Below are 114168 nucleotides of genomic sequence, written 5' to 3'. Positions count from 1 at the left end.
CTTGAGCATGTACGAGTCGTCGCCGGCGATGAACCAGCAGTCCTCGATCTCGGCGAGGTCGCGCAGCCGCTGCGCGACGTCCTCGTGGTCGGTCGCGTCCGACAGCGAGATGCCCACCAGCGCGGTGACGCCGAGGCCGAGCGAGGCGGCGTCGACCGTCGCACGGTAGCCGGTGATCACACCGGCCGCTTCGAGCCGGTTGATCCGGTCCGTGACGCTGGGCCCGGAGAGGCCGACGAGCCGGCCGAGCTCCGCATACGAGGCCCGGCCGTTCTCACGAAGTGCCTGGATGAGCTGCCTATCCACCGCGTCCATGCCCTCAAGCCTTCCAATCTTTACGCATTTTCGTGTTCTGCATGTAGAATCTAAGGCATACAGGGCCTAGACCCTGCGAATCTTTCAGACGATCAAAGACGATCTCAGGAGTTGTCACCGTGTACTCGATCGAGATGGCCTACGCCCGCATGCGTGAGCTGCAGGACCAGGCCAATCGTTCACGTGCCCACCGCGCCGCGGCACCGCGGTCCCGGCGCCGCTTCGGGCGCGCCGCCGCAGCCAAGCAGCGCTAGGGAGCGTCCGGGGCCTCCTCTTCCTTGGAGCCACCCCGCAGCTCCCCCTCCCAACGCCGGTACAGCCCGTGCGGCACCTCGGCCGCATCGAGCACCCGGCCCGCGACGAAGTCCACCAGATCCTGGATGTGCGTCGCTCCCGCATAGAACGCCGGTGAGGCGGGCAGCACCACGGCGCCCGCCTCGTCCAGCGTCACCAGATGCTTCAGCGTCGGTCCGTTCAACGGGGTCTCGCGCACCGTGACCACCAGCCGTCGCCGCTCCTTGAGCGTCACGCTCGCCACCCGCTGCAGCAGGTCCTTCGACAGCCCGAGCGCCACCCCGGCCACGCATGCGGTGCTCGCCGGGACGATCAGCATCCCCTTCACCGGATACGAACCCGACGAGGGCCCGGCGGCCAGATCCCCGGCCGGCCAGTACCGCACATCCGCCAGGTCCGCCTCCGTCACCGGGAACGCCGACGGCTTGCCGTCGGCCCCCCGCGCCAGCCATTCCCGCAGGCCGGCGCGCCAGTGGGCATCCCGGAAGGCGATGCCTGTCTCGTCCAGCAGGGTCAGCCGCGACGCCCGGCTGACGATCAGGTCCACCGCCTCCCCGGCGGCGAGCAGCCCGCGCAAGACGGACGCGGCATACGGTGTCCCGGACGCACCGGAGATCCCCACGACCCACGGACGGCGTCGGCCGGGGTCCTTGCTGGTGTTGTTGTGCGGCGACTCCACGGCATCGAGCCTATCCGGCGGAACCGTGGACCCCCTCACGGCCGTTCTTACCTGTGCGCCCCTCGCGGAGCCCCGCCGAGGGCCGCCCCACCGGGGACGAGAAGGGACGGCCGGAGATGAGAGCACGCGCGAAGCCCGCGATCTGCCTGATGCTGGGCTGGGTCGCCCTGCTGTGGGTGCTGGAGGGTGTCGACACCGCCAGCGGGGGCGCCCTGGACTCCTTCGGGATCCAGCCGCGCGAGCCCGCCGAGCTGGTCGATGTGGTGCCCGCCGCCTTTCTGCACTTCGGCTTCGCCCATCTCATGGCGAACACCCTGCCGTTGCTGCTGCTCGGCTTCGTCGCCGCGCTGCGCAGCGGGGTGCGGCGCTTTCTCGCCGTCGTCCTGCTGATCATCCTCACCAGCGGGCTGGGCGTCTGGTTCACGGCCGCGCCGGACAGCAACACCGCGGGCGCCTCCGGCGTCATCTTCGGCCTCTTCGGCTATCTCCTGGTGCGCGGCTTCATCGAGCGCTCCCTCCTGGACATCGGCATCGGCCTGGTCATCGGCGTGCTGTACGGCTCGATCCTGTGGGGCGCGCTGCCGACGGACAGCCAGATCAGCTGGCAGGGGCATCTGTTCGGGCTGATCGGCGGAGTGCTGGCGGCCTTCGTCTTCCGCGAGCGCGCCCGCGCCGGTGCGGCGGGAGCCACTGTCGGACCCGTCACGTAACCTCGGAATCGAACGGGAGCCGCGCGGGCGGGCACGATGCCCCGCACACGCGGCCTCCACACGCAGCAAGCACTGCATACGGGGTGAGCAGACCATGTCCGACTACCAGCAGCCCGGGTACGGACCGTACGGCGGCGGACCGCAGCAGCCGTACGGAGCCCCGCAGCAGGGCTGGCCCGGCGGCGCGCCCGGCGCCTACGGCTACCCCGGCCCGCAGCAGCCCGGCTACGGCACCCAGCCGCCGCCGACCTCGACGAGCCCCGCGATGTGGGCCCATCTCGGCACGCTGCTGGTCGTCACCGCCGGCTCGGTGATGTGCTGCGGTCTGGGCGCGCTCCTCGGGTGGATCTTCCCGTTGTCCGTCCGCAACAACGAACGCCACAAGCACGATCCGTACGTCCGCCACCACGCCACCCAGGCGCTGAACTTCGGCATCACCCAGGCCATCATGGCGGCCCTCGGCGCGGTGCTGTACTTCGGCAGCGCGTTCGTCTTCGCCGCGGTCGCCACGGAAGCCCAGCGCCAGAGTTCCGGTCTGGCCGTCCCGCTGCTGACCGTGGCCGCCCTCATGGGCGCGTACGCAATATCCGGGCTGGTCTGCGCGATCATGGCCACGGTGAAGGCGACCCGCGGCGAACTGTGGACCTATCCGCGGCTGATCGCCTGGCCGCTCAGCAAGGGCTGAGGGGCAGGGGCGGGCCGGCCGGAGGACGCACGGCGCCGTATCGGCCGAGCGAAGCGCCGGCCGGAGCAGGGCCTCGGCGCCCGGCCGCCGGCGGGCTCGGCTCCGAACCGCCGTGTGCCGCGCTCAGACCGTCAGCCCGCGCACCAGCAGATCCAGCAGCGCACAGACGAACAGCGCAATCCCGATGAACCCGTTGACCTGGAAGAACGCCCGGTTCAGCCGGGTGAGGTCGTGCGGCTTCACGATCGTGTGCTCGTAGAGGAAGGCCGCCGCCACGATCACCAGCCCCAGCCAGAAGAACACGCCGGCGCCGGTCGCCAGCGCGTACCAGACGAAGAGCCCCGTCGTGACGAGGTGACAGCCGCGGGCCCCCCAGATCGCCGCCGGGATGCCGAAGCGGGCCGGGACCGACCGCACCCCGACCTCACGGTCCGTCTCCACGTCCTGGCAGGCGTAGATCAGGTCGAAGCCACCGATCCAGATGCCGACCGCGACGCCGAGGATCACCGCCTCCCAGGACCAGGTCCCGGTGATCGCGATCCAGGCGCCGATCGGCCCCATCGCCTGGGCGAGGCCGAGGATGGCCTGCGGGAAGTTCGTGAACCGCTTGCCGTACGGATACACCACCATCGGCACCACCGCGACGGGCGCGAGCGCCAGGCACAGCGGGTTGAGCAGTGCCGCCGCGCCCAGGAAGACGACGAGCGCGATCAGCGCGCCCGTCCATGCCGACGTCACCGACACCGCGCCGGTGACCAGTTCCCGGTGCGCGGTGCGCGGATTGCGGGCATCGATCTCGCGGTCGATGATCCGGTTCGCGGCCATCGCGAACGTCCGCAGGCCGACCATGGCGACGGTGACGAGCAGCAGCCGGCCCCAGTGGATCTGCCGGTCCGCCTCGTACATCGCGGTCAGCGCGGCGATATAGGCGAAGGGCAGCGCGAAGACCGAGTGCTCGATCATCACCAGGCGCAGGAACGCCTTGGTCCGGCCCGGCTGCGGGACCGCCGCGGATGCGCTGCTCACGAGAGTCCGTACTCCTTCCAGCGGCGGTCGACCAGCGCCGCCGTCCGCGGGTCGGACTCGACCATCGCCGGCCAGCCCCCGTCGCGCGTATAGCCCTCCTCGGGCCACTTCTTCGTCGCGTCGATACCCGCCTTGCCGCCCCAGAACTGCTGGTAGGAGGCGTGGTCGAGATGGTCGACGGGACCTTCGACGACGGTCAGGTCCCGGGCGTAGTCGGTGTTGCCGAGCGCCCGCCAGGACACCTCGTGGAGGTTGTGGACATCGCAGTCCGCGTCCACGACCACGATCAACTTGGTCAGCGACATCATGTGCGCGCCCCAGATGGCATGCATCACCTTCTGGGCGTGTTTGGGGTACTTCTTGTCGATCGAGACGATCGCGCAGTTGTGGAAGCCGCCGGACTCCGGCAGGTGGTAGTCCACGATGTCCGGGACGATGATCTTGAGCAGCGGCAGGAAGAACCGCTCCGTCGCCCGCCCCAGCGGCCCGTCCTCCGTCGGCGGCCGCCCCACCACGATCGACTGGAGCAGCGGCCGCTTACGCATCGTCACACAGTCGATGGTCAGCGCCGGGAACGGCTCCTGCGGCGTGTAGAAGCCGGTGTGGTCGCCGAACGGACCCTCGGGCAGCATCCCGCCGGGCTCCAGCCAGCCCTCGATGACGACCTCGGCATTCGCCGGGACCTGCAGCGGCACGGTCTTGCAGTCGACCATCTCGATCCGCTTGCCCTGGAGGAAGCCCGCGAAGAGGTACTCGTCGATGTCCCCGGGCAGCGGCGCGGTCGAGGCGTATGTCACCGCCGGCGGGCAGCCGAAGGCGATCGCGACCGGCAGCTTCTCCCCGCGCTTGGCGGCGACCTGGTAGTGGTTGCGGCTGTCCTTGTGGATCTGCCAGTGCATCCCGATGGTGCGCTTGTCGTGGCGCTGAAGGCGGTACAGACCGAGGTTGCGCACCCCGCTCTCCGGGTCCTTGGTGTGCGTCAGCCCCAGGTTGAAGAAGGAGCCGCCGTCCTCCGGCCAGGTGAACAGCGCCGGGAGCCGGTCCAGATCGACCTCGTCGCCCTGGAGCACGACCTCCTGGACGGGCGCGTCCTTGACCTTCTTCGGCGGGACGTGCGTCATGCCGGCGAGCTTCCCGAACGCCTCGCGCACACCGACGAACCCGTGCGGCAGCTCCGGCTTCAGCAGCCCGCCGATCTTGCCGCTGATCTCGTCGTACGACGTGAGGCCCAGCGCCTTGAGCAGCCGGCGGTCGGTGCCGTAGACATTCATGGCGAGCGGCATCGCCGAGCCCTTGACGTTCTCGAAGAGCAGCGCCGGGCCGCCGGACTTCTGCACCCGGTCCACGATCTCGCCGATTTCCAGATACGGATCGACCTCGGCCTTGATGCGCTTGAGGTCGCCATCCCGCTCCAGTGCGCGCAGGAACGAGCGAAGATCGTCGTAAGCCATGCCGTCCAGTATCGGGTACGCACTACCCTGGACGGGTCACCGGGCCCCGCCACGGGCCCGCCGTCGCACGCAGGGGGATCCGTCCGCAATGCTCAGGTATCTGCCGTTCCTCCTGGTGCTGGCACTGTGGATCTACGCGTTCATCGACTGCCTGAACACCCCCGAATCCCAGGTGCGCGGCCTGCCCAAGGTCATCTGGGTGCTCATCATCCTGCTCTTCGGCGAGGTGCTGGTCGGCCCGGTCGCCTGGCTGGTGGCCGGGAAGACCCGGCGACCGGTCACGGGCAACGGCTCCACGCCCTCGGAGTGGCACCGCAACCACCGCTGGGTGGCCCCGGACGACAACCCCGAATTCCTCCGCTCCCTCAAGGACGAGAACAAGCAGGGCGAGTCCCGGCTCAAGGACTGGGAGGCCGACCTGCGCCGCCGCGAGGAGGAACTCCGCCGCAAGAACCGCGAGGCGGCGGACGGCCCCGAAGAGACCCCCTGACCGTGCCGCCCCGGCGTACGGTGACGCCATGGACCGTACGCAGGACGGGGATCACGGCCGCGACGAACTCCGGCCGCACGCCCGCACCGACGGCCCCTTCGGCCCTCCCCCGGAGCAGGCCCGCGCCATGCTGGCAACGGCGCTCGCCGAGGCCCGCGCCGGACTCGCCGAGGGCGGCATCCCGATCGGCGCGGCGCTCTACGGCCCGGACGGCACCCTCCTCGGCCGCGGCCACAACCGCCGCGTCCAGGACGACGACCCGACCCTGCACGCCGAAACCGCCGCCTTCCGCGCCGCCGGCCGCCGCCGCAGCTACCGCGGCACGACGATGGTCACCACCCTCTCCCCCTGCTGGTACTGCAGCGGCCTGATCCGCCAGTTCGGCATCTCCCGCGTCCTCATCGGCGAGACCCACACCTTCCACGGCGGCCACGACTGGCTGGCCCGGCACGGCGTCCGGATCATGCTGTTGGACGACCCGGAATGCACGGAGATGATGCGGGACTTCATCGCGGAGCGGCCGGAGTTGTGGCGGGAGGATATTGGGGGCGGGTGACGGGACCGGGCAGGTCGCCGTCGGCATTCCGCATCTGAGGATGCGGGAATGACCGCCCGAGCGCACCTCCGTCACTTCGTTCAAGCCGACGCTACTGGCGGCGTTTCCGGCGCGTCTGGCGCTGCCCTCCCTTTTGACGTGAGACCAACAGCTTCTGGGCTTCGTGCGGCTTTCCTGCGGCAGTCAATGCTCGTACGAGGGTCTGGGTAACTGCGTCGGTGAAGGGGTGATCGTCGCCGAGAATGCGGCGGCTTCGGGCGCGCGTCTCTTTGAGCAGCCCTAGTGCCCTTGCGAGCTCTCGGAGGGCGCACAAGGTGATGGCGAGGCTGTGGGCGGAGTTGAGGGTGTCGGGGTGGTCCTCGCCGAGGACGCGGCGGCGCCGTTCAAGAACGTCCTCGTCCAAGCGGCGGGCCTCCGCGTACTCACCGAGAAAGTGCAAGGTGATGGAGAGGCTGTGAACGGAGTCAAGGGTGTCGGGGTGATCATCACCGAAGACACGGCGGCGCCGTTCCAGAGTGTCCTCCTTCATTCGCCGGGCCTCCGCGCACTCACCGAGAGCATGCAAGACGACGGCGAGGCCATGAACGGAGCGAAGAGTATCGGGGTGATCATCACCGAAGACACGGCGGCGCCGTTCCAGAGTGTCCTCGTTCAAGCGCCGGGCCTCCGCGCACTCACCGAGAGCATGCAAGACGACGGCGAGGCCATGAACGGAGCGAAGAGTATCGGGGTGATCATCACTGAGGACACGGCGGCGCCGTTCCAGAGTGTCCTCGTTCAAGCGCCGGGCCTCCGCGTACTCACCGAGAGAGTGCAAAGTGGCGGCGAGGCTGTGAACGGAGCGAAGGGTGTCGGGGTGATCGTCACCGAGGACGCGACGTTGGCGTTCGAGGGTGGCCTCGCGCATACGGCGTGCCGCCACGTACTCCCCGAGAGCTTGCAAGCTGGCGCCAAGGCTGTGGGCGGAGTTCAGGGATTCGGGGTGATCCTCGCCAAGGACGCGACGGCGCCGTGCAAGAGTGTCCTCGCCCATACGCCGCGCCTCCGCGAACTCCCCAAGAGCGTGCAAGACGGCGGCGAGGTTTTGTGCAGAGCGAAGGGATTCGGGGTGGTCCTCGCCGAGGACGCGGCGGCGCCGTTCCAGAGTGTCCTCGTTCATGCGCCGGGCCTCCGCGAGCTCCCCGAGAGCGTGCACGGTGATGGCGAGGTCGTTGGCGGAGTTCAGAGTTTCGGGGTGGTCGTCGCCAAGGACGCGGCGGCGCCGTTCGAGAGTGTCCTCCTCGATGCGGCGTGCCGTCTCATATTGGCCGAGCTCACTCATGGCATGGCCGCGGAGATGGGCGCTGGTGAGGGTGTCGGGGTGATCGCAGCCGAGAGCGGTGGTCCAGGCGGAGTGGAGGGTGGTGGTGAGCTCATGAGCTGCGCGTGATTGGCCGCTCCTGATGAGGTAACGGGCGGCTTTGAGCAGCGCCTGGCGCAGCTGAGGGCTGCTGGTGGCGGTGCGTGTGGCGAGGTGGGAGGTAACGGCGGCCCATTGTGGCCAGGCGGCCGGGGTGTCGGGGTCGCCGGGGGTGGCGGTTGTCAGGATCGTCGTGACATCGTCCTCCGCCGCGGCGGCGTCGGCCGTGCTGGTCCGGGCGCGGAGGATGGCTTGGGTGAGCCGATGGATCTGGAACGTTTCGTGGTCAACGCGGGCGAGACCGTAACGGGCCAATGGCTGGAGGGCGGCCTGCGGCCACATGATGTCGTCCGGGTCGACTGCAATGGTGGCCAGCTGATCGCTGACAGCTTCCAGCCAACCGATGGGGATGGGGTCGGGGCCAAGGAAGGCTCCGAGGCGGAGCAGCTCCGCGGCGCCCGAGTGCTCGGCGGCCAGGCGGTTGGTGGCGATGTCCACTGCGGCAGCAAGGGCGCAGGGTAGCCAGGTGGACTGCCGTTGGCCATGAGTTTGGCGGTCTTGTCGGTGAGCAAGAGGCGATAACGGCCCACGGTCATGCCGCCGGTGACGACTCCGGCTGCTTGGGCCAGGGCGAGCGGAAGGTCGCCGAGGTCGTCCGCGAGACTGCCGGCCTGCTGCGGGGTGATGCCGGGGATGCGGGCGGTGAGGTACGCAACGGAGTCGCTGCGGGTAAAGACGCCCAGGTTGAGGCTGTGGACTCGATCCTTCCAGCCGGGGTCGCGGGACGTGATCAGGACGTGACCCGGGCCGGTGGGGATCAGACTGACGAAGTCCTGGGGGTCGCTGGCGTTGTCCAGAATGATCAGCCAGCGCTCCTGGGCGCGCAGGTGTTCCAGCAGCGAGCGGGCATTGTGCTCGGCGCCGGCGTCAGGCTTGGCGATACCCAGCCGGGCGGCCAACTCGGTGTACCGAACGAGAATCTGGTCGGCTTGTTCGGCGTCGATCCACCAGACGGCGTCGTATTGGCTGGCGAAGCGGTGGGCGTACTCCAAGGCGATCTGCGTCTTCCCTATGCCACCGAGGCCGTGCAGGGCCACCGCCCGCCGGCCACCCAGCAGATCCTCACGGATCTGGGCGAGCAGAGATTCGCGACCGGTGAAGTGGGGGTTGCGGGGCCCCACACGCCACACCTGCGGCACACTCGCCCCACTGGGTAGCCGGGGGCGCTGACTGTTGGAGTCCGTGGAGGTGGCAGGCGCCGGTGCAAGTGCCCCAGGGAAGGTAGGCGCTGTGCGCGGGCTGGTGGGCCCGTTCACGGCGTTCAGGAGCGCGGCGATGGCGGACGGCTCATCCAGGCCGTGAAGGTCTTTTCGGATGACAGCGGTCAGGACGTCGGGGACGTCGGCGGCCGTGAGAGGTTCGACCGCCACAGGGACGAGACGCTCTCGGCGTCCGACGATGGAGGTCCACTCCTCTCGGGTCCACCGAGTGGGATCGAAGTAATTGTTGGAGAACAGCGCCACCACCGTGGTGGCGCGCCGCATGGCATCGGCCATCCGTTCAACGAAGTTGTCGCCGGTTCGCCAGTCCCATACGTCCAGCTCCACGCTGTGGCCGGCCTCCCGCAGGTGCCAAGCCGCCCACTCCGCCCAAGTCCGGTCCGGGCCGGCGTAACTGACGAAGACTGATTCTGCTGCTGCGGCCATCGCTGCCCCCATTCCCCTGGGCGTCGTCCCGACACGACGCCGCACTCATGGTCCCCCGTATACGGGAGCCGACGGGCACGAATCGTCGAGATGGCAGCGGTCCCGACCAGGGGGCAAGGTTGTTCCCTCTCCTCGACCACTCCAGCCCGCCCCCGGCGCAATTTCGGTGGCCCCCCTCCCCCGCCCTCCGCCAGGATGCCCCCATGAGCACCACCCCCGACGCCGTCGACGCGCTCGACGCCGCCGCTCCCCCGGCCCCTGCGCAGCTCACCGAGCCCCTCCGCCGTATCCGCGCCCTGTACACCGAAAAGACAGTGACGGTGTATCAGGCGTACGCGCCCGCGCTGGGGCTGCCGGCCGCGCGGGACGGGCGGTTTCCGGCTGTGTGGAAGCGGGAGCGGATGACGTGGATCAAGCCGTCGTTCCTGTGGATGATGTACCGCTGCGGGTGGGGCGAGAAGGTCGATCAGGAGACCGTGCTGGCCGTGGAGATCGACCGGGCCGGGTTCGACTGGGCGTTGCGGCAGGCCTGTCTGTCGCATTTCGACCCGGACGAGCATCCCGACCGCGGGGCCTGGCAGCGGGAGTTGAAGGGGTCGCCGGCGCGGGTGCAGTGGGATCCGGAGCGGGATCTTCGGCTTCGGCCGCTGTCTTACCGTTCGCTGCAACTGGGGCTGTCGGGGGAGGCGTCGCGGCGGTACGCGGACGAGTGGACGGTGGCGATCAGGGACGTCACGCCGCTGGCCCGGGAGATCCGGGCGCGGGTGCGGTCCGGGGAGACCGCGGCGGCCGCCGCGCTGCTGCCCGAGGAGCGCCCCTACCCGGCACCCGAGGGAACTCCGGGCCTTGGCCGCGTGTCCTGACGCGGCTTTTCAAACACGTAGAGCGGGGCACGGAAGGTCCGTTGTGCGCTGCTTCGTGTGACGTACGGGACGTAGCGGCGTCCGGCCAACTCACAGCCGTTCACGGCCAATTGCGGCATCGTTAAGCAACCTCCCCCTGCCCGGGAAACTCAGCCACCGCCACAGTCAAGTCGGCCCACTGAGGGCTCACGCGACTCAGGGAGAGTGGCACATATGCCCGACATGACCCGACGCAGACTCCTCGGCTCGGCGGCCGGCGCGGTCGGCGGCGCCGCCGCGCTGTCGCTGCTTCCGCCCAGTGTCCAGAAGGCCGTCGCCGCCGGACCCGCACGTCACGGCTCACTGCACGACGTCGAGCACGTCGTCATGCTCATGCAGGAGAACCGTTCGTTCGACCACTACTTCGGCACCCTGCGCGGGGTGCGCGGCTTCGCCGACCCGAAGGCGCTGACGCTTCCGGACGGCCGGTCCGTCTTCCACCAGCCGGACGCGCAGAACCCGGACGGCTACCTGCTGCCGTTCCGCCTCAACACGCACACGTCCAGCGCGCAAGCCATCCCCTCCACCAGCCACGCCTGGTCCGTGCAGCACGAGGCGTGGAACGGCGGCAAGATGGACCGCTGGCTTCCCGCGCACCGCAAGGCCGACGGGGTCAACGGTCCGTATGTGATGGGCTATCACACCCGCGAGGACATCCCCTTCCAGTTCGCCCTCGCCGAATCGTTCACCCTCTGCGACAACTACTTCTGCTCGGTCTTCGGCCCGACCTGGCCCAACCGGCTGTACTGGATGACCGGCACCCTCGACCCGGGCGGCACCCGGGGCGGCCCGGTGCTCAACAACACCGCGCCCAAGCCGTACCGCTGGACGACCTACGCCGAGCGGCTGGAGGCGGCCGGCATCAGCTGGAAGGTCTACCAGGAGGAGGACGACTACGGCTGCAACCTCCTGGAGCAGTTCCAGACCTTCCGGGACTCCCAGCCCGGCCAGCCGCTCTACGAGCGCGGGATGCGGCCGCATCCCGCCGGCACCTTCGAGGACGACGCCCGGGCCGACCGGCTCCCGGCCGTCTCCTGGCTGATCCCCACCAGCTACCAGTCCGAGCACCCGGACTATCTGCCGGCCGCCGGCGCCGATTACGTCGCCCAGAAGATCGAGGCGATCGCATCCAACCCGAAGGTGTGGGCCAAGACCGTCTTCATCCTCAACTACGACGAGAACGACGGGCTCTTCGACCATGTGCCGCCGCCGGTGCCGCCCCCGGGGACGAAGGACGAGTTCGTCAAGGGCCTGCCGATCGGCGGTGGCTTCCGGGTGCCGTGTCTGATCATCTCGCCGTGGACGGTCGGCGGCTGGGCGGCCGGCGAGGCCTTCGACCACACCTCGGTGCTGCAGTTCCTGGAGCGCTGGACGGGGGTGGCCGAGCCCAACATCAGCGACTGGCGGCGGTCCGCATTCGGCGATCTGACCTCGGCGTTCGGCTTCCGGCATGCGGCCCGGCGGCCGCCGCGACTGCCGGACGACACCGCCGAGCAGCTGGCCGAGGCGCAGTGGGAGGTGGCGCACCTGCCGAAGCCGACGCTGCCGGGAGCCGACCAGCACCCGCCGCGCCAGGAACGGGGCCGGCGCAGGCGCCGCTAGGAGGCGGGCCGGGCGCCCCTCCTCGTAAACCGGGCGCCGCTCCCCGTAAAACGACGATGCCGTACGGAGCCGGGGCTCGTCATGAGCCCCGGGTCCCCGTACGGCACAGGTGCGGGTGAGCCGGAATCGGGCGGGCCCGGAGCCCGGCGGACGCGGAGACGGGCTCCGGCCCGGAGTCGGCCGCGAGCGGCCTCCGGCCGATCAGACCCCGGCGTAAGAGTGCAGCCCCGTCACGAAGATGTTCACGCCGTAGTAGTTGAACAGGTAGCAGGCGAACGCGATCAGGCCCAGCCAGGCGGCCTTGCGGCCCTTCCAGCCGGCCGTGGAGCGGGCGTGCAGGTAGCAGGCGTAGCCGACCCAGGTGATGAAGGCCCAGACCTCCTTGGGGTCCCAGCCCCAGTAGCGGCCCCAGGCGGCCTCGGCCCAGATGGCGCCCGCGATGATGGTGAACGTCCACAGCGGGAAGACGGTGGCGTTGACGCGGTAGGCGAACTTGTCGAGCGAGGCGGCCGAGGGCAGCCGCTCCAGCACCGAGGTGGCGAAGGCGCCGGGCTGCTTGCCCGCCGGGTCGGCGAGCTTGGCCTCGTAGCGGTCGCGGAAGAGGAACAGCAGCGTGGCGACGGCGCCGAGGTAGAGCACCGCACCGGAGAGGATCGCGCAGCTGACGTGGATCCACAGCCAGTACGAGTGCAGCGCGGGCACCAGCTGGTCGCTGGCGGTGTAGAGCACCGAGACGGCCAGCCCGAGGTCGAGCAGGACGGTGGTGACCAGCGGCAGCCCGATCCAGCGGACGTTCTTCCGGAGGGTGAGCAGCAGCAGGTAGATGCCCACCGCGACCGCGGCGAAGGTGGTGGAGAACTCGTACATGTTGCCCCAGGGGGCACGCTGTACGGACAGGGCGCGGGTGATGACGCCGCCCACGTGCAGGCCCCAGGCCAGGACGGTCAGCGAGACGGCGATCCGCCCGTAGAGGTCGCCCTTCTCCGTGCCGCCCGCGGCGCCCGGGCCGTCGGGGACGTCGCGGCTGCCGGCGGCGGACTTGGTGATGACCTTGGGGCGCTCCAGTACGGCGGTGCCGCCGCCCTGCTGTGCCACCTTGGCGGAGACCGTCGCGGGCGCCTTGGCCTGGGAGGTCAGCGCGGCGGCGGTGCGGGCGACCTTGCTGCGGCTGCCGAACACCCACTCGCTCATGTGGGCGACGAAGGCGAGCGTATAGACCGCCATTGCCGAATAGACCAGCAGATTGCTGTTGTGCGCCAGCGTCTCGTTGGCGGCGGCAGCGATGTTCACGCGCGCGCTCCTTCGGAGGGTTCAGCAGGACCGTCAGAGTCAGTGGGCTCCGCGGGGTCTTCGGAGCCGGAGTCGGCAGCGGGGGCCGCCGGATCGGGCTGCGGATCGGGTTCCGGGCCGGTCGCGGCGTCCGGGACGAGCGGGGCGTCGGGCTCCAGCGCCGCCGCGAGATCGCCGAGTTCCTCCGGCAGCCGCGGCGACTCGCTGCGGCCGAGGCCGGCCATCTCGACGACGGTCACCCCGTCCGCACCCTGTTCGGCCCGGACCCAGACCCGGCGCCGCTGGATGAACAGCGAGCCGGCCAGGCCCAGCAGCGCGGCGACCGCGCCGGTCAGCGCGAGGCCGTTGCCCGGCTGGTGGGTGATCTTGAAGCTGGCCCAGTTCTTGATGCCGGTGAACTGGATGCTGCCGTCGCCGTTCGGCAGCTTCATCGTCTCGCCGGGCAGCATCATCTTGGCGAGCGGGGCGCCCTTGACCTTGTACTGCTTCAGATACTTCTTCTGCAGCTGGTAGACGTTCTGCGGCAGCCCCGAGTCGACGCCCAGATCACCGTGGTAGGCGGTCAGCGTCAGCACCGGGTAATCCAGCGCGGGGAACTGGGAGAACATCGACCCGGACCCCTTGCCGCCGAACGTCGGCACGAAGAAGCCCTGGAAGCCCAGCTGATTGCGCTTGCCGTCCTTGGTCTGCGCGCCCGGCACCTTCACCACACCGGTGGAGGTGAGGTTCTTGGGGTCCTGCGGGAGGAAGGGGACCGCGCCCTTGTAGACGACCTTGCCGCGGCCGTCCTTGACGGTCACCTCCGGCGCATAGCCGTGCGAGAGCAGGAAGACCTTCGAACCCGCGATGTCGAGCGGGGTGTTCACCTCGACCGCCCGCCGGTGCTCCTTGCCGTCCGCACCGGTGTAGTACGTCAGATGGGCACGGAAGGTGCGCGGGGTGCCCTTCTGGGGGCCGCTGCGCTCGTAGGTCGCCTCGAACTTGTTCAGCGTGAAGCCGAAGGGCTCCATGGTGTCGGTGTCGAAGAAGGCACCTGACTTGAAATCGTCGAACTGGGTGAGGCTGTTGGCGAAGCCGTCGCCCTCGGTGACCAGCTTGCCGCCCTCGGACTTCCACAGGCTGCCGACGGCGAACGCCACCAGCATCACGATCAGCGCGACATGGAAGACGAGGTTGCCGGCCTCGCGCAGATAGCCCTTCTCGGCGGCGACGGCGGTGCCGGCCCGGTGGGCGCGGAACCGCCGCTTCTTCAGCAGCCGCTGGGCCGCGCCGAGGACCTCCTCGGGCGCCGCGTCGGTGCGCCAGGTGGTGTACGCGGGCAGCCGGGTCAGCCGGCGCGGGGCGCCCGGCGGGCGGCCGCGGAGCTGCCCGACGAACTGCCAGCTGCGCGGCACGATGCAGCCGATCAGCGAGATGAACAGCAGCAGATAGATCGCCGAGAACCACACCGAGCTGTAGACGTGGAACATCCCGAGCTTGTCGTAGATGTCGCCGAGGGTGGCGTGGTCGGCCTTGAACTGGTCGACCTTGACCGGGTCGATGCTGGTCTGCGGGATCAGCGAGCCGGGGATCGCCCCGATCGACAGCAGGAAGAGCAGCAGCAGCGCCACCCGCATCGAGGTCAGCTGCCGCCAGAACCAGCGCGCCCAGCCGATCGGGCCGAGCGAGGGGAAGGTGACCTCCTCCTGCGGCGCGGTCGAGAGCTGGGATCCGGCGGCGCCGAGATCGCTGCCCGGATCGGCCGCGGAGCCCGGCTCGTGGGGGGTGTCGGTCTTGGTGGACATCAATCAGATCCCAACGGTGGAGCTTTGTGCCCAGCTCTGCAGGTCGGACATCAGGCTGTCCCAGATGCCGGTGACGAGGAGGATGCCGAGCGCGACCATCATGCCGCCGCCGAGCCGCATCACCCACTGATAGTGCCGCTTGACCCAGCCGAAGGCCCCGAGCACCCGGCGGAAGGCCAGCGCGACGGCGATGAACGGCAGGCCCAGGCCCAGGCAGTACGCCACCGTGAGCAGGGCCCCGCGCGCGGCGCTGGCATCGTAGAACGTCAGGGTGCTGACGGCGGCGAAGGTCGGTCCCAGGCAGGGCGTCCAGCCGACGCCGAAGAGCACCCCGAGCACGGGCGCGCCGGCCAGCCCCATGGCGGGCTTCATGTGGAAGCGCAGCTCGCGCTGTCCGAAGCGCTGCAGCACGCCGGCGAACGCCAGCCCGAGCAGGATCATCAGCACGCCGAGGACGCGCGAGATGACGTCCCGGTACTCCAGCAGGCTCCGGCCGGCGAAGCCGAAGAGCGCGCCGCCGGAGACGAAGACGGCGGTGAAGCCGAGCACGAAGAGCGCGGCACCGGCCAGCATCCGCCCGCGCCGGGCCTCACCGAGGTCGGTGCCGGTGACGCCGGTCACATACGACATGTAGCCCGGCACCAGCGGCAGGACGCAGGGCGAGAAGAACGAGACGAGCCCGGCGAGGAGCGCGATGGGGACGGCGGCGAGGAGCGTGCCGTTGAGGACGGTCTGGTTTTCCGCGGCGGCGGCGAGCAGCGTCACGTGATCACTTCTCGGCGAGCAGCGGGGCGATCATCTTGCGCAGCTCGTTCTCGGCGAGCGGGCCGATCGACCGGGCGGCGATCTTGCCCTGCCGGTCGATGGCGATCGTGGACGGGATCGACTGCGGGTTGAGGCTGCCCTTGGGGAAGCGCAGCATCAGCCGGCCGGTCGGGTCGAACAGGCTCGGGTAGGGCACCTTGTGCTCTTCCTCGAAGCTGGTGGCCTGCGACTTCTGGGAGTCGCGGGTGTTGATCCCGATGAACTGGACGCCCTTGCTCTTGGTCTCGTTCGCGACCTTGGCGAAGTTCGGCGCCTCGGCGATACAGGGGCCGCACCACGATCCCCAGACGTTGAGGATGACGACCTTGCCCTTGTAGGCGGCGACGTCCAGCTTCTTGCCGGTGGTGGTCTCACCGGAGAGGTCGGGCGCCGGCTGCCGCTCGTCCTTCTTGACGGTGTCGATGCCGTTCTTGCCCTGGACGAAGCGGGTCTGCGCCGAGCCGCCGGAGGCGCCGTCGCCGCAGGCGCTCAGCGTCAGCGATGCGGCCGCGGCCCCTGCGGCGAGCAGGGCGAGACGGCGTCGGCTCGTGAGGCGGCGTGGGACGCGGCAGGCACTCATGTGAAAAGTTTCGCATGGGCCATTTCCGGATCTTCCGCGCCCCCCTCCGACGGCCCGTCGCGGCCCGGCAGTGCATGTCAAGCAGCCGACAAAAACGACTTCCAGCCGCCGTTCGGACGCTGACCGACGGGGAGCTGCTGGAGCTTGCTCAGCACCTGCGGGTCCTGTGCGTCGAGCCAATCGGTGAACTGCCGGAACGACACCAGACGGACATCTTTGTTCTGCTCATTGGCAATGTGCTTGAGCGCTTCCTCGACGGCGTCCATGTAGATGCCGCCATTCCACTGCTCGAAGTGGTTGCCGATGAAGAACGGCGCGCGATTGGTCTCGTAGGCCCGGCGGAAACCGGAAATGTATGCGTCGGTGGCCTGCTGCCGCCAGCCCGGGTAGTTGGCCGGCGGGCCCTTCGTGGAGTTCCCCGACTGATTGAACATGATGTTGTAGTCCATCGAGAGCACCTGGAAACGGTGCCCCGGGAACGGAATCAGCTGGAGCGGGAAGTCCCAGATGCCCATCTTCTTCTTCGGCCACATCTGGAGACCGCCGCTCGAACTGGCGTCATAACGCCAGCCGAGTTCCTTGGCAGTGGGCAGCAGGTTGTCCTGGCCCAGCAGACAGGGGGTGCGGCTGCCGACCAATTCCTTGCGGTAGTCGAACGGCAACGCTTCGACATCGGTGAACCCGGTGTTCGTGCGCCACTTCGTGACGAAGTCCATCGCCTGGTCGATCTCGGACTGCCACTGCCGGGGCGTCCAGTGCTTGACCGAGGTCGGGGCGTCGCCGCAGAAGTGCCCGTTGAAGTGGGTGCCGACCTCGTGGCCGTCCAGCCAGGCCTCCCGCACGTACTTCAGCGTCTCCTTGATGTGGTCGTCGCTGAGGTAGCCGATGGCGGAGGCGCCCCGCTTGTTGTTCGGCGGGTTGTAGAGGTGCTTCTTGGATTCCGGCAGGAGATAGAGCCCGGAGAGGAAGAAGGTCATCGCCGCGCCGTGGTCCTTGGCGAGCTTGAGGAAACGGGGGAAGAGGCCGTTGCCGACCTCTCCGGCCCCGTCCCAGGAAAAGACCACGAACTGTGGAGGGGTCTGACCGGGCGCCAGCCGTTCGGGGGCCTTGGGCTGATGGGGCTGCGCGCCGGAATTCGCTGTCGAACCGTCACCGATGGGCTTCGACCGCGCCTGGACCGAGTTCTTGACCCGCTGCTTGTCACCCGCGTTATCCGAGTCCGACGACGAGCAGCCGGCGACGCCCAGCGCCGCGGCTGCTCCCACTCCCATCCCCAACAGGTTTCGCCGACTGATCGCGCGCATACCCTCGACCCCATCCGTGCTCGCCGAACTCGATATCCATATAAACGGACAACCGAGAAGAGGGCATGTTGAGCGTTGGGGTTCCGGCTAATCGATCAGATTTTCATTTTTCCTGGCTTTGACGCTCCGCCAGGTGATGCAGCGTCAGGCCCCGAAAGCCTTGGCCTTTCCCTTGACGGGTTTGGCGCCCGCCAGAAGATGGGAGGGAACCAGGTCGCGCGCCGGCTCGCTGTACCCCACCGAAATGATCTTGTCGCCGTGGAAGGTGAACGACGTCAGCGAGGCCAGCGTGCACTGCCGCTTCCGCGGGTCGTGCCACAGCCGGCGCCGCTCGGCGAAGCTGCGCACGATCCAGATCGGCAGCTGATGGCTGACCGCCACCGCCTCGTGCCCGCGCGCCGCGTCCCTGGCCGCACCCAGCGCCGCCATCATCCGTACGACCTGCTCGATGTACGGCTCGCCCCACGACGGGCGGAACGGATTCGTCAGGTACTTCCAGTTCCCCGGCTTCTTCAGCGCGCCGTCACCGACCCCGAAGGTCTTCCCCTCGAAGACGTTGCCCGCCTCGATCAGCCGCTCATCGGTGGCCAGCTCCAGGCCGTGCGCACCGGCGATCGGCTCCGCGGTCTCCTGCGCACGCTCCAGCGGCGAGGCGACGACATGCGTGATGTCGCGCCCCGCGAGGTGCTCCGCCACCCGGTCGGCCATCTTCCGCCCCAGGTCGGAGAGGTGGTAGCCGGGCCGGCGCCCGTAGAGGACGCCGTCGGGGTTGTGCACCTCGCCGTGCCGCATCAGATGCACGACGGTGATGTCTTCGCTGCTCATGTCACCCATTCATTCAGTCGTCGGCCGGCGGCGCCGGGGCCTTGCTTCAGGCGGTCGCTTCGGCCGCGGCCCGCGCGGCGGCCGGGAGGGCGGCGGCGATCCGCTCGACGGCCGCCGTGTCGTGCGCGGTCGAGACGAACCACGACTCGAAGGCGGACGGCGGGAGGTAGACGCCCTGCGACAGCATCGAGTGGAAGAAGGCAGTGAAGCGGAACGAGTCCTGTGCCTTGGCGGCGTCGTAGTCGGTCACCTCGGCATCCGTGAAGAAGACCGTGAACATGTTCCCCGCGGCCTGGACCCGGTGCGCCACGCCCTCCTTCGCCAGCGCGGCGGTGACCAGGCCCCGCACCTCCGCCGAGACCGCGTCGACCTTCTCGTACGCGGCGTCGTCCAGCAGCCGCAGCTGCGCGACACCGGCGGCGGTGGCGATCGGGTTCCCGGACAGGGTGCCCGCCTGGTAGACGGGGCCGGCCGGGGCGAGATGCGCCATGACGTCGGCGCGGCCGCCGAAGGCCGCGGCCGGGAAGCCGCCGCCCATGACCTTGCCGAACGTCATGAGATCCGGACGCACCCCGTCAATTCCGTACCAACCGGCCTTGCTGACGCGGAAGCCCGTCATCACCTCGTCGGAGATGTAGAGCGCGCCGTTGGAGGCGCAGAGGTCCTTCAGGCCCTGGTTGAAGCCGGGCAGCGGCGGCACCACACCCATGTTGCCCGGCGCCGCCTCCGTGATCACACAGGCGACCTCGCCCGGGTGCGCGGCGAACGCGGCCCGCACCGCGTCCAGATCGTTGTACGGCAGCACGATCGTGTCGCCCGCCTGGGCACCCGTCACGCCCGGCGTGTCGGGCAGACCGAAGGTCGCCACGCCCGAACCCGCGGCGGCCAGCAGCGCGTCCACGTGCCCGTGGTAGCAGCCCGCGAACTTGATCACCTTCGGCCGGCCGGTGAAGCCGCGCGCCAGCCGGATCGCCGACATCGTCGCCTCGGTCCCGCTGGAGACCAGCCGCACCTGCTCGACCGGCTCGATCCGGGCCACGATCTCCTCGGCCAGCTCGACCTCGCCGGCACCGGGCGTACCGAAGGACGTCCCGCGGGCGACCGCATCCTGGACCGCGGCGATCACCTCGGGGTGCGAGTGGCCGAGGATCATCGGCCCCCACGAGCACACGAGGTCCACATATTCACGGCCATCGGCATCGGTGAGGTACGGACCGGCGCCGGACACCATGAACCGGGGCGTACCCCCCACAGCGCGGAACGCGCGGACCGGAGAATTGACGCCGCCCGGCGTCACGGCGGACGCGCGGTCGAACAGCGACTGCGAAACAGGGGCTTCATACGGAAAAGACACGGTGATCCTGACCTGCATAAACGGCGGGAGGGCGGCGCGCGGACGCGGCCCGGATGGCATCGGTACGAGAATCCCCTCGCGGTACGTGTGGACGGGCCGCTCGGTTCAGTCTCGATCCTTTTTTGATTCCTCTCGCTTTCGACCGGGCGTCAGCCCCCACTCGTCTGCGAAACTGGGGCCGACGTACGAGTAAGTCACGCAAGCAATGGTCTCAGAGGCGCACGGGGGCGTGCGGCCGGGCGTTTCGCGCGCCGGTGACGGGGGAGGTCTCTGAGACGATGATCGGGTTGCGCGGCTGGGGCTGCGAGTGGTCGGGTGGAGATATGCATCGCGGTGGCGAACTGGGCGAGGGAACCAATGACCGGGGTCCCGAGCGCGCCCAGCGCGGCCGTCACCGGCGCGAGGAAACCACGGGCGGGGACATCAGGGGCGGCCGCATGGGGGTGACGTACAAGTACTTCGGCGCGCCCAACGGCGCGACCGCCGCCCGCGTCCCGATCTCCATGCGCCCCGAAGAGCTCGGCGGTGACGAACTCGGCATGGGCGGCATGTTCTCCAAGATCAAGCCGGAGACGATGGCCGCCATGGTCCTCACAGGTATAGAGGGCATACCGCTCCATAAGGTTCCGCCGCTGGAGCTTGTCGTCCTCCACCCCGACTACGCCGTCGTGAAGCTCCCCATGACCGTGGTCGACCCGCTGCGCGGGGTCGGCGAGGAGTCGGTCGGCGCGGCCGCCTTCATCTGGTCCACGGTCCCCGACCGCGGGGGCCCGCGCGACGCGTTCTCCGTCTACCAGTTGCTGCACGAGTGGCAGGACTTCAGCCACCGGCTGCACGAGGCGGGGCACCAGGCGTACTGCCTGGTCTGGCCGTAACGGTTCAGCGCGGACGCGGCGGCCCGCGGCGCGGGAGGTGCCGGGCCGGTCCACCACCGGGCGGGGCGGGGCTCGCCGGTCACCCGGTGCGGCCCGGCCCGCCGGTCACCATGTGGGCTCGCCGGCACCTCGGTGAGTTCCGATCCGGTCACCATGTGGGGCGCGCCGAGACACCGCCGTCGACGACCAGATCGTGTCCGGTGATCCAGGACGCCATCGGTGAGGCCAGGAAGACGCAGGCATCGCCCACGTCCTGCGGGCGCCCCAACCGCCCGGCGGGCGCCGCCTCTTGCCAGCGGCGCACCCCCTCCGGCCAGTCCTCCGCCAGGCCGGGACGGGCGATCAGACCGGGCGAGACGCTGTTGACGCGGATCCCGTAGGGCCCGTACTCCAGCGCCGCCGACCGCGCGTGCATCACCACCGCCGCCTTGGACGCGCAGTAGTGGGCGTGTCGCGGCGCCGGACGGTCCGCCTCGATCGAGGCGATATGGGTGACCGAGCCCCCCGTCGGCCCGGAGGCTCCCCGGTCCGCCCGCATCACGGCCACCGCGGCCTGGGTACAGGCGAAGACGCTGTGCACCGTGGGATCCGCCACCGCCCGCCAGTCGGCGAGCGACATCGCCGCCAGCTCCTGCGTCGGCTGCACCCCCGCGTTGTTCACCAGCGCGGTGAGCCGCCCGCGCCAGCCGGCCGCCTCGGTCACCAGACGGTGGCACTCCTCCTCGACGGACAGATCGGCGCGCAGCGCCAGCGCGCTCCCGCCGTCCGCCTCGATCCGCTCGACCAGCGCCCGCGCCGCCCGGGCGCCCGTGCGGTAATGCACCACGACGGCGGCGCCCGCGGCGGCGAACCGCAGCGCGATCCCGCCGCCGAGGCCTCCGGACGCGCCGGTGACGAGGGCGACCTGGCCGCGCAGATCGGGCAGCCCGGGGTCACGGGGGCCGGGGGCGGCCTCGGAGGAGGGCTCGGTCATGGCCGGCTCAGCGCGGTGATCCGCGCCGCCTCCCGGGGAAAGCGCGCGGCCAATTCGGCGGCGTCCCCGTGCTCGTAGTCCTCGAAGGTGAATCCGGGCGCCATCGTGCAGCCGAAGAGCGTCCAGGCACCGCCGTCGGCGACCTCGGCGGCCATCCACGTCCCGGCCGGCACCGTGAACTGGACGTGCTGCCCGCCCAGGACGTCCGGCCCGAGCACGACCGTACGGGCGGCACCGCCTTCCGGGAGGAGGAACAGGGTGAGCGGATCGCCCCGGTAGAAGTGCCAGATCTCGTCGGTGGGGAGTCGGTGCAGGGCGGAGAAGTCGCCCGGCTCGGCGGTCAGCAGCATCACGATCGCCGAGCCCTCGGGCCGTCCGTCGGGGCGCTCGGGGCCCGCCCAGGTACGCCGGAAGCGCCCGCCCTCGCGGGGCAGCGGCGCCAGCCCGTAGAACTCGATCAGCGCCTCGGGGAGCGGGTCGCGGGACGTCTGCCGGTCGTCCATCTGCGGGCTGCCTCCCACTCGTCGCCGACTGCGGGTGATGTTCCACCCTAGGCACGAAGACGGCGCGGCGCGGGCACAATCGGGCCATGTCCGATACCGCGTCCGACGCCCCGTCAACCGCCGCCCCCGTTACGCCGTCCAGCAGGGCCGCGCCCCTGGACCAGACCGCCGTCTGGGAGGCGGTCGACGGGATCGTGCACTGGCTGGACCGGGAGAGCACCCTGCCGCCCGAACAGGAGCGGCTGCTGCGGCTGCTGAAGCTCTCGGAGGAGGCCGGCGAGGTCGCGCAGGCCGTCATCGGGGCCACCGGCCAGAACCCGCGCAAGGGACACAGCCACACCTGGGACGACGTGCACGGCGAGCTGTGCGATGTGATCCTCACGGCGATGGTGGCCCTGCGGACCCTGACGCCCGAGGCCCGCGGGGTGTTCGACGGGCATCTACGGCGGGTCGAGGCGCGGCTTCCGTTGCAGCCGGCCGGGGAACGGGTCGGTCCCGGCGCGCCGGCCTCCTGAGGCCCGTCAGCCGGCCGTCCACTGCGGGTCGCGGCCCGTCTCGGCCAGCAGTACGTCAAGGTCGCCGGCCCCGGGCGGAACGGGGAGCGGCTCGGCGAAGACGTTCATCGTCCGGGCCGTCGGTCCCATCTGCGCGACCAGCGCCCGCAGCTCGGCCACACAGCCGTCGGCCGGCACATACGGCTGCCCGGTCGCCCGCGCCACGTCCCAGGCGTGCACCGTCAGATCCAGCAGCACCATCGCGCCGACGGTCCGCGCCGGCAGATTCATCCCGCCGGTCAGCCCGTCCTCGGCGCCCGGCGCCGCCCATGCCTCGACCAGCCGCGCCGTTTCTGCCGCGAACCGGTCGGGCCACTGCGTCCCGTACTCGCCGAGACGGTCGGGGGTACGGCTGAAGTCCGCGTCCTTCTTGGCGGCCAGCGTCTGGAAGGCGACGACCACGTGGAAGAGATGGTTGAGCAGGGCCCGTATGTCGTACTCGGCGCAGGGCGTCGGCCGCGCCAGCTGGTCCTCGCGCACCGCGCGCAGGACGGGGAGCGCCGCCTCGGCCGCCGCGGCGAGCAGCGCGCTGATCGGCGGGGACGGGTGGGCGGAGGGGGTCGTGCGGGGCGGTTCGGCGCCGGCCCGCGGGGCCGGGTGGGCGGATGCGCCGCTGTATGTGTCGTGCGGGATGTCCTGCATGCCGTTCGTGCCGTTCATGACGAGGACGCTACGGACGGCTGCCAGCGGTGGCTTGAAAAAACGCGACAGCTCCTTGGGAGCCCGGGCGATCCGAAATGCACGGCCTAGGATCCAGGACATGGCCGCTCCACGGCGCGACACCCGGGGCATCGTCGACGCCCCCGGGCTCTTCACGCGGGTGCAGTTCCGCCGCCGCACCCCCGCCGCACCGCTGCGCCCGTACGTCGAGCACTACTGGCTGATCGACTGGGACCTGTCCGAGCCGTACGCCACCCATGTCGTCCCACATCCATGCGTGAACATCGTCTTCCAGCGGTACGCCGACCGCCCCGGATTCGGGGAGGTCGCGGGCGCCGGGCGGGAGGTGTTCGCCCAGCAGCTGGCGGGGCGCGGGCGGGTGTGCGGGGTGCAGTTCCGGCCCGGCGGGTTCCGCCCGTTCACCCCGGAGCGGCCGGCCACCGACTGGACGGACCGCCGGCTGCCGCTGGCGACGGCCTTCGGGCACATCGACGCCGGCGCCACCGCGGCCGCCGTACTGGAGCCGGACGACGAGGACGCCCGGGTCGCCGCGCTCGACGCCGTACTGACCCCGCTCCTGCGGGCCGAGCCGCGGATCCTCGACCAGGCCCGGCTCGCCATGCGGCTGGCCGACCGGATCCGTACCGACCGGACGATCCGCCGGGTCGCGGACTTCGCACGGTCCGAGGGCCTGTCCCTGCGGGCCCTGCAGCGGCTGTTCGCCGGATACGTCGGGGTCAGCCCCAAGTGGGTGGTGCTGCGCTACCGGGTGCACGAGGCGCTGGAGCGCGCCGCGTCCGACGCGGAGGTCGACTGGGCCGCGCTCGCCGCCGAGCTCGGCTACAGCGATCAGGCGCATCTGATCCGCGATGTCACCGCCACCGTCGGAGTCCCGCCGACGGCCTACGCGCGCTGAGCCCGCCGGGCCCTCAGGGGCGTTCGGCCGTCAGATAGCGCTGGATGGTGGGCGCCAGCCAGGCGACGACCTCGTCGTGGCTGAGGCCGACGGCCGGCGGGACGTGCAGGACGTAGCGGCACAGCGCCATGCCGAGGATCTGCGAGGCGACCAGCGCGGCGCGGGTCGGCGCCTCCTCGGGGACCGGGCAGACCGCGGCGAGGACCGGCTCGATCTGCTCGGCGAACACGCCGCGCATCCGCTCCGCGCCGGCTTCGTTGGTGACGCCGACGCGCATCATCGCCGTGAACGTCTCGTCGCACTCCCAGCGCTCCAGGAAGTGGCGTACGAGCCGTGCCGCGGCCTCCTCGCGCGGGTGATGGGTGAGGTCCGGTGCGTGCACCTCGATCTCGGAGGCGGCCGCGAAGAGGCCCGCCTTGTTGCCGTAGTAGCGCATCACCATCGACGGGTCGATGCCCGCGTCCCTGGCGATGGCGCGGATGGTGGCGCGCTCGTATCCGTCCGCCGCGAAGCGGTCCCGGGCGGCGGTCAGGATCGCGGCCCGGGTGGCGGCGGAGCGGCGGGGGCGGGCGGCCGCCGCGGCGTCGCCGGGCGCCGGGCCCGCGGGGTCGCCGGGGTCGCCGGACAGTGCGGCTGCCAGCGCGTCTTCGGGCGCGGTACCGGCGGCGGAGGGAGCGTGATCGGACATGCCCACAACTGTAGGCCAACGGCTGTTGACATGCCAGGCCGGACCGACTTACGCTTGCCAACAAGCGTTGACCAACATGCGTTGGCACAGCTGGTCACAGTCGCCACAGGGCACAGGAGGCGGAAGCCATGGATGCCAGCAACCCCAAGACCAGGGACAACGGCGCCCGGAACGACCCGGCGGGGGCGGCCCGCGACACGGACGTCCTCGTGGTGGGCGCCGGCCCGACCGGCCTGCTGCTCGCCGGAGACCTCGCCGAGGCAGGGCTGGGGGTCACCCTTCTGGAGCGCCGGCCCGGCAAGATCAGCAACCTCACCCGTGCCCTGGCGGTCCATGCCCGCACCCTGGAGCAGCTGGACGCCCGCGGCCTCGCCGATGAGCTGGTCGCCGGCGGCCATCCGCTCGGCTCCCTCCGCCTCTTCGGTGACGCATATCTGGACGCGAGCCGGCTCCGCTCCCGCTTCCCCTTCGTGCTGATCACCCCGCAGTTCGAGGTCGAGCGGCTGCTGGAGCGGCGGGCCCGCCGGGCCGGTGTGACCTTCCGCTACGAATCCGAGGTGCTCGGCCTCGACCAGGACGCCGAGGGCGTGACGGTCCGCTTCCGCACCCCCGAGGGCCTCGGCAGCCTCCGCGCCGCCTATGCCGTCGGTACCGACGGCGTCCGCAGCGCCGTCCGCGAGGCCATCGGCCTGCCCTTCCCCGGCAAGTCCGTGATCCGCTCCCTGGTGCTCGCCGATGTCCGGCTGGCCCAGGAGCCCGACTCCCCCTTCACCGTCAATGCCACCGGGGAGGCTTTCGCGCTGATCGGCTCGTTCGGCGACGGCTGGTATCGCGTCATCGGCTGGAACCGCCGCCATCAGGCCGGCGACGACGCACCCGTCGACCTCGACGAGGTCCGCGAGATCACCCGGCTCGCCCTAGGCAGCGACTACGGCATGCACGACGCCCGCTGGATCTCCCGCTTCCACAGCGACGAGCGCCAGGTACCCGAGTACCGCGTCGGCCGGGTCTTCCTCGCCGGCGACGCCGCCCATGTGCACTCCCCCGCCGGCGGCCAGGGCATGAACACCGGTCTCCAGGACGCCGCCAACCTCAGTTGGAAGCTGGCCGCGGTGCTCCGGGGCCACGCCCCCGACAGCCTGCTCGACAGCTATCAGACCGAGCGCCATCCGGTGGGCAGGGCAGTGCTGCGCAGCAGCGGCGCCCTGGTCCGGATCGCCCTGCTGCACTCCGCTCCCGGCCGCCTCGCCCGCACCCTCGCCGCCCGGCTCCTCGAACGTCTGCGGCCGCTGTCCGGCCGCGCCATCCGCACCGTCTCCGGCATCGGCATCGCCTACCCCGCCGGGCCCGGCGCCCACCGGCTCGCCGGCCACCGTGCCCCCGATGTCCGGCTGGCCGACGGCAGCCGCCTCTACGAGGTGCTCCGCCAGGGCAGGTTCGTCCTGATCACCCCGTCCGTCGAGCCCGGCGGCATGCGCCCCTCCGACGAGCCCGGCGACATCCACCCCGTCGACGAGCCCGGCGGCATCCGCCCCGCCGAGGACCGCACCGTGACCGTCCACTGGCACAGTGCCCGCCGCACGGTCGTCCTGGTGCGCCCCGACGGCTATGTCGCCTGGGCCACCGACGCCACCGCCCCCGCCGAGCGCGCCCGCGCGCTACGCACCGCCCTCGTGCAGTGGACCGGTACCGAGCCCGGGGACGGCGGCCCCATATCCGCCGCCCTCACCCCGCAAGGACATGCCGCAGATAGGCCCGCGGGTCGCTGAGATAGCGCCGCCAGTGGTCGACCAGCCCCAGCTCCGCCCACTGCACGCGCCGCATCCCGTGCTCGCCGACCTCCACGATCTCGGCACCGGGCAGCGCGGTCAGCAGCGGGGAGTGGGTGGCGCAGATGATCTGCGCGCCACCGCTCCCCAACTCGCCCATCAGCCCTACCAGTTCCAGACAGGAGGAGAAGGACAGTGCCGCCTCCGGCTCATCCATCACATACAGGCCGCGCTGCGCAAAGCGCTCGCGGAAGGCCAGCAGAAAGCCCTCCCCGTGGCTCATCTCCTCGGGCGACCGTGACAGCCGCTGCGCCCTCCGCTCGCCGTTCAGCGCTTCCAGCGCCGTCTCGGCCCGCAGAAAGAACCCCCGCCGACGGGTCCGCGGCCCGCGGATCATCCCGCGCCCCTCCCGCGTCGGGTCGAACCGCATCAGCCCGCCGAGCCGCGACGCCTCCCGGGAGCTGGCGTATTTGTAGCCGGCCGAGCCGCCGTAGGAATCCAGCCCGAACCCCTCCGCCAGCGCCTCGGCCAGCGTCGACTTCCCCGAACCGTTCTCCCCGACCAGAAAGGTGACCGGAGCCCGGAAACTCAGCCCCTCCTCGGCCAGCTGGCGCACACATGGCACCGTCCAGGGCCAGCCGTCCTCGGCCGTCCCCTCTCCCTCCGGAAGGTTCACGTAAGCCCGTTCGATCAGCATGCTCTCGAAGCTCTCACACCGCACCGACACCGATCCGCGGCTGAGCACGTGCTTTTTCCGTACGCTTTCAGCCATGGTGATCGCACGTTCGGCCATGCTCTTCGTCGTCGCCGCCTTCTTCGAGATCGGCGGCGCCTGGCTGGTCTGGCAAGGAGTCCGCGAACACAAGGGCTGGGTCTGGATCGGCGCCGGAGTGATCGCGCTGGGGCTCTACGGCTTTGTCGCCACCCTCCAGACGGACGCCGACTTCGGGCGCATCCTCGCCGCGTACGGCGGGATCTTCGTCGCGGGCTCGCTGGCGTGGGGCATGGTCGCCGACGGCTACCGCCCCGACCGCTGGGATGTCCTGGGAGCGCTGATCTGTCTGGCCGGAATGGCCGTGCTCATGTACGCCCCCAGGGGCCGCTGACCACCCCCCGCATATTCTGGCCGGGCACCCCCGAGCTCATGAGGAGCAGGGGATCCCACCGCCCCGAGGAGAGTGCCATGACCGCCGAGGCCCGTACCGCCGTCGTCACCGGAGCGAGCAGCGGCATCGGCGCGGCCACCGCCCGAGCGCTGGCCGCGGCCGGCTATCACGTGGTGCTCACCGCCCGCCGCAAGGACCGCATCGAGGCGCTCGCCGCCGAGCTGCCGCACGCGGAGGCCTACGCGCTCGACGTCACCGACCGCGCCGCCGTCGACGCCTTCGCGGCCGCTCTCGACCGCTACCCCTCCATCGACGTCCTGGTCAACAACGCCGGCGGGGCGCTGGGCGCGGAGCCGGTCGCCACCGGTGACCCCGCCGACTGGCGCGCCATGTACGAGGTCAATGTGCTGGGCGTGCTCCATATGACTCAGGCGCTGCTGCCCTCGCTCACCGCCTCCGGCGACGGCACCGTCGTCGTGCTGTCCTCCACCGCGGGCCACGGCACCTACGAGGGCGGCGGCGGTTATGTCGCGGCCAAGCACGGCGCGCACGTCATCGCCGAGACCCTCCGTCTGGAGCTGTGCGGCGAGCCGGTGCGCGTCATCGAGGTCGCCCCGGGCATGGTCCGGACCGACGAGTTCGCCACCACCCGCTTCCGCGGCGACACCGCCAAGGCCGCCAAGGTCTACGAGGGCGTCGACCAGCCGCTCACCGCGGAGGACGTCGCCGACACCGTCGCCTGGGCCATCACCCGCCCCGCCCACGTCAACATCGACCTCCTGGTGGTCCGCCCCCGCGCCCAGGCCTCCAACTCCAAGGTCCACCGCACGAGCTGAGCCCGGGGCGGCGGCCCGGCGCAGCAAGCCCGGGGCGCGACCCGACGGCCCAGCGGCCGGGCGGCCCGACCACCCAGCGGCCCGGCCCCAGCCACCCGACGGCCAGCGGCCCGACAAGCCCCGCGACCCCACAGCCATGCGACCCAGCAGCACATAGACAACGGCGCGGCGCACCCACGCGCCGCGCCGCACTGTCCGTCCCTCCCGCACTCAGCCCCTCTCGGCGTCACACCGGAGAGGGGCGGCAAAAAGCCCCGGACCGCAAACCGGTCCGGGGCCGATCGATCACGTGAAGGGCCGACCTCACCCCTTCACACAAACCACCTGCTTGAGATGAGCAACCACCTCGACCAGGTCCCGCTGCTGCTCCATGACCTTCTCGATCGGCTTGTAGGCGCCCGGGATCTCATCGATCACCCCGGAGTCCTTACGGCACTCCACACCCCGCGTCTGCTCCAGCAGATCCCGCGTGGAGAACCGCTTCTTCGCGGCGTTCCGGCTCATCTTGCGGCCGGCGCCGTGGGAGGCGGACTGGAAGCTCGCGGCGTTCCCCAGGCCCTTGACGATGTACGAGCCGGTGCCCATCGAGCCCGGGATGATGCCGAACTCGCCGCTGCCCGCCCGGATCGCGCCCTTACGGGTCACCAGCAGGTCCATGCCGTCGTAGCGCTCCTCCGCCACATAGTTGTGGTGGCAGGAGATCACCGGCTCGAACACCGGCCTGGCCTTCTTGAACTCCTTGCGGACCACGTCCTGGAACAGCGCCATCATCACGGCCCGGTTGTACTTGGCGTACTCCTGCGCCCAGAACAGGTCGTTGCGGTACGCCGCCATCTGCGGGGTGTCCGCGATGAAGACGGCGAGATCGCGGTCGATCAGGCCCTGGTTGTGCGGCAGCTTCTGCGCCTGTCCCATGTGGAACTCGGCGAGCTCCTTGCCGATGTTCCGGGAGCCGGAGTGCAGCATCAGCCACACCGCACCGTCGTCATCGAGGCAGAACTCGATGAAGTGGTTGCCGCTCCCGAGCGACCCCATCTGCTTGGTCGCCCGCTCCTGCCGGAACCTGACCGCCTCGGCCACGCCACCGAACCGCGCCCAGAAGTCCTCCCACCCCGACGTCGGGAAGCCGTGCAGCCGCCCGAGGTCGACCGGGTCGTCATGCATCCCGCGGCCCACCGGAATGGCCTGCTCGATCTTCGCGCGGAACCGGGACAGATCGCCGGGCAGGTCATTGGCGGTGAGCGAGGTCTTCACCGCGCTCATCCCGCAGCCGATGTCTACACCGACCGCCGCCGGGCAGACCGCGCCGCGCATGGCGATCACCGAACCGACCGTGGCGCCCTTGCCGTAGTGGACATCCGGCATCACGGCCAGGCCCTTGATCCACGGCAGGGTGGCGACATTGCGCAGCTGCTGCATGGCTACGTCCTCGACCCCGGCCGGGTCCGTCCACATCCGGATCGGAACCTGGGCACCAGGCACCTCGACGTAGGACATAACTTCCTCATTCCCCCGAATTTATGAAAAACGCAAAAGCCGGACAAGTTATCCGATCTTGGACGCCGAACCGGCGTGGGCGGCAAGACGTGCGATAGACATTGTGTCCATCGGCCGCCGACCGGCGGCAACCAGATTTCCCAGGGGAAGGAGCCGCGAGCGATGCCACGCAAATCGTTCGTACCCGGTGCCGCACTGGTCGCGGCCGCGGCACTGGCCGTCGGCCTCACCGGCTGCACCGGCGGCTCCGGCCCGGACGGCAGCGACGCCGACGCCAAGGACGGCGGCGCCGCCAGCTCGAACCCCGCCGCCGAACCGGGCCGCTACCAGACCCTCCCCGAGGCCTGCGGTCTGCCCTCGCGCAGCGCCATCCGCGGCATGCTGCCCGGCGACGGCCAGCCGCTGTCGAGCGCCGAGGCCGACAAGGTCTACGGCGGCACGGCCGACATCACCTATGACACCGACCGCCGCGTCGGCTGCCGCTGGACCCGCGAGACCACCGCCGGCACCCGCCACATCGGCCTCGACATCCAGCGCGTGGTGTCGTACGACGGCGCCGTCAGCGATGACGACAAGGCGCAGGGGATCTACGACAAGAAGGAGCTGGCCGCGCAGATACCGTCCGGCGCCGGCTCCCCGTCGCCCGCCGCGTCGTCCCCGTCCACCTCGAAGGACAAGGAGAAGGGCCAGGACAACGGCAAGGACAAGGGCACCGGAGCCGTCCCGAACGGCGCCTCGAGTCCGAAGGGGAAGGCGCCGTCCGGCAGCCCCTCGCCGAGCTCCGACCCGAGTTCTGACCCGAGCGCGGAGCCGAGCGGCTCGACCGCCCCCCGCGTCCTGGACGGCCTCGCGGACGCGGCCTTCCTCAATGACAAATTGGTCACAGCGGACTCCGGAGTACACCGGGACGTCACTGTGGTCTTTCGCACGTCGAATGTCATCGTGACACTCACGTACGACCAGTGGTCCACGGACAAGACGATGTTGCCCGACAGCCAGGAACTGCAGGACAAGGCCCGTTCGCTGGCCGGTGACCTCGCCGACAACCTCAGCGAATAGTCCGGATCGCACGCCTTGACCGACTCGCCACACAAGGCGAAGAAGCGCCCGTTTTGAGCTGCGCTCTCATCGACAGGAATCGGTCACCCACCCCGCCGCGCCGCGTACCGTGCCGTCTAGCCCTGCCCACAGAAGGGACGGGCAGCCCTACGGCCGGCCACGCCGACCCGAGGACGACCAGCGGCCGACCCGACGACGAACAGCGAAGGAACCATGCACCGTTCAGCCAAGCGACTCGCCAGCCTTCTCACCTGCGCAGCAGTTCCGGTGCTGCTCGTCGCCGGCTGCTCCGGCTCGGACAGCGCCGGCTCCGGTGACGCCTCCGCCTCCGCCCCCTCCAGCAGCTCCGGCAATTCCTCCGCGCCCTCCGTCGCGCCCGCGAAGTACAAGAGCCTGCCGAACCCGTGCCAGGCGTTCTCCAAGGGCACCATCAAGAAGATGCTGCCCAAGGTGAAGGACGCCTCCGGGGACCGGGGCACCTCCTCGGACAACGCCGCCCACGGCACCTGCTCGTGGACCAGCTCCGACGAGAACGGTGTCGACGGCACCCAGTTCCGCTGGCTGGACATCGGCTACCAGCGCTACGACTCCGACCCCGGCGTCGGCTCCGGCGAGCAGCGCGCCACGGACTTCTACGCCAAGCAGGTCAGCGAGGCGAAGGACACCAAGGGCGCCAAGAAGCTGTCGGCCGTCAAGACCTCCGGCACCGGCGACGAGGCGACCGCGATCAGCTACGACGTGAAGAAGGAGGGCAACGACTTCAAGAACACCACGGTCGTCGCCCGCGACTCCAACATCGTCGTCACGATCAACTACAACGGTGCCGGTCTGGCCGGCGCGGACGCCCCCAAGGGCGCCGATCTGCTCAAGCAGGTCCAGGCCGCCGCCAAGGAAGCCGTCGCCTCCGCCACCAAGCCCAAGGGCTGACCGCACCGGGGCCGCCCTAGACCCTGGCGACAGGGCCTAACCCTCCACCGGCCCGGAATCGAGGGTGTGCCACGCTAGGCGCGCCATTTCGCCGAGCCGGGGAGGGACCGCGGGTGTCCGCGACGCAGACGGCGCAGTTGACTCGTACCCACCGCATCCTGATCGGTGTGGTCATCGCCGGGGCTGCCCTGATCGCGGCCATCGGGTTCACCGGCTCGTACGCGGCGGTGCGCGCACTGGCCGAGAAGAAAGGATTCGGCGGCTTCTCGGTCGTCTTCCCGATCGGGATCGACGCCGGGATCGTGGTGCTGCTGGCACTGGACCTGCTGCTCACCTGGATCCGGATCCCGTTCCCGCTGCTGCGCCAGACGGCCTGGCTGCTGACCGCGGCCACCATCGCCTTCAACGGGGCGGCGGCCTGGCCGGACGCGCTGGGCGTCGGGATGCACGCGGTGATCCCGCTGCTGTTCGTGGTGGCCGTGGAGGCCGCCCGGCATGCGATCGGCCGGATCGCCGACATCACGGCCGACAAGCACATGGAGGGCGTCCGGCTCACCCGCTGGCTGCTCGCCTTCCCCTCCACCTTCCGGCTGTGGCGCCGGATGAAGCTGTGGGAACTGCGCTCCTACGACGAGGTCATCCAGCTGGAACAGGACCGCCTCGTCTACCAGGCCCGGCTGCGCGCCCGCTACGGACGCGCCTGGCGCCGCCGCGCCCCCGTCGATGCGCTGATGCCACTGCGGCTGGCCCGGTACGGCGTACCCCTGGCGAAGACCGCACCGGCCGGGCTCTCCGCGGCGGGCATCGAGCTGCCGGCCGCCGCGTCACCGCTGCCATCCGGCGCGCCGTACGCGACCGGCGCCCCACAACCCGCCCTCGACCAGCGGACGGCCACGATGTCGGCGGGCACCTCGGCACAACTAGGGGACGCAGCACCCGTAGGGGACGCAACACCCGTACGGGACACGGCACCCGGACGGGAGAGCTCCCCCTACCCCGTAGGTGACACCCCCGCCACAACCACAGACGGCCTCCCGCCCCAGCACCCGGAACACGAGCCCGCACACGCGGCCGCAGCCCCCGAACCGCTCCCGGCGACCCAAGCCGCACCCGCCTACGACACAGCCCCCAACCCCGAACACCCCCCGGCCACCCCCCAGTTGACCGTCCCGGTAGGCCCCGGCCGAAGCCGCCCCCTGGGCAGCGCAGGCAGCCCCCCGCCGTTCCCCGAGCAACGCGGCCACGCCCCCGAACCGGCTCCCGGACCAACCCCAGAACCCCAACTCCCCCCAGACCCCGACGAGTTGCCCGTCCTCTCGGCACTCCCCGACGACGTCCCCCGCGAGGAGGCGTACTACTCCGCCTACCGGACGTACGTAGCGGAGAAGAACGCCTTCCCCGACACCCGGCAGTTCGGCCGCTTCCTGCTGAACTCCTACGGAGCCACCGGCCGGGACGGCGGGCCGCTGAGCGAGGGCTACCTCCGCGGGTTCATCCGCGACTTCCAGCTGCGGCTCCGCACGGAGATGGAGACCGAACACATTCCGTAGGGCCTGCCCCCCGGCAGGCCCTACGAAGCCCTCAGCCTCTACGGAGCCCCCGGCCCCGCCTACCCCTGCTGCTCTTGCTTCCGCTTCCTGTCCACTTCGCCCCAGGCGATCAGCGCCACACCGGCCGCGAACAGCAGCAGGTAGCAGACCGTCGGCAGATCGAAGAAGTGCGGCAGCAGCCCCCAGGCGCGGTCGAAGAACGTCTGCCCGATGAAGTCCATCGCGCCCTGAATCATGATGATGAAGCCTAAGAATCCCCTCATGGCTTCAGCGTGCAGGAGCCGGCCCCGGGAGTCCTCGTCCCCGGGGCCAATCCCTTCTCATCCCTCGGTCGGAGACCGTGCCGGGATGTCTACGACTCCCCGGCAATGGCGCTCCGACGGCCCGTCATCCGCCGAGCAGCTTGCGCACCCGGTCGGCGCCGACGGCCAGCAGCAGGGTGGGCAGCCGCGGCCCGGTGTCCCGCCCGACGAGCAGGTGGTAGAGCAGGGCGAAGAAGGCGCGCTGGGCGACCTTCAGCTCCGGCGTCGGCTTGGCGTCCGGCTCCAGGCCCGCCTGGACCTTCGGCACGCCGTAGACCAGCGTGGTCAGCCCGTCCAGCGACCAGTGCGTGTCGAGACCGTCGAGCAGCAGCCGCAGCGAGCCGCGGGCCTGCTCGTCGAGGGTGGCGAGCTGCTCCTCGTCCGGCTCGTCGCGGACGATGGTGCGCTGCTCGGCCGGGACCTGGGTGTTGATCCAGTGCTCGGCCTTGTCGAGCCGCGGCCGGGTCTCGTCCAGGGACGTGACGGGGTTGGCCGGGTCCAGCTCGCTGAGGATCCGCAGCGTCTGCTCGTCATGGCCGGCGGTGATGTCCGCGACCGAGGCGAGCGTGCGGTACGGCAGCGGGCGCGGGGTGCGCGGCAGCTCACCGGCGGCGGTGCGGGCCGCGCGGGAGTGCGCGGCGGCGTCGGCCGGCAGTGCGGTGCCCTCCGCGACCTTGGACTCCAGCTTGTCCCACTCGTCGTAGAGCCGCTGGATCTCCTGGTCGAAGGCGATCTTGAAGGACTGGTTGGGCCGGCGGCGCGCGTACAGCCAGCGCAGCAGCGGCGCCTCCATGATCTTCAGCGCATCGCCCGGCGTCGGCACCCCGCCGCGCGACGAGGACATCTTGGCCATGCCGCTGATGCCGACGAAGGCGTACATCGGGCCGATCGGCTGGGCGCCGTCGAAGATCTCGCGGACGATCTGGCCGCCGACGACGAAGGACGAGCCGGGCGAGGAGTGGTCGACGCCGGACGGCTCGAAGATCACGCCCTCATAGGCCCACCGCATCGGCCAGTCGACCTTCCAGACCAGCTTGCCGCGGTTGAACTCGCTCAGCCGGACCGTCTCACCGAAGCCGCACTCCGTGCAGGTGTAGACCAGCTCGGTGGTCTCGTCGTCGTACGAGGTGACCGTCGTGAGGTCCTTCTCGCACTGCCCGCAGTAGGGCTTGTACGGGAAGTAGCCGGCCGAGCCGCCGCTGCCGTCGTCCTCGCTGGCCGCGCCCGAGCCCTCCGCGGCCTCCAGCTCGGCCTCGTCCACGGGCTTCTGCGACTTCTTGGCCGGCGCCTTCTTCGTGCGGTACTGACCGAGGATCGCGTCGATGTCCGTGCGGTGCTTCATCGCGTGCAGGATCTGCTCGCGGTAGACGCCGGAGGTGTACTGCGCGGTCTGGCTGATGCCGTCGTACTCGACGCCCAGCTCGGCGAGCGCCTCGCTCATGGCGGCCTTGAAGTGCTCCGCCCAGTTCGGGTACGCCGAGCCGGCCGGGGCCGGCACCGAGGTCAGCGGCTTGCCGATGTGCTGGGTCCAGGTCTCCTTGTCGACGCCCGGCACGCCTTCCGGCACCTTGCGGTAGCGGTCGTAGTCGTCCCAGGAGATGAGGTGACGGACCTCGTACCCGCGGCGGCGGATCTCGTCGGCGACGAGATGCGGGGTCATGACCTCACGGAGGTTGCCGAGGTGGATCGGGCCGGACGGACTCAGGCCCGAGGCGCAGACGACTGGTTTGCCGGGGGCGCGGCGCTCCGCCTCGGCAATGACCTCGTCCGCGAACCTGGAGACCCAGTCGGTCTCGGTGCTCTGCTGAGCCACGATCGGCCCTTCCTCTTCCGGATGATCCTCGTTGCGCCGTCCTGCGCGCAGACGCGCAAAAGCCTGACGGTGCCCATTGTCCCAGACGGAAAATCAGTGGTAGTGCCGTGGGATACTCATTGGCAAACCCTTTCCACTCCAACGACACCTCCCTTCTGGAAGAGAGCACCTCTCCATGGCCTCGGTCACTTCCCTCGCAGCTTCGGTCCATCAGCGCGTCGCGGACGCCCTCTCGGCAGCCCTGCCGGAGGCCGGCGCCGCCGACCCGCTGCTGCGACGAAGCGACCGGGCCGACTTCCAGGCCAACGGCATGCTGGCGCTGGCGAAGAAGCTCAAGGGCAACCCCCGGGAGCTGGCCGCGCAGGTCGTGGCCGGTATTCCGGCCGGTGAGAGCGGTGCCGTGATCAAGGAGATCGAGGTCTCCGGCCCCGGCTTCCTCAACATCACCGTCGCCGACGAGGCGATCATCGAGACCCTCGCCGCGCGCGCCGCCGACGACCGCCTGGGCGTGCCGTACGCCGACGGCGCCGGTACGACCGTGATCGACTACGCCCAGCCCAACGTGGCCAAGGAGATGCACGTCGGCCATCTGCGGTCGGCGGTCATCGGTGCGGCCATGGTCGAGATCCTGGAGTTCACCGGCGAGAAGGTGATCCGCCGGCACCACATCGGCGACTGGGGCACCCAGTTCGGCATGCTCATCCAGTACCTCATCGAGCACCCGCACGAGCTGGACCACAAGGGCGGCGAGAGCGCCGAGATCTCCGGCGAGGAGGCGGCGTCCAACCTCAACCGCCTCTACAAGGCCTCGCGTGCGCTCTTCGACTCCGACGAGGAGTTCAAGGAGCGCGCCCGGCGCCGGGTCGTCGACCTCCAGGCGGGCGACGAGGAGACGCTGGCCATGTGGCAGCGGTTCGTGGACGAGTCGAAGATCTACTTCTACTCGGTCTTCAACAAGCTCGACATGGACATCCGCGACCCCGACATCGTCGGCGAGTCCGGCTACAACGACATGCTGGAGGAGACCTGCCGGCTGCTGGAGGAGTCCGGCGTCGCGGTGCGCTCCGAGGGTGCCCTCTGTGTGTTCTTCGACGACGTCAAGGGCCCGGACGGCAACCCCGTCCCGCTGATCGTCAAGAAGTCCGACGGCGGCTACGGCTACGCCGCCACCGACCTCTCGGCGATCCGCGACCGGGTCCACAACCTCTCCGCCGACACCCTGCTGTACGTCGTCGACGTCCGGCAGTCGCTGCACTTCAAGATGGTCTTCGAGACCGCCCGGCGGGCCGGCTGGCTGGACGACAAGACCCGCGCCGTGCAGCTGGCCTTCGGCACGGTCCTGGGCAAGGACGGCAAGCCGTTCAAGACCCGTGCCGGCGAGACGGTGCGGCTGGTGGACCTCCTCGACGAGGCGGTCGAGCGGGCGACGACCGTGGTGCGGGACAAGGCGGAGAAGGTCGGCCTGACCGAGCAGGAGATCATCGAGAACGGCGCCCAGGTCGGCATCGGCGCGGTGAAGTACGCCGACCTGTCGACCTCGGCCTCGCGGGACTACAAGTTCGACCTGGACCAGATGGTGTCGCTCAACGGCGACACCTCCGTCTACCTCCAGTACGCCTACGCCCGGATCCAGTCCATCAAGCGCAAGGCCGGCGAGCACCGTCCCGCCGCCCACCCGGAGCTGCCGCTGGCCCCGGCGGAGCGGGCGCTGGGCCTGCATCTCGACCAGTTCGGCGAGGTCCTCGCGGAGGCCGCGACGTCCTTCGAGCCGCACCGCTTGGCCGCGTACCTGTACCAGCTCGCCTCCCACCTCACCGCGTTCTACGAGAAGTGCCAGGTCATCAGCGCCGACAACCCGGTCGAGGTGGTCGAGAACCGTCTCTTCCTCGTCGATCTGACCGGCCGCACCCTCCACCAGGGCATGGCCCTGCTCGGAATCCGTACTCCCGAGCGCCTCTGAGCCCGAAGTCCCCTAGGCTCCGACCGGAACGGCCCCGTACAGCGCAGCTGTTGTACGGGGCCGCTCCGTTTTTTCCAGGGAAGGGGCAAGGTTCAGCGATGTACGAGAGCAAGGGGACGCCCGCCGTGCCGACGCGGCGGGCTCTACTCGGGGCGGGGGCCGGCCTGTTGACGGCCGGTCTGCTGGCGGGTTCCACCACGCCCGCCGCCGCGAAGGGACGGACCGAGGACGCCCATGCGGCCCTACGCCGTCTGGAGCGGGCCAACCGGGCGCGGGTCGGCGCCTACGCCCACAACACCGTCACCGGCGCCACGGTCGCCTACCGCGCCGACACCCGCGTCCCGCTCTGCTCGGTCTTCAAGACCCTCGCCGGAGGGGCGGTGTTGCGCGATCTCGACCACCACGGGGAGACGCTGGCCCGCCGCGTCCACTACACCGACGCCGACCTCGTGGCCAACTCCCCCGTCACCAGCAAGCACCTCGCCACCGGCATGACGATCGCCGAGCTGTGCGCCGCCGCCCTCCAACGCAGCGACAACACCGCCGCCAACCTCCTGCTGCGCGCCCTCGGCGGCCCCACCGCCGTCACCGCCTTCGCCCGCTCCCTCGGCGACCGCACCACCCGCCTCGACCGCTGGGAGCCGGACCTGAACTCGGCCGAGCCCTGGCGCACGACGGACACCACCACCCCCGCCGCCATCGCCCGCACCTACACCCGGCTGCTCCTGGGCGACGCCCTCACACCCGCCGACCGGGCCCGGCTGACGGCATGGATGAAGGCCAACGAAACCAATACGGACCGCTTCCGCGCCGGACTGCCCCGGGACTGGACCCTCGCCGACAAGACGGGCACCGGCTCGTACGGCACCGGCAACGACGTGGGGGTGGCCTGGACCCCGGACGGCACCCCGATCGTGCTGGCCGTGCTGACGGGCAAGGCACAGCAGGCAGCGACCCCCGACGATCCGCTCGTCGCGGACGTGACAAGGGTGCTCGCGCAGGCCGTGACGGGCTGAGCCCGCAGGAGGTCCGCCGGAGCCCCGGCCCGCGGAGACGGTCAGGGCCAGCGCTTACGCACCGCGTCCTTGGCCTTCTCGCTCGCGTCCAGCCCGTGCCCGGCGGACTTCTCGGCCTTCCCCTCGGCCTGGAGCTTGCGGTTGTGCGTGGCCCGGCCGACGACTTCCTTCATGGCGCCGATGACCTGGGCGCCCTTGGCCTGCATCTTGCGCTTGGCAGTCATGGTTACCCGCTCCTCGGTCGGTCGGGGTCTGCCTTGACAACCGGTCCGTGCCCGGCAGGCAGCGGACAAAACTTGAGGGATACGACAAAGCCCCCGCCCCCGGAGTCCGGGGGCGGGAGCAGAACAGCGGCGAACGATGCGCCGGGCGCCTCACAGACCCCGCGCAACCTCCGTCGCCCAATACGTCAGGATCATGTTCGCCCCGGCCCGCTTGATGCCGGTCAGCGCCTCCATGATCGCCTTGTCGCGGTCGATCCAGCCCTTCTCGGCGGCCGCTTCGATCATCGCGTACTCACCGGAGATCTGGTACGCGGCGACGGGGACGTCCACCGACTCCGCGATCTTCGCGAGCACGTCCAGGTACGGCAGCGCCGGCTTGACCATCACCATGTCGGCGCCCTCGTCGAGGTCGAGCGCCAGCTCGCGCAGCGACTCACGGAGGTTGGCCGGGTCCTGCTGGTAGGTCTTCCGGTCGCCCTTGAGCGAGGAGCCGACGGCCTCCCGGAAGGGCCCGTAAAAGGCGGAGGAGTATTTGGCGGTGTAGGCGAGGATCGACACGTCCTCGTGCCCGGTCTGGTCCAGGGCGTCCCTGACCACACCGACCTGGCCGTCCATCATCCCGCTGGGGCCCACCGCGTGGACGCCCGCATCGGCCTGCACCTGCGCCATCTCGGCGTAGCGCTCCAGCGTCGCGTCGTTGTCGACCCGGCCCGCCGCGTCCAGGACTCCGCAGTGGCCGTGATCGGTGTACTCGTCCAGGCACAGGTCCGACATGATGACGAGGTCGTCGCCCACCTCGGCCCTCACGTCCCGGATGGCGACCTGAAGGATGCCGTCCGGATCGGTGCCCGCAGTGCCGGCGGCGTCCTTCTTGGCGTCCTCGGGCACCCCGAACAGCATGATCCCGGCGACCCCGGCCTCGACCGCCTCCACGGCGGCCTTCCGCAGCGTGTCGCGGGTGTGCTGGACGACGCCCGGCATCGCGGAGATCGGCACCGGCTCGCTGATCCCCTCCCGCACGAACGCGGGCAGGATCAGATCCGCCGGGTGCAGCCGGTGCTCCGCGACCATCCGCCGCATGGCGGGGGTGGTGCGCAGGCGCCGCGGCCGCGCCCCTGGGAAGCTTCCGTACTTCGTCATACCGACCACGCTACGCCCGCTTTGCCCCTGCCTTTGCCGACGGGTAGTCGGAGCGGACGGGTCCGAAAGCCGGCCCCTCAGGCCGCAACAGCAGGCTCACCGGACACCGGCTCACCGCGGCAGTCCCGGCAGCGCCCCGGTTCCCGGGCACGGAACGCGCGGTCGCAGCCGTCGCAGGTCTGGAACGGGGGTGGCAGGGGTACGCGACGATCGCCCGCGCCGAAGCCCGGTGGGGTCTCACGGCCTACGGGCAGCGGTGGCGGAAGCAACTCCCGGAGGCGGTGCGCGAGCAGCCCCGCCGGGTTCTTCAGGTCGGACGGGAGGGCCGCGGTCAGGGTGCGGTGCACGGCCGCAGTGGTGGCACCGTTCTCGAACCATGCGGCGACAGCCGGGGCGAGGCGGCGGACGTCCCGTTCGGGGAGCGTGAGCCGATCATCGGTACGGCGCAGCGCCACGAGGAGGGCGCGGGCCGTGGGGTGGTGCGCGCCCGGAGACGCTTCCGGGACGGGCTCCGGCACCGATGGCGGCTCCGGCGCGCGGGGTTCCTCCGGGGCAGGCGACGGGCCCGCTTCTCCCTGCCGAGGGCCCGTGACGTCGGCTGTCTCCGGGGCAGCAGGAGCGTGATGCGCGTACGTACGCGTGATCACCCGGCCCTCGGCGGTACGCTCCCGCACCCGCTCGACATAGCCGTGCGCCTCCAACTCCCTTAGGGCGAAGGCGATCCGGTCCCTCCCCTCGGGGAAGCGGGCCGCGAGAGTACGGATATCGACCGAGGCGCCCTCGGGCAGCGACAGGATGTGGGTGCCCACCCCGATCGCGGTCAGGGACAGGTCGCGGTGCTGGGCGAGGTGGTTGCCGATGATCGTGTACCGGTCCGGCTGGTACGGCCGGATGTGGGTCACACCGTTGTGGGCGGCAGTTCGCCGAACACGGGGATACGGGCGCGCGGCGGCGCTAGGCTTTGGCTCAGCCATCGGGAAGGTCTCGTCTTCCTCTGGTGGTCAGGCCCTCGCATTGGGATGCCAGTCCCGGCGGGGGCCGTCGCATGTCTGCGGTGGTCAGGCCCGAGCCTGCCTACCCAAGTCGCTTACGCGCCAGCCGAGTTGAGCCGGTTCACCCCCACGAGTGACGTACACGGGGTTTGGTGGGTTTGGAGGGTTCTCTCCCAGGGTTCTTAGTCTTTGACCGCCCGCCGCACCGCCGCCCGGCCCACCGGCTCCCGCATCTCCGGGCTCCGGTTCAGCCCTCAGCAACCGGGCCGAGATCGAGCTCCGCCCATACGGTCTTGCACGGCACCGGCCCCTCCTCGACGCCCCATCGATCCGCCAACTCCGCGACGAGCAACAGCCCGCGCCCGGATTCGGCCAGCGGACCGACACCGTCCGGCGCACGGACGGGCAGCCGATCACCGCGGGTATCGGTCACTTCAATACGGAGCGTGGCGGACGACACGACGGCGAGGGTGAGCCGAAAGCTCCGCCCGGCAACGCGGCCGTGCAACACCGCGTTCGCCGCCAGCTCAGCGATGAGCAACCGGGCCGGATCGAAGGGCAGCCCCCATGACCCCAGTTGCTCCACGGCCAGAAGCCGCGCAAGCCGCGCTCCCCGGGGGGTGGCGGAGAGCGGTACGGAGAACCGGAGCGCCGGGGCGGGGTCCGCCACGATTCCGGTAACGGAACTGCTGGTTCGAGTAATTCGCCGATTCACGTCACACAGCGTGGTCGTGCGTATCTACTTTGCGAAGGACCGGGAGCCGGACAGGCGGCAACTGTCCGGGGCGGTACGGCTCTTGTCCGGGCCGTGCGGCGTAGCTGTCACGGACGACGGACGTTGAACATGGTCAGCAAGGCGAAGGGACGTCAGGCATGAGCGAATGGGATACGGGTCCGGAGGACGAGGAAGCCGGGGCCGTGATGAAAATCGTCGGGCGGCAGCTCAAGATGTGGCGCGAGGCGGCCGGGCTCACCCAGGCCGAATTCGGGAAAGCGATCGGGTACAGCGAGGAGTCGGTGTCCGCGGTGGAGCGCGGACGCCGGGTTCCCCAGCCGGATTACCTGGACCTGGCGGACGAGGTACTGGGAGCCGGTGGCCGGCTCTCCGCGCTGAAGGAGGACGTGGCACTCGTCCGCTATCCGAAGAAGGTCCGGGACCTGACGAAGCTGGAGGCAGCGTCGGTCGAGCTGTGCTGCTACGAAAGCTCCGTCTTCAACGGCCTGCTGCAGACCGAGGAGTACGCACGAGCACTCATCGGCAACCGCCGCCCGTTCTTCACGCCACGCGAAATCGAGGAGCGGGTCGCGGGCCGCATGGCCCGCCAGAAGATCCTGGACAGTTCAGCGACTCCGCCCATCTTCAGCTTTGTTCAGTGCGAGTCGACGCTGCGCCGCCCCCTCGGGGGCAAACCGGTGATGCGCAGGCAGCTCGAACGGTTGCTGGAGGTAGGTCAGTTCCGGAACGTGGACCTCCAAGTACTCCCACTGGGACGGGAAGTGAACCCAGGTCTCAGCGGTTCGTTCAGCCTCCGCCGGCTGAAGGGGGGCGATACGGTCGCACACGCCGAGGTCCAGCATCTCAGCCGAGTGATCTCCGAACCACCACAGGTACAGATGCTCGACATGCGTTATGGCAGCATCCGAGCGGAAGCTCTCACACCACGTGAGTCACTGGCCTTTATCGAGAAAGTGCGGGAAGAGACATGACCCTCAAGCCTTGCTCCGGGACCGAGCGCGAACCGAACTGGGCGAAGAGCAGCTACAGCAGCGACGAGGGGGGCGAGTGCGTCGAGGTCGCGACCGCTTCCGACAGCGTCCTCATCCGCGACTCCAAAAACCCCGACGGCCCCCGCCTCACCCTCGCTCCCACCACCTGGGCCGCGTTCCTCCCGTACGCCGCCCAGCGGTGACGCAGAAGGGCGCCCCGTAAAGAGGCGCCCTTCCAGCCGTACTACTACCGCTCCGCTCAGCTACGAGCCCGCCGACGCGACCCAGGCCGCCGCTCGCTCGGCCGAGTAACCGGATCCCCGGCCTCGATCGCGGCATCGCGCCGCGCCGCCCCGAAGTCCGCGAGCGCCTCGGCCAGCTTGTGCACCGACGGCTCGGGCGACATGACGTCCACCCGCAGGCCGTGCTCCTCAGCGGTCTTGGCGGTCGCCGGACCAATACAGGCAATCACCGTCACGTTGTGCGGCTTGCCCGCGATGCCGACGAGGTTCCGCACGGTCGACGAGGACGTGAAGAGAACGGCATCGAAACCGCCGCCCTTGATGGCTTCCCGCGTCTCGGCCGGCGGCGGCGACGCGCGCACGGTCCGGTAGGCGGTGACGTCGTCGACCTCCCAACCCAGCTCGATGAGCCCGGCGACGAGAGTCTCCGTGGCGATGTCGGCCCGCGGCAGGAAGACGCGGTCGATCGGGTCGAAGACCGGGTCGTAGGGCGGCCAGTCCTCCAGCAGCCCGGCGGCGGACTGCTCGCCGCTCGGCACCAGGTCGGGCTTCACACCGAAGGCGACCAGCGCCTTGGCGGTCTGCTCGCCGACCGCCGCGACCTTGATCCCGGCGAAGGCCCGGGCATCCAGGCCGTACTCCTCGAACTTCTCCCGGACCGCCTTGACGGCGTTGACCGAGGTGAAGGCGATCCACTCGTAGCGGCCGGTGACCAGGCCCTTGACCGCGCGCTCCATCTGCTGCGGGGTGCGCGGCGGCTCGACGGCGATCGTGGGGACCTCGTGCGACACCGCGCCGTACGAAACAAGCTGGTCGGAGAGCGAAGCGGCCTGCTCCTTGGTCCGCGGTACGAGCACCCGCCAGCCGAACAGCGGCTTGGACTCGAACCACGACAGCGGCTCGCGCTGGGCCGCGGCACTGCGCTCACCGACCACGGCTATGACCGGCTGGCCGCCGTCCGCCGACGGCAGCACCTTCGCCGCCTTCAGCACCTGGGCGATCGACCCGAGGGTGGCGGTCCAGGTGCGCTGGCGGGTGGTGGTGCCGGCGACCGTGACGGTCAGCGGGGTGTCCGGCTTGCGGCCGGCGGACACCAGCTCACCGGCGGCCGCGGCCACCGAGTCGAGGCTGGTGGAGACCACGGCGGTGGCATCGCTGGCACCGACCTCGGTCCAGCAGCGCTCATCGGCCGTCCGGGCGTCGATGAACCGCACATCGGTGCCGTGGGCGTCCCGCAGCGGCACCCCGGCGTACGCGGGCACGCCGACGGCCGCGGCGATACCTGGCACCACCTCGAAGACGATGCCCTCCGCAGCGCAGGCCAGCATCTCCTCGGCGACGTACCCGTCCAGGCCGGGGTCCCCGGTGACGGCACGTACGACCCGCTTGCCCGCACGGGCCGCTGCCATGACAAGATTGGCGGTGTCGCGAAGCGCCGGTACGTCCGCAGGGATTGATGCCTCGTCAGCTGACGCCTGCAGCGGTGTGTCGACCTGTGCGCGGGCATGCACGCGCACGACGTCCAGCACCTGCGGGTCGGCGATCAAGACGTCCGCGGAGGCCAGCGCCTCGACGGCACGCAGCGTCAGCAGGCCCGGGTCTCCCGGCCCGGCACCCAGGAAGGTGACCTGACCGGAGGCGAAGTGGTTTGGGGCGGTGGGGTTCAAAGTGCTCGCTCCCCCATAAGACCGGCCGCACCCTTTGCGAGCATCTCGGCGGCGAGTTCACGGCCCAGCTTGAGCGGGACCGACGCGTCGTCGGGAGTGGCGGGTGCGTGCCCGGTGGTGGACAGTTGCACCAGCGTGCTGCCGTCGGTCGTGCCGACGACACCGCGCAGATGCAATTCGTTGACAGCCTGCTCGTCAGCCGTGGGGCCTCCCCCGCTCGAACGAAGTCGAGAGCTTGGGGAAAGGTCGGCCAGTGCTCCGACAGGTGCGGAACAGCCGGCCTCCAGGGCGGCGAGCAGGGAGCGCTCGGCGGTCACGGCGGCCCGGGTGTCCGGGTCGTCGAGCTCGGCGAGCTGTGCGGCGAGGTCTGCGTTGACCGCAGCGCACTCGATCGCCAGTGCCCCCTGGCCGGGGGCGGGCAAAACCACGTCGGGCGACAGCAGCTGCGTCGCCTCGTCGATGCGGCCGATACGGGTGAGTCCGGCGGCGGCCAGCACGACCGCGTCCAGCTCGCCCTTTTCGACGAAGCCGATGCGGGTGTCGATGTTCCCGCGTATCGGCACGGCCTCCACGCTCCGGCCCAGCGACCTGGCCCAGGCGTTGAGCTGCGCCATCCGACGGGGGGACCCTGTCCCCACCCTGGCGCCGTCGGGCAGCTGTTCAAACGTCAGCCCGTTCCTGGCGATCAGCACGTCGCGAGGGTCTTCCCGTACGGGGATGGCCGCAAGGGTCAGGTCCTCGGGCTGCGCGGTGGGCAGGTCCTTGAGCGAGTGGACGGCGAAGTCGATCTCACCGCTGAGCAGCGCGTCGCGCAGCGCGGAGACGAACACGCCGGTGCCGCCGATCTGCGCGAGGTGCTCCCGGGAGGTGTCGCCGTAGGTGGTGATCTCCACCAGCTCGACGGGACGGCCGGTCAGCTCGCGGACCGCCTCGGCGACCTGCCCGGACTGGGCCATGGCGAGCTTGCTGCGCCGGGTGCCCAGCCGCAGCGCTCTTGTGGTGCTGTCGTTCATGCCCGCTCCCGTGCATCACGCGTGTCGGCCCGGCTGACGGCGGCGACCGTCTCCGGGTCGAGGTCGAACAGTTCCCGCAGTGCGTCCGCGTACCCGGCGCCGCCGGGCTCGCTGGCGAGTTGCTTGACCCGCACCGTGGGCGCGTGCAGCAGCTTGTCGACGACCCGGCGCACGGTCTGGGTGATCTCGGCGCGCTGCTTGTCGTCCAGGTCGGGAAGGCGGCCGTCGAGCCGGGCGATCTCGCTGCTGACGACGTCCGCGGCCATGGTCCGCAGGGCGACCACGGTGGGGGTGATGTGCGCGGCCCGCTGGGCCGCGCCGAATGCGGCGACCTCGTCGGAGACGATGCCGCGCACCTTGTCCACGTCGGCCGCCATCGGCGCGTCCGCGGACGCGTCGGCCAGCGATTCGATGTCGACGAGGTGCACGCCCTCGATCCGGTGCGCCGCGGCGTCTATGTCCCGCGGCATCGCGAGGTCGAGCAGCGCCAGCGGCGCCGCGTTCCCCTCGCGCGCGGCCGCGACCATCTCACCGGCGAGGACCAGGCCGGTCGCGCCGGTGCAGGACACCACGATGTCGGCGAGCGCCAGCTCCTGCGGAACCGAGGTCATCGCCACCGCGCGGGCGCCGAGGCCGGTGGCCGCGCCCGGTCCGCCCGGCTCGGTGAGGAGCTGGACGAGCCGCTCGGCCCGCTCGACGGTGCGGTTGGCGATGGCCAGCTCACCGACACCGGCCCGGACGAGGGTGGTGGCGGCCAGCGACGACATCGAGCCGGCGCCGATGACCAGCGCCCGCTTGCCGTGCGCCCAGCTCTCGACGTCCCGGCCGGCCGCGAGCTGCTCCAGCCCGAAGGTGACCAGCGACTGGCCGGCCTTGTCGATACCGGTCTCGCTGTGGGCCCGCTTGCCGACCCGCAGGGCCTGCTGGAACAGGTCGTTCAGCAGCCGGCCCGCGGTGTGCAGCTCCTGGGCGACGGCCAGCGCGTCCTTGATCTGCCCGAGGATCTGGCCCTCGCCGACGACCATCGAGTCCAGGCCGCAGGCCACCGAGAAGAGGTGGTGGACGGCGCGGTCCTCGTAGTGGACGTACAGATAAGGGGTCAGCTCCTCCAGACCGGCGCCGCTGTGCCGGGCCAGGAGGTTGGACAGCTCGGCGACACCGGCATGGAACTTGTCCACGTCGGCGTACAGCTCGATGCGGTTGCAGGTGGAGAGCACCGAGGCCTCGGTGACCGGCTCGGCCGACACCGCGTCCTGCAGCAGCTTGCCGCGCGCCTCCGGAACGAGGGCGGCCCGCTCCAGCACGCTCACCGGCGCGCTGCGATGGCTCAGCCCGACGACCAGCAGACTCATGCTCGCACCTCGCTTCGCGAGGTACAGCCTTCGCCTGTGACGCACCTTTCGATGATTCGCCCGCTGCGCTCGCTCATGCCGGCATCACGGCGGGAACGTCCCCGTCAGGTCCCTTGCGGTCGCCCGCGACGGCAGCGGCGGCACGGGCGGCAACCGGGGCACCACCGTCGGGCCCGGCCTCCTCACCCGCCTTGCGCTGCTCGTGGAAGGCGAGGATCTGCAGTTCTATCGACAGGTCGACCTTGCGGACGTCCACCCCGTCAGGGACCGTCAGCACGGTCGGCGCAAAGTTGAGGATCGAGGTGACGCCGGCGGCGACCAGACGGTCACAGACCTGCTGGGCGGCACCGGCCGGCGTGGCGATGACACCGATCGAGACGCCGTTGCTCTCGATGATGTGCTCCAGCTCGTCCGTGTGCTGGACCCCGATGCCCGCGACGGGCTTGCCGGCCATGGCCGGGTCGGCGTCGATCAGCGCGGCGACGCGGAAGCCACGCGAGGCGAAGCCGCCGTAGTTGGCGAGCGCGGCACCGAGGTTACCGATACCGACGATCACAACCGGCCAGTCCTGGGTGAGCCCCAGCTCGCGCGAGATCTGGTAGACGAGGTACTCGACGTCGTAGCCGACGCCGCGGGTCCCGTACGAGCCGAGGTAGGAGAAGTCCTTGCGCAGCTTGGCGGAATTGACCCCCGCCGCGGCCGCGAGTTCCTCGGAGGAGACCGTGGGTACCGAACGCTCGGAGAGCGCGGTCAGGGCACGCAGATACAGCGGGAGACGGGCGACGGTGGCCTCGGGAATGCCTCGGCTTCGGGTCGCCGGTCGGTGAGTTCGGCCAGTTGCCACGGTGCTCCTGCGGGTAGAGCGGGGCTGCGGGCGACCGTATGGAACCCGACCGCCCTGTCCTCTGCAGGCTATGTCTTTGTGAACGCGTGCACAAAGATGGTGTCCGTTTTGCCCGGCCAAAGTGATGGGTGTCACGCGGCTTTTACAGGCCTTCGCGGAACCAACTCCCACGCCATGCCGTTCGCTCGCACTACCCGTCTCACCAGGCAGCACTGCCGGGAGCACGCGCCCTCACTCCTCACCGCCATGCCCCCGGAAATCTACAAATCGCCCATCGATGGTAAGCGACCCGGACCCGCCGGAGGCACGCCGCGAAACCGGGGCCCGACGGGCCCACCGCTGTCCACAGGCCGTACCCGGGCCCCGCCGCGACCCGGCACAATGACTCCATGGCCCCGTTCAGCCCGTTCAGCCGCAGCCCCCGCAAGAGCCCCGTCGACCGGATGGTCACCCTCGTCGGCAAGCCGGGCTGCCACCTCTGCGACGACGCCCAGGCCGTGATCGAGAAGGTCTGCGCCGAGACCGGCGCGTCCTGGGAAAAGAAGGACATCACCGAGGACCCCGAGCTGCACCGCAAGTACTGGGAGCAGATTCCGGTCATCCTCGTCGACGGCGCCCAGCACGACTTCTGGCGCGTCGACCCGAAACGCCTGCGTACGGCCCTGGGCGCCTGAGCCCGGCCCACGCCCCACCGCCCGGGAATACCCCCGGGCCCCAGGCCCCCGGGAACACCCCCTCCCCCCACCCCCCGGGAACACCCCCCTCCCCCGCCACATCGCGGCCCACCCCCGGAATACCCCCTCCCCCCGCCACGTTGAGGCCCACAGGGGGCTCCGCTTCCCCTTACGGGAAGTGTTCGCCCGCCCCCTACGGCCCCACAGAGGTGGCCGTAATGGACTCTTCCCTCTCTCCAGGCCCTCCTGACACGCGCCCGTAACCGGCTGCACCGAACAAACTGGCTACGCTGTCGGCATGTCGCCCGCTCGCCGATCCGTCTGGATGCCCTCCGGGGCGCTCTTCGACCTGGGCTGGGTCCCTCGCCGCCGACGCCCCGCCACGGCCCGCAGCGTGCTGGCCGGCGAGGCCGCGGCCGAGGCCGCCCGCAAGTCCACCCAGGACGCGCCGCCGGTCGAGGAGACCCCGGCCGAGCCCGAGTTCCCGGTCGTCGGGGACACGGCCGCCGCCGCCTTCTTCGACCTCGACAACACCGTCATGCAGGGCGCCGCGCTCTTCCACTTCGGCCGCGGCCTGTACAAGCGGCACTTCTTCCACAAGCGCGATCTGGCCCGCTTCGCCTGGCAGCAGATCTACTTCCGGCTGGCCGGCTCGGAGAACCCCGAGCACATGGCGGACGTCCGCAACAGCGCCCTGTCCATCGTCCAGGGCCATCGCGTCGCCGAGCTGATGTCGATCGGCGAGGAGATCTACGACGAGTACATGGCCGAGCGGGTCTGGCCGGGCACCCGCGCCCTGGCCCAGGCCCACCTCGACGCGGGCCAGAAGGTCTGGCTGGTGACCGCGGCCCCCGTGGAGACCGCCACGATCATCGCCCGCCGCCTCGGGCTGACCGGCGCGCTGGGCACCGTCGCCGAGTCCGTCGGCGGCGTCTACACGGGCAAGCTGGTCGGCGAGCCGCTGCACGGCCCGGCCAAGGCCGAGGCGGTCCGCGCACTGGCGGCCGCCGAGGGCCTGGACCTCTCGCACTGCGCCGCCTACAGCGACTCCGCCAACGACATCCCGATGCTCTCGCTCGTGGGCCACCCCTACGCGATCAACCCGGACAGCCGACTGCGCAAGCACGCCCGGGAGCAGGGCTGGCGGCTGCGCGACTACCGGACCGGCCGGAAAGCGGCCAAGATCGGCATCCCCGCCGCGGCCGGCGTGGGCGCCCTCGCAGGCGGCGCCGCGGCCGCCGTCGCGCTCCAGCGCCGACGCCGCTGACCAGGCCTGATCACCGAGCGGCACGGCGAGCCATCCCCTGTCTCTACCCCCTCCGCCGCCCGCTCAGTCACATTGCTGCCGGTTAGCCACAACACGCCCTCCAACCAGGCAGATTGCGTTCCCTTCCGATCAATAGTTGCTCAGTAATCGATACTCGATCTGCAACCAACCCGGCACGGACCGTAAGTAATCGATGATTTGAGCAACTGGGTGTAGCGCTGCCTGTACGAAGCGTTATTCTCCTCAGACGCAATCCGGAACCCACACGTCCCTACGACGAGTGAACGGTCCCGCACTGCACGTGATGGAAGCTCTGCCTCTGGGAGTCCCGTGTACCCACACGTCGGGGTTGACGCCTCGGGCCTGGCTACGCTGCGCACGACACTCGTCGACCACCTGCGCAGTTTCGTCCCCACCGCGTACGCCGTCCCCGCATTCGCCTCAGCCGTCCCCGCCGCCGGACCCTGCTACGCCCTGGCCGACGGGAGTGCTGCGGTCGGCAAGGCCGCCGGCAGAACCCGCCGCTCCGGCACCGGCACGACCACCGCCCGTCGCCCCGCCGACAGCGACAGCCGTCGCATGATGGACCTCGTCGAACGGGCCCAGGCCGGCGAGGCCGAAGCCTTCGGCCGCCTCTACGACCAGTACGCCGACACGGTCTACCGCTACATCTATTACCGCGTGGGAGGCCGTGCCACGGCCGAGGACCTCACGAGCGAGACCTTTCTGCGCGCCCTGCGCCGCATCGGCACGTTCACCTGGCAGGGCCGCGATTTCGGCGCCTGGCTGGTGACCATCGCCCGCAATCTGGTCGCCGACCACTTCAAGTCCTCCCGCTTCCGCCTGGAAGTCACCACCGGAGAGATGCTCGACGCCAACGAGGTCGAGCGCAGCCCCGAGGACTCCGTCCTCGAATCCCTCTCCAACGCCGCCCTGTTGGAGGCGGTACGCAAGCTCAACCCCCAGCAGCAGGAGTGCGTCACGCTGCGCTTTCTGCAGGGCCTCTCGGTCGCCGAGACCGCCCGTGTCATGGGCAAGAACGAGGGCGCGATCAAGACCCTCCAGTACCGCGCCGTCCGCACCCTGGCGCGACTGCTCCCCGAAGACGCCCGCTGACCGACCCCTATCCGCAGATATCGACGCCCCGCCCCACGCCCCCTTCCGCCTACGCTTGGTGATCTTCCATAACCGGTCGGTCAGATCATCGTGAGTGCGTAACCCGAGTGCCGCGCCGCTCGTTGTGCGGAATGCAGGCTCCATGCGGTCACGCCATGCCCGCTGCCTCTCACTCGATCGAGTGGCTGCGGTCAGCTGCGTGCAACCGTCCGGTCCGTCTGGACAGTCAAAGCCAGTCCGGGGAGTCGAGCGGGATGACGAGAGGAGGTGCCGCCCGTGATCGCGAATGTCTCGGTGCACCGGCGGGCCAACGCCTTCGCCCAGACCCTGGAGGAGCAGGTCCTCGAGGGCACGGCGGCCGAGGACCAGGTCGAACCGGCGCAAGCGCCGGGCGAAGCACGGCTGTTGGCGGTCGCCGACGGCCTCGGGAGACTCCCGAGGCCGGAGATGGCCGCCGAGGTCAAGACTGTCCAGCGCGCCCAGCTCATCGCCGCGATGGAGGCCGCCTTCGCCGAAGGCGCCCCGTCCGACGGTGCCAGGGTGCCCGAGCAGCGCGAACACAAGGGCGCGCACCGCGCCACGAAATCGATGGGCCGGCTGCGCCCGCGCTCCCGCCTCTCCAAGGGGCTGGCAGCGGGCGGGCTGACGGTCGGCGTCGCCGCCGGAGCGTTCACCGGCGTCGCCGCGGCCAGCTCCGACGCCCTCCCCGGCGACTCCCTCTACGGCCTCAAGCGCGGCATGGAGGACCTCAAGCTCGGCATGGCCGACGACGACTCCGCCCGCGGCCGGCTCTATCTCGACCAGGCCTCCACCCGCATGATGGAGGTCCGCCGTCTGATGGAGCGCGCCCGGCTCGCCGACCTCGACCACGAGTCGCTCGGCGAGATCCGCAAGGCGCTCGCCGGTGTCACCCATGACGCGGGCGAGGGCCACCGCCTGCTGCACCAGGCCTATGAGCGCGATGGCTCGCTCGACCCCATCCAGGCGCTGAACTCCTTCACCAAGTCGCACCGCGGCACCTGGTCACAGCTGCGCGACAAGCTCCCGGTGCAGCTGATGGACGTCCGCGACAAGGTCAGCTCGGTCTTCGACGCCATAGACCAAGAGGTCGGTCCGCTCCGCTCGCTGCTGCCCTCCACCCAGGCCGGCAAGCACCACCACCGCAACACGCCCGGCTCCGCGGGCAGGGGCTCCAGCTCCGCCGGCCACCCGGCGCCCTCTGGCAGCAAGACCTCCTCCGGCAGGCACTCCGGTGGCGCACACGCCCCCCGCCCGTCGGCCTCCCCGTCCCAGGACGACGGTCTGCTCGGCGGCAGTACGGGCGGCCTGCTCGACCCGCCGTCCAAGAGCGGCAGCCCGTCCCCGCACCGCGGCCACCACGGCAAGGACAGCGGCGGCCAGCCCGACGTCACCCTCCCGCCGCTGATCCCGGGGCTGCTTCCCGGACTGGGCATCGACGGCGAGGACCTCCCGAAGTAGCGAAACGCTCCGTGCCCCGCGCTCGGTGTTCTTCCGATTCCCTCAGAAGAACACCGAGCGTCGCTGCACCAGCAGCTTGTAGAGGGTGTGCTGAATCGTTTCGCGCACCTGATCGGTCAGGTTGAACATCAGCATCGGATCGTCCGCCGCCTCCGGCGGATAGCCGACCGTCGGAATCGGCTCACCGAACTGGATCGTCCATTTCGTCGGCAGCGGCACCGCACCCAGTGGCCCCAGCCAGGGAAACGTCGGCGTGAGCGGGAAATACGGCAGCCCGAGCACCCGCGCCAGCGTCTTGGCGTTCCCGAGCATCGGGTAGATCTCCTCCGCGCCCACGATCGAGCACGGCACGATCGGCACCCCGGCCTTCAGCGCCGTCGAGACGAACCCGCCCCGCCCGAAGCGCTGCAGCTTGTAGCGGTCCGAGAAGGGCTTGCCGATGCCCTTGAAGCCCTCCGGCATCACCCCGACGATCTCGCCGCGCTCCAGCAGCCGCTGGGCGTCCTCGGCACACGCGAGGGTGTGCCCGGCCTTGCGCGCGAGCTCGTTTATCACCGGCAGGACGAACACCAAATCGGCCGCCAGCAGCCGCAGATGACGCTGTGCGGGGTGATTGTCGTGCACCCCGACCTGGAGCATCAGACCGTCGAGCGGCAGCGTCCCGGAGTGGTTGGCGACGATCAGCGCACCGCCGTCGGACGGGATGTTCTCCACGCCCTTCACCTCGACCCGGAAGTACTTCTCGTAGAAGGGCCGCAGCAGCGACATCAGGACCTGGTCGGTCAGCTCCTCGTCGTACCCGAAGTCGTCGACCTCGTAGTCGCCGGTGATCCGCCGGCGCAGGAAGGCGAGCCCGCCCGCGATCCGCTCGTCCAGGGACCGCGGGCGCGACGGCGGGGGTGCCGCCGGCGGGTGCTCGGTGCGCGCCTCCGGTACGGGCGCCAGCGCCGTACCGCGCCCCGTGCGGGCCCGCCTGGCCTTCCTGCGCGCCCGGGGCTCCTCGCCGAAGGGAATGACCTTGGCGTCCGCCATGGTGGGTGAACTCCTCACTGGCTCAGGCCGCGGCGTGCGGGGAGCACGCCGGCGAGCCGGTCGACGGTGCGGGCGAGGGACTCGGGCGGCAGCAGCCCGGGTCCGCGACTGCGGGCGAATTCCGCGAAGGTCTCCGCCGTCGTGTACTTCGGACGGAACCCCAGTGTCTCGCGCATCTGCGTCGTCTCGACGACCCTGCCGTGCGTGAGCAGCCGGATCTGCTCCGGCGAGAAGTCCGTGATGCCGATGGACCGCAGCGCCGTACCGGCCCAGGTCACCGTCGGCAGGAGCAGCGGGACGGTGGGCCGCCCCAGCCGCCGGGAGGTCTGCGACAGCAGCAGCACGCCGTCGCCGGCGATATTGAACGTGCCGCTGTTGAGCGTGCCGCGGCGCGGCGCGGCGGCAGCGATCCGCAGCACCTCGATGGCGTCGTCCTCATGGACGAACTGGAGCCGCGGGTCGTAGCCGAGGACGGTGGGCCACACCGGCAGCGAGAAGTACTCGGCGAGCGGGGAATCCGCGCACGGCCCGAGGATATTGGCGAAGCGCAGGACACACACCGCCACGTCGGGACGGCGCCGCGCGAAGCCGCGGACATATCCCTCGACCTCGACGACGTCCTTGGCGAAGCCACCACTGGGCAGCGACTTCGGCGTGGTGGTCTCGGTGAAGACGGCCGGGTCCCGGGGCGCGGAGCCATAGACGCTGGTGCTGGACTTGATGACCAGCCGCTGCACATTCGGGGCCTTCTGGCAGGCGCCGAGGAGCTGCATCGTCCCGATGACATTGGTTTCCTTCACCGAGGCGCGGCCGCCACGCTTGCCCAACGGCGTGCCGTTGATGTCCATATGGATGACGGTGTCGACGCCCGTCTCCGCCAGGACCCTGGCAATGGCCGGATGCCGGATATCGGCCTTGAGAAATTCCGCGCCGCCCAGATGGTGTTCCGGTGCCACGGCGTCGACCCCGATCACCCGGTCGACATCGGGATCACGCTGGATGCGGCGTACGAACCGCCCGCCCAGCTGCCGTGCGACTCCGGTGACGAGCACGACCTTGCCCAAGATCAGGCCTTCCTTCCCGCCGCGACTTCCGCCCTAGCCGAGCTGTGCGGACCACGCTATCGGGTCGGTGTTGCGCGGTGATGACCACAGGATGCCCGCGGCGACATTTCCGTCCGACCGCCGTCCATACGGCCCACAACGCACCGCAGCCCCCGATCGCACCAAGGCGATGGGGGGCTGCGAATTCGCGATCAGCGTCGCTTACTTCTTGTTACGACGCTGAACACGGGTGCGCTTGAGCAGCTTGCGGTGCTTCTTCTTCGCCATCCGCTTGCGCCGCTTCTTGATAACAGAGCCCACGACTACCCTCGCTCACTTCGAATACTCGGTGCGGGGCGTCCGAGCCCACACTACCTACATCGGGCCAGCCTACCCGGCGCCGGGCGAACGGCGTAATCCGAGGGTCGGCAAAGGTCCCATCAGGCCGATTCCACCCCCACAAAGGACTCCCGGAGATAGTCGTGAACCGCCTGCTCCGGAACCCGGAAAGACCTCCCCACGCGAATCGCGGGCAGATGACCGCTGTGCACCAGGCGGTACACGGTCATCTTGGACACCCGCATCACCGTGGCGACTTCCGCCACGGTCAGGAACACAACCTCGTTCAGAGGCCTCTGGTCTGCAGCCATGCCACACCTGCACCTTCCGCATAAGACGGACACCGGCTTCCCCTCCGGTGACTCTTCGTCGCCATGCGCTCACTCCCCAGATTAGGGGCGGGTGATGCGAGTGGGGAAGAGGAGCAGCGAACAGCCGCCTATCGGGACAGACTCGCCCGATTGAGTACATACCGCGCCAGCGGCCGATAGGCCGCCGGCCGCGCGGCGTCGTCGAGCGGCACCACTTCCAAGACCCGTCCCTCGGCCTGGCCGACGAACAGCGCCGGGTCGTCCGTATCGGCCAGCCCGATCGCCTCGATACCCAGCTGACCTGCCCCGCAGACCCAGCCGTGGTCCCCGATCACCAGCCCCGGCAGCGGCCCCGAAGCGTCCGCCGCGGCCGCAAGTACGGTCCGTACGGGGAGCGGCGAGTGGGTGTGCACGCCCCCCACCGCGGGCGCGCCCCGCACGCCTGCTTCTCGCATCAGCGCGACTCCTCGTACGTAGTCGAGTGTGCAGGTACGTACGCCGAACCGGGTCGCTATGTCGACACGGACGCCATACGCCGAGGTGAGAACGGGGCAGCCCGCCGACGAGAGAGCGTCTGCGAGGGCGGCGTAGAACCCCAGCAGCCGGTGCGGATGGCCGGTGCCGAGCAGCACCGGGACCCGCCGGCCGGCCGCCTCGGCCAGCCGGTCGGCGAACCGGTTCAGCGCCGCGATCGTGCGGTCCGGATCGACCACATCCGGGCCGGAAGTGTGCGCGGGATCGACCGAAACCCCGCACTTCTGCCCCATCAGTCGCAGTACTTCACCCAGTGGCCAGTCCCGTTCGGGATCCAGCCCCAGCAGCACCCGCGGGTCACGTGCCGCGAAGAGCCGGTAGCGCGCCAGACTCTTCTCCCGCAGGGTCGCGATCGTCCCCGCGAGCCGCGCCTCGATCAGATGCGCCCGCAGCGCACCGGTAGCCAACACGCGACCCATACTGTCCGGTTGGTCGGCCTACGGGTGCCCCGACTGGCGGGTAGTCACACATCCGAGGGGCCCGGCGCCCGGATGCCGCCGTGCGAGCACGGACGGCGGCCCCAGGGGGCGGGAGCCCGCGTACCCCCGGCCCGGCATGATGGGGCGTCAGGGGCGGGGTACAGCCCGCCCTACGGCAGCAGCCCGTGCGACGGGAACACCGCGCGGCGGGTGGCCAGCACCGCCTGGTCCAGCCGGTCGGCCGGGTCGTAGCCGTCGTCGACGAAGTCCCGCCACTGCGGCGTACGCCCGTCCGTCATCCGGTGCGGGGCCAACTGCCGCGTCCGGCGGAAAACTTCGTGCCGCCAGTGCTCCGGCACCATCGAGGCCGGGTCGATCGGCCGGCCCGCCGCGATCGCCGCCAGATGTGTCCAGCTGCGCGGCACCACGTCCACCACCGCATAGCCGCCCCCACCGAGCGCGACCCACCGGCCGTCCGCATACTGGTGCGCCAGGTCATGGCAGGCCTCGGCCACCGCACGCTGGGCGTCCAGACTCACCGCCAGATGCGCCAGCGGATCCTCGAAATGGGTGTCCGCGCCGTGCTGAGTCACGATCACCTGCGGCCGGAAGGCCGCCAGCAGCTCCGGCACCACCGCATGGAAGGCCCGCAGCCAGCCCTCGTCGCCCGTCCCGGCCGGCAGCGCCACATTCGCCGCGGTGCCCTCCGCGCCCTCGCCGCCGGTCTCCTCCGGCCAGCCGGTCTGCGGGAAGAGCGTCCGCGGATGCTCGTGCAGCGAGATCGTCAGGACCCGCGGGTCCTCCCAGAAGGTCGCCTGCACCCCGTCGCCGTGGTGGACGTCGACATCCACGTACGCGACCCGCTCGGCGCCCAGCTCCAGCAGCCGGGCGATCGCCAGCGAGGCGTCGTTGTAGATGCAGAATCCGGACGCGCCGCCCGGCATCCCATGGTGCAGCCCGCCGGCGAAGTTCACCGCATGCGCCGCATCCCCGCGCCAGACGGCCTCGGCCGCGCCGACCGACTGCCCGGCGATCAGCGCGGACGCCTCGTGCATCCCCGCGAACGCCGGATCGTCGGCCGTGCCCAGCCCGTACGAGAGGTCTGCGGCCGCGGGGTCCGCCGAGGCCCGGCGGACCGCCGCGATGTAGTCCTCACGGTGCACCAGCCGCAGGGTGGAGTCCCCGGCCGGCTTGGCCGCGACCACCTCCAGCGGCCCCCGGTCGAGCTCGAACGCCTCCACCAAACGCATGGTCAGCGCGAGCCGGACCGGGTCCATCGGATGCCCGGACCCGAAGTCGTAGCCCGTTACTGCCTCATCCCACATCAGCTGTGCGCGGCCGCTCATGTCCGTCACCGTATAGGGCCTTCGGCGCCCCGAACGAACGGGCATACGCCAACGTCACCAGTACCAGGGCCATCGGTACGAGCATCGCCCCCCGATAGCTCCAGGCATCACCGAGGGCGCCCACCAACGGAGAGCCGATCAAAAAGCCCACATAGTTGAAAATATTCAGCCGCGCGATGGCCGTGTCCGAGGCCCCCGGACCGTGATTCTCGAACGCGTACCGCCCCGCCGCGGCGAACGTCTGCGGCACGATCACACACAGCCCCAGCCCCAACAGGGTGAAGCCCGCCATCCCGGCCCACGGCCCGGGCGCCGCGGCCACCACCGCGAAACCGCCCGCCGCGACCACCGTCCCGCACCGCACCACCGCGACCGCCCCGAAGCGGCGCACCCCCAGGTCCCCCACCACCCGCCCGAGCAGCGTGGTGACCATATAGACGTTGTACGGGACGGTGGCGAGCTGCTCCGAGCTCCCCAGGACGTCCTGCAGATACTTGGCGCTCCAGTTGGAGACGGTCGAGTCACCGATATACGCAAACGCCATCACCAGACACAGCGGCAACATCAGGCGCATCGCCAGCGGGACGGCGGCCGCCCCGGCCCCCTCCCCCGCTTCCGGCTGCTCCCGGTCCACGAACCACCGGCCCACGACCAGGGCCAGCGGCAGCAGCACCGCCACCACCGGCCCGTACAACAGCGCCAGCGAGAGCTTCCAGTGCGCGCCCGCCCAGGCCAGCGAGGCCCCCACGATGCCACCCAGGCTGTACGCGGCGTGGAACCCGAGCATGATGCTGCGCCCGTACGCCCGCTGCAGGCTCACCCCGAGCATGTTCATCGAGGCGTCCAGAGCCCCCACCGACAGCCCGAACACCGCCAGCGCCACCGCCACCTGAGCCGTCGTGCCGACCGACCCGACACCCAGCAGCGCCAGGCACACCACGGGCTGCACACACCGCAGCACCCGGCCGGCCGGCACCCGCTTCACCAGCTGCTCCGTGACGACGCTCCCGACGCCCGCCAGGACGGGCACCGCCGCCAGGAACGCCGGCAGCAGCGCATCCGATATCCCGTAGCGGTCCTGGATCGCGGGTATCCGGGTCACCAGGAGGGCAAAGACCGCGCCCTGGATGAAGAAGCTGAGGGCGAGCGAGATCCGGCCGTGCCGCAGCTGCGCTTCTGGTACCCGAGGGGCCGTCATGGCCGCTCAGCCTAGAACTCGCCCCTACCACTGGGTAGATGGATCACCGCACCAATTCGACGGGTGGCTGCCGGCCGGCACGCCTACCGCAACAGCTCCGGCAGCTCCGCCATCTGGCTGAACAGCACGGTGCCTCCGGCCTCGGTCAGTTTCTCCGCCGACGTCATCGCGGTGAACCCGTAGACGTCCATCCCCGCGGCGACCGCGGCCTGCACCCCCAGCGGGCTGTCCTCGACCACCGCACACCGCTCCGGCGCCACGCCCATCTGTCGGGCCGCATGCAGAAAGAGATCCGGCGCCGGCTTCCCCCGCCCCACGTCCTGCGCGCTGAAGACACGCCCCGCCGGGAACCACCGCTCCAGGCCCGTCTTCCGGTGCCCCACGCTGATCCGCTCATGACTGCCGGAGGACCCGACACAATACGGAACGCCGCCCGCATCCAGCTTCTCCAGCACCTCGGTCACCCCGGCCACCGGCAGCAACTCCCGTTCGAACGCCTCGAAGACCCGGCCATGGAAAACCTCGTCGAAGTCCTCGGGCAGCCGCCGGCCCGTACGCTCCAGGACGAGCTCATGAATACGATCGATTCCTCGTACGACGTGGGATGCCCGAGCTCGGTCAGATAGCCGGCCAGGATGGTGTTGGAGAGGGATTCACTGTCGACGAGCACACCGTCGTTGTCGAAAATGACCAGGTCGTATCGCATGCCCCGACCTTAAGCACCTTCCCCGGACCCGCAGGCAGATCGCAGGCGCATGGCACAAATTCTGTCCCGGATTCTGTCCCGGAACGCAGAAAAGCCCCGCACCATACGGTGCGGGGCTTTCCCACAATGATTGTTCGGCGGCGTCCTACTCTCCCACAGGGTCCCCCCTGCAGTACCATCGGCGCTGAAAGGCTTAGCTTCCGGGTTCGGAATGTAACCGGGCGTTTCCCTAACGCTATGACCACCGAAACACTATGAAGATGACAACCCGGCGCAATCACAGGTCGTTACTTCAGAACCTACACAGTGGACGCGAGCAACTGAGGACAAGCCCTCGGCCTATTAGTACCAGTCAACTCCACACCTTACGGCGCTTCCATATCTGGCCTATCAACCCAGTCGTCTACTGGGAGCCTTAACCCCTCAAGGGGGAGGGAGCCCTCATCTCGAAGCAGGCTTCCCGCTTAGATGCTTTCAGCGGTTATCCTTTCCGAACGTAGCCAACCAGCCATGCCCTTGGCAGGACAACTGGCACACCAGAGGTTCGTCCGTCCCGGTCCTCTCGTACTAGGGACAGCCCTTCTCAAGACTCCTACGCGCACAGCGGATAGGGACCGAACTGTCTCACGACGTTCTAAACCCAGCTCGCGTACCGCTTTAATGGGCGAACAGCCCAACCCTTGGGACCGACTCCAGCCCCAGGATGCGACGAGCCGACATCGAGGTGCCAAACCATCCCGTCGATATGGACTCTTGGGGAAGATCAGCCTGTTATCCCCGGGGTACCTTTTATCCGTTGAGCGACGGCGCTTCCACAAGCCACCGCCGGATCACTAGTCCCTACTTTCGTACCTGCTCGACCCGTCAGTCTCACAGTCAAGCTCCCTTGTGCACTTACACTCAACACCTGATTGCCAACCAGGCTGAGGGAACCTTTGGGCGCCTCCGTTACTCTTTAGGAGGCAACCGCCCCAGTTAAACTACCCACCAGACACTGTCCCTGATCCGGATCACGGACCCAGGTTAGACATCCAGCACGACCAGAGTGGTATTTCAACAATGACTCCACAACCACTGGCGTGGCCGCTTCAAAGTCTCCCACCTATCCTACACAAGCCGAACCGAACACCAATATCAAGCTATAGTAAAGGTCCCGGGGTCTTTCCGTCCTGCTGCGCGAAACGAGCATCTTTACTCGTAATGCAATTTCACCGGGCCTATGGTTGAGACAGTCGAGAAGTCGTTACGCCATTCGTGCAGGTCGGAACTTACCCGACAAGGAATTTCGCTACCTTAGGATGGTTATAGTTACCACCGCCGTTTACTGGCGCTTAAGTTCTCAGCTTCGCCGACCCGAAGGTCGACTAACCGGTCCCCTTAACGTTCCAGCACCGGGCAGGCGTCAGTCCGTATACATCGCCTTACGGCTTCGCACGGACCTGTGTTTTTAGTAAACAGTCGCTTCTCGCTGGTCTCTGCGGCCACCCCCAGCTCAGAGAGCAAGTCTCATCACCGGAAATGGCCCCCCTTCTCCCGAAGTTACGGGGGCATTTTGCCGAGTTCCTTAACCATAGTTCACCCGAACGCCTCGGTATTCTCTACCTGACCACCTGAGTCGGTTTAGGGTACGGGCCGCCATGAAACTCGCTAGAGGCTTTTCTCGACAGCATAGGATCATCCACTTCACCACAATCGGCTCGGCATCAGGTCTCAGCCTTAACGTGTGACGGATTTACCTACCACACGGCCTACACCCTTACCCCGGGACAACCACCGCCCGGGCTGGACTACCTTCCTGCGTCACCCCATCGCTTACCTACTACCACCTTGGATCGGCGGCTCCACCACGTCCCTTTGTCCGAAGACTCCAGGCCGGCTTCACGGCCTTAGCATTAATGGATTCGATACTGGGCGTTTCAAAGCGGGTACCGGAATATCAACCGGTTGTCCATCGACTACGCCTGTCGGCCTCGCCTTAGGTCCCGACTTACCCTGGGCAGATCAGCTTGACCCAGGAACCCTTAGTCAATCGGCGCACACGTTTCCCACGTGTGTATCGCTACTCATGCCTGCATTCTCACTCGTGAACCGTCCACAACTCGTTTCCACGGCTGCTTCACCCGGCACACGACGCTCCCCTACCCATCACAGCCTCCGTTGGGAGTATTACTGCAATGACACGACTTCGGCGGTGTGCTTGAGCCCCGCTACATTGTCGGCGCGGAATCACTTGACCAGTGAGCTATTACGCACTCTTTCAAGGGTGGCTGCTTCTAAGCCAACCTCCTGGTTGTCTCTGCGACTCCACATCCTTTCCCACTTAGCACACGCTTAGGGGCCTTAGTCGATGCTCTGGGCTGTTTCCCTCTCGACCATGGAGCTTATCCCCCACAGTCTCACTGCCGCGCTCTCACTTACCGGCATTCGGAGTTTGGCTAAGGTCAGTAACCCGGTAGGGCCCATCGCCTATCCAGTGCTCTACCTCCGGCAAGAAACACACGACGCTGCACCTAAATGCATTTCGGGGAGAACCAGCTATCACGGAGTTTGATTGGCCTTTCACCCCTAACCACAGGTCATCCCCCAGGTTTTCAACCCTGGTGGGTTCGGTCCTCCACGAAGTCTTACCTCCGCTTCAACCTGCCCATGGCTAGATCACTCCGCTTCGGGTCTTGGGCACGCTACTCAACGCCCTATTCGGACTCGCTTTCGCTACGGCTTCCCCACACGGGTTAACCTCGCAACATACCGCAAACTCGCAGGCTCATTCTTCAAAAGGCACGCAGTCACGACTGCATGTGCAAGCACATACAGCGACGCTCCCACGGCTTGTAGGCACACGGTTTCAGGTACTATTTCACTCCGCTCCCGCGGTACTTTTCACCATTCCCTCACGGTACTATCCGCTATCGGTCACCAGGGAATATTTAGGCTTAACGGGTGGTCCCGCCAGATTCACACGGGATTTCTCGGGCCCCGTGCTACTTGGGTGTCTCTCAAACGAGCCGCTAATGTTTCAGCTACGGGGGTCTTACCCTCTACGCCGGACCTTTCGCATGTCCTTCGCCTACATCAACGGTTTCTGACTCGTCTCACAGCCGGCAGACTGTGAAAGAGAGATCCCACAACCCCAACCACGCAACCCCTGCCGGGTATCACACGTGACTGGTTTGGCCTCATCCGGTTTCGCTCGCCACTACTCCCGGAATCACGGTTGTTTTCTCTTCCTGCGGGTACTGAGATGTTTCACTTCCCCGCGTTCCCTCCACACTGCCTATGTGTTCAGCAGCGGGTGACAGCCCATGACGACTGCCGGGTTTCCCCATTCGGACACCCCCGGATCAAAGCTTGGTTGACAGCTCCCCGGGGCCTATCGTGGCCTCCCACGTCCTTCATCGGTTCCTGGTGCCAAGGCATCCACCGTGCGCCCTTAAAAACTTGGCCACAGATGCTCGCGTCCACTGTGCAGTTCTCAAGCAACGACCAGCCACCCACCACCCCAACCCGAAGGCTGAGTTCACTGGGGCCGGCATCGCGAAGGGCGAGCAACGCTCGCACCCTCAGATACCCAACAGCGTGCCCGGCCCACCCGATCCATCACCACGTTCCACGCCGAAGCAGTACTAGTGACAACCAATCAAGTGCGCCGAATAGTCAACGTTCCACCCATGAGCAACCAGCATCAGACATTCGCTGATGTACTGGCCTCTGACCCGGACAAGTCCGAGTAAGAAGTGCTCCTTAGAAAGGAGGTGATCCAGCCGCACCTTCCGGTACGGCTACCTTGTTACGACTTCGTCCCAATCGCCAGTCCCACCTTCGACGATTCCCTCCCACAAGGGGTTGGGCCACCGGCTTCGGGTGTTACCGACTTTCGTGACGTGACGGGCGGTGTGTACAAGGCCCGGGAACGTATTCACCGCAGCAATGCTGATCTGCGATTACTAGCAACTCCGACTTCATGGGGTCGAGTTGCAGACCCCAATCCGAACTGAGACCGGCTTTTTGAGATTCGCTCCACCTCGCGGTATCGCAGCTCATTGTACCGGCCATTGTAGCACGTGTGCAGCCCAAGACATAAGGGGCATGATGACTTGACGTCGTCCCCACCTTCCTCCGAGTTGACCCCGGCAGTCTCCTGTGAGTCCCCATCACCCCGAAGGGCATGCTGGCAACACAGAACAAGGGTTGCGCTCGTTGCGGGACTTAACCCAACATCTCACGACACGAGCTGACGACAGCCATGCACCACCTGTACACCGACCACAAGGGGGACCCTGTCTCCAGGGTTTTCCGGTGTATGTCAAGCCTTGGTAAGGTTCTTCGCGTTGCGTCGAATTAAGCCACATGCTCCGCTGCTTGTGCGGGCCCCCGTCAATTCCTTTGAGTTTTAGCCTTGCGGCCGTACTCCCCAGGCGGGGAACTTAATGCGTTAGCTGCGGCACGGACGACGTGGAATGTCGCCCACACCTAGTTCCCAACGTTTACGGCGTGGACTACCAGGGTATCTAATCCTGTTCGCTCCCCACGCTTTCGCTCCTCAGCGTCAGTATCGGCCCAGAGATCCGCCTTCGCCACCGGTGTTCCTCCTGATATCTGCGCATTTCACCGCTACACCAGGAATTCCGATCTCCCCTACCGAACTCTAGCCTGCCCGTATCGAATGCAGACCCGGGGTTAAGCCCCGGGCTTTCACATCCGACGTGACAAGCCGCCTACGAGCTCTTTACGCCCAATAATTCCGGACAACGCTTGCGCCCTACGTATTACCGCGGCTGCTGGCACGTAGTTAGCCGGCGCTTCTTCTGCAGGTACCGTCACTTTCGCTTCTTCCCTGCTGAAAGAGGTTTACAACCCGAAGGCCGTCATCCCTCACGCGGCGTCGCTGCATCAGGCTTTCGCCCATTGTGCAATATTCCCCACTGCTGCCTCCCGTAGGAGTCTGGGCCGTGTCTCAGTCCCAGTGTGGCCGGTCGCCCTCTCAGGCCGGCTACCCGTCGTCGCCTTGGTAGGCCATCACCCCACCAACAAGCTGATAGGCCGCGGGCTCATCCTTCACCGCCGGAGCTTTCCACACACAGACCATGCGGTCGTGTGTCGTATCCGGTATTAGACCCCGTTTCCAGGGCTTGTCCCAGAGTGAAGGGCAGATTGCCCACGTGTTACTCACCCGTTCGCCACTAATCCACCCCGAAGGGCTTCATCGTTCGACTTGCATGTGTTAAGCACGCCGCCAGCGTTCGTCCTGAGCCAGGATCAAACTCTCCGTGAATGTTTACCCGTAATCGGGTGAAACACACACGAGAAGAGTGGAACAACCAGACGGAATAGGTCCGGTCGTTCACAGCGTCCTCGCTGTGTGTGCCATCCGCACCACATGGGCGGGATGGACTTTCAAAGGAACCTCGTCACCGGATGTTTCCGGTAGACGGGGTATCAACATATCTGGCGTTGACTTTTGGCACGCTGTTGAGTTCTCAAGGAACGGACGCTTCCTTTGTGCCTGTTTCACCAGGCCCTCCGGGCGCTTCCCTTCGGTCTTGCGTTTCCGACTCTATCAGATCCTTGCGGGCCCGATTTTCGCCGGTGCGTTTCGGCCTTTCGGCTTCTTCGCGTTTCCAACCTTACCAGATCCGTTTCCGTGTCCGGCGCCCTGTTGGAGGGGGCTCGGCCGTTTGGCTTTCGCTTTTCGGCCTTTCCGACTCTATCAGATCCGTTTCGTTCCGTTGCCGGTCCGAATTTGTTTCCGATTCCCCGTCGGAGGGGGGTTGTTCGCGCCTTTCGGCGTGATCACTACTTTAGCGGAATTCCTCGCTGACGCATAATCACGTCACGGTCCGAATTTCGGCATGCCGAAATAGGTCCCGTTGAGGGGCCGTGCAGTAGTGGTGTGCCGCGAAGCGGCGGGATGGCTACCGCAGAACCGTTCCGGCTCTGTGGCAACTCGGAGAACACTACGGATGGGGCAGGACCGTGTCAACTCGCGTCAGTCAAGGTCACTCAGACGCCCGTCGGCGTCCGGCTGAGCGTCCTCGACGCGGCGCAGCAGACGGGTCAGCACCTGGCCGAGGAGTTGACGCTCCTCGCTGTTGAGGTCCTGGAGGAGGTCCTCCTCGAAGACCGATGCCAGGCGCATCGCCTCGAGCCACTTCTCGCGGCCCTCGCCGGTCAGCTCGACGATGACGCGGACGCGGTTGGCTTCGTCGCGCTCCCGGGTGACCAGACCCTCGCTCGCCATGCGGTCGATGCGGTGGGTCATGGCGGCCGGCGTGAGGCCGAGGCGCTTGGCGAGCTCGCCGGGGCCCAGTTGATAGGGGGCTCCCGAGACGACGAGGGCCTTGAGGACCTCCCACTCGGCGTTGCTCAGGCCGAGGGTGGCGGTCTGCCGTCCATACGCGACGTTCATCCGTCGGTTGAGGCGCTGAAGTGCGGAGACGACCTGCTCCACCTGGGGGTCGAGGTCCTGGAATTCGCGCTGGTAGGCCGCGATCTGTTCCTTGAGGCTCGGCTCGGCTGCGTCGGCGGCCGCATCGGAGGGCTCAGACATGCGGCGCAGTATGGCATGGAAGTCATTGGCGTTGAAGTTCTTCGGCGTGTACTCTTTAGCTTCGAACTTTAGAGTTGAAGTCTTCAGGGTGAGACTGTCCGGTCTCGCCCTGTCGCCTGTCGCAGCTCGCCGGTTCGTCCCTCTTATCCGTCTGATGACCTGACCTAGGTAGGTGAGTGTGACCACCGCGATGGGCGCCGCGTTGCGCCGGATCCAGCTCGGGAACGCGCTGAGCGCGTTCGGCAACGGCTTCACCGTTCCGTATCTGTACGTCTATGTGGCGAAGGTGCGGGATCTCGGTGCGAATACGGCCGGGGTGGTGCTGGCGATGCTGGCGGTGGCCGCACTCGTCGTTCTGCCGCTGACCGGTCGTGCCATCGACCGGCGCGGACCGCTGCCGGTGGCCGTCATCGGGACGGTCTCGGCCGCCATCGGCGCCCTGGGGCTGGGGCTGTCCGCCACTGAACCGCTGGTCGTGGCGTCGGCCATTGCGCTCGGTGCCGGCATCGCGGTCATTCAGCCGGCGCTCGCGACGATGATCGTGTGGTGCTCGACGACGGTGACCCGGTCGCGGGCGTTCGCCACCCAGTTCTTCCTGAACAACCTGGGGCTGGGCGTCGGTGGGCTGGTCGGCGGGCTGCTGGTCGACGAGTCGCACCCCGCCAGCTTCGTGCGGCTGTTCGCGATAGAGGCCGTGATGTTCCTGGTGCTCGGTGCGGCGGTGGCGAGCGTACGGCTGCCGCGGACGCCGAAGGTGGAGGACGCCGTCCCCACCGAGGAGCGGGCCAAGGGTGCCTGGCGGGCGATGTTCGCCGACCGGCGGATGGTGTGGCTGTGCGTGCTGGGGTTCGTGCTGTTCTTCGCCTGCTACGGACAGTTCGAGTCGGGGCTGGCCGCGTATGCGACCGAGGTCACCCGGATTCCGCCGGCGAGCCTGGGTATTGCACTGGCGGCCAATACGGCAGCGATAGTGGCGGCGCAGTTCGTGGTGCTCAAGCTGGTCGAGCGGCGGCGGCGCAGCCGGGTGATGGCGCTGGTCGGGATGGTCTGGACGGTGGCGTGGCTGGCGGCCGGTCTGTCCGGGCTGGTGCACGGCGCGCAGGTGGTGGCGACGACGCTGCTGATCTCGACGTATGCGCTGTTCGGTATAGGTGAGTCGATGCTGTCGCCGACGGTGGCCCCGCTGGTGGCCGATCTGGCGCCGGCTTCCCTGATAGGCCAGTACAACTCGGCATTTGCCCTGGTCAAGCAGCTGGCGCTGGCGGTTGGGCCGGCGGTGGGGGCCTTGATGGTGGGCCACGGGATGTACGGGGCGTACATCGCGATGCTGGTGGTGTGTGCGCTGGGGATCACCGCGCTGTCGTTGTGGCTGGGGCGGATGCTGCAGCCGGGGCAGGACAACCCGCACCGGGCGGTGGCCGCAGTGCCCGCACCTCGTGCGGAGGTGACCGAGTCGGTGGAAACGGCCGGATCGATGGAGACGACCGGATCGGTGGCCGCGGCCGTATGAGGCCGGGCGAGGCGGGGCGGGGCGCTGAGGTGCCCTGCCCCGCCTTTCGCGTACCCGTAGCGGCCCGCCTTTCGCGCGCCCGAATCGCGTACCCGTAACGGCGATCCGCCCTGATCAGCCGCCCGCCGGACCGTGCGCCTGGCCGTGCGGCAGGGCGAATTCGCACCAGACGGCCTTGCCGCCGCCCGGGGTGCGGCGGGAGCCCCAGGACGAGGCGATGGTGGCGACGATGGAGATGCCCCGGCCGGCCTCGTCGGCCGGTTCGGCGCGGCGGCGGCGCGGCAGATGGTCGTCGCCGTCGGTGACCTCGACGATCAGACGGCGGTCCGTACGTCGCAGGCGGAGCCGCATGGGCGGGGTGCCGTGCTGGAGGGAGTTGGCGACCAGTTCGCTGGCGGCCAGCACGCCGAGGTCGTGCAGCTCGGGTGAGAAGCGCCAGGAGGCGAGGACACCGGAGGCGAAGGCGCGGGCGCGCGGGGCCGCTTCGGTGCCGCCGTGGAGTTCGAGGGCGGCGTTGTGGAACAGCTCGGCGTCGTGGCCGGTCCGCTCCGGGTGCTGGAGGACGAGGATGGCGACGTCGTCGTCGTGCGCGGCCGTGATGCCCAGGGAGCGCAGCAGGCGGTCGCAGACGATGTCGGGCGCGCCGGCGGCACCGGCGAAGGCGCGCTCCAGGGCCTCGACGCCGTCGTCGATGTCCTTGTCACGGCGCTCCACCAGGCCGTCGGTGTAGAGGACGGCGCTGCTGCCGGGGCCTAGCGGGACGGAGCCCGAGGTGTGCAGCCAACCGCCGGTGCCCAGCGGCGGTCCGGTGGGCTCGGCGGCGCGTCGGACCGTGCCGTCCGGGTCGCGGACGAGGATGGGCAGATGGCCGGCCGAGGAGTAGACCAGCCGGCCCTCGTTCGGGTCGTGGACGGCGTAGACGCAGGTGGCGATCTGGCTGGCGTCGATCTCGGCGGCCAGGCCGTCCAGGAGCTGGATGACCTCGTGGGGCGGGAGGTCGAGGCGGGCGTAGGCGCGGACGGCGGTGCGCAGCTGGCCCATGACGGCGGCGGCGCGCACCCCGCGGCCCATGACATCGCCGATGACCAGGGCCGTACGGCCGGCGCCGAGGGTGATGACGTCGTACCAGTCGCCGCCGACCGCGGCGTCCGTGCCGCCGGGCTGGTAGGTGGCGGCCACCCTCAGGTCGTCGGGCTGCTCCAGTTCCTGGGGCAGCAGGGAGCGTTGGAGGGTGACCGCGGCCTCGCGCTGGCGGGCCTCGCTGGCGCGCAGCCGCTCGGCGGACTCGATCTGGTCGGTGACCTCGGCGCCGAAGACCAGGACGCCCTTGTGCGGGGCGATGCAGGCGACCTCGGGATCGGGCGCCGGGCCGCTCGCGGCGACCTCGATCGGGGTGCAGGTGAAGGTGTAGTACGCGTCGCGGGAGCGGTCGCCGCCCGGGCCGGCGGGGACCTTGCGGGATTTGACCGTGCGCGGTCTGCCGCTGCGCAGGACCTGGTCCATCAGGGGCAGCAGGCCCAGTTCATCGAGCTCGGGGAGGGCTTCGCGGGCGGTGTGGCCGGCCGGTCGGGGGCCGAAGACGTGGGCGTAGGCGCCGTTGACGTAGGCGAGGCGGTGCTCGGGACCGTAGACGACGGCGACGAGCGCGGGGATGGAGCCGAGGATGCCGTGGACGGACAGGGCGTCGACGGTGGGCGGCAGGGCCTCGGGGGTGAGGTCCCGGCAGGGCGCCGGATCGGCGTGCTCGGCGCGGGCGGCGGGGACCGAGCCGGTGGTGGCGCCCGTGGGCGCGGCCGGTGTGTCGTCCGGCGCCGCGGGCACGGCGGACGGCGCCGCGGCGGACGGGGCGGCCGGCGGACCGGATGCGGGGCGCGGGGTGGCGCGGTCGGACCGTGCGGCGGCGCGCCGCTGTGTGCCGGGGAGTTTGGCGCTCCAGCGCGTGAAGATCACGGAGGGGTACCTCTTACTTCGCGTTGTCGCGCGGGATCGGGCCGTCGGCAGGGCGGAGCCTCCCGGCCGGGGGCCGGGGGAGGGTCGGCTGGGGGCACTCTCGGCGCCCTTTTGCGGAATGCAGCAAACGTCCAGAATCCTCGTGATTGTCACTCTTTGCAGATACGAGCCCACCCATGGTCACACGTCCAGTGTGGCCGACCGGACGGACATCCGTCAGGCTCCCGGGTGCCCCTGTGGAGTTCCGTACTCCACGGCATCCGGTCGTCGCAGGGATGACGGCAGATCAACTCGTGTGGGCGTACGGCGCGTCAACTGGCCTCGTTGTGCCGGCCCGTGCCGGCGGCGAGTTCGAATTCGGCGCGCGGGTTCTCCAGCGAGCCGAGCGAGACGATCTCGCGCTTGAACAGGCCCGCGAGGGTCCATTCGGCGAGCACCCGGGCCTTGCGGTTGAAGGTCGGCACCCGGCTGAGGTGGTAGGCGCGGTGCATGAACCACGCCGGGTAGCCCTTCAGCTTGCGCCCGTAGATGTGCGCGACGCCCTTGTGCAAGCCCAGCGAGGCCACCGACCCGGCGTATTTGTGCCGGTAGTCCACGATCGGGCCGCCGCGCACCGCCGAGGCGATGTTCTCGGCGAGCACCTTGGCCTGCCGGAGGGCGTGCTGAGCATTGGGCGCGCACACCGGGCGGGGCGCATCGGAATCGGCAGGCGGCTCGGCCGTCAGATCCGGGACCGCGGCCGCGTCCCCGGCGGACCAGGCATGTTCGACGCCGTCCACCTGGAGCGCGGGGGTGCACTGGAGCCGGCCGTGGGCGGCCAGCGGCAGTTTGCAGGCGGCCAGGATGGGGTGCGGTTTGACGCCCGCGGTCCACACCAGGGTCCGGGTCGGGAAGCGGGAGCCGTCGCTGAGGACGGCGACCCGCTTCTCACAGGACTCCAGCCGGGTCTCCAGCCGGACGTCGATGTTGCGGGCGCGCAGCTCACGTACGGCGTAACGGCCCATTTCCGGGCCCACTTCGGGGAGGATGCGGCCGGTGGCCTCGACCAGGATCCACTTCATGTCCTCGGGCTTGATGTTGTGGTAGTAGCGGACGGCGTAGCGGGCCATGTCCTCCAATTCGGCCAGCGCCTCCACGCCCGCGTAGCCGCCGCCGACGAAGACGAAGGTCAGCGCGGCGTCGCGGACCGCGGGGTCGCGGGTGGAGGAGGCGATGTCGAGCTGGCCGAGGACGTGGTTGCGCAGGCCGATGGCCTCTTCGACGGTCTTGAATCCGATGCCGACCTCGGCCAGGCCCGGGACGGGCAGGGTGCGCGAGACCGAGCCGGGGGCGAGGACGAGCTCGTCGTAGACCACCTCGATGGCGCCGTTGCCGGTCTCCTCCGCGGCCAGGGTGGTGATGGTGGCCCGGCGGTCGCTGTGGTCGATGGCGGTGACCTCGCCGATGACGACCTTGCACTGCGACAGCACCCGGCGCAGCGGTACGACGACATGGCGCGGGGAGATCGAGCCGGCCGCGGCCTCGGGCAGGAATGGCTGATAAGTCATGTAGGGATCCGGGTCGATCACGATCACCTCGACGGTGCCCTGTTGCAGCTCCTGCTTCAGCTTCCGCTGCAGCCGCAGGGCGGTGTACATCCCCACATAGCCACCGCCGACAACGAGAATGCGCGTCACGTTGTTCGAAGACACAGCCTTCACAGGGTTCTCCTCGCGGTGTCGACCAGGCCCGGGGCATCACCGATTGCGGAGGCCGGCCGGCGGCGCTCCACCATCGGGAGCTGCACCCCCGGAAAGGCACAGCACTGTTCCATGACGCATCGCCGGAGCGCCTTTGTCCACAGGCCCGGCGAAATGCGTGACCGGGCGCGACCCGGTGGACGGAACGGCTCATTCCGCGCGCGTGCGGCGAGGTGCGCTGGTCAGGGGGTGCGTAACGGAGGACAAGCAGGGGCGAAATCCGGGCGGATCAGGCCCCTTGGGCCGATCGGGGGTGCATTGTGCGGAACCCCCCTTCATTCTTGACCCCAGCTCAACTATGTTCGTATCTCGTTGGGGTGCACCCTGTCATCGGTACGCCCTGACGTGTCAGGGCGGGGAGTCTCCGGGGGGAGACGTCATTACCGGGGGATCACTATGCACACTCATGGCTCTCAATGGCCGACCACCGTCGCGATGGCCCATGCCACGGACGGCGCCGGGAGCAGTGGCGCACACAGCAGGACCAACGAGAACGGCAACGGCACCGGCGTGACCCACCGGGCCGGTGCGGCAACGGGCGCCCGGAGCACGCCGCTGCGGGTGGACGCACAGCGCAATCTGGAACACGTGCTGCGGGCCGCGCGCGAGGTGTTCGGCGAGCTGGGGTACGGCGCGCCCATGGAGGACGTGGCCCGGCGGGCCCGCGTGGGAGTCGGCACGGTCTACCGCCGGTTCCCCAGCAAGGACGTGCTCGTCCGCCGGATAGCGGAAGAGGAGACCGCACGGCTGACGGACCAGGCGCGTACGGCGCTGGGCCAGGAGGACGATCCGTGGTCGGCGCTCTCGCGCTTCCTGCGGACCTCGGTCGCCTCGGGAGCCGGACGGCTGCTGCCGCCGGGCATCCTGCGGGTGGACGCGGACACCGGGCGGCCCGCACAGCCGGCGGTGCACGGCGCGGACGAGCCGCGGCTGCCGGACGGTCTGAGCGAGGCGCGGGTGCCGCTGCAGCGGGTGGCGCCCGGGAGCGACGGAGTGCCCGTCGATCACCGGGCGGCCGACGCGCGCGAGGCCGCGGAGGACGAAGCGGCCGCGGTGGCGGAGACGACGGGCGCCGATGCGCTGCTGGAGGTCGTCGGGCGGCTGGTGGAGCGCGCCAAGACGGCCGGGGAGCTGCGCGCCGATGTGACGGTCGCCGATGTCCTCTTAGTCATCGCCACGGGTGCGCCGGCGCTGCCCGACCCCAGCCATCAGCAGGCCGCCTCCGCGCGGCTGCTGGAAATCCTGCTGGAGGGGCTGCGCTCGCGCCAGGAGCGGTGAGTTCCGCCGGCCGGCGCCGTCCGGTGGGGCCCGATCGCCGGGTCCGCCGGACGGCGCTCGGTCGCGGAACGGTGCAAAGACCGCGACGGCCCGTCTCCGCGCCCTTCGGGGCGCCTGCGGGGTGCGCGAGAGAGAGGGTCCGTACGGGATCCGCACGCAGTGTGGTCCGTCTGCGCACGATCGCCCGTACGAGTGAACGCCCGTGCGGTCGTCCGCCCTGGCGCCCCGGAGGAATACAAGCGGTCGCAGCCCTCAACGACAGGGGCTCCATGTGGCACGCTTGCGCGGTATAGCGGGATACGGGTGGGACGGCGGCTTCGGGAGCCTCGGCAATGGGCGTGGACGGGCGGGACGAGCGGCACGACGGGGGTTCAGGGGTGGGCGCGCACGAGGAGGCGTCGGCCGGGCAGGTCCCTGGCCCGAGCGGGCCGTGGGGCCCTGGGGAGAGGGCCGGTCGGATACCTCGCGCCGACGCCTCCAGGAGCGCGGCGCACGTCGTACCGCGGCAATGGCGCCGCGACGGCCGCAAGGGACCGGAAACCGGCCCGGAAGGTGGTGAACTTCCGCCCTCCGACGCCCAGTTGCTCGCCGATCTGCGGGCCGGTGACGACAGTGCGTACGAGGAGATGTACCGCCGGCACGCCCCCGCGGTCCGGGGCTATGCCCGCGGCTGCTGCCGGGACGCGGACACCGCGGAGGATCTGACCGGCGAGGTCTTCGCCCGCACGCTGCAGGCGGTGCGCGGCGGTGCGGGCCCGGATACGGCGGTGCGGGCCTACCTGCTGACAACCCTGCGCCGGGTCGCCGCCTCCTGGGCGAAGACCGCCCGCAGGGAGCAACTGGTCGAGGACTTCGCGGTGTTCGCGGTGTCCGCGGCCGGCTCCCCGGGGGAGGAGAAGACCGTGGCCCCGGGCGCGGACGTGCGCGCCATGCAGGAGGCCGAGCAGTCGATGGCCGTCCAGGCCTTCCGCAGCCTCCCGGAGCGCTATCAGACGGTGCTGTGGCACACCGCGGTCGAGGACGAGTCACCGAGCGAGGTCGCCCCGCTGCTCGGGCTGACCGCGAACGCCACCGCCGTATTGGCGCATCGCGCCCGGGAGGGCCTCAAGCAGGCCTATCTGCAGGCGCACGTCAGCCAGTCGCTTACCGCCGGCGGCGACTGCGCCCGGTACGCCGACCGGCTCGGTGCGTACGCCCGCGGCGGGCTGCGGATGCGGGCCGAGCGGGGGCTGCGCAGACATCTGGCGGACTGCGCCCGGTGCCGGCTGGCCGCGCTGGAGGTCGAGGACGTCAATCAGCGGATCGGCGCGCTGCTGCCGGTCGCTGTCATCGGCTGGCTGGCCGCCGGGTACGCCGTCAAGGCGGCCGTGGCAGGAGCCGCAGGGGCGGGAGCGGCGACGGCGGCCGGTCTCGCCGGGGGCGGGTCGGGTGCGTCAGGAGGTTCCGGCGCTGCCGGTGGTGCTGCCGCGGGCAACGGGCTGAGTGCCTCGCTGGCGGTCGGTCTCGGGGTCGGGGCGGCGGCGGTGGCGGGCACGGTGCTTGCGCTGTCGCTGACCGGTTTGCCGCACCGGGCGGCGGAACCGCAGGCCCGGTCCGCCCGGCCGGCCCCGGCCGCGCCGCAGAAGCCGGCGCCCGCGCCGTCACACCCGGGGCGGCCGACCGGGGCCGCTGCCGCCCCGGAGCCGCCCGCGAAGCCGGCTCCCCCGCACCAGCAGAAGCCGGCGCACAAGAAGCAGCCGGCACCGTCCTCCTCGGCCCCGGCGGCCCCGCAGAAGCCGCCGCCCACCCCGGCCCGGCCCTCGCCCCCGGCGGACCCCGCTCCCACGCGGCCGGCCCCCAGCCCCACCCCGCCGAAGCCGTCCCCGAAACCGCCGCTCCCCGCGCTGACGACGTATCAACTCAATGAGCTGAGCCATGACTTCATGGGGGACGGCAGCAAGCCGGAGGTGCGCACCGGGAGCGGCTGGATGTGGCCGCGGCGGGCGCCGGCGATCGGCGGCACGACGTATGCGCACGGGGTGAGCGTGCCCGCGCTGTCCTCGGTGACCATCGACCTCAACCGTCCGTGCACCGCGTACGACGCCGTCGTGGGCGTCGACGATCTGAGCATGGGACCGGGGGCGCTGCGCTTCTCGGTCTACGCGGACGGGGTGCGGCTGTGGCGTTCGCCGGCCATGCACGGCACGGAGGCCGGGGTTCCGGTGCATCTCCCGCTGGCGGGCCACCGCACGTTGCAGCTGGTGACCGAGCCGGCGGGGCCCGGTGCGGTGGCGCTCGGGGACTGGGCGCAGTCGACGATCAGCTGTCGTTGATCAGCTGTCGTTGAGCGGGCGCCGCGGCCTGCTCCGGGCGGGCCTGCCACGAGGAGTTGGCGGGCTCCCCGCCTCCTGGCCGCCGTGAGCCGGTGCCCACCACGGCTGCTGATCCGGAGTCACCCGGCAACGGCCACGCCCCGGCTCAGGACAGTCGCGCCCTGGGAACCACTCCGCCCGCGACCGCCTTCTGGCGCGGCGCCCCCGCCCCCGTCCAGCACGTCCCCCTCCGGGTCACCAGCCGCCGCAGCCACAACTCCGTGGAGACCAGCTCGGCCAGCCCGTCCATGGGCAGCGCCGCCCCGTCCGCCGCGTCCCGCAGCGCCTTGCGGACCACCCGCGCCTCCACCAGCCCCGCGTCGGCCAGCAGCGGCGCGTCGAAGAGCCGCACCAGCTCCCCTATGGCGCCGCGCAGCCCGGCGCGTACCTCTGCCGCATGGGTGAGGTGCGAGGCGGCGCCCCAGCCGGACGGCAGATCCCGTACGCCGGCCCCGGCCAGTACGGAGCGCAGCACGGTGGCCCGCGCCTCCGGCTGCACCCGCAGGGTGTCCGGCAGGGCGCGGCACGCGAGCACCACCTGGTTGTCGAGGAAAGGGGCGTGCAGCCGCTGGCTGCGGACCTCGGCGGCCTGCTCGAAGACGCGGTGGTCCGCCGCCTGACGGGCCAGCGCGGCACGGGCGCGGCGCTCCCCGGGGCGGCTCACGCCGGGCGCGCGGTGCACCGCCTCGCTGAGCCGAACCGATACTTCTGCCAGCGCCTCCCCCGTGAGCCAGCGCGCCGCGGGCCCCGGGCGGCACCAGGCGAGCGCCGCCAGCGAGGCGTCCACGGCACCGCCGCCCACCGGCTCGTCGGCGAACTGCCGCTCCAGGAGGCGGCGTGCCGTGTCGGCGATACCGGTGGCGTACGGCGTACGGGCGAGCCTGCGGGCGGCGCGGTAGACGGTGAACGGGACGAGGACGGACTGCGCGGTGGAGCCGTCCGCCTTGGCCAGCGCGGTGACCGGGCGCAGCAGATGGCGTCGGCGGCGGTCCAGGAGGAGGTCGGCGAGCCGGGCCGGGTGGGCGTCGAGGACCTGGCGGGCGCCGTGCCCGACGAAGTGGTCCGCGCTGCCGGCCAGCAGCCGTCGGCGGTGGCGGCTCGCGGTGATGAGGGAGGGACCCGGCTCGTCCGTGAGCGGGCCGCTTTCGAGGTCCGCATACGGGAGGGCCTCTTCGCCGGCCGCGACGACGACATGGTGCAGCCGCGGATTGTCGGCAAGGGTGCGGGCGCGCTCCAACTCGGCTTCGCGGGAGTCCGCCCCACCGTTGGTGGCACGGTCGTTGAAGGTGACGGCCAGGAGGCGTTCGCCGTGGCCGCCCAGCCGTCCGGGCCGGCCGGGGAGCCCGGCGGCAAGTAGGGCGAGGGTTCCGGAGGCGCTGCCTCCGGAGAGGTCGGCGCCGATGCCGGGGGCCGGTGCACCACGTGCCGCGCGCCGCTCCGCGGGCCCCATGCCCGGCACCGGGCCGGGGTCGAGGCCGTCGGGACCGTCCGGGTCGGGGACGTGCCGGGGCCCGGCCAGCCGCGCGCGGACGGCTTCGACCAGGGCGTCGCGGACGCCGTCCACGGCCTGTTCCGGGGCGAGCGGGGGCGCCGCGACGGCGAGCGAGACGGTCGGCTCGAAGGAGGTGATGTCGCTGGCGCCGCCGCGCAGCACCAGGGCGTGGCCGGGCGGGATCCGGCGGACCCCTTCGTACGGCGTGCCGTCGCCGAGCGCCTCCGGGACGTCCGGGCAGGCCAGCAGCGCCGCCAGATGGCCGATGTCGAGAGTGGCCTCGACGAGGTCGGCGAGGGGCAGGGCGGCGGTGGCATAAGCGGTGCCGCCGGCCCAGCGGGTGTGAAAGACGGGGCGGGCCCCCGCCAGGTCTCCGGTGACGGTGATCCGCCGCCCTATCTGGACGACGGCGGTGTAGCTGCCGGGCCAGGCGGTGAGATGGCGCAGCGCGCCCCCGCGGGCCGCGAACAGCCCCACCCGCAGCTGGTCGTCGGTGGCTCCGCAGGCACCGAAGACCGCGAGCCGGGTCTCGGGATCGGCCTGGACGACCCGGACCTCGTCCGCCCGCCAGTCGCCGACCGCCCAGAGGGGATCGGGGTCGCCCCACAGCAGCTGGGCGCCCACGGGAAGGACCGCGCGGCTCTCCGCACCCGGCACCGGCCCCGTGGCGGCACTGCTCCACCCCACCAACCAGCGCATTGCCGCCTCCACCCGATTCCCCGTCCGCCGGGGCCAACGGCCGCCCCGTACAGCGGATGGCCCGGCCACCGCCGGGCTGTTGTGCCGACCATGCTGCCATGACAGCGGCGCAGGGGAGGTGTTGAGGCGGGCCTGTATACGGGCGGTTCGCGGCGCGCTGCCCCCGGAGGGCCGCCGGCGGGCCCACGGGGGCGGCACCGGCCCACCGCGGGCGCGCCGCGAACGGCGGGAGCGGACGAGGCGGAAGGCGGCGGCGGAACGGCCACCCGGGCCGGTCCGCACACACCCTCGGGTGCGCGGTGCCGCCCCGGCCCCGGGAGGCCCCCCGTGTGGCCCCCGGGGCAACCCCCGAATGTGCGGCGGCGCGAAATCACCACCCGTGGACTTTCGGCCAAAGTCCGCTCCGTACAGCCCAGTTGACACATTCGGGCGTGATGTCAACCGGTACCCCGGCCGGCCGGGCGGCCGGCCTGTGCGACGGTCCGGGAGGCGGGCTGCGCCCCCCGGACCGGACCGTCACCCGCGGGGAATGAGGTGACGGTATCCCCCAGCCCACTGGATCCAGTGCAGCGGGCCGACCCACGCAGAAGACATGGAAGCGCTCCCCGCGACGCCCGGCCAGCGCGCACGGACGGGCGCACGGGCACACGTACCCGGAGCACATGCCAATTCCCGCACCCCTGTTTGAACATGAATCTCGCCATCCGGGACACCGGCTCTTAACGGTCAGGATCCGGCGAACTACTCTGGGTGGACGCATGCCCCGGGGTACCGGGGCGGCCGTCGCTGTGTCGAGGGGTGCGCATGTCCAGGGATATACGCGGGCCGAACGAAAAGCTCGGCACTGTTCTCGCCCTCGCGGGTATCAGCAATGCCGGACTCGCCCGCCGGGTCAACGACCTCGGTGCGCAGCGCGGACTGACGCTTCGTTATGACAAGACGTCGGTGGCGCGGTGGGTCTCCAAGGGCATGGTGCCGCAGGGCGCCGCGCCCCATCTGATCGCGTCCGCGATCGGCAGCAAGCTCGGGCGGCCCGTCCCGCTGCACGAGATCGGGCTGGCCGACGCGGACCCGGCGCCCGAGGTGGGCCTGGCATTTCCCCGTGACGTGGGCGCCGCGGTGCGCTCCGCGACCGAGTTGTACCGTCTCGATCTGGCCGGGCGGCGGGCCGGCGGGGGCGGCATCTGGCAGAGCCTGGCCGGATCCTTCGCCGTCAGCGCGTACGCCACCCCCGCCTCGCGCTGGCTGATATCCCCGGCCGACAGTTCGGTCGCGCGGGAGGCGGCCGAGGCGCGCGACAAGGACGCCGCGGCGGCCGGCGACGCCGGTATCCCGCAGCACGTCGGCCACAGCGACGTCAGCAAGCTGCGCGAGGCGGCCGAGGACGCGCGCCGCTGGGACTCCAAGTACGGCGGCGGGGACTGGCGTTCCTCCATGGTGCCGGAGTGCCTGCGGGTGGACGCGGCACCGCTGCTCCTCGCCTCGTACAGCGACGAGGTGGGCCGGGCGCTCTTCGGGGCGACCTCCGAACTCACCCGGCTAGCGGGGTGGATGGCCTTCGACACGGGCCAGCAGGAGGCCGCCCAGCGCTACTACATCCAGGCGCTGCGGCTCGCCCGGGCGGCCGCCGACGTCCCCCTGGGCGGCTATGTCCTCGCCTCGATGTCCCTCCAGGCGACCTACCGCGGCTTCGCCGACGAGGGCGTCGACCTCGCCCAGGCCGCCCTGGAACGCAACCGCGGCCTGGCCACGGCCCGCACCATGAGCTTCTTCCGCCTGGTGGAAGCCCGCGCGCAGGCCAAGGCCGGCGAGGCGCGCGCCTGCGAGGTGGCGCTGAAGGCGTCCGAGGGCTGGCTGGAGCGCTCCCGCAGCGGCGACCCCGACCCGTCGTGGCTGGACTTCTACTCGTACGAACGCTTCGCGGCCGATGCCGCCGAGTGCTACCGCGATCTGCGGCTGCCCCGCCAGGTGCGCCGCTTCACGGAGCAGGCGCTGTCCCGCCCCACCGAGGAATTCGTCCGCTCCCACGGGCTGCGCCTGGTGGTGTCCGCGGTCGCCGAACTGGAGTCCGGCAACCTGGACGCGGCCTGCGCGGCGGGCACCCGCGCGGTCGAGGTGGCGGGCCGGATCTCCTCCGCCCGCACCACCGAGTACGTCCGCGACCTGCTGCACCGCCTGGAGCCGTACGGCGACGAGCCCCGCGTGGTGGAGTTGCGCGAGCGGGCGAGACCGCTGCTGGCGGCGCCGGCTTAGGAGGGGGGCGGATCAGGACGGCTGGGGGCGTAGGGGCCGGGCCGGAGGTTGCCCGGGCCACAGGCTGTCCGGGCCGCAGACTGTCCGGGCCGCAGGGGTCCGGTCGAAGCCGTCCCCGCCGGGACCGCCGATCGGCATTGTCAGTGCCGGCCGTCATGATGGGATACGTCGTCGGTGACGATGCGCGGGTCCGCGGCGACGGTCGGGCCTGCGGTCATGCGGTTGGGGAGGTGCAGTGGCGGCGTACGACTGCGATGTACTGGTGATCGGTGCCGGCATCGTCGGACTCTCTACGGCCTATGCGCTCACGCGTGCCGCCCCCGGCATACGCGTCGTGGTCCTGGAGAAGGAGTCCGGTCCGGCCCGCCATCAGACCGGGCGCAACAGCGGCGTCATCCACAGCGGCATCTACTATCCGCCCGGCTCGCTCAAGGCCCGCTACGCCCTCCAGGGCTCGGCGGAAATGGTGAAGTTCTGCACCGAGCACGACATTCCGCACGAGGTCACCGGCAAGCTGATCGTCGCCACCGACCGCAGCGAGCTGCCGCGGCTGCACGGCCTGATCCAGCGCGGCCGCGAGCACGGCCTGCCGGTGCGCGAGCTGGGCCCCGCCCAGATAGCTGAGTACGAGCCCGAGGTCCGCGGCCTGGCCGCCATCCATGTCGGTACGACCGGCATCTGCGATTTCGCCGCGGTCGCCCGCCGGTTCGCCCGGCTCGCCGAGGACGCCGGCGCCCGGATCGTCTACGGCACCGAGGTGACGACCATCGGCCGCCGCCCCGGCCGGGTGGCGGTCCGTACGGCCGACGGCACGGTCCACCGCGCCCGTGCCCTGGTCAACTGCGCCGGTCTGCACTGTGACCGGATCGCCCGGCTGGCCGGCGACGCCCCGGGCATGCGGATCGTCCCGTTCCGCGGTGAGTACTTCACCCTCGCCCCGGAGCGCGCCTCTCTCGTGAAGGGCCTGGTCTATCCGGTCCCCGATCCGGCCTTCCCGTTCCTCGGCGTCCATCTGACCCGCGGCACCGACGGCGCCGTCCACATCGGCCCGAACGCCGTCCCCGCCCTGGCCCGCGAGGGCTACGACTGGCACACGGTCCGCCCCGCCGAGCTGGCCGGCACCCTCGCCTATCCCGGCTCCTGGCGGATAGCCCGCCGCCACTGGCGCCACGGCGCCGGCGAACTGCACCGCTCGCTGTCCCGGCGCGCCTTCGCCGACGCGGTCCGCCGCCTGCTCCCGGCCGCCCGCGAGGAGGACCTGCGCCCGGCCCCGGCCGGCGTCCGCGCCCAGGCCGTCCTCCCCGACGGCACCCTCGTCGACGACTTCCTCTTCGCCGAGTCGCCCGGCATGATCCATGTCCTCAACGCCCCCTCCCCCGCCGCCACGGCCTCCCTCCCCATCGGCCGGGAGGTGGCACGCCGGGTGCTGGGGGTGCTGGCGGGCTGACGGCACGGCCTCCTTCCCCTTCGGCCTGGGGGCACGACGGGTGCTGGGAGCACGGACTCTGGCCGCCCTCCCCGCGGCCGTCCGCTCCCTCTCCACGGCCATCCGCGCCCGTTCCCGTCGTGATCCGCGCCCGTCCCCGTCGTCGTCCGCGCCCGCCCCGTCCTCGTCCTCGTCCGCGCCCCCCTACCCACGGCCGTCCGCTCCCCTCCCCACGGCCGTCCACGTGCCTCCCCCGCCATCCGTAGAATCAACTCACTGTGTCCGAGAACTCCGCCACCCCCGAATCCGCCGCCCCCGACGCGCACGTCCCGGAAGCAAGCGCTCCGGAAGCCGACGCCGAGCAGGCCCGCAGCCTTGGCTCCACCGCCGTCTCTGCGGCCACTCCCCGCCGCGGTGCGCCCATGTTCCCCGACGGGACCGGCCCCGCGGCCGACCCCGCGGGCTCGCACCACGAGCGGCGGATCCGTTCCTTCCAGCCGCGCCGCAGCCGCGTCTCGCCCACCCAGGCCGATGCGCTGCGCCGGCTGTGGCCCACTTGGGGACTGGACATCGACGGGCTCTCCCGGATCGACCTCGACGCGTTCTTCGACGGGCTGCCGGTCGTCCTGGAGATCGGCTTCGGGATGGGCGAGGCCACGGCACAGATGGCCGCCGCCGACCCGGCCACCGGCATCCTCGCCTGTGACGTCCACACCCCCGGCCAGGGCAATCTGCTCGGTCTCGCGGAGCGGAACGGCCTGTCCAACATCCGGGTGGCCAACGGCGACGCGATCATCCTGCTGCGCGAGATGCTCGCTCCCGGCTCCCTCGCCGGCCTGCGCGTCTACTTCCCCGACCCCTGGCCGAAGAAGCGCCACCACAAGCGACGCCTCATCCAGCCGGAGTTCCTCGCCCTGGCGACCACCCGGCTCGCGCCCGGTGCCCTCGTCCACTGCGCGACCGACTGGGAGCCGTACGCCGAGCAGATGCTGGAGGTGCTCTCGGCCGAGCCGACGCTGGAGAACCTCTACTCCGGCTATGCGCCGCGTCCGGACTTCCGCCCGCTCACCAAGTTCGAGGGCCAGGGCCTGGACAAGGGGCATATCGTGCATGACCTCCTCTTCCGCCGCCGCGGCGCGTAACGCGGAGGCCGCTCGTTAGGGTCGATGGGTGTACCCGTCCGAGCCGCCCCCGCGCCACGCGCCCGCCCCTCCCCCGTACACACCCCACCCGGCCACACCGCACCCGCACGCACACTCCGCCGCGCACGCCCGGCGCCGGATCGCCCCGTGGCGCAGCAAGACGCTGCGCGCGATCGCCCTGGTGTCGATGTTCGCGCTCTCCGGCGTGATCAGCATCGGCATGGTCCGCCAGGAGACCGGCACCGAGGGCCTCCTGGTCGGCCTCGGTCTGGCCGTGTTCCCCGTACCGCTCCTGATCGCGGCGTTCTGCTGGCTCGACCGCATCGAGCCCGAGCCCTGGCGCAACCTCGCGTTCGCCTTCGCCTGGGGCGCCTGCGCCGCCGCCCTGGTCGCGCTCCTCGCCAACGGCTTCGCGACCGACTGGCTGGCCGCCAACATCGCCTCCGCCTCACCCTCCGAGGCCGAGGCCTGGGGCGCCACGATCATCGCCCCGATCGTCGAGGAGCTGGCCAAGGCCGCCGCCGTGGTCCTCCTCTACCGCTTCCGGCGACACGAATTCGACAGGATCACGGACGGCATCGTCATCGCCGGCATCACCGCCACCGGCTTCGCCTTCACCGAGAACATCCTCTACCTGGGCAACGCCTTCGGCGAGGACCAGTCCATGGGCCACTCCGGCCTGGACTCCCTCACCGCCGGCACCTTCTTCCTCCGCATCATCGTCTCCCCCTTCGCCCACCCCCTCTTCACCATCCTCACCGGCCTCGCGTTCGGCATCGCCGCCACCCGCTACCCCCGCCGCCGCGCCGCCCGCATCGCGCTCGCCGTCCTCGGCCTGCTCACCGCCGTCCTGCTGCACGCCATCTGGAACGGCGCCTCCGCCCTCGGCGAGCCCGGCTTCCTCACCGTCTACGGCCTCTTCATGGTCCCGGTCCTCATCGCCCTGACCTGGCTCGCCGTCTGGGCCCGCAACCAGGAGCTGCTCTCCCTGCGCGGCTACCTCGCCCCGTACATCACCGCCGGCTGGCTCGCCCCCACCGAACCCACCGCCCTCTCCTCCCCGCGAACCCGTGCCCTGGCCCGCGACATGGCCCGACGCACCCACGGCCCCGCCGCCGCCCGCGCCGTCACCGAATACACCGCCGTGGCCACCACCCTCTCCTTCCACCGCCGCCGAGCCCATCTCCTGGGCCCCGACCCGGACTTCACCCTCCGAGAGCAGCATCTGCTCCAGCACTTGCGGTACTACCAGGGGTGGGGGCGGGCGGCGTTGACGGATGCGTGGGTGGCCAGGGAGCAGCCGTGCAGTTCCGACGGCTCGCGTAGTCACAGCAGTTGACGCCTTCCGAAGCCAGCACGAACAGCGGCGGTTCGCCACACGCCGCTCGTCAACAGCGGTCCCCTATCTCCCTCGACAGTGGAGTACGGGCCACCTTTACTGGGCAACTAGTCCTGGTTTATGGCTCATCCATCCGCACCTGAAAACGAGGGAAGCGCCACCTTGTCCGAGACCCAGCAGGAACGTGCCGCTCGCTTCTTGGAGGCGCTTGCCTCCCTCCCCCTGCGTCGCCCGTCAGGTGAGCCGTCGAGAGATCAGCCCATCGCACTCCTCTGGGCCATCAGCCGTGCGGTCGAGCGCTCAGATCGCCTCACGTCATGGGAAAAGGCAAAGACCGACTTTCGAGCCATACTTACTGAATACGGCCGAGAAGATGCAACCCCCACACCCGAAATAGCTTTCCTCGAGTTGCATCAATTCCCTTTCTGGGAGACTACCGGCACGAATGGTGCGGCCCCAAACTCCGGAGATCCTCACGCAGTCACGTGGCTTACTGAGCAAGCACCGCAGGGTGGCCTGGAGGCCTCTCTCTACGAGCAGCTCGCCTCGGATAAGAATCTATGCCGGAATGCCGTGAAACTGCTCCACGAGAAATACTTCGCGGACCATCGGCTCGATTTGCTGCTCCTGGAAGCAGGACTTCCTGACGCAACATTTGACGGCTTCGGCCATCCGCCACATGTGCGAGTAGGGGATAGCTTCAAGAGGCGACGGACGCTAGCACGAGCAAGGGTGCACCGGCCCACCATGGCCGGAATTTGCGGAACGGCGGCCACCGGCGCCGAATCCATTGTCGTCTCCGGAGGCTATGAAGACGATGAAGACTATGGCAACGAGATAATCTATACCGGGCAAGGCGGGCGCGACGACAAAACGAAGAAGCAATGCAAGGATCAAGAGCTGACCCTAGGGAATGCAGCATTGGTCACCAGCTACTCCACCGGGACGCCGGTACGAGTGATCCGCGGATCGGGCGGCGACCCCCAGCACTCCCCTGCTACCGGACTCCGATACGACGGCCTGTACCGAGTGGACGAGTACTGGTCGCAGCGCGGCGAGTCCAACTTCCTTGTGTGGCGCTATCGCCTCCGCGCAATGGACAATGCCGACAAACGGGCCGCCACCAACATTGCCCGCTCAATTCCGACCGGCAACGCCACGCCAGGCCGTAAGGAAACCTCCACTCAGCGCATCATCCGAAGCACCACAGTAGCCGACTACGTGAAAAGGATGCACGCTTACGCATGCCAGGTATGCGGACTGCGCATCGAGACTCCTACGGGCGCTTACGCTGAAGCCGCGCACATTCAGCCGCTCGGACACCCTCACGACGGTCCCGATGAGATCGATAACGTGCTGTGCCTGTGCCCAAATCACCACACAGCCTTCGACTTCGGAATGCTGATTATCAACGATGACCGAACCGTTACGCAGCGAGGTTCCGAACCCCGCACCTATCAACTTCGCGAGACTCCCGGCCATGCCATAAAAGCCGAATATCTTGCGTATCACCGAAATCACCACGAGCACAAATAACAAGCACGCCTGGAATTCCACCACCTCCCCGTTCTCTGGCGCGGCTGCGCAAGAGCGTGCTGCGACCTGCCATCGGGAGCATCCGCGCCGAACACGGCGCACTATGCGGGATCCACGGAGGCCACGCGTATGGTCGTTAGAGGTTCCCTGATGCGGAGGTTTCTGTGATGACCGGCGTACCAACAAGCCTGACTGCCGCAACCGGCCTACTAAGCGGCTACGCCGTAGCCCGCTGGACCAAGAAGCGCCCCCTGGGCGGAGTGGCCCTCGCGGCGGCCGGGGTCGTGGCGGCCAGGGGGTGGCAGCGGAAGGCCGGGAGTGCGACGGCGGCGGCGTTGAGCGGGGCGTATGTGGCGGCGTTTGCCGGGTCGCATCCGCTCGCGAAGAAGATCGGGGCGTGGCCTTCGGTGTGCGCGGTGGCGGGCGGGGTGGCCGCGGCATCGTGGTTCGTGGTGGATGGCCGGAAGGTGTGACGGCTGCGCCGCTCGCCCGGCGCGGCAGGATGTGTGGGGTACGGCGGGACGGTACCCGCCGGACCCCACAGCCCTGTTGGACGCTGGTTACGCCGAAGCCTCGTCCAGCAGCTTGAGTTCGGCGTCGGTCAGGGTCAGCTCCGCCACCCCCAGCAACGCAGGCAGCTGCTCCACCGTCCGGGCGCTCGCGATCGGCGCCACGACGGTGGGCTGGGCGGCGAGCCAGGCCAGGGCGACGGTGGCGATTTCGGCCTGGTGGGCGGCGGCGACGGAGTCCAGGGCCGTCAGGACGCGGAGGCCGCGGTCGGTGTCCAGGTACGTGGCGGCCTTCGCCGTGCGGGCGCTGTCGACCGTGCTGCCCGGGCGGTACTTGCCGGTCAGGAAGCCGGAGGCGAGGGCGTAATACGGCACCGCGGCCACGCCGTTGCGGGCGGCCACGTCGGCGAGTTCGCCCTCGTAGGTGTCGCGGGAGACCAGGTTGTAGTGCGGCTGGAGGGCGACATAGCGGGCCAGGCCCTCGCGGTCGGAGAAGCCCAGGGACTCCTCCAGGCGCTGCGCCGAGATGTTGGAGGCGGCGATCTCGCGGACCTTGCCGGCCCGGACGAGGTCGTCGAGGGCGGTGAGGAACTCCGAGACCTCGACCGATTCATCGTCGTAGTGGGTGTAGTAGAGGTCGATGTAGTCGGTGCGCAGACGGGTCAGGGACTCGTCGACCGCGGCCTTGATCGTCGCGGCGGACAGGCCCTTGTAGGCCGGGTGGGCGCCGACCTTGGTGGCGATGACGACCTCGGAGCGGTTGCCGCGTGAGGACAGCCAGTTGCCGATGACGGTCTCGGACTCGCCGCCCTTGTTGCCCGGGACCCACGCCGAGTAGACGTCGGCGGTGTCGATGAAGTTGCCGCCGCCCGCGACGTACGCATCGAGCACGGCGAAGGACTCGGCCTCGTCGGCCGTCCAGCCGAAGACATTGCCGCCGAGGGAGAGCCGGGAGACGGAGAGCGAACCGAGGGACGTGCGGGTGCGGGGGGCTGGAGTCGCGGTCATGCTTGGTGCAGCGTCGGCGGGACGGCAGTTATTCCTGCCTCCTCCCGCCCACGCCGCACCTCGCGCGGCCGCGCCCAACGGCGCCTGCCGTCAGGGGTGTTACACCTTGATCCCGTGGTCCCGCAGCCACGGAATCGGGTCGATCGGGTCGCCGGCGCCGGGGCGCACCTCCAGGTGGAGATGGGGGCCGGTGACGTTGCCGGTGGCGCCGACGCGGGCGATGACGTCGCCGGTGCTGACCTTGCCGGAGGTCTTCACCATCGAGGACAGATGGCAGAACCAGAGTTCGGTGCCGTCGTCGAGGGTGAGGACGATGCGGTAGCCGTACGAGCCCGCCCAGCCGGCCTGGGTGATGGTGCCGGAGTGGACGGCCTTGACGGGTGTGCCGGTCGGTGCGGCGAAGTCCTGTCCGGTGTGGTCCGCGGCCCAGCGGTCGCCGGACTCGCCGAAGCCGGCGGTCAAGGTGAAGGAGGCGACGGGGGCGGTATAGCTCTGTGCCAGTTTGGCGAGGCGCTCGGCCTCCGCCTTCCGACGGGCCGCTTCTTCGGCCTGGCGCTTGGCCTCCATCTCGGCTGCCTTCTTGGCGGCTGCGGCCTTCTCGGCCGACGCCTGGTGGGCGGTGGCTTCCTTCGCGGCCTGCTGGACAGCGCTGTGTTCGGCGGTGTCGCGGGCCTCCTCCTCGGCGGCGCCCTGCTGCGCGTCGGCCTGCTGGAGGATCCGGCTGCGCAGCGCCTCACCGGGGCCGGCGGACCCGTCCTCCGCGCCCGCGCGGGTGGCCTGGGTGAGGGGGCCGGAGGCGGCGGCAACCGTGGAGCCGGAAGCCGGCGCCGCGGAGGGGTCCGCGTCCGATATGAGGCCACCGACGACGGGGAGGGACGCCGCATCCGGGAGCGCGTCGGAGAGGCCGTCGGCCATCCCGCCGACGTCGGGCATCGAGATCGGAACCGGCGGGCGGTCCTCGGCCGAGGCCATTCCGCTCGCGCCGACCGCAGCGATCACGCCGACGCCCAGGACCGTGCCGCCGCGGGCGAGGCCGCCTGAGCGCTGCTTGGCCACCCGGTGCTTACCGCGGACGGATCGGACGGATTCTTCGGTGGGATTCCATTCCTCCCACGGACCGTCGCCGTTCCCGTCCGGATCACCGGGGCCCGGGAAGGCACCATCACCAGGGCCCGGGAAGACACCTCGGTCATCGATCTCGTAGGCGGACGGACCCTCGGGGGCAGGCCTGTTGGACGCCACGGAGGCGCACTCCTTTCCTTCCTTCTCGCCTACCGGGTTAGCTGACGGGTTCGGAGCAGGAAGGTCTCCTACGGGCGCCCGCTGGCGGAGGGCGTCCGATTCACCCCAAGGAAGTGGTTCCCCGGTTCCCTTGGTGCAGTTCGAGGTGCTGGGGGTGCGTGAAAAGCGCGTGCGGGATTCGGCGTCGGCGCACGGTGCCGCCTCTTGCGGCGGCTGGGACGACCGCGCTCCGTTATCGGACAGTAATAGAGATCGCATCCGAATTCCAAGCCTTCCCGCGAATCCATACGGCCGGTACCCGAGCTCTGGCCTGGACTTCTCGGCCCATCGAGGTCGCAACCGGACGAGTTGCCCGCCCGGCTCTAAACGATCTCGCGCTGATTGTGCGTCAGTTGTTATGCGGAGGGGTGCCCCTCAGTGACGGAACGTGAGAGCAGTAACGTCGGATCATGGTCGTCAACACCGGGAACGTCGCGGGCGCCGCCGGTGGCGCGTGGGCAGTGGCGGAGCGATACCGGGAGTTCTCCTGGCGCGAGGCGCAGGGACGGTCCGAGGCGCACGAGGAGTTGAGCGCGCGGATCGGTCAGGACCAAGAGTTCTGCGAGCTGCTGTCGGGGTCGCTGCCCGCCGGCGGGAAGCAGCAGCCGGCCCTGCTGCTCGCCGCCGTCCGCCATCTCGACGGCCCGCACGCCGATCTGGGCCCGCGCGGTGCGGCCGCGTACACACGCTGGCGCGAGTGGACGGTCCGGCACTGGGACGAGGTGCGCGCGGTCGTGATGCGGCGCACCCCCCAGGCCGACGAACCGGCCCGCTGCGCCGCCCTGCTGCCGCTGCTCGCCGGCCTGCCACAGCCGCTGGCACTACTGGAGGCCGGGTCGTCCGCGGGGCTGGGCCTGCATCCCGACCGCTATCGATACCGCTACGCGCACACCCCGTATGCGGACGAAGCGGAGGAGACGGAAGAGGGGCCAGGACGGGCCGACGGTGCGGGCCCTCGTGTCGAGATCGAGGCCGGGGCACCGGGGAGCCCGGCGGTCTTCGGATGCCGTACGGACTGGGCGGCCCATGAGCTGGCCGGCCCGCTGCCAACGATCGTCTGGCGGGCGGGTATCGCTCCCGATCCGCTCGACCCGGTCGCCGAGCCGGACGATCTGCGCTGGCTGCAGGCGTGCGTCTGGCCGGGCGACGAGGAGCGGGCGGCGCGGCTGTCGGCGGCCGTCGAGGCGGTGCGGGCGGCGCCGCGGCCGCGGATCGTGCGCGGCGATCCGCTCGGCGAACTGCCCGCACTCGCCGCCGAGGCGCCGCCCGAGGCCACCCTGGCCATCTTCCACAGCGCCGCGCTGGGCGGCCTTCCGCCCGCCCGCCGGGAGGAGTTCGCGCGTCTCGTACGGTCGCTGCTGGACGCCCGGCCCGGCGGCGGGCACTGGATCTCCCACGAGCCGCACTCCGTCCTGCCGTGGCTCACCCCGCCCACGCACCGCTCGCCCCACCCGGACCCGCAGTACACCCGCCTCACCCTCGCCCTGGACGGACGCCCGGTCGCCGTCACCGGCCCGTACGGGCAGAGCCTGCACCGGCTGCCGGGCGCGGCACCCGCACCGGCGAGCTGAGCCCCGGCCCGCCCCCTACGGCCCCACCCTTACTCCCCCATCGGCCGCTGCACCGCCAGCAGGGCCACGTCGTCGGCCGGTTCGCCGCCCGTGTGCCGGGTGATGTCCTCGACGAGGGTGTCCAGGAGGACGTCCGGGTCCGGGAAGCGGCCGCCGCGCAGCCTGCCCGACGGGTGATAGCAACGGCCGAACAGATCACGGGCCGTGGCCACCCCGTCGGTGAAGCAGAGCAGCAGGGCACCGGCCGGGAAGAACGTCTCGGCCGGCCGACCGGGCGGGCTGCCCATCCCGCCCGTCCCCAGGGGGAGCCCGGTCTCCGCGGGAAACAGCTCGCGCAGCCCGCCGTCCGGGGTGAGCAGCAAGGGGAACGGATGGCCCCGGTGGAGCACGCGCAACACGGACGGCTCGTCGGCGGGGATCTCGGCAAGGAGGGCGGTGGCGAAGTGCTCGGACCGTTCGGGTCCGTCGCACCACTCACGCTCCCGTTCCAGCGCCCGCTCCAGCCGGCTCGCCACCGCCTCCAGCGTGGCCTCGTGATCCGCCGCCTCACGGAACGCGCCGAGGACGGTCATCGCGGACACCACCGCCGGCAGGCCCTTCCCGCGTACGTCGCCGACGATCAGCCGCACGCCGTGCCGGGTCTCCTGCACCGCGTAGAGATCGCCGCCGGCCCCCGCGGCCGTGCGCCCACCCAGATAGCGGGCGGCGACGGCGAACCCGGCGAGCCGTGCGGGCGGCGTGGGCAGCACGGCCCGCTGGGCGGCCTCCGCGGCCTCCCGTACGGCTTCCGGGTGCCCTCCGCTGTGCCGCACCACCCGGTTGATGCCCAGCGCGAGCAGCGAGACGGCAAGCACCAGGACGATCTCCGTCACCGAGGCCCGGCGGTCCTGTGCGGCGCCCCGGTAGAGGACGGTCCAGATCTCGCCGAGCGTGGCGGCCAGGGCCGTCAGGGCGGTGGTACGCAGCGAGAACAGCGGCGCGGCGGCCGGCGGAGCGGCGGAGAAAAACGGGGCGGCGGTGTAGCCGGCCGGCGCCGCCATGCCGAAGGCGAGCCCGCCGACGATCAGCAGGGCCGGAAGCCGGCGCACCAGGCGGCGGACGGCCGGGGCCACCGGGGACCGCCGCTCCCCACCGCCCTCCGGGGTCACCGCACCTTCGCGTCTCCGCACCGGCCTCTTCCCCTGCCACCCGTCCACACGGGCACCTAAGTGGCCGTCTCGCCGCCCTCAGGGTTGCCGGTACGGGACCGGGCGGCGAATCACCGGGGGCCGGACGGGTCATACGGAGAGGCCGGGCGGGATCACGGGGCCGTGGGCGTCCCCGGCCGCCTCGTACGAGGCCCGGCGCCTTCCAGGATCACTCGCGTCAGAGGCACTTGGCACCGCCCCGGACACCGGCGAACGACGAGGGCCCGGACCGTCTCCGGCCCGGGCCCTCGGGGGCGCCGCTCGGCGCTGCGGACGGCTCTCCCGTCCGCTTCTGGTGGGCCATCAGGGGCTCGAACCCTGAACCAATGGATTAAAAGTCCACTGCTCTGCCAATTGAGCTAATGGCCCGCACCGAGCAGCATAGCCCGAGGAGGTGCCACAGCCCGAAGGCATTAGCCGTGCGGCCGTCCTGCGGGGTGGCGCGGGGCCGTTCCCCGGGGCGTCCACCTCCCCCAACGCGCAGGGCCCGTACGGCACTTGCGTGCGTACGGGCCCTGCGTCATCGCTGTCGCTCAGCGTCGGCGATCAGCCGTTCCGCTTCCAGCGCGGCTTGTCCTCGCGGCGGCCGAAGGAGCCGGTCGTGGCGCCACGGTGGTCGTCACGGCGGCCGTAGGGGCGGTCACCGCCGGCGCGGTGGCCACCGGCGGAGGGACGGCCACCGGAGCGGTCGTCACGGTTGAAGGGACGGTCGCCGCCGCCGGAGCGGTAGCCGCCGGAGGAACGGCCGGCGGAGCGGTCGTCACGGTTGAACGGGCGGCTGGGACGGTCGCCGCGGTCGCGGTTGAAGCCGCCACGGTCGTCACGGCGGTCGAAGGAACGGCCGCCGGAACGGTCGTCACGACGGTCACGGTTGAACCCGCCACGCTCGCCACCACGGTCATCGCGGCGGTCGAAGGAACGCCCACCGGAGCGGTCGTCACGACGGTCACGGTTGAACCCGCCACGCTCGCCACCACGGTCGTCACGGCGGTCGAAGGAACGGCCGCCCGAGCGGTCGTCACGACGGTCACGGTTGAACCCACCACGGTCGCCACCGCGGTCACGGTTGAAGCCTCCGCGGTCGTCGCGGCGGTCACCACGGTCGAAGGAACGGCCACCGGAGCGGTCGTCACGGCGGTCGCGGCGGTCGAAGTTGCCCCGCTCGTCGCGGCGCTCGTCCGACCCGGTGCTCTGGGCCGGTACGGCAGCCTCGGCAGCGGCCTCGGCCTCGGCGGTCTCCGCGGCGGCGGCCAGCGCCTCCGCCGGGTCCTCGCCACGCTCGCGGGCGGCGCGGGCGGTCAGCCGGTCGGCCTCCTCGCGCAGCTCGGTGGCGCGACGCTGCAGGCGCTCCAGCTCACGGGTGAGCTCGCTCACCTCACGCTCGGCCTGCTTGGCGGAGTTGTTGGCCGACTCGGCCTGGACCTCGGTGAGCGAGCGCGCGCCGGTGATCCGGGCGACGTCCTCGTCGAAGGCGCCGGAGCCGCCGACGATGTGGCGCGAGGCGTCCACGCCCGCGTCCTCCATCAGGCGGAAGATCTGCCGGCGCTGGTGCGGCAGCGACAGCGAGACGACCGTGCCGGACTGGCCGGCGCGGGCGGTACGGCCCGAGCGGTGCAGGTAGTCCTTGTGGTCACCGGCCGGGTCGACGTTCAGGACCAGGTCGATGCCGTCGACGTGGATACCGCGGGCGGCGACGTCGGTGGCGACCAGCGCGTTGACGTAACCGTCCTTGAAGTCCGCGAGCACCCGGGTCCGCGCGCCCTGCGTCATACCGCCGTGCAGCGCGTCCGCCTTCACCCCGGACTCGACGAGCTGCTCGGCGATGCGGTCGGCGCCCAGCTGGGTGCGGACGAAGATGATGGTGCGGCCCTTGCGGGCGGCGATGGCGGCGGTGACCGGCGCCTTGTCCTTCGGCTTCACGACCAGGACGTGGTGGGTCATGGTGGTGACGTTGCCCTGGGCGCTGTCGACCTCGTGGCTGACCGGGTTGGTCAGGTAACGCTTGACCAGGGTGCCGATCTCGTTCTCCATCGTGGCGGAGAACAGCATCCGCTGGCCGCCCCCGGGCACCTGGTCCAGCAGCTCGGTGACCTCGGGCAGGAAGCCCAGGTCGGACATCTGGTCGGCCTCGTCGAGGACCGCGACCTGGACGTTCTCCAGGGAGCAGGCGCCACGGTTGATGATGTCGCGCAGCCGGCCCGGGGTGGCGACGAGGACGTCGACGCCGCGCTCCAGGGCGTAGATCTGGTTGCCCATGGACGTACCGCCGCAGACGACCTTCATCTTCAGGCCCAGGACGTCGCCGTAGGGCTGGAGGGCGTCCGCGACCTGCATCGCGAGCTCACGGGTCGGGGTGAGGATGACCGCGCGCGGCTTCTTCTTCTCGGTGTGGCCGCCGGCGAGCTGCGCCAGGGTCGGCAGACCGAAGGAGAGCGTCTTGCCGGAGCCGGTGCGGCCGCGGCCGAGGATGTCCTTGCCGGCCAGCGCGTCCGGGATGGTCGCGGCCTGGATCGGGAAGGGGGTGGTGACGCCGTTCTGCGCGAGCTTGCGGACGACGCCCTCGGGCAGTCCGAGGTCGGCGAAGGTGACGGTGTCGGTCTCGGGCGCCTCGTCGGCTGCCGTCACCTCGGGGGCCGTCTGCTCATCGTCTGCGGGCATGACGGACTGCTCAGTGGAAATGGACATGCGAAATGCGAAACCTTCCGGAGTCTCGGCACGCGCCCAAACTCCGTGTGTTTCACAACGACCGCCTCTATGCGGTCAGCCACGGCAAGGGAGAGAACGCGCCACGCGGCGCGCTTCTGTTCTGGCGCCGGGCAAATGGGATCAAACGATCTACCACCATACGCACTCCGCCCCCCGAATGGCAAATGGCCTTCTGACCACGCCTTTCCGCCCCGCGCCCGGCACGCTCAACCGCCCCGCCGGGAACCCCTCATGCCCGACCCTGCGCCGGTCCCTACCGAGGGCCCTCCTGGCCCTACGCCGTCCTACGCCTCGTCCCCGTACACGTCCGACTGCGACGCCACCGGCGAGACGGGCGACGGCCCGGACGCCTGGGTGCTCGGCGGCGTCGCGGGGGTGGTCGGCGGCGAGGACGGCTGTGCGGGAGGCGTGGCGGGGGTGGTCTGGGCCGGCGGAGTGGCCGGGCGGTCGGGGTGGGAGGGCGAGGGCTGGGCGTGCCCGGGACGGCCGCCGTGCCCGCCGTGGCCCGCACCCGCGCCGGGCTCGGGGCCCGACGGCTGCACCGGACGGGACGGAGCGCCGGGCTCGGACGGTGTCGGTTCCGCGCTCTGTGACTCCTCGGCTTCCTTGTCGTCGCCGCCGGCCGGGTGCGCCGCGCCGCCGCGCCCCATCCGCCGCGGACCGCCACCGCGGCCGTCGACGGACACCCCGCCGGGACCGTGCACCCCGCCCTTCCCGTCGTGCCGCGCCGTACTGCCGGACGGTTTCGGCTGTTCCGGATCGCTCACGCTCATGCAGCCGGCCAGCGAGAAGGCCAGCGCGGAGACGGTCACGGCCGCGGCGGCACGGGAGCGCATCCGGCCCGTCGGGGGTCGGGTCGCAGGGACAGGGGCGGTCGACGACGACGGGGACGGTGTCGGCATCGGGGACGAGTAGCGGTAAGGGCTCGGGCGCACGGCGGGACCTCCGGATCCGGAGCGCAGGGACAGCGGCACGGACGCCCTGCCCAACTCCCGCCGCCCGCCCGAGGACACGCGCGACACCCGGCGGATCGCGCCGGGCGTGCCTCCGGGGACGCCCCGGCAGGCCCGCGGGCCCACCAGGAGGGGCCGCCGCGGCGGGCCGGTACGTCCGGCGCCGCCCTCCCGTACGTCCGGCCCCTAGCCGTACCCCAGCGCATGCAGCCGCTCGTCGTCGATCCCGAAGTGGTGCGCGATCTCATGAACGACCGTCACCTCGGTCTCCGCGACCACGTCCTCGCGGGTGTCGCACATCCGCAGGGTCGGCCCCCGGTAGACGGTGATCCGGTCCGGCAGCACACCGGCGTACCACTCCCCGCGGTCGGTCAGCGGCGTCCCCTCGTACAGCCCGAGCAGCCCGGGATCCTCGGCCGGGGGTTCGTCCTCGACGAAGACCGCCACGTTGTCCATCAGCCGGGTCAGCTCCGGTGGGATCCGGTCCAGGGCCTCGGCGACCAGTTCCTCGAACTCCTCGCGCGTCATTTCCAGCACACCACCATTCTCCGCCACCCGGCCCCCTACCGATCGTCACGGACCGCCCGCCGCACCGCAGCCCAACCGGAAGCCGCGGCTCCCCGCTTAACGGCGTCGCGGTGGGGCATACGGGACCAATGGCCCGCGCCGCGCGCTCCCGGACACCGCACCCCGACCGCTCGCAACGCCCCCCGCACCGGCTGCTGCCCGCCGTATCCGACGGCGTACGCGCACTGCCCGCAGCCGTCCGCCGTGCCTACCGCTCCCGCCGTACGGCCCCCACCGCCACCCTGCCCGACGGCACTCCGCGCCGCCCCATACGCTCCGCCCTCGGCCTGATGGCCGTCACCGTCCTCGGTGCCTGGCTGGGGCTGCTGCTGATCGGCAGCCTCCGCGTCCCGGTCGGCCCGATGGACACCAGCATGGCGCTGCGCCCCTCGCTGACCGGCGGCACCAGGATCACCGTCGCGCCGCTCGGCGACCTGGAACTGAGCAGCCACTACGCACCCGTCCGGCTCGATGTCGACGTCGACCGGCTGGACCCGGTCCGCTCCCAGGCACTGGTCGACCACCCCGAGCGGTTCGCCGGCCTGCAGGACGAGGTCACCCGCGACGTCACCCACGGCGCCCTGCGACTGGCGCTGCACTCCTGCGTCGCCGTGGCGTCCGGCGCCACCGCGCTGAGCCTGGCCGTGCACCGCCGCCCGCGCCGCGCACTGGCCGCCGGCGGGCTGGCCCTCACCCTGCTCGCCGCCTGTGCGGGCACCGCGTACGCCACCTGGAACCCCCGGTCCGTACTGGAACCGAAGTTCTCCGGACTGCTCTCCTCGGCCCCGTCCGTGGTCGGCAACGCCCGCAGCATCGTCAGCGAATTCCACGTCTACCAGAAGGAGTTGGCGCGCCTGGTGACCAACGTCACCAAGCTCTACGACGCCACCTCGACGCTGCCCGCGTACCAGCCCGACCCCACCACCCTCCGCGTCCTGCACGTCTCGGACATCCACCTCAATCCCGGCAGCTGGGGGATCATCGCCTCCCTGGTGAAGCAGTACCGGATCAACGTGATCGTCGACACCGGCGACACCATGGACCACGGCTCGGCCGCCGAGAACCACTTCCTGGACCCGGCCTCTTCGCTCGGCGCCCCGTACGTCTGGGTGCGCGGCAACCACGACTCGCGCACCACGCAGCGGTATCTGACCCACCGCAAGCACGTCACCGTCCTCGACAACGGAGACGTCACCCGGATCGCCGGCGTACGGATCGCGGGCGTCGGCGATCCGCAGTTCACCCCGGACCGCTCCGTGGTGGCGGCCGGTGACCCCGCCGAGCGCACCGCCGGCGGCCGCCTCGCCGACGCGCTGCGCACCCAGCGGCTGGCCGGCACCCCCGTCGACATCGCGCTGGCCCACAACCCCGCCGCCGCGACCGAGGCGGACGGCCTGACTCCGCTCGCCCTCGCCGGCCACCTCCACCACCGGGAGAACACCACGCTCCCCCAGGGCACCCGGCTGATGGTCGAGGGCTCCACGGGCGGCGGCGGGCTGCGCGCGGTGCAGAACAAAAAGCCCGCGCCGGTCCAGGCATCGGTGCTCTATCTGGACCGGAAGACCAAACGGCTGCAGGCATGGGACGAGATCACCCTGGGCGGCCTGGGCCTGTCCCGGGCCGAGGTCAGCCGCCATCTCCCCCGCGAGAACCGGCCCGGCGCCACGCCGTCCCCCTCCCCTCCGCTTCACTCCACCGGCCCGCCGTCCACCCCCTCGGCAGGCCACCTTTCCCGCCCGGCCAGGAACTCTTCCGACGGCGCCGGGTAAACCGTTTTGGCGAACGGTCCTCCCATCCCATATGCTTCTCACGTCCCCGACGGCGCCGGTAACGACGCCAAGGTGGCCACCAGCCCTCATCGTCTAGTGGCCCAGGACGCCGCCCTTTCAAGGCGGTAGCACGGGTTCGAATCCCGTTGGGGGCACGCATTACCGTGTGGGAGACTGGTTCACGCCGGTTTCGCACAATGCAAGGTCCTGTGGAGCAGTTTGGAGTGCTCGCCACCCTGTCAAGGTGGAGGCCGCGGGTTCAAATCCCGTCAGGACCGCTGCGGCTGGGTAGCTCAGTTGGTACGAGCGATCGCCTGAAAAGCGATAGGTCGCCGGTTCGACCCCGGCCCCAGCCACACCTTTTGGCAGAAGGCCCCGATTCATCGAATCGGGGCCTTCTTCATTTCTGCCCGGCCCCGGCGCGCTCGCTCTGCGGCTGCCAGAAGATCAGCCGGGCACCACCACTGATCACCGCCGTCGACCCCAGGCCCAGCGCCATCCGCAGCAGCCGCACATTTCCGTCCCAGTCGTGCGGCGCGCCGAAGACGAGCCAGGCGGCGAAGGCGATACCGGCGGCCATCAGGGCCCCGCCGGCCACGCGTCGTATTCCGTTGTCCATGCGGTCATCCTCACGCACCCGCGAGGGCGCCGGAAACCCGTTTTTGCGGTGGCCCCCGCGCCGGCCCGGGGCCCGTGCACCGCCCTGCGCGGGCAAATGGTTCGCCAGTCGTTTACGCGAGGTGAGATCCTGGGGGACGTATGTCCAGTCAGCCTGCCTCCGCCCTGCCCGACGGCACCGCTCCCACCCTGCCCGATCTGCTGCAGCGTCTGCCCGAGCTGATGCTGCGCGATCAGCAGCGCCTGGGGCGCCGGCTCGACGGCGCGCGCCGGATCCGTAAGCCCGAAGCCCGGGCGGCCGTGCTCGCCGAGATCGCCGGCGGCATCGACGAGGCGGAGCTGCGGGTGGCCCAGCGCCGCGCCGCGGTGCCCGGGATCACGTACCCCGAAGAGCTGCCGGTCAGCCAGAAGAAGGACGAGATCCTCGCCGCGATCCGCGACCACCAGGTCGTGATCGTCGCCGGTGAGACCGGCTCCGGCAAGACGACGCAGATCCCCAAGATCTGCCTGGAGCTCGGCCGGGGCGTCCGGGGCCTGATCGGGCACACCCAGCCACGCCGGATCGCGGCCCGTACGGTCGCCGAGCGGGTGGCCGAGGAGCTGAAGACCCCGCTGGGTGAGGCGGTCGGCTGGAAGGTCCGCTTCACCGACCAGGTCGGCGGCGACACCCTGGTCAAGCTGATGACGGACGGCATTCTGCTCGCCGAGATCCAGACGGACCGGGAGCTGCGCCAGTACGACACGATCATCATTGACGAGGCGCACGAGCGCAGCCTCAACATCGACTTCATCCTCGGCTATCTGGCCCAGCTGCTGCCCCGGCGCCCGGACCTCAAGGTCGTGATCACCTCCGCGACGATCGACCCGGAGCGGTTCGCGCGGCATTTCGGCAGCTTCGCATCCGTAGGGGCGGCGCCGGACCGCACCGGCTCCGCGGCCGGGAGCGACGAGGAGGCGAAGCCGAGCGCACCGATCGTCGAGGTCTCCGGCCGTACGTACCCGGTGGAGGTGCGGTACCGCCCGCTGCTGGAGGAGGGCGGCCAGGACGCGGACCGCGACCAGATCACCGCGATCTGCGACGCTGTCGACGAGCTCCAGTCCGCCGGGCCCGGCGACATCCTGGTCTTCCTCTCCGGCGAGCGGGAGATCCGCGACACCGCGGACGCGCTCAACAAGAAGGCCCTCCCGTTCACCGAGGTCCTCCCCCTGTACGCGCGGCTGTCGCACGCCGAGCAGCACCGCGTCTTCCAGCGGCACACGGGCAGACGCATCGTGCTGGCCACGAACGTCGCCGAGACCTCGCTGACCGTCCCCGGCATCCGGTACGTCATCGACCCAGGTATGGCCCGGATCTCCCGCTACAGCTACCGCACCAAGGTCCAGCGGCTGCCCATCGAGCCGATCTCGCAGGCCAGCGCCAATCAGCGCAAGGGCCGCTGCGGCCGTACCAGCGACGGCATCTGCATCCGCCTCTACTCCGAGGACGACTTCCTCTCCCGCCCCGAGTTCACGGACGCGGAGATCCTGCGTACCAATCTCGCCTCCGTCATCCTGCAGATGACCGCGGCCGGCCTCGGTGACATCGACAAGTTCCCGTTCATCGACCCGCCGGACCGCCGCAACATCAAGGACGGTGTCGATCTGCTGAGCGAGCTCGGCGCGCTCGATACCCAGCAGAAGGACCCCAAGAAGCGGCTGACGCCGATGGGCCGCAAGCTGGCCCAGCTGCCGGTCGACCCGCGGCTGGCGCGGATGGTGCTGGAGGCGGACCGCAACGGCTGTGTCCGGGAGGTCATGGTCATCGCGGCGGCGCTATCCATCCAGGACCCGCGCGAGCGGCCCGCCGACAAGCAGCAGCAGGCCGATCAGCAGCACGCCCGCTTCAAGGACGAGAGCTCCGACTTCCTCGCGTTCCTCAACCTCTGGCGCTACGTCCGCGAGCAGCAGCGGGAGCTGTCCTCCTCCGCCTTCCGTCGGATGTGCCGCAGCGAGTTCCTGAACTATCTGCGGATACGCGAGTGGCAGGACATCTACTCCCAGCTGCGGTCGGTCGCCAAGACCATGGGCATCCACCTCAGCGAGGAGGACGCGGCGCCGGACCACATCCACACCTCCCTGCTTTCCGGTTTGCTTTCGCATATCGGCCTCAAGGACACCGACGCCAAGAACGAGTATCTGGGCGCCCGCAGCGCCAAGTTCGCGGTGTTCCCCGGCTCCGCGCTCTTCAAGAAGGCGCCGCGCTGGGTGATGTCGGCGGAGCTGGTCGAAACGTCCCGCCTGTGGGCGCGGGTGAACGCCAAGATCGAGCCGGAATGGATCGAACCGCTCGCCCAGCATCTGGTGAAACGCAGCTACAGCGAGCCGCACTGGGAACAGAAGATGGCCGCGGTGATGGCCTACGAGCGGGTGACGCTCTACGGCGTCCCGATCGTCGCCCAGCGCAAGATCTCCTACGGCCGGATCGATCCGGAGACCTCGCGCGACCTGTTCATCCGCAACGCCCTGGTCGAGGGCGACTGGCGCACCCACCACCAGTTCTTCCATGACAACCGCAAACTCCTCGGCGAGGTCGAGGAGTTGGAGCACCGCGCCCGGCGCCGCGACATCCTCGTGGACGACGAGACGCTCTTCGACTTCTACGACCAGCGCCTCCCGGCCGATGTGGTCTCCGGGGCGCACTTCGACGCCTGGTGGAAGAAGAAGCACCGCGAAGAGCCGGAGCTGCTGAACTTCGAGCACTCGATGCTCATCAACGAATCCGCCGAGGCCGTCACCAAGGACGACTATCCGGATTCCTGGCGGCAGGGAAAGCTGAAGTTCAAGGTCACCTACCAGTTCGAGCCGGGCGCGGACGCGGACGGCGTGACCGTCCACATCCCCCTCCAGGTCCTCAACCAGGTCTCCGCCGAGGGCTTCGACTGGCAGATCCCGGGCCTGCGCGAGCAGTTGGTGACGGAGCTGATCCGGTCGCTGCCCAAGCCGATCCGGCGCAACTACGTCCCCGCGCCGAACTTCGCGGCCCGCTTCCTGGACTCCACCGTCCCCTTGCAGGGCGCCCTGACGACCTCTCTGGCGGCCGGTCTCCAGCGGATGGTGGGCGTGCCTGTCGAGGCCGCGGACTTCGATACCGGCAAGGTTCCCGACCATCTCAAGATCACCTTCCGGGTGGTCGATGAGCGGCGCCGCAAGCTCGCCGAGGCCAAGGACCTGGAGGCGCTGCGGCTGCAGCTCAAGCCGAAGACCAGGGCGGCCATCTCCAAGGCCTTCGAGCAGGCCGCCGAGCGGCCCGCCGGGGGCAGCGCGGGCGAGGGCCGGACGGCCGGCCCCGAGCAGCGCACCGGCCTGACGTCCTGGACGATCGGCACGCTGCCGCGCACCTTCGAGACCCGCCGCGCGGGCCAGCCGCTCAAGGCGTACCCGGCGCTGGTGGACGAGGGCAGCAGCGTCGCCGTACGCCTCTTCGACACCGAGGCCGAGCAGCTCACCGCGATGTGGGCGGGCACCCGCCGGCTCATCCTGCTCAACATCCCCACGAACCCGGCCAAGTTCGCCCAGGACAAGCTGAGCAATCAGCAGAAGCTGGCGCTGTCCCGTAATCCGCACGGCTCCATCGCGGCGCTCTTCGAGGACTGTGTGACGGCCGCCGCCGACCGCCTGATCGCGGCCCGGGGCGGCCCGGCGTGGGACGAGGAGTCCTTCCGGAAGCTCTTCGACGCGGTCCGCGCCGACCTGGTGGACGTCACCCTGAAGACCATCCAGCAGGTGCAGGAGGTGCTGGCCGCCTGGCAGGCCTGCGAGCGCCGGCTGAAGGAGACGACGTTCCCCTCCCTGCTGCCGTCGCTCACGGACCTCAAGGAGCAGCTGGCGGCGCTGATCAGGCCGGGCTTCGTGACGACGCACGGCGCCAAGCGGCTGCCGGACCTGATGCGCTATCTGGTGGCCGCCGACCGCCGTCTGCAGCAGCTGCCCACCAACGCCGAGCGGGACCGCACCCGCATGGCGAAGGTGAAGGAGATGCAGGACGAATACGCCTGGCTGCTGGAGCAGTTCCCGCAGGGCCGCCCGGTGCCGGCGGCGGCCCGGGAGATCCGCTGGATGATCGAGGAGCTCCGGGTGAGCTACTTCGCCCACGCCCTGGGGACCGCGTATCCGGTCTCCGACAAGCGCATCGTGAAGGCGGTGGACGCCGCCGCGCCGTAGGAACCAGGGCCACCGGTATCGAGTTCGACCGCACCCCCTGACCTGCTGTACAGTCTTGCTTCGCAGCCCGCCGCAAGCGGAAAGCACACGCAAGGTCCTGTGGAGCAGTTTGGAGTGCTCGCCACCCTGTCAAGGTGGAGGCCGCGGGTTCAAATCCCGTCAGGACCGCATTTTTACGGCCCGCACCTCTCCGGTGCGGGCCGTTCTGCTGTCCGGCCCCGGCCCGCGTCGCGCCGGCCGCCTTCCGACAGAGCACATTGCGTCAGAGCCCCCACCGCGGCCCGCGTCTCCCTCCGGTACCGGCCGCGTCGCCGTCCGGCCCCCACACCCTTCGGACCGCAGGCCGTACCTCCGTCCACCGCTCCCGGGACACGAGCCGTAGTGCTGCCCCTTCTCCCCCTCCCTGCCGCATGCGCTCCGTAGCCGGTTTGCGGCCCGCTGTATTGACGCCGGCACGTACCGCCGGTACCCACGGAGGAAGGGTGCGGGGCAGGGAGGGGTGCGTGATGAGCACAGCGGTACGGCACGAGACCAGGGCGCTGCTGCGGGCCCACCTGGCAGCCGCCACGGGCTACCGCCATCTGACGCGGCACTGCCCCATCTGCCACCAGCTGCTACGGCTCGCCATGGAGCCGCACACGGCCCCCTCCGGGCCTCCGGCGCCCGGGTCCGCCCCCGAACCGTCCCCGGCCCGCTGCGAGCCGCCGGCGGCCGAGGACGAAAGTCCCGCGGCCCGGTGACCAATTGCCGCGTGTCTCAGCGGCTGCGCTCTGACAGCCTGTGAGGTGTGGCGGGTGCCGTTCTCTATCGCAGCGGACGTATCGCCTTCAAGCGCCGCGTAGTGTGACGGGTGTCACCGAACAAGTTTGGCGAGATGCGGAACTTACCGCCGCCCTACAACCAGTCAATTTAATATGTGCAATTGCACCACCCATGAACGGGTCCGGAACGGAGGCGCCAAGTCCGCGCGGAAAGGCCCCCACAGGACCCGTGAAGGCACCCTGACCGGCATCCGAGAGGGCGCCGGCGCCAGGCCGGCCCGAGCGCCCTGAGGAGCCCTGGAGCGGGCGCACGCAAAAAAATCGCGCTGGACCCGGCGGAGTCCAGCGCGATCGATGACGTACCCAGGTGGAGCGGGTGTGGGGCCCGTTGGGGCAGGCGCCGCGTCATATGGAGCTATGTGAAGCGTGGTGGTGCAAAGTAGGCATTTTCGGGTTGGGGGCCCCGAAAACAGCCTGGTTATGCGGTTATTCAGGCCTCGCTGCGCTGCTGCGGAATGCCCGCGAGCAGTGCGCGGACCTCAGCCTCGCGGTAACGCCGGTGTCCACCGAGCGTACGGATGGACGTGAGCTTGCCTGCCTTGGCCCAGCGGGTCACCGTCTTCGGGTCCACGCGGAACATCGTGGCAACCTCGGCGGGGGTAAGCAGCGGCTCGGCGTCAGGGGTGCGAGCGGTCATGAGCGGCCTCCTCGGGAGAACCGAACCATCACGGTTCTTTCCTCTAAATTCTGCACCTTGACCCACGTTGCCCGAAATGGCGGACGCGGGCCGAGTCGGTTATAGGACGAACGGCTTGTCCTCGGCACTACAACTACACCATCTGTCCAGCCACGTCGGCCAAACCGATGGAATTGCCCTCTCAGGTGTTCAACCTCGGCGGATGCCGATGGACCGTGCCATAGCGGACAGTCACACGGCCGTGACGATCAGTCACAACGTGCTCAGCCGCCACGAGACCCCTCAAGGAACGCAATACCGATCTATCCGCCCTTAGTTGGACGGAAGGAGCCCAGGTCGGGCTCCTTGTCCTATTTTGGCACGAGGGTATGGCTTGGGAGCAAGACCCGAAGTCAGTGCTTTAGGTCACGCTTGAGGCAATCGCCCGGATCAGGACCTACGTCCTTTACCGCCCCACCACCGGAAAGCGTACGCAGCGCTTCCACGCCGTGAACCTCTGGACGTCCGCCGGCCCTCAGCTGGAGAACTGGCGCTCGCGCACCGCCCGCCACCGCTGGGCAAGCTTCTCGTACGCGGCACCGGCCCGCTCGCCGTCCCCGTCGCGCAGCGCCGCCAGCCCCTCCGCCACCTCGGCGGCGGAACGGTCCTCGGCGAGCTGCCCCTCGGGCACCGCGTGCACCAGCCCTCCGTAGTCCAGCTCCACGAGCGAACGCGGGTGGAATTCTTCGAGCCAGCGCCCCACATCTACCAGGCCCTCGATCAGCGGCCCCTCTTCCAGCGCGTCCCGCAACGTCCGCAGCGCCCGCGCGACCCGGCGTCTGGCCTGCACCATCGGCGTCCGGTAACGCATCACGGGCGCCTGGTCACTCTTCGCGTACTCCCGCTCGCCGTCGTCGAAGAGCACGAACCAGCGGACCGGGACGTGCCAGGTCGCCCCGCGGATCCAGGGCCGGGCGTCCGGGTTGCGCTCACGCCACTGCTCGTAGTCGGTGGCCGCCTGGAGCCGGACCACCGGGGGCAGCGCCGCGTCCAGCACCGACGCCGGCAACAGCTCGGTCAGCTCCTCCAGGGCCTGCCAGCCGCGCAGCCGGGTGCGCCACGGGCACACGCACGTCACCTCGTCCACGACGGCGACGAAGGCGTCCGCGCTCTCATGGACCGGCACCGGCACCGGCGGGGTCGGCAGCAGATCGGCCAGCGCCCGGCGCTGCTCGTCCTGGGCGGTCGGGGTGTCCTCCCGCTTGGCATAGCGCGCCCAGTGGGAGCGCTCCGGCTCGGGGAATGCAGCCAGCGGCTCATAGACCCGTAGATATGCCATGTACGGGACCTTCACCGACGACGCCAGGGCCACGCCCGCTCCTTCAAAGGGGGAGTCCGCCGCCGGGAGCTCCCGAAGGCCCCCGCCAGCCTGCGATACGACCAGATCGTCCCATGCCCGTCCCCCGGGAGAGGGTGATCCTCGGCACCCGACGGATCAACCGGCCCGGCAGGTCTTACGCTCTTGTCAACCGGCCCTCCCCACCCGCTGGAGGGCATCCCTCGCGACCTATGGGAGTCACCACAGTGACTGACGTACGTCCGGCCCCCGCCGGCACCGACGGCGGCGTTCTGCACACCCTGTTCCGATCGGAGCAGGGGGGCCATGAGCAGGTCGTTCTCTGCCAGGACCGTGCCAGCGGCCTCAAGGCCGTGATCGCCATCCACAGCACCGCTCTGGGCCCCGCCCTCGGCGGTACCCGCTTCCATGCCTACGCCTCCGAGGAGGAGGCCGTGCTGGACGCCCTCAATCTGTCGCGCGGAATGTCCTACAAGAACGCCCTCGCCGGGCTGGACCACGGCGGCGGCAAGGCCGTGATCATCGGTGACCCCGATCTGGTCAAGACCGAGGAACTCCTGCTCGCCTACGGCCGGTTCGTGGCCTCCCTCGGGGGCCGCTACGTCACGGCCTGCGACGTCGGCACCTACGTCGCCGACATGGACGTCGTGGCCCGGACGAACAAGTGGACCACCGGCCGCTCCCCCGCCAACGGCGGCGCCGGCGACTCCTCCGTCCTGACCGCCTACGGCGTCTTCCAGGGCATGCGCGCCTCGGCCCAGCACGCCTGGGGCGATCCGACGCTGCGCGGCCGCAAGGTGGGCATCGCGGGCGTCGGCAAGGTCGGCCACCTCCTGGTGGAACACCTCCTCCAGGACGGCGCCGAGGTCGTGATCACGGACGTGCGCAGCGACTGCGTCGACCGGGTGCGCACCGCGCATCCGCAGGTCACCGCCGTCGCCGACACCGAGGAACTGATCCGCACCGAGGGGCTGGACGTCTATGCGCCGTGCGCGCTGGGCGGTGCGCTGAGCGATGAGTCTGTGCCGGTGCTGACCGCGACGGTGGTGTGCGGTGCGGCCAACAACCAGCTCGCCCACCCCGGTGTCGAGAAGGACCTGTCCGACCGCGGCATCCTCTACGCCCCCGATTACGTCGTGAACTCCGGCGGCGTCATCCAGGTGGCCGACGAGCTGCACGGCTTCGACTTCGACCGCTGCAAGACCAAGGCGGCGAAGATTTTCGACACCACGCTCGCGATATTCGCGCGTGCGAAGGCCGACGGCATTCCGCCCGCCGCGGCCGCGGACCGTCTGGCCGAGCAGCGGATGGCGGAGGCGCGGCAGCGCGCCTGACCGAGTGGGAACGGCCGGGCGGAAACAGCCGGAAGGGCCGGGACGGCCGGAAAGACAGCCTTGCGCGGCCCGCCGCGGGCGGTCGGGGGAGACATCCCTCACCACCCGTCGGCGGGTCGCCGTACAGGACAGGTTAAAATCGCAGTTGACCAGCGGGGACGGGGCACCTTGCAGGTCGTGCCGAGCGGCGGGTGATGCGGGCGACGTACCGTATGGCCGCGGAAGCAGGTACCGTTAAAGCCCTACGGGCCGGTCTCTCTGTCGAGAGCCCGCTCTGATCCATGAACGCGTGTCAAGACTCTGGGGCCATCGAGCCCCGTCATTGAGGGGGTCGACCCATGGGGCGCGGCCGGGCCAAGGCCAAGCAGACAAAGGTCGCCCGCCAGCTGAAGTACAGCAGCGGTGGGACGGATCTCTCACGACTGGCCGACGAGCTGGGTGCATCACCGTCGAACCAGCAGCCTCCGAACGCAGAGCCGTTCGAGGATGACGAGGACGACGACCCGTACGCACGGTACGCAGAGCTGTACAACGACGACGATGAGGACGAGGGCGACTCGTCCCAGCAGCGTCGTCGCGCTTGACGTTCTGCGCTCGCGGCACCCGCAACAGCATCGCGGACCCGGTCCTGGGCATTGCCCGGACCGGGTTCTGTGCTGCCCGGATGACGGCGGGTGGGGCGGCCGCTGCGCACCGTATGACGACGGAAGCGGGCGCCGCACCGGTGGTTGCCGGTGCGGGCGCCGGCCCGTTCGGGCTGCTCAGCTCGCGTAGTCACCGGTCAGGGTCACTGCCTCTGCGTGGTCACCGCGGTCGACGATCTCGCCGCTGACCCAGGCGTCCACCCCGCGGTCGGCGAGCGTGGTCAGGGCGGCCTGGACCGACTCCTGCGGCACGACGGCGATCATGCCGACGCCCATGTTCAGGGTCTTCTCCAGCTCCAGGCGCTCGACCGCACCGGCCGAGCCGACCAGGTCGAAGACCGGGCCCGGCGTCCAGGTGCCGCGGTCGACCGTGGCGTGCAGACCGTCCGGGATCACCCGGGCGAGGTTGTTGGCGAGGCCGCCGCCGGTGATGTGCGAGAAGGCGTGCACCTCGGTCGTGCGGGTCAGCGCCAGACAGTCCAGCGAGTAGATCTTGGTGGGCTCCAGGAGCTCCTCGCCGAGCGTGCGGCCGAACTCCGGGATCTCCCGGTCCAGGGCCATGCCCGCGCGGTCGAACAGGACGTGGCGGACCAGCGAGTACCCGTTCGAGTGAAGCCCGGAGGACGCCATGGCGATCACCGCGTCGCCCGTACGGATGCGATCCGCGCCCAGGACCCGGTCGGCCTCGACGACGCCCGTGCCGGCGCCGGCGACATCGAACTCGTCCGCGCCCAGCAGCCCCGGGTGCTCCGCGGTCTCCCCGCCGACCAGCGCGCAGCCGGCGAGCACACAGCCCTCGGCGATGCCCTTGACGATCGCGGCGACCCGCTCGGGGTAGACCTTGCCGACGCAGATGTAGTCGGTCATGAACAGCGGCTCGGCGCCGCAGACGACCAGGTCGTCGACGACCATGCCGACGAGGTCGTGGCCGATGCTGTCGTAGACGCCCATCTTGCGGGCGATGTCGACCTTGGTGCCGACGCCGTCGGTCGCCGAGGCGAGCAGCGGGCGCTCGTACCGCTTGAGGACGGAGGCGTCGAAGAGACCGGCGAAACCGCCCAGGCCGCCGACGACCTCGGGGCGGGTGGCCTTCTTCACCCACTCCTTCATGAGGTCCACGGCGCGGTCGCCGGCTTCGATGTCGACGCCCGCGGCTGCGTAGCTGGCACCGGAGGATTCAGCGGACATGGCTGAGAACTTTCCTGTCGTGTGTGGACGAGCTCTACGGGCGACGCAGCGCGTCGGCGCCGCCGACCCCGGCGGTGAGCGTCTGGACGCCGTCCACATCGGACTTCGTCCGGCTCGCGGTCTCCGATTCCAGGAGGTGCTTGCCCAGCAGCTCCGGGTCGGGCAGCTCCATCGGGTACTCGCCGTCGAAGCAGGCGCGGCACAGATTCGGCTTGGCGATCGTGGTGGCCTCGATCATGCCGTCGATGGAGATGTACGCGAGGGAGTCGGCGCCCAGGGACTTGCCGATCTCCTCGACCGACAGCCCGTTGGCGATCAGCTCGGCGCGGGTGGCGAAGTCGATGCCGAAGAAGCACGGCCACTTGATCGGCGGGGAGGAGATCCGGATGTGGACCTCGGCCGCGCCGGCCTCGCGGAGCATCCGTACGAGCGCGCGCTGGGTGTTGCCGCGGACGATCGAGTCGTCGACGACCACCAGGCGCTTGCCGCGGATGACTTCCTTGAGGGGGTTGAGCTTGAGGCGGATGCCGAGCTGGCGGATGGTCTGCGAGGGCTGGATGAAGGTCCGGCCGACGTAGGAGTTCTTGACCAGGCCCGAGCCGTAGGGGATGCCGCTGGCCTCGGCGTACCCGACGGCGGCCGGGGTGCCGGACTCCGGAGTCGCTATCACCAGGTCGGCGTCGGCGGGTGCCTCGGCGGCGAGCTTGCGGCCCATCTCCACCCGGGAGAGGTACACATTTCGGCCGGCGATGTCGGTGTCCGGGCGGGCGAGGTAGACGTACTCGAAGACACAGCCCTTGGGGCGGGCCTCGGCGAAGCGGCTGCTGCGCAGGCCGTTCTCGTCGATGGCGACCATCTCGCCGGGCTCGATCTCGCGGATGAAGCTGGCGCCGCAGATGTCCAGGGCGGCGGTCTCGGAGGCCACCACCCAGCCGCGCTCCAGGCGGCCCAGGACCAGCGGGCGGATGCCCTGCGGGTCGCGGGCGGCGTAGAGCGTGTGCTCGTCCATGAAGCAGAGCGAGAAGGCGCCCATGACCTTCGGCAGGACGCGCGGGGCGGCCTCCTCGACGGTCAGCGGCTTGCCCTCCTCGTCGACCTGGCCGGCCAGCAGGGCCGTCACCAGGTCGGTGTCGTTGGTGGCCGCGACCTGGGTCGCCCGGCCGCCCTCACGGGGCAGCGCGGCGACGAGGTCCGCGAGCTCGGCGGTGTTCACCAGGTTGCCGTTGTGGCCGAGCGCGATGGAGCCGTGCGCGGTGGCACGGAACGTCGGCTGGGCGTTCTCCCACACCGAGGCACCGGTGGTGGAGTAGCGGGCATGGCCCACGGCGATGTGGCCCTGGAGGGAGCCGAGCGAAGTCTCGTCGAAGACCTGGGAAACCAGGCCCATGTCCTTGAAAACGAGGATCTGGGAGCCGTTGCTCACCGCGATGCCCGCGGACTCCTGTCCACGGTGCTGCAGCGCATACAGCCCGAAATAGGTGAGTTTGGCGACCTCTTCACCCGGAGCCCAGACACCGAAGACGCCGCAAGCGTCCTGGGGGCCCTTCTCACCGGGGAGCAGGTCGTGGCTGAGTCGTCCGTCACCACGTGGCACGGCACCGAGTCTAGGGCAGGTCGCGGATTCATCCGAACCGGGGATGACTCCGGATCTGGACGAGTGCATGAACGAGGGGCCGCTCGCGTTGACGTGCCCACGCCCCGCAGGGGGCGGTCCGCCGCCCGGATCCCTTGACTCACCTGGTGCGCGGCCGGGCGCGGGCGCGGAGCGACGGCCGGGTGGATCTTGCGGCCGCGGGGGTGCGTCCCGCTCCGTGTGAGATGCGCGACGCCCCGCGGCCGCCTCCGCTGCGGGGCGTCGCCCGTCGCAGTCGTCCGGTGCCGGGCCCGCTTCCGTCAGCTCAGCAGGGGCAGATATCCACCGATGTCGGACCGCTCGCCGCTGGCGCTGACGGTCGCCGCGTCCAGCGCCTCGGCCCAGGACGTACGGCCGGTGGCGAGCCGGATCCAGGTCAGCGGGTCGGTCTCGACGACATTGGGCGGGGTGCCGCGGGTGTGCTTGGGGCCCGCCACGCACTGCACCACGGCGAACGGCGGAATCCGGACCTCGACCGACCCGCCGGGCACCTTGGCCGCCAGCGCGTCGGCCAGCAGCCGGGTGGTGGCGGCCAAGGCCTGGCGGTCGTACGGGATCTTCGTGCCGGTCGCCGCCGCCAGGTCGTCACTGTGCACGACGAGTTCGAGGCAGCGGGTGACCAGATAGTCACCGAGCCGCATCGCACCGGGCACTACGGCCAGCAGACGGTCGTCGGGCAGCTCGGACAGGATCCGCTCGAACTCGTCGGCGGTGCGGGTCACCAGCTCCGCCGGATCGCCGCCGGCGGCCAGCTCACGGGTGCGTTCGTCGATCGCGGCGGCGAACGGCGCGGACGCGAACGGATACTCCTGCAGGGTGGCCTCCGCCCGCGACGGCGTCGGCAGCTCCAGGCTGCGCGCCACGCTGCCCAGGAACATGGCCATATGCGCCACCAGCTCCCGCACCGTCCAGTCCCCCAGCCGGGTCGGCAGCGCGTACTGCTCGGCGGTCAACTCCCCTACGGCCGTGCGCACATGGTCGAGCTGCGCGGCGACGGCGGCACGGGTCCTGGCGGGGTCGTAGCTGCGGGTGCGGGACGTACCGCGGGCGGGAGACATGGTGCCGAGGCTACTGGGGCCGCGGGCCCGCGCGCCGCCGAATTCATGGCAGGAGCCGCGGCCCGCACCGTGCGTGCGGGCCGCGGCTCCTGCCGGACAAGGATCAGGCGATGAGGCCCGGGATCGTCGCCTCGTGGGCCGTCTTCAGCTCGCTCAGCGGGATGCTGAACTGGCCCTGGATGTCGATCTCGTCGCCGTCGACCACACCGATCCGGGTGGCCGGCAGCCCCCGCGCACCGCACATGTCGGTGAAGCGGAGCTCCTCGCTGCGCGGGACGGCGACGACCGCACGGCCCGCCGACTCGGAGAACAGCAGGACGAAGGGGTCCAGACCGTCCGGAACCACCACGCGGGCGCCCTTGCCGCCGCGCAGGCACGACTCCACCAGGGCCTGGATCAGACCGCCGTCGGAGAGGTCGTGCGCGGCGTCGATCATGCCGTCGCGGGAGGCGGAGATCAGCACCTCGGCCAGCAGCCGCTCGCGCTCCAGGTCCACCTTCGGCGGCAGACCGCCGAGGTGGTCGTGCACGACCTGCGACCAGGCCGAACCGCCCAGCTCCTCGCGGGTGTCACCGAGGAGGTAGAGCAGCTGGCCCTCCTCCGCGAAGCCGATCGGCGTACGGCGGTTCACATCGTCGATCACACCCAGCACCGCGACGACCGGGGTCGGGTGGATCGCCACCTCGCCGGTCTGGTTGTAGAGCGAGACGTTGCCGCCGGTGACCGGCGTGCCCAGGGTCTGGCAGGCGTCCGCGAGACCACGGGTGGCCTCCGCGAACTGCCACATCACCGCCGGGTCCTCGGGCGAGCCGAAGTTCAGGCAGTCGGAGACCGCCAGCGGCTTGGCCCCGGACGCGGCGACGTTGCGGTACGACTCGGCCAGCGCCAGCTGGGCTCCCGCGTACGGGTCGAGCTTGGCGTAGCGGCCGTTGCCGTCCGTGGCGAGCGCGACACCGAGGTTGGTGTCCTCGTCGATGCGGACCATGCCGGAGTCCTCCGGCTGCGCCAGGACGGTGTTGCCCTGCACGAACCGGTCGTACTGATCGGTGATCCACGCCTTGGAGGCCTGGTTGGGCGAGGCCACCAGCTGCAGGACCTGCGCGCGCAGCTCCTCGGCGTCGGCCGGGCGGGCCAGCTTGGCGGCGTCGTCGGCCTGGAGGGCGTCCTGCCAGTCGGGGCGCGCATAGGGGCGCTGGTAGACCGGGCCCTCGTGCGCGACGGTGCGCGGCGGTACGTCCACGATCTGCTCGCCGTGCCAGAAGATCTCCAGCTGCGAGCCGTCCGTCACCTCACCGATGACGGTGGCGATGACGTCCCACTTCTCGCAGATCTCCAGGAAGCGGTCGACCTTGCCGGGCTCGACGATCGCGCACATCCGCTCCTGCGACTCGCTCATGAGGATTTCCTCGGGCGAGAGGGAGGAGTCACGCAGCGGGACGGTGTCCAGCTCGACGCGCATACCGCCGGAACCGGCCGAGGCCAGCTCGCTGGTGGCGCAGGACAGCCCGGCGCCGCCGAGGTCCTGGATACCGGCGACCAGGTCCGCCTTGAAGATCTCCAGGGTGCACTCGATGAGCAGCTTCTCCTGGAAGGGGTCACCGACCTGGACGGCGGGGCGCTTGGCGGGCTTGGTGTCGTCGAAGGTCTCGGACGCCAGGACCGAGACGCCGCCGATGCCGTCGCCGCCGGTGCGGGCGCCGTAGAGGATGACCTTGTTGCCGGCGCCGGAGGCCTTGGCGAGGTGGATGTCCTCGTGCTTCATCACGCCGATGCAGCCGGCGTTGACCAGCGGGTTGCCCTGGTAGCAGGGGTCGAAGACGACCTCGCCGCCGATGTTGGGCAGGCCCAGGCAGTTGCCGTAGCCGCCGATGCCCGCGACCACGCCCGGCAGGACGCGCTTGGTGTCGGGGTGGTCGGCGGCGCCGAACCGCAGCGGGTCGACGACGGCGACCGGGCGGGCGCCCATGGCGAGGATGTCGCGGACGATGCCGCCGACGCCGGTGGCCGCGCCCTGGTAGGGCTCGATGTACGAGGGGTGGTTGTGGGACTCCACCTTGAACGTGACGGCGTAGCCCTGGCCGACGTCGACGACACCGGCGTTCTCGCCGATGCCGACGAGCAGCGCGTCATTCTCGGGTGCCTTCTCGCCGAACTGCTTCAGATGGACCTTGCTGCTCTTGTAGGAGCAGTGCTCGGACCACATCACCGAGTACATGGCGAGTTCGGCGCCGGTGGGACGGCGGCCGAGGATCTCCCGGATGCGCTGGTACTCGTCCTGCCTCAGGCCGAGCTCGGCCCACGGCTGGTCGGTGTCCGGCGTCTCGGCTGCGTGCTTGACGGTGTCGAGAGTCATGCGTTGACCAGCTTCTTCAGGATCGAGGTGAAGAATCCGAGCCCGTCGGTACGGCCCGTACCGATCAGCGGCTCCACGGCGTGCTCGGGGTGCGGCATGAGGCCGACGACATTGCCCGCCTCATTGGTGATGCCGGCGATGTCGCGGAGCGAGCCGTTGGGGTTGCCGTCCAGGTAGCGGAAGGCGACCCGGCCCTCGGCCTCCAGCATGTCGAGCGTCCGCTCGTCGGCGACGTACCGGCCGTCGATGTTCTTCAGCGGAATGCTGATCTCCTGCCCGGACGTGTAGTCCGCGGTCCAGGAGGTCTCCGCGTTCTCCACCCGCAGCTTCTGATCACGGCAGATGAAGTGCAGATGGTTGTTGCGCAGCATGGCGCCGGGCAGCAGATGGGTCTCGGTGAGCACCTGGAAGCCGTTGCAGATACCGAGGACCGGCATGCCGGCCTTCGCCTGCGCGATCACGGTCTCCATCACCGGCGAGAAACGGGAGATGGCCCCGGCCCGCAGATAGTCCCCGTAGGAGAAACCGCCGGGCAGCACCACGGCGTCGACCTGCTTGAGGTCCTTGTCGCGGTGCCACAGCGGCACCGGTTCGGCTCCGGCGACCCGGACCGCGCGCTGGGTGTCGCGGTCGTCGAGCGTGCCGGGGAAGGTGATGACTCCGATCCGCGAGGTCATGAGTCGACCCGCACGGTGAAGTCTTCGATGACGGTGTTGGCGAGGAAGGTCTCGGCCATCTCATGGATGCGAGCGAGGGCGGCGTCGTCGACCGGACCCTCCACCTCAAGTTCGAAACGCTTGCCCTGACGGACGTCGGCGATCCCCTCGAAGCCCAGGCGTGGCAGTGCGCGCTGCACCGCCTGCCCCTGCGGGTCGAGGATCTCCGGCTTGAGCATGACGTCGACTACGACGCGTGCCACTGGCACTCCCGGTGGTGTGGTGCGTAAGGCGGTGTCCTCACAGTACCGTGTTCGAAAATCTACGCGCATAGATATGCGGGACGCCCGATCACGGTCCGGTATCGACAGGAGTGCAGCTCAGGAAAAATTCTCGAAAAGATCCGGGGTCCGGATTGCGGGAAGACACGCTGACAAAATTAACTGGGCTTCACAATGCAATGCCCATCGCTGTACAAATGAAAAAGCATTGATCCCAATCAGCCGGATCCGGAGCATCACCCCATGTCAACAAGGGGTCGCTCCACGAAAGGACCGATATCCGTGGCGCAGCGCGTAGTAGTAACGCTCTCCGATGACATCGACGGAGGAGAAGCCGCAGAGACGGTCGCCTTCGGATTGGACGGGAAGTCGTACGAGATCGACCTCAATCCCGCCAATGCGAAGAAACTGCGCGGTGCCCTCGCTCCGTTCGTCGAGGCCGGCCGCAAGCGGGCCAAGTCCGGCAAGGCCTACCACCGCACCGCGGTGACCCCCGATCCCGCGGCCGTCCGGGCCTGGGCCCGCTCGAACCAGATGGACGTCCCGCCGCGCGGCCGGATCCCGAAGAAGGTGTACGAGGCCTTCAACGCCGCCAATCACTAACCGACTTACCGGCGTCCCCCGGCCCGGGCACAGCCGACTTGCACAGCACCCCTACTGATCAGCTAGAGTCTGGAGCACGCCGAGGGGCGAGGCCGACAGGCCGGACCTCACGGAGTCACGCGGGTGTAGCTCAGTAGTAGAGCGCCCCCTTTCCAAGGGGGAGGCGCAGTGTGCAATCCCTGTCACCCGCTCTGACTGCTCGACCAGTCCAATGGATCAGGTAGAGTAGCTGTCGCGCCGCTCGGTGAAAGCCGAGTGGATGCCTGCGGACGTAGCTCAGTTGGTAGAGCGCAACCTTGCCAAGGTTGAGGTCGCGAGTTCGAGCCTCGTCGTCCGCTCAGAATAAGAAGGCCCCGGTCATCACGACCGGGGCCTTCTGCATTTCTCTGGATCCCTTCACGCACTCCGGTCACTTCCCGCACTCCCGGAACCGGCAACTGACATTTGTCCTCGGCTGCGATGACGGGCCGCACTGACCGGAACCGTGATCCGGCGAAACGCTGGACTCATGAACGTCGGCCGGGCTCATGAACGTCGGGGGAGAAAACCCTCGCGAGCGGGGCCGGAAGCGCCCCTTCAGGGGGTGGT

The 114168-nt window shown here is 70.2% G+C and carries 95 protein-coding genes, 7 tRNA genes, 3 rRNA genes, 1 pseudogene and 1 riboswitch (1 of these 107 running past the window's edge); of the genes and pseudogenes, 46 read left to right on the top strand and 60 right to left on the bottom strand.

The genetic code is table 11. From position 1 onward, the window contains the following. Positions 1-315, bottom strand: the 5' portion of a protein-coding gene (locus tag CPH93_RS18840) for an Lrp/AsnC family transcriptional regulator (protein WP_093483869.1). Its footprint begins 144 nt before the window's first position; the window shows 315 of its 459 coding nt (coding positions 1-315); the start codon lies at positions 313-315; its stop codon lies beyond the left edge, outside the window. A gap of 119 nt (positions 316-434) precedes the next feature. On the opposite strand from CPH93_RS18840, the gene CPH93_RS37280 reads away from it, so the two are divergent. Then, complete coding sequence (locus CPH93_RS37280; RefSeq protein ID WP_256331963.1) at positions 435-569, top strand: hypothetical protein; 135 nt, start codon at positions 435-437, stop codon at positions 567-569. On the opposite strand, the gene CPH93_RS18835 is transcribed toward CPH93_RS37280, so the two are convergent. Further along, positions 566-1288, bottom strand: a complete 723-nt coding sequence (locus CPH93_RS18835) for a UbiX family flavin prenyltransferase (RefSeq protein WP_096213517.1) — start codon at positions 1286-1288, stop codon at positions 566-568. The genes CPH93_RS37280 and CPH93_RS18835 overlap by 4 nt on opposite strands. A gap of 116 nt (positions 1289-1404) precedes the next feature. Here CPH93_RS18835 and CPH93_RS18830 point away from each other — a divergent pair, with 116 nt between their 5' ends. Next, positions 1405-1998 (top strand): rhomboid family intramembrane serine protease, encoded by a 594-nt coding sequence (locus tag CPH93_RS18830; protein ID WP_096215504.1) that lies wholly within the window; start codon positions 1405-1407, stop codon positions 1996-1998. A 94-nt stretch (positions 1999-2092) separates the two neighbouring features. After that, positions 2093-2683 (top strand): DUF4870 domain-containing protein, encoded by a 591-nt coding sequence (locus CPH93_RS37275; protein ID WP_096213516.1) that lies wholly within the window; start codon positions 2093-2095, stop codon positions 2681-2683. A 123-nt stretch (positions 2684-2806) separates the two neighbouring features. On the opposite strand, the gene mqnP is transcribed toward CPH93_RS37275, so the two are convergent. Together mqnP and CPH93_RS18815 are read right to left on the bottom strand one after the other, a co-directional pair. Then, entirely contained in the window at positions 2807-3709 is a 903-nt protein-coding gene (gene mqnP / locus CPH93_RS18820) for a menaquinone biosynthesis prenyltransferase MqnP (protein WP_093483872.1), read from the bottom strand. After that, positions 3706-5160, bottom strand: coding sequence for a menaquinone biosynthesis decarboxylase (locus tag CPH93_RS18815; protein WP_096213515.1), 1455 nt, complete (start codon positions 5158-5160; stop codon positions 3706-3708). Before CPH93_RS18815 ends, mqnP begins: the two co-directional genes overlap by 4 nt. A gap of 88 nt (positions 5161-5248) precedes the next feature. Here CPH93_RS18815 and CPH93_RS18810 point away from each other — a divergent pair, with 88 nt between their 5' ends. Both CPH93_RS18810 and CPH93_RS18805 read left to right on the top strand, forming a co-directional pair. Further along, positions 5249-5650 (top strand): PLD nuclease N-terminal domain-containing protein, encoded by a 402-nt coding sequence (locus CPH93_RS18810; protein ID WP_096213514.1) that lies wholly within the window; start codon positions 5249-5251, stop codon positions 5648-5650. Between the two features lie 28 nt (positions 5651-5678). Then, entirely contained in the window at positions 5679-6206 is a 528-nt protein-coding gene (locus CPH93_RS18805; protein ID WP_331716928.1) for a nucleoside deaminase, read from the top strand. Positions 6207-6297: 91 nt separating this feature from the next. Here CPH93_RS18805 and CPH93_RS37425 read toward each other — a convergent pair whose 3' ends face one another. Both CPH93_RS37425 and CPH93_RS37420 read right to left on the bottom strand, forming a co-directional pair. Beyond that, entirely contained in the window at positions 6298-7527 is a 1230-nt protein-coding gene (locus tag CPH93_RS37425) for a tetratricopeptide repeat-containing protein (RefSeq protein WP_331716996.1), read from the bottom strand. A gap of 260 nt (positions 7528-7787) precedes the next feature. Next, positions 7788-9311, bottom strand: coding sequence for a TIR domain-containing protein (locus tag CPH93_RS37420; RefSeq protein WP_331716927.1), 1524 nt, complete (start codon positions 9309-9311; stop codon positions 7788-7790). A gap of 203 nt (positions 9312-9514) precedes the next feature. Here CPH93_RS37420 and CPH93_RS18795 point away from each other — a divergent pair, with 203 nt between their 5' ends. Then, on the top strand, positions 9515-10174 hold the full coding sequence (locus tag CPH93_RS18795; protein WP_231976890.1) for a DUF4291 domain-containing protein: 660 nt from the start codon (positions 9515-9517) through the stop codon (positions 10172-10174). Positions 10175-10387: 213 nt separating this feature from the next. Beyond that, the gene (locus CPH93_RS18790) at positions 10388-11815 is read left to right on the top strand and encodes an alkaline phosphatase family protein (protein ID WP_093483885.1); all 1428 of its coding nucleotides are present in this window, start codon (positions 10388-10390) and stop codon (positions 11813-11815) included. A 201-nt stretch (positions 11816-12016) separates the two neighbouring features. Here the strand turns inward: CPH93_RS18790 and ccsB are convergent, their stop codons facing one another. The 7 genes from ccsB to hemL form a co-directional block, all read right to left on the bottom strand. Continuing rightward, positions 12017-13105, bottom strand: a complete 1089-nt coding sequence (ccsB, locus tag CPH93_RS18785; protein ID WP_006604780.1) for a c-type cytochrome biogenesis protein CcsB — start codon at positions 13103-13105, stop codon at positions 12017-12019. After that, a complete protein-coding gene (resB, locus tag CPH93_RS18780) occupies positions 13102-14889 on the bottom strand; it encodes a cytochrome c biogenesis protein ResB (RefSeq protein ID WP_096213513.1) in 1788 nt (595 codons plus the stop codon). The genes ccsB and resB overlap by 4 nt, the downstream gene beginning before the upstream one ends. A 3-nt stretch (positions 14890-14892) precedes the next feature. Next, positions 14893-15654: a cytochrome c biogenesis CcdA family protein gene (locus CPH93_RS18775; RefSeq protein WP_006604778.1), complete on the bottom strand. Its 762-nt coding sequence runs from the start codon at positions 15652-15654 to the stop codon at positions 14893-14895. A 4-nt stretch (positions 15655-15658) separates the two neighbouring features. Beyond that, the gene (locus CPH93_RS18770; protein WP_093483887.1) at positions 15659-16273 is read right to left on the bottom strand and encodes a TlpA family protein disulfide reductase; all 615 of its coding nucleotides are present in this window, start codon (positions 16271-16273) and stop codon (positions 15659-15661) included. Between the two features lie 77 nt (positions 16274-16350). Next, positions 16351-17577 carry a hypothetical protein gene (locus CPH93_RS18765; protein WP_093483888.1) on the bottom strand — a complete coding sequence of 409 codons (1227 nt, stop codon included), beginning with the start codon at positions 17575-17577 and terminating at the stop codon, positions 16351-16353. A gap of 144 nt (positions 17578-17721) precedes the next feature. Then, a complete protein-coding gene (locus tag CPH93_RS18760) occupies positions 17722-18402 on the bottom strand; it encodes a histidine phosphatase family protein (RefSeq protein ID WP_093483889.1) in 681 nt (226 codons plus the stop codon). Between the two features lie 46 nt (positions 18403-18448). After that, positions 18449-19774, bottom strand: coding sequence for a glutamate-1-semialdehyde 2,1-aminomutase (gene hemL, locus CPH93_RS18755; protein WP_093483890.1), 1326 nt, complete (start codon positions 19772-19774; stop codon positions 18449-18451). A gap of 305 nt (positions 19775-20079) precedes the next feature. Here hemL and CPH93_RS18750 point away from each other — a divergent pair, with 305 nt between their 5' ends. Next, complete coding sequence (locus CPH93_RS18750; protein WP_078568699.1) at positions 20080-20631, top strand: hypothetical protein; 552 nt, start codon at positions 20080-20082, stop codon at positions 20629-20631. Between the two features lie 148 nt (positions 20632-20779). On the opposite strand, the gene CPH93_RS18745 is transcribed toward CPH93_RS18750, so the two are convergent. Together CPH93_RS18745 and CPH93_RS18740 are read right to left on the bottom strand one after the other, a co-directional pair. Beyond that, entirely contained in the window at positions 20780-21604 is an 825-nt protein-coding gene (locus tag CPH93_RS18745) for an SDR family NAD(P)-dependent oxidoreductase (RefSeq protein WP_096213512.1), read from the bottom strand. Beyond that, positions 21601-22107: a cupin domain-containing protein gene (locus tag CPH93_RS18740; protein WP_096213511.1), complete on the bottom strand. Its 507-nt coding sequence runs from the start codon at positions 22105-22107 to the stop codon at positions 21601-21603. The genes CPH93_RS18745 and CPH93_RS18740 overlap by 4 nt, the downstream gene beginning before the upstream one ends. Before the next feature lie 86 nt (positions 22108-22193). Between CPH93_RS18740 and CPH93_RS18735 the strand changes: the two genes are divergently transcribed. Next, positions 22194-22622, top strand: a complete 429-nt coding sequence (locus tag CPH93_RS18735) for a MazG-like family protein (RefSeq protein WP_096213510.1) — start codon at positions 22194-22196, stop codon at positions 22620-22622. Positions 22623-22628: 6 nt separating this feature from the next. Here CPH93_RS18735 and CPH93_RS18730 read toward each other — a convergent pair whose 3' ends face one another. After that, positions 22629-23321 (bottom strand): TIGR03086 family metal-binding protein, encoded by a 693-nt coding sequence (locus CPH93_RS18730; RefSeq protein ID WP_231976889.1) that lies wholly within the window; start codon positions 23319-23321, stop codon positions 22629-22631. Between the two features lie 100 nt (positions 23322-23421). Between CPH93_RS18730 and CPH93_RS18725 the strand changes: the two genes are divergently transcribed. After that, on the top strand, positions 23422-24237 hold the full coding sequence (locus tag CPH93_RS18725) for a helix-turn-helix domain-containing protein (RefSeq protein ID WP_096213509.1): 816 nt from the start codon (positions 23422-23424) through the stop codon (positions 24235-24237). A 13-nt stretch (positions 24238-24250) separates the two neighbouring features. Here CPH93_RS18725 and CPH93_RS18720 read toward each other — a convergent pair whose 3' ends face one another. Then, positions 24251-24925, bottom strand: a complete 675-nt coding sequence (locus CPH93_RS18720; RefSeq protein WP_173909841.1) for a TetR/AcrR family transcriptional regulator — start codon at positions 24923-24925, stop codon at positions 24251-24253. A gap of 128 nt (positions 24926-25053) precedes the next feature. Between CPH93_RS18720 and CPH93_RS18715 the strand changes: the two genes are divergently transcribed. Then, positions 25054-26694: an FAD-dependent monooxygenase gene (locus tag CPH93_RS18715; RefSeq protein WP_093483895.1), complete on the top strand. Its 1641-nt coding sequence runs from the start codon at positions 25054-25056 to the stop codon at positions 26692-26694. Here the strand turns inward: CPH93_RS18715 and CPH93_RS18710 are convergent. After that, entirely contained in the window at positions 26651-27391 is a 741-nt protein-coding gene (locus tag CPH93_RS18710) for an AAA family ATPase (RefSeq protein ID WP_093488835.1), read from the bottom strand. The genes CPH93_RS18715 and CPH93_RS18710 overlap by 44 nt on opposite strands. A gap of 73 nt (positions 27392-27464) precedes the next feature. Between CPH93_RS18710 and CPH93_RS18705 the strand changes: the two genes are divergently transcribed. Together CPH93_RS18705 and CPH93_RS18700 are read left to right on the top strand one after the other, a co-directional pair. Beyond that, positions 27465-27800 (top strand): YnfA family protein, encoded by a 336-nt coding sequence (locus tag CPH93_RS18705; protein ID WP_096213508.1) that lies wholly within the window; start codon positions 27465-27467, stop codon positions 27798-27800. A 77-nt stretch (positions 27801-27877) separates the two neighbouring features. Then, positions 27878-28636 carry an SDR family NAD(P)-dependent oxidoreductase gene (locus CPH93_RS18700; RefSeq protein WP_093483897.1) on the top strand — a complete coding sequence of 253 codons (759 nt, stop codon included), beginning with the start codon at positions 27878-27880 and terminating at the stop codon, positions 28634-28636. Positions 28637-28939: 303 nt separating this feature from the next. Here the strand turns inward: CPH93_RS18700 and CPH93_RS18695 are convergent, their stop codons facing one another. Beyond that, positions 28940-30133, bottom strand: coding sequence for an RtcB family protein (locus CPH93_RS18695; protein WP_093483898.1), 1194 nt, complete (start codon positions 30131-30133; stop codon positions 28940-28942). 162 nt (positions 30134-30295) lie between these two features. Here CPH93_RS18695 and CPH93_RS18690 point away from each other — a divergent pair, with 162 nt between their 5' ends. The 3 genes from CPH93_RS18690 (at position 30296) to CPH93_RS18680 (ending at position 33669) form a co-directional block, all read left to right on the top strand. Beyond that, entirely contained in the window at positions 30296-31192 is an 897-nt protein-coding gene (locus CPH93_RS18690) for a hypothetical protein (RefSeq protein WP_093483899.1), read from the top strand. A 213-nt stretch (positions 31193-31405) separates the two neighbouring features. Continuing rightward, positions 31406-32119 carry a DUF3558 domain-containing protein gene (locus tag CPH93_RS18685; RefSeq protein ID WP_093483900.1) on the top strand — a complete coding sequence of 238 codons (714 nt, stop codon included), beginning with the start codon at positions 31406-31408 and terminating at the stop codon, positions 32117-32119. Positions 32120-32256: 137 nt separating this feature from the next. Beyond that, positions 32257-33669, top strand: coding sequence for a DUF2637 domain-containing protein (locus CPH93_RS18680; protein ID WP_096215500.1), 1413 nt, complete (start codon positions 32257-32259; stop codon positions 33667-33669). A 59-nt stretch (positions 33670-33728) separates the two neighbouring features. Here the strand turns inward: CPH93_RS18680 and CPH93_RS18675 are convergent, their stop codons facing one another. After that, positions 33729-33932 carry a hypothetical protein gene (locus CPH93_RS18675; RefSeq protein WP_096213507.1) on the bottom strand — a complete coding sequence of 68 codons (204 nt, stop codon included), beginning with the start codon at positions 33930-33932 and terminating at the stop codon, positions 33729-33731. 124 nt (positions 33933-34056) lie between these two features. Beyond that, entirely contained in the window at positions 34057-35784 is a 1728-nt protein-coding gene (gene lysS / locus CPH93_RS18670; RefSeq protein ID WP_096213506.1) for a lysine--tRNA ligase, read from the bottom strand. Positions 35785-35959: 175 nt separating this feature from the next. Between lysS and argS the strand changes: the two genes are divergently transcribed. Together argS and bla are read left to right on the top strand one after the other, a co-directional pair. Further along, a complete protein-coding gene (argS, locus tag CPH93_RS18665) occupies positions 35960-37744 on the top strand; it encodes an arginine--tRNA ligase (protein WP_093483903.1) in 1785 nt (594 codons plus the stop codon). A gap of 98 nt (positions 37745-37842) precedes the next feature. Beyond that, complete coding sequence (gene bla, locus CPH93_RS18660) at positions 37843-38760, top strand: class A beta-lactamase (RefSeq protein WP_096213505.1); 918 nt, start codon at positions 37843-37845, stop codon at positions 38758-38760. A 41-nt stretch (positions 38761-38801) separates the two neighbouring features. Here the strand turns inward: bla and CPH93_RS18655 are convergent, their stop codons facing one another. The 4 genes from CPH93_RS18655 to CPH93_RS18640 all read right to left on the bottom strand — a co-directional run bounded on the left by CPH93_RS18655 (position 38802) and on the right by CPH93_RS18640 (position 41831). Beyond that, on the bottom strand, positions 38802-38984 hold the full coding sequence (locus tag CPH93_RS18655) for a CsbD family protein (protein ID WP_093483905.1): 183 nt from the start codon (positions 38982-38984) through the stop codon (positions 38802-38804). Positions 38985-39134: 150 nt separating this feature from the next. Next, complete coding sequence (gene hemB / locus CPH93_RS18650) at positions 39135-40124, bottom strand: porphobilinogen synthase (RefSeq protein WP_096213504.1); 990 nt, start codon at positions 40122-40124, stop codon at positions 39135-39137. A 77-nt stretch (positions 40125-40201) separates the two neighbouring features. Further along, positions 40202-41026, bottom strand: a complete 825-nt coding sequence (locus CPH93_RS18645) for a helix-turn-helix domain-containing protein (protein ID WP_331716926.1) — start codon at positions 41024-41026, stop codon at positions 40202-40204. Positions 41027-41363: 337 nt separating this feature from the next. Beyond that, positions 41364-41831, bottom strand: coding sequence for an ATP-binding protein (locus CPH93_RS18640; RefSeq protein WP_443031395.1), 468 nt, complete (start codon positions 41829-41831; stop codon positions 41364-41366). A 158-nt stretch (positions 41832-41989) separates the two neighbouring features. Here CPH93_RS18640 and CPH93_RS18635 point away from each other — a divergent pair, with 158 nt between their 5' ends. Together CPH93_RS18635 and CPH93_RS18630 are read left to right on the top strand one after the other, a co-directional pair. After that, positions 41990-42823, top strand: a complete 834-nt coding sequence (locus CPH93_RS18635; protein WP_093483908.1) for a helix-turn-helix domain-containing protein — start codon at positions 41990-41992, stop codon at positions 42821-42823. Continuing rightward, positions 42820-43026 carry a DUF397 domain-containing protein gene (locus CPH93_RS18630; protein ID WP_093483909.1) on the top strand — a complete coding sequence of 69 codons (207 nt, stop codon included), beginning with the start codon at positions 42820-42822 and terminating at the stop codon, positions 43024-43026. The genes CPH93_RS18635 and CPH93_RS18630 overlap by 4 nt, the downstream gene beginning before the upstream one ends. A gap of 56 nt (positions 43027-43082) precedes the next feature. Here the strand turns inward: CPH93_RS18630 and CPH93_RS18625 are convergent, their stop codons facing one another. From CPH93_RS18625 to CPH93_RS18610, 4 genes are all read right to left on the bottom strand, one after another. After that, a complete protein-coding gene (locus CPH93_RS18625; protein WP_093483910.1) occupies positions 43083-44732 on the bottom strand; it encodes a uroporphyrinogen-III synthase in 1650 nt (549 codons plus the stop codon). Continuing rightward, a complete protein-coding gene (hemC, locus tag CPH93_RS18620) occupies positions 44729-45745 on the bottom strand; it encodes a hydroxymethylbilane synthase (protein WP_096213502.1) in 1017 nt (338 codons plus the stop codon). The genes CPH93_RS18625 and hemC overlap by 4 nt, the downstream gene beginning before the upstream one ends. Continuing rightward, positions 45742-47097: a glutamyl-tRNA reductase gene (locus tag CPH93_RS18615; protein ID WP_096213501.1), complete on the bottom strand. Its 1356-nt coding sequence runs from the start codon at positions 47095-47097 to the stop codon at positions 45742-45744. The genes hemC and CPH93_RS18615 overlap by 4 nt, the downstream gene beginning before the upstream one ends. A 73-nt stretch (positions 47098-47170) precedes the next feature. Further along, positions 47171-47941, bottom strand: a complete 771-nt coding sequence (locus CPH93_RS18610; RefSeq protein WP_093483913.1) for a redox-sensing transcriptional repressor Rex — start codon at positions 47939-47941, stop codon at positions 47171-47173. 389 nt (positions 47942-48330) lie between these two features. Between CPH93_RS18610 and CPH93_RS18605 the strand changes: the two genes are divergently transcribed. The 4 genes from CPH93_RS18605 to CPH93_RS18590 all read left to right on the top strand — a co-directional run bounded on the left by CPH93_RS18605 (position 48331) and on the right by CPH93_RS18590 (position 52477). Further along, complete coding sequence (locus CPH93_RS18605) at positions 48331-48615, top strand: glutaredoxin family protein (protein ID WP_096213500.1); 285 nt, start codon at positions 48331-48333, stop codon at positions 48613-48615. Positions 48616-48940: 325 nt separating this feature from the next. Further along, positions 48941-49882, top strand: coding sequence for an HAD family hydrolase (locus CPH93_RS18600; protein WP_096213499.1), 942 nt, complete (start codon positions 48941-48943; stop codon positions 49880-49882). Between the two features lie 330 nt (positions 49883-50212). Further along, positions 50213-50998 carry an ECF subfamily RNA polymerase sigma factor, BldN family gene (locus CPH93_RS18595; protein WP_006604745.1) on the top strand — a complete coding sequence of 262 codons (786 nt, stop codon included), beginning with the start codon at positions 50213-50215 and terminating at the stop codon, positions 50996-50998. Positions 50999-51274: 276 nt separating this feature from the next. Continuing rightward, positions 51275-52477 carry a DUF5667 domain-containing protein gene (locus CPH93_RS18590; protein ID WP_096213498.1) on the top strand — a complete coding sequence of 401 codons (1203 nt, stop codon included), beginning with the start codon at positions 51275-51277 and terminating at the stop codon, positions 52475-52477. Positions 52478-52519: 42 nt separating this feature from the next. Here the strand turns inward: CPH93_RS18590 and CPH93_RS18585 are convergent, their stop codons facing one another. The 12 genes and pseudogenes from CPH93_RS18585 to CPH93_RS18525 all read right to left on the bottom strand — a co-directional run bounded on the left by CPH93_RS18585 (position 52520) and on the right by CPH93_RS18525 (position 65952). After that, on the bottom strand, positions 52520-53509 hold the full coding sequence (locus tag CPH93_RS18585) for a lysophospholipid acyltransferase family protein (protein ID WP_093483916.1): 990 nt from the start codon (positions 53507-53509) through the stop codon (positions 52520-52522). Positions 53510-53523: 14 nt separating this feature from the next. Continuing rightward, positions 53524-54573, bottom strand: a complete 1050-nt coding sequence (locus CPH93_RS18580) for an NAD-dependent epimerase/dehydratase family protein (protein WP_093648940.1) — start codon at positions 54571-54573, stop codon at positions 53524-53526. A 201-nt stretch (positions 54574-54774) separates the two neighbouring features. Next, positions 54775-54873 (bottom strand): 30S ribosomal protein bS22, encoded by a 99-nt coding sequence (locus CPH93_RS18575; protein ID WP_003948845.1) that lies wholly within the window; start codon positions 54871-54873, stop codon positions 54775-54777. Between the two features lie 119 nt (positions 54874-54992). Then, complete coding sequence (locus CPH93_RS18570) at positions 54993-55202, bottom strand: helix-turn-helix domain-containing protein (RefSeq protein WP_006604741.1); 210 nt, start codon at positions 55200-55202, stop codon at positions 54993-54995. 128 nt (positions 55203-55330) lie between these two features. Continuing rightward, a complete protein-coding gene (locus tag CPH93_RS18565; protein ID WP_093483918.1) occupies positions 55331-56146 on the bottom strand; it encodes a phosphatase in 816 nt (271 codons plus the stop codon). A 179-nt stretch (positions 56147-56325) separates the two neighbouring features. Then, entirely contained in the window at positions 56326-57501 is a 1176-nt protein-coding gene (locus tag CPH93_RS18560; RefSeq protein ID WP_006604738.1) for an acetoin utilization protein AcuC, read from the bottom strand. Beyond that, positions 57470-58699 carry an MFS transporter gene (locus tag CPH93_RS18555; protein ID WP_093483919.1) on the bottom strand — a complete coding sequence of 410 codons (1230 nt, stop codon included), beginning with the start codon at positions 58697-58699 and terminating at the stop codon, positions 57470-57472. Before CPH93_RS18555 ends, CPH93_RS18560 begins: the two co-directional genes overlap by 32 nt. A gap of 83 nt (positions 58700-58782) precedes the next feature. Continuing rightward, positions 58783-59405 (bottom strand): annotated as a pseudogene (locus tag CPH93_RS18550) (HAD family hydrolase). A gap of 132 nt (positions 59406-59537) precedes the next feature. Continuing rightward, a 5S ribosomal RNA gene (gene rrf, locus CPH93_RS18545) occupies positions 59538-59654 on the bottom strand. 73 nt (positions 59655-59727) lie between these two features. Further along, a 23S ribosomal RNA gene (locus CPH93_RS18540) occupies positions 59728-62849 on the bottom strand. 301 nt (positions 62850-63150) lie between these two features. Continuing rightward, positions 63151-64677: ribosomal RNA gene (locus CPH93_RS18535) — 16S ribosomal RNA — on the bottom strand. Together the 16S, 23S and 5S rRNA genes form the textbook arrangement of a ribosomal RNA operon. Positions 64678-65391: 714 nt before the next feature. Then, positions 65392-65952, bottom strand: coding sequence for a MarR family winged helix-turn-helix transcriptional regulator (locus CPH93_RS18525; RefSeq protein ID WP_093483921.1), 561 nt, complete (start codon positions 65950-65952; stop codon positions 65392-65394). Positions 65953-66130: 178 nt separating this feature from the next. Here CPH93_RS18525 and CPH93_RS18520 point away from each other — a divergent pair, with 178 nt between their 5' ends. Next, positions 66131-67462: an MFS transporter gene (locus tag CPH93_RS18520; RefSeq protein ID WP_093483922.1), complete on the top strand. Its 1332-nt coding sequence runs from the start codon at positions 66131-66133 to the stop codon at positions 67460-67462. Positions 67463-67576: 114 nt separating this feature from the next. Here CPH93_RS18520 and CPH93_RS18515 read toward each other — a convergent pair whose 3' ends face one another. Both CPH93_RS18515 and CPH93_RS18510 read right to left on the bottom strand, forming a co-directional pair. Further along, positions 67577-69412 (bottom strand): ATP-binding SpoIIE family protein phosphatase, encoded by a 1836-nt coding sequence (locus CPH93_RS18515; RefSeq protein ID WP_093483923.1) that lies wholly within the window; start codon positions 69410-69412, stop codon positions 67577-67579. 311 nt (positions 69413-69723) lie between these two features. Further along, positions 69724-71103 carry an NAD(P)/FAD-dependent oxidoreductase gene (locus CPH93_RS18510; RefSeq protein WP_093488841.1) on the bottom strand — a complete coding sequence of 460 codons (1380 nt, stop codon included), beginning with the start codon at positions 71101-71103 and terminating at the stop codon, positions 69724-69726. Positions 71104-71586: 483 nt separating this feature from the next. Between CPH93_RS18510 and CPH93_RS18505 the strand changes: the two genes are divergently transcribed. Further along, complete coding sequence (locus CPH93_RS18505) at positions 71587-72429, top strand: TetR/AcrR family transcriptional regulator (RefSeq protein WP_096213497.1); 843 nt, start codon at positions 71587-71589, stop codon at positions 72427-72429. 332 nt (positions 72430-72761) lie between these two features. Continuing rightward, the gene (locus tag CPH93_RS18500; protein WP_231976887.1) at positions 72762-74741 is read left to right on the top strand and encodes a sigma-70 family RNA polymerase sigma factor; all 1980 of its coding nucleotides are present in this window, start codon (positions 72762-72764) and stop codon (positions 74739-74741) included. Between the two features lie 145 nt (positions 74742-74886). Here the strand turns inward: CPH93_RS18500 and CPH93_RS18495 are convergent, their stop codons facing one another. After that, on the bottom strand, positions 74887-76971 hold the full coding sequence (locus CPH93_RS18495; protein WP_093483925.1) for an asparagine synthase-related protein: 2085 nt from the start codon (positions 76969-76971) through the stop codon (positions 74887-74889). Between the two features lie 804 nt (positions 76972-77775). On the opposite strand from CPH93_RS18495, the gene CPH93_RS18490 reads away from it, so the two are divergent. The 6 genes from CPH93_RS18490 (at position 77776) to CPH93_RS18465 (ending at position 85140) form a co-directional block, all read left to right on the top strand. Beyond that, a complete protein-coding gene (locus CPH93_RS18490) occupies positions 77776-79224 on the top strand; it encodes a hypothetical protein (RefSeq protein ID WP_006604728.1) in 1449 nt (482 codons plus the stop codon). A gap of 235 nt (positions 79225-79459) precedes the next feature. Then, complete coding sequence (gene lhgO / locus CPH93_RS18485; RefSeq protein ID WP_096213496.1) at positions 79460-80671, top strand: L-2-hydroxyglutarate oxidase; 1212 nt, start codon at positions 79460-79462, stop codon at positions 80669-80671. A 257-nt stretch (positions 80672-80928) separates the two neighbouring features. Next, positions 80929-81792: a tRNA (guanosine(46)-N7)-methyltransferase TrmB gene (trmB, locus tag CPH93_RS18480; protein ID WP_096213495.1), complete on the top strand. Its 864-nt coding sequence runs from the start codon at positions 80929-80931 to the stop codon at positions 81790-81792. Between the two features lie 28 nt (positions 81793-81820). Further along, entirely contained in the window at positions 81821-83131 is a 1311-nt protein-coding gene (locus CPH93_RS18475; RefSeq protein ID WP_231976886.1) for a PrsW family intramembrane metalloprotease, read from the top strand. Positions 83132-83293: 162 nt separating this feature from the next. Continuing rightward, the gene (locus CPH93_RS18470) at positions 83294-84667 is read left to right on the top strand and encodes a YDG/SRA domain-containing protein (RefSeq protein WP_197708707.1); all 1374 of its coding nucleotides are present in this window, start codon (positions 83294-83296) and stop codon (positions 84665-84667) included. A gap of 167 nt (positions 84668-84834) precedes the next feature. After that, positions 84835-85140 (top strand): hypothetical protein, encoded by a 306-nt coding sequence (locus tag CPH93_RS18465; protein ID WP_173909840.1) that lies wholly within the window; start codon positions 84835-84837, stop codon positions 85138-85140. An 87-nt stretch (positions 85141-85227) separates the two neighbouring features. On the opposite strand, the gene CPH93_RS18460 is transcribed toward CPH93_RS18465, so the two are convergent. Continuing rightward, on the bottom strand, positions 85228-86184 hold the full coding sequence (locus tag CPH93_RS18460; protein ID WP_096213493.1) for an aldo/keto reductase: 957 nt from the start codon (positions 86182-86184) through the stop codon (positions 85228-85230). A 99-nt stretch (positions 86185-86283) separates the two neighbouring features. Next, positions 86284-87426, bottom strand: coding sequence for a M23 family metallopeptidase (locus CPH93_RS18455; RefSeq protein ID WP_096213492.1), 1143 nt, complete (start codon positions 87424-87426; stop codon positions 86284-86286). A gap of 11 nt (positions 87427-87437) precedes the next feature. Continuing rightward, positions 87438-87584, bottom strand: a riboswitch (cyclic di-AMP (ydaO/yuaA leader). 291 nt (positions 87585-87875) lie between these two features. On the opposite strand from CPH93_RS18455, the gene CPH93_RS18450 reads away from it, so the two are divergent. Then, on the top strand, positions 87876-89036 hold the full coding sequence (locus CPH93_RS18450) for a DUF2332 family protein (protein WP_096213491.1): 1161 nt from the start codon (positions 87876-87878) through the stop codon (positions 89034-89036). A gap of 29 nt (positions 89037-89065) precedes the next feature. On the opposite strand, the gene CPH93_RS18445 is transcribed toward CPH93_RS18450, so the two are convergent. The 5 genes from CPH93_RS18445 to CPH93_RS18425 form a co-directional block, all read right to left on the bottom strand. Beyond that, positions 89066-90205 carry a PP2C family protein-serine/threonine phosphatase gene (locus CPH93_RS18445; RefSeq protein ID WP_231976885.1) on the bottom strand — a complete coding sequence of 380 codons (1140 nt, stop codon included), beginning with the start codon at positions 90203-90205 and terminating at the stop codon, positions 89066-89068. Positions 90206-90516: 311 nt separating this feature from the next. Next, positions 90517-90592 (bottom strand) — tRNA-Lys (locus CPH93_RS18440). Between the two features lie 177 nt (positions 90593-90769). Next, on the bottom strand, positions 90770-92908 hold the full coding sequence (locus CPH93_RS18435) for a DEAD/DEAH box helicase (protein ID WP_093483933.1): 2139 nt from the start codon (positions 92906-92908) through the stop codon (positions 90770-90772). Between the two features lie 305 nt (positions 92909-93213). Continuing rightward, positions 93214-93831, bottom strand: a complete 618-nt coding sequence (locus tag CPH93_RS18430) for a hypothetical protein (protein ID WP_231976884.1) — start codon at positions 93829-93831, stop codon at positions 93214-93216. Between the two features lie 237 nt (positions 93832-94068). After that, positions 94069-94419 carry a metallopeptidase family protein gene (locus CPH93_RS18425; protein ID WP_093483935.1) on the bottom strand — a complete coding sequence of 117 codons (351 nt, stop codon included), beginning with the start codon at positions 94417-94419 and terminating at the stop codon, positions 94069-94071. Positions 94420-94538: 119 nt separating this feature from the next. Here CPH93_RS18425 and CPH93_RS18420 point away from each other — a divergent pair, with 119 nt between their 5' ends. The 4 genes from CPH93_RS18420 (at position 94539) to CPH93_RS18405 (ending at position 96574) form a co-directional block, all read left to right on the top strand. Then, complete coding sequence (locus tag CPH93_RS18420) at positions 94539-96218, top strand: metallophosphoesterase family protein (protein ID WP_096213489.1); 1680 nt, start codon at positions 94539-94541, stop codon at positions 96216-96218. 82 nt (positions 96219-96300) lie between these two features. Then, positions 96301-96373, top strand: a tRNA-Glu gene (locus CPH93_RS18415). A gap of 48 nt (positions 96374-96421) precedes the next feature. Beyond that, positions 96422-96496 (top strand) — tRNA-Asp (locus CPH93_RS18410). Positions 96497-96500: 4 nt separating this feature from the next. Next, positions 96501-96574 (top strand) — tRNA-Phe (locus tag CPH93_RS18405). Positions 96575-96618: 44 nt separating this feature from the next. Here the strand turns inward: CPH93_RS18405 and CPH93_RS18400 are convergent. Beyond that, on the bottom strand, positions 96619-96837 hold the full coding sequence (locus tag CPH93_RS18400) for a hypothetical protein (RefSeq protein ID WP_231976883.1): 219 nt from the start codon (positions 96835-96837) through the stop codon (positions 96619-96621). A gap of 140 nt (positions 96838-96977) precedes the next feature. Between CPH93_RS18400 and hrpA the strand changes: the two genes are divergently transcribed. From hrpA to CPH93_RS18385, 3 genes are all read left to right on the top strand, one after another. Then, positions 96978-101036, top strand: coding sequence for an ATP-dependent RNA helicase HrpA (hrpA, locus tag CPH93_RS18395; protein WP_096213488.1), 4059 nt, complete (start codon positions 96978-96980; stop codon positions 101034-101036). A gap of 93 nt (positions 101037-101129) precedes the next feature. After that, positions 101130-101204 (top strand) — tRNA-Asp (locus tag CPH93_RS18390). A 338-nt stretch (positions 101205-101542) separates the two neighbouring features. After that, positions 101543-101776 (top strand): DUF6274 family protein, encoded by a 234-nt coding sequence (locus tag CPH93_RS18385; RefSeq protein WP_096213487.1) that lies wholly within the window; start codon positions 101543-101545, stop codon positions 101774-101776. Positions 101777-102287: 511 nt separating this feature from the next. Here the strand turns inward: CPH93_RS18385 and bldC are convergent. Continuing rightward, positions 102288-102494 (bottom strand): developmental transcriptional regulator BldC, encoded by a 207-nt coding sequence (bldC, locus tag CPH93_RS18380; RefSeq protein WP_003949541.1) that lies wholly within the window; start codon positions 102492-102494, stop codon positions 102288-102290. Between the two features lie 514 nt (positions 102495-103008). After that, positions 103009-103845, bottom strand: a complete 837-nt coding sequence (locus CPH93_RS18375; protein ID WP_096213486.1) for a hypothetical protein — start codon at positions 103843-103845, stop codon at positions 103009-103011. A gap of 197 nt (positions 103846-104042) precedes the next feature. On the opposite strand from CPH93_RS18375, the gene CPH93_RS18370 reads away from it, so the two are divergent. Next, on the top strand, positions 104043-105164 hold the full coding sequence (locus CPH93_RS18370; protein ID WP_096213485.1) for a Leu/Phe/Val dehydrogenase: 1122 nt from the start codon (positions 104043-104045) through the stop codon (positions 105162-105164). A gap of 338 nt (positions 105165-105502) precedes the next feature. Further along, the gene (locus CPH93_RS18365) at positions 105503-105748 is read left to right on the top strand and encodes a DUF3073 domain-containing protein (RefSeq protein ID WP_006604679.1); all 246 of its coding nucleotides are present in this window, start codon (positions 105503-105505) and stop codon (positions 105746-105748) included. A 177-nt stretch (positions 105749-105925) separates the two neighbouring features. Here the strand turns inward: CPH93_RS18365 and purM are convergent, their stop codons facing one another. The 6 genes from purM to purS all read right to left on the bottom strand — a co-directional run bounded on the left by purM (position 105926) and on the right by purS (position 112959). Next, positions 105926-106996: a phosphoribosylformylglycinamidine cyclo-ligase gene (gene purM, locus CPH93_RS18360; RefSeq protein ID WP_006604678.1), complete on the bottom strand. Its 1071-nt coding sequence runs from the start codon at positions 106994-106996 to the stop codon at positions 105926-105928. A gap of 34 nt (positions 106997-107030) precedes the next feature. Beyond that, on the bottom strand, positions 107031-108590 hold the full coding sequence (purF, locus tag CPH93_RS18355; RefSeq protein WP_093483941.1) for an amidophosphoribosyltransferase: 1560 nt from the start codon (positions 108588-108590) through the stop codon (positions 107031-107033). A 299-nt stretch (positions 108591-108889) separates the two neighbouring features. Then, positions 108890-109687 carry a maleylpyruvate isomerase family mycothiol-dependent enzyme gene (locus CPH93_RS18350; RefSeq protein ID WP_096213484.1) on the bottom strand — a complete coding sequence of 266 codons (798 nt, stop codon included), beginning with the start codon at positions 109685-109687 and terminating at the stop codon, positions 108890-108892. Positions 109688-109790: 103 nt separating this feature from the next. Continuing rightward, entirely contained in the window at positions 109791-112040 is a 2250-nt protein-coding gene (gene purL, locus CPH93_RS18345; protein ID WP_096213483.1) for a phosphoribosylformylglycinamidine synthase subunit PurL, read from the bottom strand. Continuing rightward, positions 112037-112717, bottom strand: coding sequence for a phosphoribosylformylglycinamidine synthase subunit PurQ (gene purQ / locus CPH93_RS18340; RefSeq protein WP_096213482.1), 681 nt, complete (start codon positions 112715-112717; stop codon positions 112037-112039). Before purQ ends, purL begins: the two co-directional genes overlap by 4 nt. Further along, the gene (gene purS, locus CPH93_RS18335) at positions 112714-112959 is read right to left on the bottom strand and encodes a phosphoribosylformylglycinamidine synthase subunit PurS (RefSeq protein ID WP_006604673.1); all 246 of its coding nucleotides are present in this window, start codon (positions 112957-112959) and stop codon (positions 112714-112716) included. The genes purQ and purS overlap by 4 nt, the downstream gene beginning before the upstream one ends. Positions 112960-113259: 300 nt before the next feature. Here purS and CPH93_RS18330 point away from each other — a divergent pair, with 300 nt between their 5' ends. The 3 genes from CPH93_RS18330 (at position 113260) to CPH93_RS18320 (ending at position 113918) form a co-directional block, all read left to right on the top strand. Then, positions 113260-113580, top strand: a complete 321-nt coding sequence (locus tag CPH93_RS18330; RefSeq protein WP_026170169.1) for a histone-like nucleoid-structuring protein Lsr2 — start codon at positions 113260-113262, stop codon at positions 113578-113580. Between the two features lie 119 nt (positions 113581-113699). Continuing rightward, positions 113700-113771, top strand: a tRNA-Gly gene (locus CPH93_RS18325). Between the two features lie 74 nt (positions 113772-113845). Then, positions 113846-113918: transfer RNA gene (locus CPH93_RS18320), tRNA-Gly, on the top strand. Positions 113919-114168 lie beyond the last annotated feature (250 nt).

This window comes from Streptomyces sp. 2323.1, assembly GCF_900221035.1.
GTDB classification, from domain to species: domain Bacteria; phylum Actinomycetota; class Actinomycetes; order Streptomycetales; family Streptomycetaceae; genus Streptomyces; species Streptomyces sioyaensis.
This window is presented reverse-complemented; position numbering and strand designations above follow the sequence as displayed.

Bases quoted from the DNA above. Each gene is read 5' to 3' on its own strand.
- CPH93_RS18555 (WP_093483919.1), bottom strand. From the start codon at position 58,699: ATGACGGCCCCTCGGGTACCAGAAGCGCAGCTGCGGCACGGCCGGATC.
- CPH93_RS18435 (WP_093483933.1), bottom strand. From the start codon at position 92,908: ATGTCCATTTCCACTGAGCAGTCCGTCATGCCCGCAGACGATGAGCAG.
- CPH93_RS18600 (WP_096213499.1), top strand. From the start codon at position 48,941: ATGCCCTCCGGGGCGCTCTTCGACCTGGGCTGGGTCCCTCGCCGCCGA.
- purQ (WP_096213482.1), bottom strand. From the start codon at position 112,717: ATGACCTCGCGGATCGGAGTCATCACCTTCCCCGGCACGCTCGACGAC.
- CPH93_RS18830 (WP_096215504.1), top strand. From the start codon at position 1,405: ATGAGAGCACGCGCGAAGCCCGCGATCTGCCTGATGCTGGGCTGGGTC.
- CPH93_RS18730 (WP_231976889.1), bottom strand. From the start codon at position 23,321: ATGAACGGCACGAACGGCATGCAGGACATCCCGCACGACACATACAGC.
- CPH93_RS18715 (WP_093483895.1), top strand. From the start codon at position 25,054: ATGGATGCCAGCAACCCCAAGACCAGGGACAACGGCGCCCGGAACGAC.
- hemC (WP_096213502.1), bottom strand. From the start codon at position 45,745: ATGAACGACAGCACCACAAGAGCGCTGCGGCTGGGCACCCGGCGCAGC.
- CPH93_RS18460 (WP_096213493.1), bottom strand. From the start codon at position 86,184: ATGACCGCGACTCCAGCCCCCCGCACCCGCACGTCCCTCGGTTCGCTC.
- CPH93_RS18630 (WP_093483909.1), top strand. From the start codon at position 42,820: ATGACCCTCAAGCCTTGCTCCGGGACCGAGCGCGAACCGAACTGGGCG.
- CPH93_RS18495 (WP_093483925.1), bottom strand. From the start codon at position 76,971: ATGCGCTGGTTGGTGGGGTGGAGCAGTGCCGCCACGGGGCCGGTGCCG.
- CPH93_RS18450 (WP_096213491.1), top strand. From the start codon at position 87,876: ATGGTCGTCAACACCGGGAACGTCGCGGGCGCCGCCGGTGGCGCGTGG.
- CPH93_RS18370 (WP_096213485.1), top strand. From the start codon at position 104,043: ATGGGAGTCACCACAGTGACTGACGTACGTCCGGCCCCCGCCGGCACC.
- CPH93_RS18815 (WP_096213515.1), bottom strand. From the start codon at position 5,160: ATGGCTTACGACGATCTTCGCTCGTTCCTGCGCGCACTGGAGCGGGAT.
- CPH93_RS18690 (WP_093483899.1), top strand. From the start codon at position 30,296: ATGCCACGCAAATCGTTCGTACCCGGTGCCGCACTGGTCGCGGCCGCG.
- hrpA (WP_096213488.1), top strand. From the start codon at position 96,978: ATGTCCAGTCAGCCTGCCTCCGCCCTGCCCGACGGCACCGCTCCCACC.
- CPH93_RS18720 (WP_173909841.1), bottom strand. From the start codon at position 24,925: ATGTCCGATCACGCTCCCTCCGCCGCCGGTACCGCGCCCGAAGACGCG.
- CPH93_RS37420 (WP_331716927.1), bottom strand. From the start codon at position 9,311: ATGGCCGCAGCAGCAGAATCAGTCTTCGTCAGTTACGCCGGCCCGGAC.
- CPH93_RS18420 (WP_096213489.1), top strand. From the start codon at position 94,539: ATGGCCCGCGCCGCGCGCTCCCGGACACCGCACCCCGACCGCTCGCAA.
- CPH93_RS18560 (WP_006604738.1), bottom strand. From the start codon at position 57,501: ATGAGCGGCCGCGCACAGCTGATGTGGGATGAGGCAGTAACGGGCTAC.
- CPH93_RS18500 (WP_231976887.1), top strand. From the start codon at position 72,762: ATGGGCGTGGACGGGCGGGACGAGCGGCACGACGGGGGTTCAGGGGTG.
- CPH93_RS18430 (WP_231976884.1), bottom strand. From the start codon at position 93,831: ATGCCGACACCGTCCCCGTCGTCGTCGACCGCCCCTGTCCCTGCGACC.
- bla (WP_096213505.1), top strand. From the start codon at position 37,843: ATGTACGAGAGCAAGGGGACGCCCGCCGTGCCGACGCGGCGGGCTCTA.
- CPH93_RS18400 (WP_231976883.1), bottom strand. From the start codon at position 96,837: ATGGACAACGGAATACGACGCGTGGCCGGCGGGGCCCTGATGGCCGCC.
- CPH93_RS18635 (WP_093483908.1), top strand. From the start codon at position 41,990: ATGAGCGAATGGGATACGGGTCCGGAGGACGAGGAAGCCGGGGCCGTG.
- CPH93_RS18805 (WP_331716928.1), top strand. From the start codon at position 5,679: ATGGACCGTACGCAGGACGGGGATCACGGCCGCGACGAACTCCGGCCG.
- hemL (WP_093483890.1), bottom strand. From the start codon at position 19,774: ATGCAGGTCAGGATCACCGTGTCTTTTCCGTATGAAGCCCCTGTTTCG.
- CPH93_RS18770 (WP_093483887.1), bottom strand. From the start codon at position 16,273: ATGAGTGCCTGCCGCGTCCCACGCCGCCTCACGAGCCGACGCCGTCTC.
- CPH93_RS18585 (WP_093483916.1), bottom strand. From the start codon at position 53,509: ATGGCGGACGCCAAGGTCATTCCCTTCGGCGAGGAGCCCCGGGCGCGC.
- CPH93_RS18790 (WP_093483885.1), top strand. From the start codon at position 10,388: ATGCCCGACATGACCCGACGCAGACTCCTCGGCTCGGCGGCCGGCGCG.
- CPH93_RS18685 (WP_093483900.1), top strand. From the start codon at position 31,406: ATGCACCGTTCAGCCAAGCGACTCGCCAGCCTTCTCACCTGCGCAGCA.
- CPH93_RS18710 (WP_093488835.1), bottom strand. From the start codon at position 27,391: ATGCTGATCGAACGGGCTTACGTGAACCTTCCGGAGGGAGAGGGGACG.
- bldC (WP_003949541.1), bottom strand. From the start codon at position 102,494: ATGACCGCTCGCACCCCTGACGCCGAGCCGCTGCTTACCCCCGCCGAG.
- CPH93_RS18615 (WP_096213501.1), bottom strand. From the start codon at position 47,097: ATGAGTCTGCTGGTCGTCGGGCTGAGCCATCGCAGCGCGCCGGTGAGC.
- CPH93_RS18745 (WP_096213512.1), bottom strand. From the start codon at position 21,604: ATGACCGAGCCCTCCTCCGAGGCCGCCCCCGGCCCCCGTGACCCCGGG.
- CPH93_RS18505 (WP_096213497.1), top strand. From the start codon at position 71,587: ATGGCCCATGCCACGGACGGCGCCGGGAGCAGTGGCGCACACAGCAGG.
- CPH93_RS18350 (WP_096213484.1), bottom strand. From the start codon at position 109,687: ATGTCTCCCGCCCGCGGTACGTCCCGCACCCGCAGCTACGACCCCGCC.
- CPH93_RS18740 (WP_096213511.1), bottom strand. From the start codon at position 22,107: ATGGACGACCGGCAGACGTCCCGCGACCCGCTCCCCGAGGCGCTGATC.
- CPH93_RS18750 (WP_078568699.1), top strand. From the start codon at position 20,080: ATGCATCGCGGTGGCGAACTGGGCGAGGGAACCAATGACCGGGGTCCC.
- CPH93_RS18525 (WP_093483921.1), bottom strand. From the start codon at position 65,952: ATGTCTGAGCCCTCCGATGCGGCCGCCGACGCAGCCGAGCCGAGCCTC.
- CPH93_RS18655 (WP_093483905.1), bottom strand. From the start codon at position 38,984: ATGACTGCCAAGCGCAAGATGCAGGCCAAGGGCGCCCAGGTCATCGGC.
- resB (WP_096213513.1), bottom strand. From the start codon at position 14,889: ATGTCCACCAAGACCGACACCCCCCACGAGCCGGGCTCCGCGGCCGAT.
- CPH93_RS18795 (WP_231976890.1), top strand. From the start codon at position 9,515: ATGAGCACCACCCCCGACGCCGTCGACGCGCTCGACGCCGCCGCTCCC.
- CPH93_RS18700 (WP_093483897.1), top strand. From the start codon at position 27,878: ATGACCGCCGAGGCCCGTACCGCCGTCGTCACCGGAGCGAGCAGCGGC.
- CPH93_RS18810 (WP_096213514.1), top strand. From the start codon at position 5,249: ATGCTCAGGTATCTGCCGTTCCTCCTGGTGCTGGCACTGTGGATCTAC.
- CPH93_RS18675 (WP_096213507.1), bottom strand. From the start codon at position 33,932: ATGAGGGGATTCTTAGGCTTCATCATCATGATTCAGGGCGCGATGGAC.
- hemB (WP_096213504.1), bottom strand. From the start codon at position 40,124: ATGACGAAGTACGGAAGCTTCCCAGGGGCGCGGCCGCGGCGCCTGCGC.
- CPH93_RS18385 (WP_096213487.1), top strand. From the start codon at position 101,543: ATGAGCACAGCGGTACGGCACGAGACCAGGGCGCTGCTGCGGGCCCAC.
- purL (WP_096213483.1), bottom strand. From the start codon at position 112,040: ATGACTCTCGACACCGTCAAGCACGCAGCCGAGACGCCGGACACCGAC.
- CPH93_RS37425 (WP_331716996.1), bottom strand. From the start codon at position 7,527: ATGAGTGAGCTCGGCCAATATGAGACGGCACGCCGCATCGAGGAGGAC.
- CPH93_RS18605 (WP_096213500.1), top strand. From the start codon at position 48,331: ATGGCCCCGTTCAGCCCGTTCAGCCGCAGCCCCCGCAAGAGCCCCGTC.
- CPH93_RS18725 (WP_096213509.1), top strand. From the start codon at position 23,422: ATGGCCGCTCCACGGCGCGACACCCGGGGCATCGTCGACGCCCCCGGG.
- CPH93_RS37275 (WP_096213516.1), top strand. From the start codon at position 2,093: ATGTCCGACTACCAGCAGCCCGGGTACGGACCGTACGGCGGCGGACCG.
- CPH93_RS18735 (WP_096213510.1), top strand. From the start codon at position 22,194: ATGTCCGATACCGCGTCCGACGCCCCGTCAACCGCCGCCCCCGTTACG.
- purM (WP_006604678.1), bottom strand. From the start codon at position 106,996: ATGTCCGCTGAATCCTCCGGTGCCAGCTACGCAGCCGCGGGCGTCGAC.
- CPH93_RS18765 (WP_093483888.1), bottom strand. From the start codon at position 17,577: ATGCGCGCGATCAGTCGGCGAAACCTGTTGGGGATGGGAGTGGGAGCA.
- CPH93_RS18465 (WP_173909840.1), top strand. From the start codon at position 84,835: ATGACCGGCGTACCAACAAGCCTGACTGCCGCAACCGGCCTACTAAGC.
- CPH93_RS18760 (WP_093483889.1), bottom strand. From the start codon at position 18,402: ATGAGCAGCGAAGACATCACCGTCGTGCATCTGATGCGGCACGGCGAG.
- CPH93_RS18365 (WP_006604679.1), top strand. From the start codon at position 105,503: ATGGGGCGCGGCCGGGCCAAGGCCAAGCAGACAAAGGTCGCCCGCCAG.
- CPH93_RS18570 (WP_006604741.1), bottom strand. From the start codon at position 55,202: ATGGCTGCAGACCAGAGGCCTCTGAACGAGGTTGTGTTCCTGACCGTG.
- CPH93_RS18490 (WP_006604728.1), top strand. From the start codon at position 77,776: ATGTCCAGGGATATACGCGGGCCGAACGAAAAGCTCGGCACTGTTCTC.
- CPH93_RS18695 (WP_093483898.1), bottom strand. From the start codon at position 30,133: ATGTCCTACGTCGAGGTGCCTGGTGCCCAGGTTCCGATCCGGATGTGG.
- CPH93_RS18705 (WP_096213508.1), top strand. From the start codon at position 27,465: ATGGTGATCGCACGTTCGGCCATGCTCTTCGTCGTCGCCGCCTTCTTC.
- argS (WP_093483903.1), top strand. From the start codon at position 35,960: ATGGCCTCGGTCACTTCCCTCGCAGCTTCGGTCCATCAGCGCGTCGCG.